We start from the raw sequence: 113,897 nt of genomic DNA, 5'->3' as shown, positions 1-113,897 counted from the left end.
ACTTCTCTTTTTCGACGTACAAAGAATTACAGCAATTATTCAAAATTTCTTAAACGATAACCGTAGTTTATAAACGTACTTAGTTTTGTTCAAACTTTGCAACAGAACCCTATTAATTACAATTAATGTAAAAGATAGCGCTTTTTTAATTTGGAGTACAAGGGGAGTGCAGAAAATGAACCATACTATTTTAAAAGAGTTGGAAGTTGAATTAAAAAATTACTTTCAACCGTTTTTGAATGCACCTGCAACAATAGAAGAAATTCAATATGCCGAAAGTGAAATGGGGATTGCGTTTCCAGATGAATTACGTAATCTTTATCTTGCACATAACGGTGAGGATAAATCAGGACCAGGGTTGTTTTTTGGTTTGCCATTTCTCTCGTTAGATGAAGTTTTGGATGAGTGGAGAATATGGAAAAGAATTGAAGAGGATGATTTTTTTAATTTTGATGCATTTTCAATACCAAAAGAATATATTAAGGAAAGATATGTGAATCACAATTGGATACCTATTAGTAAAGATTATGGCGGTAACAATTTAGGAATAGATGTTGATCCGGATGAAAAGGGGAAAGTGGGACAAGTTATTAATTTTGGACGAGATGAAGAAGTGAAATATGTAATTGCAAATAGAATTTCAGATTTGTTACTATTTATTTTACAAACGCTAAAAAATAAAAATTTCACCATTCATCAAGAAGAAGGTTATTTATATTGGAGTTATGGTGCTAATGATAATATACATTTTTTAGACGCTTTATTTAATATTGAATTACCTGTTTTACAGCCCCAATTTATATTTCAATCTGAAAATAACGTTAAAGATTGGTACGATAGTTTAGATGAGAATTGGAGATATATAGTGGGTGCATCTGAACGTGCAGACAGGTTTATTAGAGAGAAGAGATTATATTTAGGTGGAAAAGGGTTAGTAGATATTAGTCCATTACAGATGTGTACAGAAGTGAGAGAACTAATTTTATCCGGAAATGAAATTCGAGATTTAGCAGGATTAGAACGAATGAATTCTTTAAAGAAGTTATATTTAGTTAATAATCCGGTTCAAGATTTAACGCCAATCATACATCTAAAACACTTACAAGAAATGAATATAAAGAATACGAAGATAAATAATTTATCGGAACTTGTAGAAATGTCATCATTAAAAAAATTAAATATTACACATACTAGTATTCAAGATTTTTCGTTGCTACCGCAGTTTCAAAAATTAGAATCGCTTTCTGTACATATTTCAAATCGTGAGCAGCTCTATGCGATTTCGAGAGTAGATAATTTAAAGCATTTATATATTTTAGGTTTAGAGAATGTTAGTGAATTGGATTTGCTTGTTTTGCAAAATTTAAATAAGTTAATCACAATTGAATTTGAAAATAGCATCATTGCTAATTTAAATTGTTTTCAACACAATGCGTCAATTCAAAATATAAAATTGACAGATACAAAGGTAAAGGATGGAGCGGCATTAGGTAAAATGAATGGGCTAAAGGAATTAGAATTAGATGGCGCAACAATTGATAACCTTGAAACGATTTGTTGTTCGCATTCATTAGAAATATTTACAGGAACGTTTGAACAATTTTTTATGTTAAAAGACTCGTTTGATAGAAATATAGATTTTTCAAAAATAATTGGAGGAATGAGTGAAGAAGAAAGTGACATTTGGCACCAGCATGTAATTGAATAGAAAATAACATTATTATGTAAATAAGTTTGTTTGTAGAAGGTGTAACTGTTTGACAGTTGATACTGCAATAAAGTGGTTAGGTGAAATAAATTATGTGTAACTGAATGTCACATCCCCCCTTAATCGTTCGTCTTGTATGTAGAACGTATAAGGAGGGATTTTATTATGAAAAATTTTGATGTAGCAATTGTTGGTGGTGGGCTTGCTGGATTAACAGCATCTATATATTTAGCGAAAGCTGGAAGGAAAGTTATTGTATTAGAAAAGTCCAGTCACTTCGGCGGTCGAGGGATGACTATAAATAAAAACGGCATTTGTATGAATCTTGGTGCACATGCTTTATATAGAGGTGGAGAAGCGTTTATAACTTTTAATGAGCTAGGAGTAAATCTTCCAGGTGGAATCCCATCTACAAAAGCAAATGGAATATGGAAAGGGGATATTTATACCATTCCAACAGATTTTCGCTCTATTTTATCAACACCGTTACTTTCATGGTCTGCAAAAGTACAGTTCGCTCGTCTTATGATTCATTTAGGAAACTTAGATGTAGGAAAAGTTCCGAAAATAAGCCTAACTACATGGGCAGAAAATGAAATTAAAGATCCAATGGTTCGAAATATATTTTATGCATTATGCCGAACAACAACATATACGTATGCTCCTACAATACAATTAGCATCTTCCGTACTAAAGCAAATACAGCTTTCTATGAAAGAAGGAGTACTTTATGTAGATGGTGGTTGGGAGACGATAATAACAAATTTAAGAGGAATAGCGAATACTAGTGGTGTACAATTTCTGGCTAAAAAGCATGTTTTAAAAATAGAGCATTGTGAAGGAAAACAAAGAATACATTGTTTTGACGATGAAGTATTTGAAGCAGGGGCAGTTATTGTAACAACTCCACCGAAAGAGGCATGTAAAATTATAAAAGGTACAGAAGGAACAAGTTTGCAAAAATGGAGTGAACAATCTATACAAGTGACCGTGGCAGCGTTAGATATTGGTTTAAAACAATTACCGAATCCTTTACATCATTTTGCATTGGGATTAGATCAACCTATATTTTTCACGAATCAATCGAGAGCAGCTAAATTAAGTGAAGATGGATCAATTGTAGTGAGTCTAATTAAATACCATAACCCTGTACTAGAACTGAATCATATTCAAGAAGAGAAAGAACAGTTAGAAAATATGATGGAATTGTTACATCCGAATTGGAAAAGAGAAGTTGTTGCACAGCAATATTTACCGAAAATAACGGTAGTATATGATTTTCCTCATATTGACCGTGTTGAAAAACCAGGCCCTAACATACCTGGAATGCCAGGTGTTTATGTTGCAGGAGATTGGGCTGGGCATGATGAAATATTAGCTGATGCTGCGGTGGCAAGCGGAAAACGTGCAGCGTTACACATATTAAAGCAATCCGAAAGTGAGGCAGTTCATCATGGAAACGGAGCAATTATATGAAACGTATCAATCATTATTATTTTCGTTAGCATATAGAATCCTTGGGAGTGTTATGGATGCTGAAGATATCGTCCATGACGTATTTATATCACTTAATAATATGGAGGACGTTCAAACTATAGAAAATATGAGAGCCTATTTATGTAAAATGGTAACAAATCGCTCAATTGACAAATTACGTTCGGCAGCACATAAACGGAACGTATATGTCGGAATGTGGTTGCCAGAGCCATTTGTGGAAGAGATTGATGATCCATCAGAGTCATTTGTAATGAAAGAATCAATTTCTACGGCATATTTATTACTTTTACAACAATTGTCTGAGGTAGAGAGAGTTGTTTTCAGTTATGAATACTAAGAAATCGCTTCAATTGTAGATAAGAGTAGTGCGAACTGCCGAAAAATCTTTCAACGTGCAAGGAAAAGTATTTTGGATAAGCCGAAGCAGTCAACATTAAGTACGAAGAAGATGGCTGCCTATGTGGAGAAATTTGTATCATCTTTGCAGTGTGGGGATGCGCAAGGCATGTTAGAAGTATTAAAAACAGATGCAATATTAAAAGCTGATGGTGGTGGTAAAGCTACAACTGCAATCCATCCAATCTATTCTGCAGATAGAATTATACGTTTATTCTTTGGAATTGGGAAGAAGTTCCCGGAAGAGTACAATGTTGATTATAAGATGGTAAATGGAGGTCCAGGTGTTATTGTTAAAGTAAATAATAAAGTGACTTATGTGCTTTCATTTGCATTTGAGAATGAGAAAATCTCAAACATTTATATGATGGTTAATCCTGAAAAACTTATGCACTTAAATGTAACGGTATAAAAAAAGACGCATTTCTTTAGAAGTGCGTCTTTTTTTTATTTCTCTAACATTTCAAGAGGTACATCTTTTTCGCCTGCTACCTCAAATTTAATTTCCCCATCTTCTTCATAAATACGTGAAATAATCGGTATAGTAATCATTAATTTTTTATGCTGTTTTCGTTTTCGAGCAGCATCTAAGCTAATCACGTTCATTGTAAGCATCCTTTCTTCTAGAAATATATAAACAAAAGAAAATGCGTCCGGAAAGGGCGCTTAATTGAATTTGAAATACCGATTCATTTAATTGGGGTTTATATGATTTAACAACTGCAATTGAATTAAAAATAGTATGAATGGAATAATTGCACGTAGAAATTAACTTTACCAAAAAACGAAACAATATGCTATAAAAAAATTCAAATCTTTGTCATATAACGAGAAAAAGGATTTCGTTTCGCATATAATGAAAGTAGACGGGCAGCAAGAGCTTTTTCATCATATTGCTTGGAAAGGCGATGAAAAGAATGGATACGTTAGATTCATTATTATTTCAACTTGAACAATATGGAGAAGAGCATGATCGAAACAAAAAAACACGGGAAGAAAAATTACGGAATATTTCTCGTGAGATGGGGCAATTTTTATCAATTTTAGTAAAAGGATGTAGCGCAAAAAGCATTTTAGAAATTGGAACTTCTAATGGTTATTCTACATTGTGGTTAGCTAGCGCGGTAGAAGAAACAAATGGAAATGTAACAACTGTAGAGCTTTCTTCAGAACGAGTTGGAGAGGCACTAGTCAATTTTGAAAAGGCAAACCTTTTACAAAGGATTGATGTTCATAATCAAGAAGCAGGGGCATTTTTAGATGTGCAACTAGATCATTCATTTGATTTTATTTTCCTAGATTCAGAGCGGGCGCAATACATGTGGTGGCTTGAGCATATAAAACGCATTTTACAACCAAAGGGTTTTCTTGTTGTTGATAACGCAACCTCTCATGCAAGTGAATTAGCCGAGTTTAGAAAAATGATTGAAGAAGATGAAATGTTTGAAACGGTGTTATTGGCATTTCAAAATGGAGCATTTGTAGCGCTTAAGAAGAGTTAGGATTGAGCGTAATATAATTATCACATTGAAAAAGGGTGTATGTCAAAAGATTGAGTACAGTAGGATGGGAAGGACGTAATTTATATACGTAACATACGAAGAATCCGCCTTCAGCATGTTGTTCTCTAGGTCTTAAGTCTGAGGAAAATAATGTTGAGAACAGGTATACTTATACTAAGAAACAGGGAATGACTGCATAAACAGGCATTTCTAAAAAAATCGATTTCAAGCAGTTAGAATGTATATGAAATACGATATAATAGATGAAATATAGTGCATATAAATTCGCACATATAAATAAAGGAGCGATTTTGTTGACTGAACTCGAGAAAAAAGAACCTGTATCCATTGTGAAAGATAATAATGTAGAAGTAGTAGTAGATACAGTTATAAAAGATCAAGAATTAGAGGAACTGAATAAAGAAGCTGATCTTTATGTACAAAAATTAAATAGCGAGCAAAATACGGATTTATCAAAAGTATTGTCACAGCTAGGAGATTTAGGGGATAAAGAGCAACAAGCAGCAGGACAAACGTTATCAGCATTAAAACGTCCTGTAACAGCGATGATGAATGGCAAGAATGAAGAAATTCCAAATACATTGTTAGAATTACGCAAAGTGGTATCAGAGCTTGATCCGAATTCATTAAAAGCAAGTGGTATGAAGAAAATTATGTTTAAAGTATTCAAGAAAAATCCACTTGAAACATACGTGCATAAATATCAATCTATAGATAAACAAATTGAAGAGATTATAAGATCCCTTCTAATTGGTCGTGACAACTTACAAGAAGATACAGTTGGTCTTGAAATGCTTAAAGAACAATCGCACGATAAAATTCACGCTCTTGATAAACAAGTATACTTAGGAAGAAAACTCGCTGGTATGCTGGAAGCTGAGAAACAAAATCCAGAACGTCAAAGAGATATTCCATTAATTAACGATGCATTAGAAAAAATTCTAGTACGTACACGAAATATGCAGCAAGCGAAAAGTGTACTATTACAATCTATCGCATCTGTAGACATTATTAAGAAAAATAATGAAAAGTTAACAGAGGCAATTCGTAATGCAATTACGATGACGCAAAACGTTGTAACAGTTTCAGCTGCTATCCAGCTAGCGTTAACAAATCAGCGTAAAACAATTGATGCAGTGAATGCGACAAATGAAGCAATTGAATCAATGGTATTAAGTAACTCACAAGCATTAAAACAAAATACAGAAGAGACAACAAAACTTCTTGAAAATCCTGCTATTAGCATGGATAAATTACGTGAATCATTCCAAAATGTATTTGCTGCGATTGAAGCTTCTGAGAAATCATCAGAACGTATTATCGAGTCAAGTAAGAAGTTTGTAGTTGAATTAGACACATTTAATGATGAAATGAAACAAAAACTCATTCAGCGTCCAAGGAAATAACAGACTTTTAGAGGAGGTGAAAAAATGAGTTTCATTCAAACAGTATTAGTACTATTGGGTACATTGCTTTTAATCGCATTTACTGTCGTTGTTTTAGTTGTATATTTCGGACGTAAACTGTATTTTTCATGGACGAAACCATATAAAAGAGCACATGATTCTTTAGATAAGTTATCGAATAAATCATTACCGTTTCTACAAGAATTTACACAACACCCACTCTTTTATCGCTGGATTCGTACGGAAGGGAAAAAAGAACAAAATACTTTAAACACTCTTTTCTGTACTTCAGGCCAACGTACGAGAGAGCAAGTTTTCTCAATGTTACCGAAAGAAAAGCAGAAAAAAGTGCATGTGATGGCAAAAACAACGAAAAAGCTTACGAATGAAGATATTGATATCGCAACAATGAAAGTGAAAGATTTCTTGAGACAAGAATCACAACAAACTGTAAAACCGACAGACTTATCGTTTTATAAATTGTATTTTTATGATCGATATCCAGATGCATTAAATACAATTCAAACGTATAAACGCTCAATAAACCCTTCATTACAAAGAACGGTTGATGAAATTACAATTTCAGTATTAAATGCCTTGCCGTATTATCAGGAGCAACGTATGTTTGAACAACAACATAAACTTGAAACGTTCTTAATGAAAGATTTAACAGCGATGCTATCGTTAGTCGTACAATTACCACCTTCACAACGACCAGAAAAAGAAGAAGAATTAAAAATCTACTTGCAAAATTTCCAAAAAGAAATGGAAGTAGTCGAGCGAGATATTCGTGACTCGATTGATCACGATTTGAATGTGAAGATGAGAGCAGCGACTGAGAAGTTTAAAAATAAATAAAAAAAGCGCCTTAAAGCTATAGTTCTTAGCTTTTAAGGCGTTTTTTTATTAGTTGTTATTTTGCTTTAACGGTTGTATGACTAGAAGCAACACTTTCATTATGCAATCGATCAACTGCAGTTACTACATACGTGTACGTTTCTCCAGAAATAGCTGTTTTATCTACATAAATTTCTCCAAGTTTTGTTTTTCTTACAGTAGTAAGTAAATGTTTTGGATTTTGTATATCCACTTCATTTTTTCCATTCACACGGTAAATGGCGTAATAAGCAGAGTCATTCTCTCTATTATCAATGATACCTACTGCAATACCTTCATCTCTTGGAATAGCACCTTTTAAAGTCGGTTGTTTAGGTGGATCATGATCAAGCCAAGGCATAGGCGGGATTAATGCAGGATGTTTATATGTGTCGTTTGTGAGTCTATCTTTAATGCCTAGAGGATTGTTATTAATATCTTTTAAGCTGAAATGCATACTACCTTTTATCTCAGGAGATAACCGGTTTAATGTAATTTGTCTTGGATATTCTTCAGGATCAGACCAAGCGGGGACAGAATTATTATTAATTTTATAGGCTGCCTGACCGATGTATAGGTGAATCGGTTTATTATGTGTTTCTTTTACCCACCAATCTACTAATATGTCATATGCAGCTGGTGTGAAACCAATATTCCAATATATTTGCGGTGTAATGTAATCAATATAACCTTTTTGTATCCATTCACGTGTATCAGCATAAAGGTCATCATAGTTTCTTTGGCCTGCAGTTGTGTTAGAGCCAGTTGGATCGTCAGCTATATTTCGCCATACGCCGAACGGACTTATGCCAAACTTTACGTATGATTTTTCTTGTTTTATAGCAGTATTTAAATCTTTTACAAGTTCATTTACATTGTCACGTCGCCAATCCTCTATATTTGTAAATCTACCGTTATTATATGTTTCGTACGTTTTTTGATCGGGGAATTGTTCACCCGCTACTTTATATGGATAAAAATAATCATCCATATGTAGTGCATCAACATCGTAATTTTGTACAATTTCTAAAGCACCTTCTGTTATAAATTTTTTCACTTCTGGAATACCAGGGTTGTAATATAATTTCCCGCCATAAGGTACAACCCAATCCGGATGCTGTTTTGCAGGGTGATTATTCGTTAATCGATTTATATCAGTGTGATTCATCGTTATTCGATATGGATTAATCCATGCGTGGAATTCTATATTTCTTTTATGTGCTTCTTCAATCATAAATGCGAGTGGATCATATCCAGGGTCTTTTCCTTGTGTCCCCGTAATGTATTCAGACCAAGGACCGTAATTTGAAGGATAAAAAGCATCAGCAGTTGGTTTAATTTGTACAACAACTGCATTCATACCAGTGTTTTTTACATCGTCTAATAATCTAATAAATTCTTGCTTCTGATTTCCGATGGGTAAGCCAGTTTTTGAGGGCCAATCAATATTAAGAACAGATGCGATCCATACAGCACGTAATTCATGTTTTTTATACGTAGTATTTACTTCAGCATAAGTAGAGTGAGGAGAAATGAAAGAGAAAGGAATAAAAAAGATGACGATACAACATATCATTAATAAACGTTTCATGATTATTTATACGCCTCCCTATTATATGGTTAGCTAATATGATATCCGAGGTGAGGTTGTACTTACAATTGAGAAAAATAAATATTGAAACATTAATTTAATAGGAAAAATATTTTTACTGAAATTTACTTTCAATATAACTAAATTCTTTTACTTCTTCATATGCTTGTTAGTAAAGTGAAACTCCCTTTCATCCGAAGGGGATAATTTATAAGTATAGGAGGATTAATAAATGAAGGTTTTATTCGTTTGTTCTGGAGGGATGTCCAGTGCAATTGTTGTAAACGCTTTAAAAAAAGAGGCGGAGAAAAAAGGTGTAAACATGGAAGTCCATGCCATTGGAACAAGTGAGATAGAGGAAGAAGTAAAGAATGGCTGGGACGTTGTAATGGTTGCACCTCAAGTAAGACATAGATTTGACGCTGTTAAAAAATTCGCAGAAGAGGAATCTATCCCGTGCGGTATCATACCGCCACAAGCATACACGCCGCTTGGCGGACCGACTTTATTAAAAACTGTAAATGATTTAATTAGTTAGGGGGAAGCGTTATGAATAAATTTGTCACGTTTCTTGATAGAAACTTATCTGGACCGATGGCAAGGCTTTCTGAACAGAGGCATTTACAAGCAATCCGTGATGGAGTTATTTCAGCGTTACCATTTATTATTGTAGGAAGTTTCTTTTTAATCGTAGCATTTCCACCATTACCGAAAGATAGTTTCATATCTGTTTGGGCATTAAAAAATCAAACAAGTATATTAATACCATATCGTTTAACGATGTTTATTATGTCTTTATATATAGCATTTGGAATAGGATATAATTTAGCGAAAAGTTATAAGCTAGATGCTTTATCAGGAGCACAGCTTGCAGTATGTTCATTACTATTAACATTAACGCCTGAATTAATTGATAAAAAAGGGTTTATGCTTCCGATGACAAATCTCGGGGGTCATGGATTATTCGTGACAATGATTGTTTCTATTTTATCAGTTGAGATATTAAGATTTTGTAAGACGAAAAATGTAATGATTAAAATGCCAGAACAAGTACCGCCGTCTGTTTCACGTTCGTTTGAAGCACTTATACCTGCTGCATTCGTTATTATTTTAATGAGTTTAGTAACTGTCGTTTTTAGTATTGATTTACATCATGTAGTTGATAAATTAGCGGCACCATTAGTAAAAGCTGGTGATAGTTACTTCGGTGTAATCATTCCAGTATTTTTAATTACATTTTTTTGGTCATTCGGAATCCATGGTGTGTCGGTTGTTGGAACTGTTGCCCGGCCATTATGGGAAGTATATTTAGGGAAAAATGGTGAAGCAGTTGCTAGTGGCGCAAATCAGTTACCATTCATTTCACCAGAACCATTATACCAATGGTTTATATGGATTGGTGGTTCGGGCGCAACGCTAGGACTTGTATTAGCCATGATCGTATTTGGTAGATCGAAATATTCGAAAGCATTATCGAGAAGTTGTATTGTACCAGGTATTTTTAATATTAATGAACCTGTTATTTTTGGATTGCCAATCGTACTAAACCCAATATTAATTATCCCATTTATCATTACACCACTAGTAACAGCAACTATTGCATACTCAGCAACTGCGATGGGGTTTGTTACACCAACACATATAATGCCTCCATGGACATTACCAGCTCCAATTGGTGCATATTTAGCAACAGGTGGGGATTGGAGAGCGATTGTACTCGTATTTATAAACATAACAATATCATTCCTTATTTATTTACCATTCTTTAAAATGTACGACAAAAACATGCTTGAAATTGAGAAAAATGGTGATGGGGAATCTGTTAATCCGTAAGTTTTATATTTTATTTTTGAGTGATAGGCATTTTGTCTATCACTTCTTTCACATGAAGTCCAGAGAGGGTGAAATGGAATGAATATAAAATTTAGTTATAAAGGTGTATTTTTATTATTATTTGGAGTGATATGTGCAAATTTACTTTTTGTACCTTTATTAAGAATGCTAAATTTATCACAAATGCATAGTATATGGCTCGTTACAAGCATTGCGGCAAGTATTTTGCTTACAGTAGTTGTTTCTTTCATTGATGGATCGTTCGCATCGAAAGCTCAGTTGTTTTATAGATTTATATTATTTTCGATCGGTTGTACGTTTGTAACTTACATGATTGTTTTTTAGTAAATAGGAGGTCATGCATATTATGTATATTGCAGGGATAATGTCCGGTACTTCGTTAGACGGAATAGATGTAGCACTCGTTCATATAGAAGGAAGCGGTGTAGATTCTAAAGTTGAACTCATCCATTTTACTACAGTTCCATTTTATAATGATATGAAAAATGAGATCCAGCAGGCATTATCAATAGAAAATTCAAATGTACAACTCATATGCAGTTTAAATTTCAAACTCGGTTTATGCTTCGCAGGTGCAGTAAAGGAAGTTTGTAAAGAGGTCAATTTTCCTTTGAAACAATTAGATTTAATAGGTTCTCATGGACAAACGATTTATCATCAGCCAAAGCAAGATGGTAATATGATTCCTTCCACATTGCAAATTGGAGAACCAGCAGTTATAGCATATGAAACGAATACGACGGTTATTTCTAATTTTCGAACGATGGATATCGCAGCAGGGGGACAAGGTGCACCACTTGTACCATATTCGGAAATCATTTTGTATCGTCATCAAACTAAAAATAGACTACTACAAAATATTGGCGGGATCGGTAATGTTACCGTAATACCAAGTCACCTAAGTGATAAAAGCGTTATAGCTTTTGATACTGGTCCAGGTAATATGGTAATGGATGAAGTATGTCAAAGGCTATTTCAGTTGTCATATGATCAAAATGGTAAGAGTGCAAAACAGGGAGTAGTTGTAGATGAAATTTTGACATATTGTATGAATCATCCATTTTTGAAAATGAATCCACCGAAATCAACTGGTAGAGAACAGTTTGGAGAAGAATTTGTCAGTGAGTTGTTGAAGCAGTATGAAAAGCATAGTAAAGAAAATATATTGACGACTGTCACGATGTTTACAGCAAGTTCAATCGTTCATCAGTATAAGGAGTTTATTCTGCCGTATTATGAAATCGATGAGGTGATTTTAGGCGGTGGTGGCAGTTATAATCGTACACTTGTTGAAATGATACGGTATGGATTGAAGGATGAAAAATGCGCCATATTCATTCAAGAAGATATAGGCTATTCTTCAGAGGCGAAAGAAGCAATCGCCTTTGCCATTTTAGCAAACGAAACGTATCATCGTAATCCGAGTAATGTGCCAAGTGCAACAGGTGCAAAGCAATCTGTTGTTTTAGGGAATATAACATTCCCTCCAATTTGAAGAGAATGAGGCGAACATATGAAATATATGATTGGAGTAGACGGCGGGGGAACAAAAACAGAAGCAATTACATTTAATCAAGACGGAAGTGAACTTGAAAGGGCTACGAGTGGTTTTGGAAATATATTAATAGATTTTGAAGAAGCACTTTTTCATATTATGGAAGCGATTGATCAATGCCAGAGAGGGTTATTAAATGGGAATTGCGTTTGTATTTGTTTAGGATTAGCGGGTGTAAGTGGAGCAAATACGAATGAATTAACATTACGTCTAAAAAAGAAGTACGGAACACAAATTGAAGTTTTTAATGACGCAATGATTGCTCATGCAGCTGCTTTAAAAGGAAAGGATGGAATTTTAACAATTGGCGGTACAGGGGCGATTTGTTTAGGAAAGAAAGGAGAAGTGTACGAGTATAGCGGTGGATGGGGACATATTTTAGGAGATGAAGGAAGCGGATATTGGATTGCGTTACAAGGTTTAAAGAGAATGGCAAATCAATTTGATCAAGGAGTTCCACTTTGCCCATTAAGCTTAAGAATTCAAGAAGAGTTTCAACTTTTGACATCGTCTCATATAAAAAGACTAGTATATAGTTTTTCAAAAGATAAAGTTGCAGCAATCACACCATTCATTATTGAGGAAGCGAGAAATGGGAATGATGATGCACATGAAATTATGGTGCAAGCGGCTACGGAATTAACGAGAATTACGGTGAATATTTACAATAAGATGCAGTTTGATTTATCAACTTCAATTGCAGTAAGTGGCAGTATATTACGTTTCGTTCCTGAAATATATGCTGAATTTAAGAAATGCTGCGAGAAAAGTATGGGAGAAGTTATATTTGTATCACCATCAGAACTAGCAGTGAAAGGAACCTATTACTTAATGAAGAATTTATATTTTAATAAATAGCGGTATGAGAATTTTTGTATGATTTGTAAAAATATGATGTTAAAATGTATAAAGGGATGTAAAGTAAGAAAAGTACAATATACATAGTCATTGAATATTGTATAAGTACTCCCATGTAGAAAGTGAATGATTACATGATTAATAGTATACAATTTTTGTATTTGGTGGCTTCTTATTTATTTGGAAACATATTGACCGCTTATATAGTGACGAAATGGAAACATAATGTTGATATTCGGCAGGAAGGAAGCGGCAATCCTGGCGCAAGAAATATGGGGCGCGTATATGGAAAAGGTTATTTCGTCGCTACATTTTTAGGTGATGCGATCAAAGGGGCAATCGTAGTTTCTATTGCAAAATACCTTTTTGAAGATTCTACATTTGTAATGTTAGCTTTACTGGCTGTTTTACTTGGACATATTTACCCGATTGTATTTAAAGGCAAGGGTGGAAAAGGGATTTCAACATTTATTGGAGGATTAATTGCATTTGATTATTTGATAGCGCTTACCCTTGTTGCTGTTTTCATTATATTTTATTTAATCTTTAAAGGATTTACTAAGCCAGGACTAATTACAATCGCTTGTTTACCAGTGTGCATGATTTTGTATTCTTACTCTATTGTTACGACTATTTTAAGTGCACTTATCATTGTACTTATTTTATATGTAAATCGAGAATGAAATGAACTTTTTATAAGTGGAGTTAATCTCCACTTATAATTTTTATTAAATACATAAAGGAGAGAAGGCATGGGGTTAATTTATAAAGTTGCTGATCAAGCTTGGGAAGTTGAAAGTATACATAAGTTGAATTATAAAACATTTGTAGAAGAAATTCCGCAACATGAAGAAACGAAAGAGCGTGTTCGTATAGATCGTTTCCATGAAGAAAATACATATTTAATTTGTTTAGATGACGATAAGTTAGTAGGTATGGTTACATTGCGAGGAAAACGACCATTCTCGTTAGACAATAAAATTCCAAATCTAGATTATTATTTGCAAGAACATGGAGAAAACGTATATGAAATTCGTTTACTTTCAGTAGAACGTGAATATAGAAATGGAAGAGCGTTGTTAGGTTTAATTCGCTTTTTACATCGTTATTTGCTTCTAAATGGATATGAATTGGCACTCATTTCTGCTACAACACGTGAACTACCTTTATATGAGCAAATGGGATTCAAATCTTTCCATACGTTAGTTGGTACAGAAGCAGCAGCCTTCCAGCCAATGTATGTTACCCCTGCTATGTTTGAAGCATCGAGTGTTGGGGGAATTATGACGAAAGAATATACGTTTTTACCTGGTCCAGTAGATATTGAAGAAAATGTTCGAAAGGCATTTTCTACTAAGCCTATTTCGCATCGTTCTAAGTTATTTCAAGTGACGATGGACAATGTGAAAAAACGGTTACTTCACATGACAAAAGCAAAGCATGTACAACTTATGTTAGGAACAGGGACGTTAGCAAATGATGCTATTGCTTTACAGTTACGTTCTTTAAAAGGGAAAGGACTAGTATTAACAAATGGGGAATTTGGTAATAGATTAGTTGGACATGCATCACGCGCGCAATTACATTTTGATACGTATAAAAAAGAAATGGGAGAACCGTTTATTTATACCGAATTAGAAAAAATAATGGGAACTGGCAATTATGAATGGCTTTGGTTTGTTCACCATGAAACATCAACCGGAATGTTAAATGATTTAGACGAGCTAAATGTTTTAAGTAAAAAGTATAATGTGAAGCTATGTGTAGATTGTATCAGTTCGATTGGAGCAATACCGATAGACTTGGAGGATGTATATTTTGCAAGCGGTGTTAGCGGAAAGGCAATTAAATCGTTTACTGGATTATCTTTCGTTTTTTATAATCATAATGTGAAAGTAAACGAGACATTACCGGCCTATATGGACGTTGGTATGTATGAAGAAAATGAAAGTATTCCATATTCTCATTCATGGAATTTAATGTATGCACTGCAAGAAGCATTAAAGAGATTTGAAGATGCAAAAGCATTTGAAAAAATAAACGAGACGTATGCATATATTGAACAAGCTATTACTAATATGGGTTTAAATCTTGTTTCACCTAAAGAACATGCCGCGCCAATTATAGTTACCATTCAATTAAATGAAAATCAGTCTTCTAAGGCGATTGGTGATGCGTTAGCGTTACAAGGATACATTGTTCATTATGAGTCATCTTATTTACAAAAGAATAATTGGATCCAAATTGCATGCCTGAATCATTACAAAGAACGTGATATGAAGAGGATGTTGAATTGTTTACAACTGTGTGTATTACAGAGTGAGGTACATATATAAAGACTTTTTCTTAATATAGTTGGTTTCGTATAAAGGAGTTGCTACATACGAAAACTTAGGAATAGATCATTGGAAGAGGTGTTAGTATGATAACTAAAAAACTACCGTTACATATAGACGATATTAAAAAAGCCCAAACCATTTTAGACAGAAATGCTCGTAAAACGCCTTTAGTAAAATCATTTTATTTGACTAGTAAAACAGGTGGAGAAATTCACTTGAAATTAGAAAATATGCAATTAACGGGTTCTTTTAAATTTCGAGGTGCATTTAATAAAATGTCACAGCTAACAGATCAGGAAAAAGAGAGAGGAGTAATTGCTTGTTCCGCTGGTAATCATGCACAAGGAATTGCTTTATCAGCTCATTTACTTGGTATTAAGAGTAAAATTGTGATGCCAATTTCTGCACCTCAGGCGAAAGTTGAAGCAACTAGAGGCTATGGATCAGAAGTGATTTTATATGGTGAAACTTTTGATGATGCGAAGGCAAAATGTGAGGAGATTATTAAGGAAACAGGTGAAACATACTTACATCCATATGACGATATAGAAGTAATGGCTGGTCAAGGTACAATTGGTTTGGACATTCTTGATGATATGTGGGATGTTGATACGGTCATTGTACCAATTGGCGGAGGTGGAATTATTTCTGGAATTGCTGTTGCATTAAAATCATTTAATCCATCCATTAATATTATTGGTGTCCAAGCAGACAATGTTCATGGGATGAAGGCATCTTATGACAAAGGTACGATTGTAGAACATTATGAGGCACCCACTATAGCAGATGGTTGCGCAGTTAAAATACCAGGCGATTTAACTTTTGAAGTAGTAAAAGAATTAGTAGATGATATTGTAACAGTATCAGAAGGTGAATTAGAAGTAGCGATGAAAGACTTATTACAACGTGGTAAAGCTGTTGTAGAAGGGGCTGGCGCATTAGCTACTGCTGCTCTACTTGCAGGGAAAGTGGATACATATATTAAAGGGAAAAAGGTAGTCGCGGTTATATCTGGTGGAAACGTAGACTTGCAGCGCATTTCCAGTGTTTGTGAGCAATTTTTTGTAGCAAATGAAGTGAAATAGTATTTAAAAAACATAAATTTTATGAAAGAAGAGCTAAGAAAACTAGTCTTAGCTCTTACTTTTTGTCTAATGTGTAGTACAAGTTTTAATACACATGCCTTATTTTCCGTATAGTGAATTATTTTATTTAAGCGTCTATTTTCATTGATAACTCAAATAATTATATCAATATTGTCGAAACGGAAACAGAAATTTAATATAATGGTCTTAACGTATGAATGAGCGGTTAGGAGGATAGACCATGAATAAGGAAGAACAGGTCATGAACGGTTTCAGGGAATTATATAATAAGATGGTTTGGCTTAATAAGGATAAGATGGAAGTAGGTCTTAAAGGTTTTAAGTCTTCTGAAGTACATTGCATTGAATATATTGAAAACAATGCAGATTCTAACGTGACACAACTTGCAGAGGCTTTTTATGTGACTCGTGGTGCAATAAGTAGAATGACTAAGAAGCTCATAAAAAAAGGCCTTATCGAAAGTTACCAGAAATCAGAGAATAAAAAAGAAATCTATTTTAGGCTTACTGAACAAGGGAAAGAAATATATAAAATTCACGAAGAGTTGCACAAGGAGTTTCAAGAGCGGGATAAAGCTGTATTTGAGCAAGTAACCGAGTCAGAATTCGACAGTATAATTAGCTTCGTGGAAAAGTATAGTAGGCATTTGGATGCAGAAATAAAGAAACAAGGTATACATATTAAGTCGTAATAAAGTTGAAGCATTCGGGCATTAACGGGTAGTTAATCCCGAAAACGAACTTAATTGCTCGTTAATCCGGGATACATTTAAATAATAAAAAGGTAGCCTGCTCACAGTAAGGCTACCTTTTTATTATTGTATTTTTGTTGACTAATCAACAAAACGGAGTTATTATTTTGTTGACAAAGCAACAAAATATTTTAAGAGGAGAAGTTAAATGTCTATATTTAGATCACAAAATGAAAGTGAAACTGAAAAAAATATTGATAAACATGCTTTAATATTCGGCCTTATTTCTGTATTTCTTTGTGGAATAGGTTTCAGTATCATACTGCCTGTTGTTCCATTCTTAGTGCAGCCTTATATAAGTAGTACAGAAGAACAAGCTCTAGTTGTTACCCTACTGACCTCTGTTTATGCGGTTTGCGTATTTTTCGCTGCTCCTGTACTCGGAGCTTTGAGCGATAAATATGGCCGTCGTCCATTACTTTTAATATGCCTTTTCGGTTCTGCAATTGGGTACTTAGTTTTTGGTATAGGAGGGGCTTTATGGGTACTATTTGCTGGACGTATAATAGAAGGAATAACGGGCGGGAGCATCAGTACAATTTTTGCATATTTTGCAGATATCATTCCCTCAGAACAGAGAACGAAGTATTTTGGGTGGGTGAGTGCAGTGGTAGGTGCAGGAACCATTATCGGACCAACTCTTGGGGGATTACTTGCAAAGTTTGGTCATTCTGTACCTTTATATTTCGGAGCGTTCATAACTTTGTTAAATGTTTTATATGGAATCAAATATATGCCTGAGAGTCTTGACAAAAATAATAGGTTAAAAGAGATTAATGTTGTAAGTTTAAATCCTTTTGCACAGCTGGCAAACATACTTTCCATGAAAAACTTAAAATGGTTACTCATCTCAGCGTTTTTGCTTTGGATACCTAACGGATCTTTACAAGCAATTTTCACACAATTTACGATGGATACTTTTAGCTGGAAGCCTGCACTAATCGGACTTATGTTTTCAATTATGGGCTTTCAAGATATCATTTCACAAGCTTTTATAATGCCAAAACTTTTGATCAAGCTTACTGATAAACAAATAGCAATACTTGGGATGGTTTCGGAGATTATTGGCTACAGTTTTATTGCAGCATCGGCTTTGTTTTCCTTATATCCTCTTCTTATCATTGGAATGTTAATGTTTGGCTTTGGTGATTCAATTTTCGGACCTTCATTTAATGGGATGCTCTCTAAGTCTGTTGATTCTAGTGAACAAGGAAGGATTCAAGGTGGTAGCCAATCTATTCAAGCTTTGGCAAGAATGATTGGGCCAATTATTGGAGGACAAATCTATGTATCACTTGGTCATGCCGCACCTGCTATTATGGGGATGATGCTTATAGTAGTGGCAATAGCAGTTTTGTATAGGGGGACGCATGTAACTGTATAAACTATCTGCACTAATATGGTCTTTCTTTATATAAGGATGTCTCTACGGGAATCTTTCTTGAATAAATTGAATAACAGATAAATATAAGAACAAATAATAGGGTGTCAGAACTTAGAAACAAGTACTGGCCCCTATTTGTTTACGGCTTGAGAGCTAAGAGAAATTAAGAATTTATTCTGTAATGCTCTCATGATGAAGGTTAAATAGAACTATCAATAATTAAAGTTAGCTTTTTTGAAAGTAAAAACCTAGGTAAATGACTAGATAGTTTCATTATGCCCGTGCTGAAGTAAATAATGACTCCATTTTTACTTTGCTCTTCTCTCGAATTTCAGCGTCCGCATGGCGCATTACAAATTTATGCGCTATAGCAATTGCTAAAACATCATCTAATAAGCCAATCCCAATAATAGCAGCTATATCTGGAATGAAGTCGATTGTTAATACGTAATAGGATAAAGCGGCTAATATTATAAATTTCGCTTTAGTAGGTAACCCTTTTTTTCTCATTGTGTAGTATAAAATAATACTTTCATATACGCTAGATTTCCCAAAGTTTGCTGAGCTTTTTTTGAATTTTTTCCAAAGTGTCTGTTTCTCCATATAAACACTCCTTTTACAAAAACATAGATTTTTTAAAAGGATAGACAAAAAAGTGAAGAAGTAATCAATTTTATTATTTATCTTATTGTATATTTCCATAAAAATAAGGAATTACCTGTTCAAAATAATAGAATGTTTGTTATGTAACGACTCATAGTGTTTCGTTACATAAGTATGTACAGTAAAATGTATGTGGATGATTTATTAGCAAACATCTAATAAAGGGTATGGGGGAAAAAAAGTGAAGATAATAGAACTACCAATTGAATTTGAATTTAATGGGGCAAAACAATGTATATATCCGAGCTTACTTATATTAAACAAGGAATTAACTTTAGTAGATACAGGTTATATAAACTTTTTACCTTTAATTGAAGATGCAATTGTAAAACATGGGTATGAGATGAAAAACTTAAAAAATATAATTATTACTCATTATGATGACGATCATATAGGATCTTTATATGATTTCAAAGTGAAATATCCTCACATTAATATTATTGCTAGTGAAATAGAATCTAACTACATTAGTGGTGAAATAAAATCGGAGAGACTAGTTCAAGCTGAAGAAATGTTAGAACATATGCCAATTGAAGAGAAAGAATTTGGTGAATGGTTTATACAGCAATTAAAAAATATAAGACATATTTGCGTCGATGAAAAAGTAAGTGATGGTCAAATGATTTTAAATGATGAATGTCAAATAGTAGCGACGCCAGGACATACTTCGGGGCATATTTCATTATATTTTCCGGACTTAGACTGTGTAATTACAGGGGATGCGGCCGTTCAAGATAATAATGAATTAGTAATAGCTAATCCAAATTTTTGCTTAGATATAGAAAAAGCGGAAGAATCTTTAAAGAGAATTAAAAACCTTAAAGCAGCAACGTATTATTGTTATCATGGAGGAAAACTCATTATATAAAATAATAAAAAACCGATCTTTCTTATATTGAAAAGATCGGTTTTTTAATTCATAGATTCCGCAATTCTAATCAAATCATTAACATTGTAGTTCAATCCCTTCTGTTACATATGACCGCATTAATTTTTTATCATTTTTGAGTAAAGCTTGTTTGAATTCACTTATTACATCTGTTTGAGATTTCGCCATTATAATTGTGGTGGATTGAAAATATAGTAAGAAAAATAAGTGAAAAATTTTTATGAATGTAGTAGTTAATTTTATTATCATATAACTATCTTTCCATAAATTTGAAATGTATATGTATAGGAGGAGAGAAGATGAGTTTATTACTTGATGTAATAATGGATATAATTTTATTTTACCCTCGAAATGACATGAAATTAAAGCATCATATTGCTAAATTAAGTGAATTTAAGTGGTTTCGAAATCTACATGAAGATCCGAAGTATACAAGATTAATTTGGAGTAATAGAAAAATTAAAAAGTTCATTTTGTCTACTACTAACATGGAAGCATTAATAAAATCAGAGAAAAAACAAAAAGAATTTATCCAACTAGTACACGATGAATATAAAAAATAAGATAAGAATTTTTTTATTTTTCATATTTGGCGAAACAAATGGTACAATGAAAGCTAATGTGAAAAATAAGGAAAAGAAGTGGTCTATTTGAAAAACTTTTTAGAATTAGGAATTAGTGAAACTTTTAATCATACATTACGTGAAAATGGAATTACAGAAGCAACACCAATTCAAGAGCAGGCAATTCCAGTTATTATGTCAGGTAAAGATATTATTGGGCAGGCGAAAACAGGAACGGGTAAAACGTTAGCATTCGTGTTACCGATTTTAGAAAAAATCGATCCAGAGTGTAGTGATGTTCAGGCTTTAATTGTTGCACCAACAAGGGAACTAGCATTGCAAATTACAACTGAAATTAAAAAAATGCTTGTTCAAAGAGAAGATATTAATGTACTAGCGATTTATGGCGGGCAAGATGTAGCACAACAATTGAGAAAATTAAAAGGCAATACACATATTGTTGTTGCGACACCAGGACGATTATTAGATCATATACGTCGTGAAACAATTGATTTAAGTAATCTTTCAACAATTGTACTAGATGAAGCGGATCAAATGCTTTATTTCGGTTTCTTATACGATATTGAAGATATTTTAGATGAGACACCTGATAGTAAACAAACGATGTTATTCTCAGCAACGATGCCAAAAGATATTAAAAAATTGGCGAAACGTTATATGGATGAGCCGCAAATGATTCAAGTACAAAGTGAAGAAGTAACGGTAAATACAATTGAGCAGCGTGTCATTGAGACGACAGATCGTGCAAAGCCAGATGCACTTCGTTTTGTTATGGATCGTGATCAGCCATTTTTAGCTGTTATTTTCTGTCGTACAAAGGTTAGAGCAAGTAAGCTTTATGATAATTTAAAAGGACTAGGTTATAATTGTGCTGAACTTCATGGTGATATACCTCAAGCGAAACGTGAAAGAGTCATGAAGAGTTTCCGCGAAGCTAAAATTCAGTACTTAATTGCGACTGATGTAGCAGCTCGTGGACTTGATGTAGATGGTGTAACGCACGTATTTAACTTTGATATCCCTGAAGATGTGGAAAGTTATATTCACCGCATTGGCCGAACAGGACGTGCAGGTGGATCAGGTCTTGCAATTACGTTCGTTGCAGCGAAAGATGAAAAACATTTAGAAGAAATTGAAAAAACGCTTGGTGCACCATTGCAAAGAGAAATAATCGAACAACCGAAGATAAAACGTGTAGATGAAAATGGAAAACCGGTACCAAAGCCGGCTCCAAAGAAATCAGATCAATATCGTCAAAGAGATAGCCGTGAAGGTTCAAGAAGTGGTTCAAAAGGTGGCCCAAGAAATAGTTCGAGAAATGATAACAATCGATCATTTAATAAGCCAAGTAATAAGAAAAGTAGTACAAAACAAGGTCAGCAAAGACGTGGCCGTTAAATAGTTATAATTGTAAAAGAGTCGCAAAATATTGCGGCTCTTTTTTTGTTTGTATACAACAAGGATGATGGCAAGAAAAAAACAAAAATTTCATTCACCGTATTTAAAAGTGATAAAGGAAATTTTATAGTCCAAGACCAGTAGAGCAAGGGGATTACTACCATGTGGCAATTCAAGAACAAGTGCAACTTACATATGAACAATATTTAATCGAAAAAAATCGAGAGAAAGCAATTCGTACTAGCTCCCCTGATGATGATACGGATTATGAAAAAATCAATTGGTATAACGATATGAAAACATCTTTTGCAAACAAAGAATTGGACGATGGGGTGAAAGAAATTCGTAACACATCCAAATGGTACGGGAATGTTATGCTGCAGCAAAAAGAGAACGGAACTTATTATGTCTACTATTTAGGTAGAACACTTTTGTTGAAAGAAAAGGTATTGAAGCGAGCGAATATTTTTATTATACATTCCGCAATTATTGAAATGGAACAAGAGAAGTTTATGAAGGATTTAACTCATATTGGTAGATGGAAAAAATAAGGGCGGGCGAAGATTGAGCTTTCTTATTTACAAATTTTAAATTAACAACCATTTTCGAACATTGGCCGAACGAGAAAATTATTGTTGCTGAAATGGAAAGTAAAGCAAGTTATCTGTATTGGCAGCAAGTTCAGAACAAAAATGTATAACAATGTTGATAGCGGAATTTATGAAGTTTGTAAAGTGCGAGAATGAAGATGTTTTTGACATCAAGCGTATGTAAAGTGCAGAGCAGGGTTTCAAGAAAATGTAAAATTATCGTAACCTCCATTTCGCCTACACGGGTATGCGAGCAAATGTAGCTGACATGTGGGGTACGATCATTGGGAACTGGAAAACTCATTTGTTCGTTTTGTTCGATGGAGAAATTATTTATTACGATGATAAGGGTAATGTGGTTCGAAGCTACCAGAAGGGGAAATATGCGGTATAAGAAAAAAGGACTAGCAGTCGTATCTGCTGTCCTTTAATAGGAGAAAAATTATTCTGGATTAGAACTACGAATAACCAGAAAACGCGCTTTAAATCAGTGTTGTCAAAGATGTAATAATCTATGCAACAAAAAGCTTAGTCGGAATTCAAAACACCAAAATGGCTTGCATTGGTAACAGGCTCAAAACTAGTATATGTAAAATGAAAAATCTTATACAAAAAGCAGACAACAATTTTGGTTGTCTGCCAGTGTGTTCAATGAGTTAGCTAATTGTGATAATTTGCATCCCCATTATGAGAAGAGTGAAGCTGCTAGTTCAAACAGCTTGTTGGTATTATTATCGATTTCATAAAAAATATACAGAGAAAGCAGATAAGTGAAGAACCTACCTGCTTCTGCTGTAACAAAAGAAAGAAGTATTAGCCGTGGATACGGCGGCTTGAAAATAGTATGTATTTTTATTTCAAAAATATTCAAGGGGTGAAGAAACATGGGATGTTTAATAAAAGGGGTTTGTGAAATTAATCAGCTAATTAGTAAAACAAAAGAGAAAAACAATGAGCAAATATAACAATAAAAGGATAAATGTTCAAAAGAGCGATGAGTATAAAGTAAAACAAAATAGTTATATTAAAGCTTGATTTTCATGAAAAATAAAGCACACATATAAGTGTGCTCTTATGAACGCTTTAGATTAGTATGACTAGATAGTCACCATACAATAAAATATGCTTGTTTGATATAAATGTGTGTTAAATCTATAACATATATTTTGGGGTGTATAAGGAATATTAAATGTTAATTTGCCAAACATATTGTTGTTATTAACGAATTTGTGCAACTGTTAAAGCGGCAGAACGAATATCTACTGTACCAATTACTTCAACCGGTACAATTTGAATTAAATCACCAGGGTTTAAGTTTATTAGAATGACACCGCTGGATACATCTACTTGACCAGTGCCAATGATATTAGAACGGACTGCGGTTCCAGATCCTGCAATAATATTAGTTGATGAGTTTAGTGTCAAGAAAAAGCGCGCTGCTTCCGGGGCTACTGGAACGTTATCGAGGCTGATTGTTAATGTATAACTGATTTGATAAATACCAGCTACTTGAATTCTAATTCCAGTTCCAGTACTAATTGTATCATTTATTACAGGGACAGTAATATAGGGTTTGGGCCCGTACTAGGTAATAGTAATGGCGTGAATAGTGTTGCAAATTGAGGTGAAGTAGCATTGAAAGCAAAACCGAGAGCTGGTAGCGTACTAGGGGCTTGTGCTCCACAATTAAAGTTTGTGTGCTTACGACAAGATGAACGCATATTTTCACTCCTTTCTTTCATTTAGATCGCATGAGTAATAACCTCACGTTTTGGACAAGCACAATACAATATATGAAAATTTATAATGAATAGTGCAGACGTGTACTGTTATGAATAAAACTAACTGTCTGTTGTACAAAAGGAAACACTATGCTTACAGAAATAGTTTGTAACCTAAAGTTGAAAAATAGTATGAACAGGGTTAAAAATGTTATTCAGAAAGGAAAGGAAAAAAATAAAAAAGAGTACGCATATAAGCATGCTCTTTGGCAAGAAAGGTAGATTTTTATGAGTGGATTCCTCCATACAATAATATATGCTTGTCCGGTTAATAGTTGAGAAAGGGAGAATGAATATGGAACAAATTGAAGCGTATAAACAAAATAAAAATTTCATTTTGTAAAAAAGGGGAATGGATATATGTACTTATTGGGAAAACGCAGTTAAAGAATTCTTAAAGAAGTAAGAGCAGGAACGAAATAAAAGAGCAGCTAGCAAAAGCTAACTGCTCAATACAAGGAGATACAGAGAAGACTACTTTAAATGAATGTTGGCATACAGCCTACATTCAGTATGGACCAAATATTTATTTTAAATCCAATTTATCATCCCAACAGATAAAATGGCTGCGCCTGCTGCAGAACCTAGCCAGTCTCTCCAGCCTAATGTATTTAAAGATGCATCTGTTAAATCCATAATTAAGAAGATAGCAAACATTAATACACCAAATGCTAAGCATCCCCAAAATATTTGCAAATATTTAATCATCTTCTTTCGGAACTTGCTCATATAAATCACCCTTATTAATAATTTATATTTTTACAAATAAATTATCGCATGTGCAAAAATTAAACGTACAAAATATGCAATATTACATATTGGAACTCAACAAAATAATCCATTCATAAGTACATAGATCGAACAGGGGGAACCGTATCGTATGAACCAATTTTCATTTTTTGAAATCATCGATGTAAAGGAGATGCGCTGACTTGTGGTGAAGGAGCTGAAAAACTACAAAGTATTGTGCGTCTGGATGAAGAATCGAGAAAATAGGATCAAGCGGAGGGCATCGTTCTTTTCCTAAAATGAAAGGTGACGATAAGAAACATGAGATACGTTTTAAACAAATTGAGCGGACGTTAAAAAATAAAAATTTATAAAGGAAATAGAAAGTAGGATGTTGTATATACAATAATAGGAAACTTTTTACTAACTAAACATATAATTTAAGTAGACCGACAGTCGGTCTGATGGGAAGGAGAACTTGAATGCGAATTGTAAAGGAGTATGAGGAGCGTAGAAAGGAAATTTTAGAAACTGCTGAACGTTTATTTATTACGAAAGGTTATACGAAAACAACAGTAAATGACATTTTAAAAGAGATAGGGATAGCAAAGGGGACGTTTTATCATTATTTTAAGTCGAAAGAAGAAGTGATGGATGAAATCATTATGAGGATCATTAAAGATGATGTTGCTAAAGCGAAAGCAATCGTCTCTAATCCAAATATCCCAGTTTTAGAAAAGTTATTTCGAGTTTTAATGGCGCAATCACCAAAATCAGGAGATGTTAAAGATAAAATGATTGAACAATTTCATCAGCCAAATAATGCGGAAATGCATCAAAAAAGTATAGTGCAATCCATTATTCATTTATCTCCTGTTTTAGCAGAGATTTTAGAACAAGGAATCGATGAAGGCATATTTTCTACACCATACCCACAAGAAACGATTGAATTATTACTCTCTTCAGCACAAGTCATATTTGATGAAGGTTTATTCCAGTGGAAGCCGGAAGAAATGATTAGAAGAGCTAAAGCGTATATTAAAATGATGGAAGTATCTGTTGGAGCGAAAGAAGGATCTTTTGATTATATGGTTGAGGTTTTAATTAAACAGAAATCATGATTTCTGTTTAATTATTATAGACCGACAGTCAGTCTAAATTAAATGAAGGGTGTGATGAAGATGCCAGCAAGTATAAAATCTTCTATGAAAGATTTTCACTTAATGGTAAGTGGACAGATTATTACTATTTTAGGATCAACACTTTTACGTTTTGTTCTGTCGTTATATGTGCTAGATATAACAGGGCGTGCTGATATATTCGCAGGATTATATGCGGTTACGAGTATTCCGTTTTTGTTAGCTCCTGTTGGCGGAGCGATAGCAGATCGTTTCAATCGTCGTAATTTAATGGTTATTTTTGATTTTATAAACGCTGCGATTGTATTAAGCTTTATAGTTTTATTATTTACTGGATCTGTATCTATTATATTGATTGGAACTATTATGTTTTTACTTGCAGTCATTAGTGCAATGTACTCACCAGTTGTAATGGCGAGTACTCCTCAATTAGTTCCAGAGAAAAAGTTAGAACAAGCGAACGGTATCGTAAATGGTGTGCAAGCATTATCTAATATAGTAGCTCCTGTATTAGGAGGAATGTTGTACGGCATAATTGGTTTGAAAATACTTGTAATAATAAGTTGCCTTGCTTTCTTTTTATCTGCGATTTTAGAAATGTTTATTACAATACCTTTTATAAAAAGAGCAAAAGAAAACCATATTATACCGACAATTGTAAAGGATATGAAAGATGGCTTCGTATTCGTTTTAAAACAACCATTTATTTTGAAATCTATGCTTTTAGCTGCAGTACTAAATTTAATACTAACACCGCTATTTGTAGTTGGTGCTCCAATTATTATACGAGTAACGATGGAAAGTAGCGACACGTTATACGGAATTGGAATGGGATTGATCGATTTTGCTACTATTTTAGGTGCATTATCAATAGGTTTTTTTGCGAAAAAGCTACAGATGAAAACATTGTATTATTGGATGCTGTTAATAGCTTTATTAGTAATACCAATGGCACTATCCGTTACGCCAGTTATTCTTAATTTAGGATACTATCCACCATTTATCCTCTTTATACTCTCTTCTATTCTAATTGCAATGATCATGACAATTGTATCTATTTATGTAATTACTGTAGTCCAAAAGAAAACACCGAATGAAAACCTAGGGAAAGTAATGGCCATTATAACAGCGGTATCTCAATGTATGGCACCAATTGGGCAAGTCATTTATGGTTTTATGTTTGAAGAATTCAATACGAAAATTTATTTACCTATATTAGCTATTAGTTTCATAATGATAATAATAGCGATAGTGACGAAGAAAATATTATGGAATGAGGGGAACTAGCTTAATATGATTAGGAGAATGTTAAAAAGAGATTTCTCTCAAAATAAAATGATGATTACCATCTTATTTATGTTTATCATGTTATCAAGCCTTTTAATGGCAAGTGCTTCAAGTAACGTTATTAATCTATTGAACTCGATGGATCAATTGTTTAAAGTATCAAACGCACCGCACTTCGTACAAATGCATGCCGGAGAAATAAATCAAAAGTCAATCGACTCATTTGTAGCGAAAACTCCTTTTGTAAAAAAACAGCAAACGGCTGAGATGGTTCAAATAGGCGGGTCTAACATTTTTATAAAGAAGAAAAATCAAGCGGAACATAATAGTGTAATGGACATTAGCTTCGTTAAACAAAATAGTAAGTTTGACTTTTTATTAGATTTAAATAATGAAGTGATCGATGTTAGGAAAGGGGAAATAGGTGTACCAATTTATTATATGCAAAAATATAATTTGCGAATTGGAGATAAAATATGGGTTGTTAAAAATAATAATGAACTAGCATTGACTATTTCGGCATTTGTTCGTGATGTACAAATGAACCCATCACTTGTTAGTTCAAAACGATTTGTAATAAGCGATGAAGACTTCGAAAGAATAAAGGGGAATTTTGGAGAAAGTGAATATCTTATTGAATTCCAGCTAACAGATGTAAATAAAATAAATGAATTTGAAAATCTATACCAGTCATCGAACTTACCTCAAAAAGGTCCCTCTATTACGTATTCACTCTTTAAAACACTCAATTCATTAACAGATGGAATAATAGCTGCAGTGCTTATCATAATAAGTGCATTATTAATGTTAATCGCAAGTTTATGTATTAGATTTACGATTATGACTTCTATGGAAGAAGATTATCGGGAAATAGGTGTAATGAAGGCTATCGGCATAACAAGTAAAGAGATTCAAAAGCTATATGTAACAAAATATGTTGTTATTGCTACTAGCGGTTGTATATGTGGATATATTCTTTCATTATTTGTTACAAAAATTTTCACCGCTAATATCTCACTTTATATGGGAATAGCAAGTACAAGTATTTTACATTTTGTTGTACCATTAATAGTCACAATTGTGTTATTTCTAACTATTATCCTGTTTTGTCGTATCATTTTGCGGAATTTGAGGAGAATTACAGCAATAGATGCTTTACGATCAAGAGATAATCTAGGAAAGAAGAAGGGAAAAAGGACTTTTTCTCTCTATCAAACTAAAATTACAAATGTAAATATATTTATTGGTATACAAGATGTCGTAAAACGCTTTAAGTTATATCGCGTATTAAGTATCGTTTTAATCATAGCCGTGTTCATGATTGTTGTACCTGTTAACTTTTTGTATACGATTCAGTCACCGAAGTTTGTAAATTACATGGGAACAGGAAAAAGTGATATTCGAATAGATTTACAGCAATCTGAAAATATAGAGAAACGATTTAAGGACGTAATTTCATATATACGAAATGATGAAGACGTAGAAAAATATGCAGCATTTGTAACGAGTACATTTAAAATGGTGAACGCTGAAGGTACACATGAAAACTTAAATGTAGAAGTAGGAGACTTCACTCAATTTCCATTAGATTACGTTCAAGGAATAGCACCAAAAAATGAAAAAGAGATTGCTCTATCTTATATGAATGCAAATGAATTAAAAAAGAATGTAGGGGATGAAATCGTTTTATTTGTAGAAGGAAAAGAAAAAGCACTAACTATTAGTGGGATATATCAAGATGTAACGAATGGTGGGAAAACAGCTAAAGCGAGCTTCTCTTATAATAGCGAAAATATATTATGGTATGTAGTAAACGTAGATATGGAGCCTACTGTGAATTTACAAGAAAAAGTGAAGAAGTATAAACATAATTTTAGTTCTGCAAAAATAACAGATACAGACGATTATTTAACGCAAACTTTAGGAGAGACAATTAAACAATTAAGACTCGTGACGCAAGTGGCAATTTTGATTGCTATATTGATATCAGTTTTAATTACTGCGATGTTTTTTAAAATGTTATTGGCAAAAGACTCTTCACAAATATTAATTATGAAAAGTATTGGTTTTTCTAACAAAGATATTCGTATACAGTATATAACTCGTTCTATTGTCATTGTATTAATAGGCATTGTAACAGGGACATTACTAGCTGCTACGTTTGGTGAAATGTTAGTAAGTTGGTTAGGCTCATTTATGGGAGCAGCTCATATAAAGTTTGTCGTGAATCCTATCGTTTCTTATGTAATATGTCCAGCTATATTATTTATATCTGTGGCCGCAACAACACTTTTCAGTAGTTTTACTATGAAACAAACAAACGATGTAAAGCCAAATGGAGAGTAGGGGTGTGTAACTTGAACAAAATTTTAGAAGTTAAACAATTAAACAAAAAATATTCAATAGATGGAAATACAATTTATCAAGTACTAAAAAATATAGATTTAGATATTTATGAGGGAGAGTTTGTATCGGTCATGGGGCCTTCTGGTTCTGGGAAATCGACGTTACTATATAATATTAGTGGAATGGATCAAATGTCATCAGGAAGTGTGAAAGTTGATAGTAAAGAAATATCATGTATGAAAGAAGAAGCGTTAGCCAAATTGCGCCTTACTGAAATAGGATTTATTTTTCAGCAGAGCAACCTTCTTAGACACTTGAATCTATTTGATAATATCATCTTGTCAGCATATTTAGCGAAATGTGAGAGTAAGAAAATAGTAAATCAACGTGCTCTGGAGCTAATGGGGAAAATGGGGATAAGTGATATAGCATCCCATTATATAACGGAAGCGTCTGGAGGGCAATTACAAAGAGTTTCTATTTGTAGAGCGCTTATCAATAATCCAAATGTTATTTTTGCTGATGAGCCAACTGGTGCTCTAAATTTAAAATCAACAGAAGAGGTAATGCAAATATTACTAAATATTAATCGTGATGGAACTACTATCATGTTAGTGACTCATGATGTAAAGGTAGCAGCGAAAACAGAAAGAGTTCTTTTTATGGTGGATGGAGAAATTGTTAGCGAAATTCAGTTAGGTAAGCTTAGGAATAATGAGTTGAAAGTGCGAGAAGAGAAGTTGTTAAAATGGTTAGCTGTACTTGGATTTTAAAGAGAAAAACTCCTATTAAATGTAGGAGCTTTTTCTTTGTCTGAAAGTTCTAGAAGATATATAATAATTTTCTGACTATTTAAATTTGGAGGAATACAAATGAAAAATGAAACGTTGCACAATCAAGAAGATATTATTAAAATGCTTGATTCATTATTAAGACCGGCAGAACCATTTTGGAATGAATTTTATGCGAATAGAGAAAAAGATGTTCCGTTTTTTGCAAATATTCCAGATGAAAATCCAGTTTCATATATAGAAACAGGATGGATTTCCAGAGGGAAAGTGCTGGAACTTGGATGCGGTCCAGGAAGAAATGCTATTTATTTAGCGATTGAAGGATTTGGAGTAACAGCAGTGGATTTATCTATAGAGGGCATTAATTGGGCGAAAGATAGAGCAAATGAAAAAGGAATTGGAATTCAATTTATTTGTGATTCGATTTTTAATTTAGAGGCTCAAAAGGAATTTGATTTTGTATACGACTCTGGATGTTTGCATCACATTCCACCACATAGAAGAATAAATTATGTGGATTTAATTAAAAACTCATTGAAATCTGGTGGTTATTTCGGATTAACATGTTTTGCAGCAGGTGATTTAGATGAGCGAAATGGATCAGAAATAACGGATTGGGACGTATATAGAGGGTGGAGTTTACAAGGTGGACTTGCATATTCTGAAGAAAAATTAAGAGAGATATTTAAAGAATTTGAAGTGATTGAAATTAGAAAGATGAAGCAAATTGACCAACCAAATACTATGTTTGGAGAATCATTTCTTTGGACAGCATTATTTAAGAAGAAATAAACAGAGATTTAATTGACAAACTCATCTTTTTTATAGACAATACATTTATAAGAATGTACGTTCGTTTCTGGCTGGCCGATGTATGTTTTACATAAATACATAACAAGGGGCGGTCTCTATATGAATAAAACAAATCAAAAAATCACTACGTTTTTAATGTTCGAAGGTAAAGCTGAGGAAGCAATGAACTTTTACACGTCGCTATTCGATCAATCAGAAATTGTAAGTATCTCTCGCTACGATGAAAACGGACCAGGTAAAGAGGGTTCTGTCATTCATGCAACTTTTACGTTAAATGGTCAAGAATTCATGTGCATTGATAGTTATGTAAAGCATGGTTTTACATTTACACCATCTATGTCTCTTTATGTAAATTGTGAGACAGAAGAAGAAATTGAAGCGGTCTTTCATAAGTTAGCGCAGGATGGATCTGTACTAATGCCTTTAGGTTCTTATCCATTTAGTAAAAAATTTGGCTGGTTAAATGATAAATATGGTGTGTCTTGGCAGTTAACGCTTGCGGAATAAAAATTTAATAAGAAAAGCGTAGCCCATTTATAGCTACGCTTTTCTTATTAAGAATTTTGCTTGCCGAATCTTTCACCGAGTTTAGCTAACAATTCAGGCTGATCCCCTTGACTCATTACAACTTCAATAAAGATAAGTTGATTCTTATTTAAAGTTATATTAGTTAAGACTTCTGCTAACTCTGTTTCATTTTCCACTTTACATGATAGGCTTTTTTCTTCTAATCCGAATGTGTTTGCTAGTTTCGTGTAATCCCACATTTGTATGTCATTATACGGTTCGTTTTGGCCGTGAATTGCACGTTCAACAGTGTATCCATTGTTATTAATTAAAAATATAATCGGTTTTAAATTTTGACGAAGTATAGTCGATAACTCTTGAACAGTTAATTGGAAAGAACCATCACCAATAATTAAAATATTACGTCGCGATAAATCAGCGAGCTGTGTACCGAGTAGAGCAGGTAATGTATAACCAATTGATCCCCATAATGGTTGTGCTACATATGTAGTGTTATTTGGTAAAGGGATAGCAGCACTACCGAAGAAAGGTGTTCCTTGCTCAGCAATTAAAACATCGTTTTCTTGTAAGAAATGGTATATTTGTTGCCAAAAACGTTTTTGTGTAACCATTTGAGCTTTTGGATTGAACTCTTCTGTCATAGATAGTAATTCTGAAATAAAGGGCTTAATTTCAAGTGTTTCCTCGTTGCGATGTTCGATTAAATCACTTAACTGTTGTAAAACATCTTTCATTACAACGGGTCCATATTTTTTATCTATAATTTTCACAGTATAGGGATGGATTTCTATAACTTGCTCTTTCATAAAGCCTTGTGTAAAGCCACCAGTAATAGTATCAGTTAATTTCACGCCAATACTAATAATACAGTCAGATTCATCAATTCTTTTTCGTAAGTATGGAGAACTAACATCACCAGTATAAATTCCTATAAATTGAGGGTGTTGTTCAGGGAATATTCCTTTTCCCATACTTAATGTTGCGATAGGAAACCCAGTTTTTTCTACGAATTGATGCAAATATTCTTCCGCATGAAAACGAGCCACTTCAAAATCAGCTAAAATAACTGGTTTTTTGGCACTGTTTATTTTTGAAGTCGCATGTAGAAGCATTTTATCCAACGCATCTTTATTACTTAGAACTGGTTTATGTAAAATTGGTTCTGTAGGTTTATTAATTGGTTTATTATACACATCAATCGGTAATTGAATATGAACAGGGCGTTTCTCACTCCAACATGCACGTAACACACGATCGATTTCTTCAGTGGCATGCTCAGGTGTTAATTTTGATTGTGCCACCGTGATTTCTCTATACATATTGGAAAAATGATCGAACTTTCCATCACCTAACGTATGATGAACGAGTGCTCCATTTTCCATTACTGTTGTTGGTGGTGTCCCCGTGATTTTTATAACAGGTACGTTTTCTGCGTATGACCCAGCAACACCGTTAAGGGCGCTTAATTCTCCAACGCCAAAGGTGGTAATAAGAGCTGCAATTCCTTTTATACGAGCATATCCATCAGCAGTATATGCCGCATTTAATTCATTACAATTACCAATCCACTTTAGCTTTTCATGTGCTAGTACGTCATCTAAAAAAGCCAAATTATAATCACCAGGAACACCAAATATATGCTCAATTCCTAATTCGCTTAGTCGATCTAATAAATATGTACTTACAGTATATTGCGATTTCAAATGAATCCTCTCCTAATTTTGCAATGAATATTTCAATAAACTAAAGAAGTTCTGATGTGTTCGTTAAAATATTCAATACTAGATTGTGTTATAATTTACATACAGGGGGAAAGTAGATGACACAACATAAAGAAGAACAGATGAATGAAGCATTAGCATTATTTTACTTTGCATATAAATCATTTACTGAAAAGCCAGATGAAATTATAAAAGAGTATGGCATACAACGAGTACATCACCGAATTTTATTTTTTATCGCACGATTTCCAGGGATAAGTGTAAATGAGTTATTATCACTGTTAGAAATAAGTAAACAAGCTCTTCACGGACCACTACGACAACTTGTGGAAAAAGGCTTAACTGAGAGTAATGAAGCTACACATGATCGCCGTGTGAAACAGTTATCTTTAACAGAAATAGGTGTAGATTTAGAGAAAAAATTGAGCGATGTTCAAAGACAACAGATGAGTGCTATTTTTTCAAAATTTGGTGAATCGTGTGAAGAAAATTGGCATCAAGTTATGAATGAAATGGCAAATAGTCGATCAGGTTTTGATGCTTGGATATCAAAACGAGAAGTTGTAATCGATCAGAAATAATAAGAAATATATCTGTTTTTATAGTTTGAAAAAGAACAAATTTTATCCATACATTTGGCAACTATGGATTGGTCATAGAGTGAATGGATAAAAAGATACATTACTAGATACTTTATACGTGTACGCAATGGAACAATAAAATTCACATTTCCGAGAGGGGAATTATTATGATAAAACTTGTACTTATTCGTCACGGACAAAGTTTATGGAATCTTGAAAATCGCTTTACAGGATGGACAGATGTAGATTTATCAGAGAATGGATTAAGTGAAGCGAGAGAAGCAGGAGCGATATTAAAGAAAAATGGATATACTTTTGATGTAGCTTATACATCTGTATTAAAACGAGCAATCCGGACGTTATGGATTGTACTTCATGAGATGGATCTTGCTTGGGTACCAGTACATAAATCTTGGAAGCTAAATGAAAGACATTACGGTGCATTGCAAGGGTTGAATAAAGATGAAACTGCGAAAAAGTATGGTGAGGAGCAAGTTCATATTTGGAGAAGAAGTATTGATGTAAGACCGCCAGCTCTTACTGAGGATGATCCTAGATATGAAATGAATGATCCAAAATATAAAGCACTTAAAAAAGGTGAGTTTCCATTGACTGAATGTTTAGTGGATACGGAGAAAAGAGTACTTGATTATTGGCATTCAGAAATCGCGCCATCATTAAAAAGTGGTGAAAAGGTAATTATTTCATCACACGGTAATACGATTCGTTCGCTAGTGAAATACTTAGATAACCTTTCAAGCGATGGTGTTGTTTCATTAAATATTCCAACGAGCATTCCACTCGTTTATGAATTAGACGATGATTTACGTCCGATTCGTCATTATTATTTAAGTATGGACGGAGAAGTACCAAAAGGGGAAATTCCGAAACATATTTCTTTTTAACATGAAAATTTGAAACGCATGCTTGTCTACATATACAATGTAGATTCATGATAAAAGACGTGGTACCTTCTAATGTATATGCGATATTGCTAAATTTAGAAGCTTGTCCACGTCTTTTGTCATAAAGAGGGCTGCTTGTGCATGTAATGATATCGTGAGTAGTTTTTGAATGGAGGGTGATGTCATTGGTGATCTCTAACATTCGAATCGGCTTATTTATTTTAGCAATCGTTTTTCTCGTTCTTGTGTTCTTTTACTGGAGAAACGAAGAGTTGTACGAGGAGAAAAAGCAACGTATTAGAAAGACTTGGTATGGGTTGTTTATAATATCAGTCACCGTGTATTTCATGATAAAAGGAATTGATTTAACCCTCTGGAAAAACCTTTTAATGTTCACTGCAATGGTTATTTTCGTTGATATCGCATTTATTTTAACACCTAATATTTCCGAAATATGGGGAGCAAAATTTAGCGATATTGGCAAGACTGTTCAATCGATAAAACGGTCTTTAATTGCTTCTAAAGCAAGAGGGGAAATATATACAACAATTATTCAAAATGTCAATCCAGCAATGTTCGGTACAATGGAATGGCATACGGAAGAAGAGTATACAAAAAGCTTAAACGCATTTTTAGATTCGTATGGGGAAAAGATTGGTGCGAAAATTGTTGTATTTGAAGCGGCAAAGGAATTAAATACTAACTTTCGCGGTATCCGTTCTCAATTTAGTATTATCGTTCCGTTTGAACACATTGAGCAGTTAAATGAGCAGAAAGCGGTACAAGTAGAAAATGTCGGCATTATACCAGCAAAAACTGTGAGTGATGTTTTCATTGTTATTGATGGGAAGAAAAATAATCTGCAAGATCGAGATTTTGAAAATGTATATAATTTAACAATACATCATAGTTATTTTAGTAAATAAGGACAGGATTTTCTTCTGTCCTTTTCACTTATACATAAAGGTAAAGCGAATTTAGACAAACTTGTATAAAATCGGACAATCATTCCTACACTAGCACGTAGAGGTGATTGTAGTGATAAAAGATTATGACAATGATTTTTTTAAAGAAGATAATGAAGATACAACAGATTTCTCGTTAATAAAAGGAGATACATTACAGCAAGTAGAAGAGTTAGAAGAAGAATTAAAAAGAAAATGATACTTGTACATGCTGCGTACATTTGCGATATAATATAAATAGAAGATTGTATCTTTTTGAAAAGGGGGAGAAGAGATGGCTGAAATAAATGTACAAAAGTCTTCATTTTTTAAAGAAAAAAAAGAAGAACCAAATACAGATTTCTCTCTTGTGAAAGGTGCATTAACAGAAAATATAAATCGTTTAGAGAAACTGATGAATAATAGCGGTTCAAAATATATACGAGTGAAAAAAACAAAAGAAAATGCATAGTGCATTTTCTTTTGTTTTTTATTTAGCATTTAACTTTTCTTTTACTTTTGCAGGTAAGTCAGCTTCCTGAACCTCTTCATATGACTTCACTTCAATTGATGATATTTCATTTTTACTCTTATCATCTTGATCTACATAAAGACATAAAAATGCATTTTCATTTAATTTATGTTCGTTTGATGCTTTCTTACTTCTAAATGTAATTTGTTTTTTTACTCCGTCTTCGTCATAAGCAGGCAGTGTGTAGTTTCTTAAGTTTTTACCTTCAACTTTTTCGATAGTTCCTTCGCCTTGTATCTGTACGTAATATACATCTTTACCAATGCGATTTAATGATGCTCTTTCACATCCAATAGTAAAACTAGAAAATAATAAACATAGTGTAATAATCGCTAAAAACCTTTTCATTTTCTTTATCTCCTTCAATTTGTTTCTTTACACAGTATACGGCTATTATGAAATGAGAAAAATCGATTTAGATTACAACCCCCTTACAATGTTGTAAGAGTGTTGTCCATAAAATGAACAATATATTAAAAAGTTAAAAGAAAGGTAAAATAATGAATCATGGTATAATGATAAAAGACTTACATATTATTTTGTCATTTTGAGAGGAGCTTAAAAATGTATTCTACTTTAGAACAATTAACAAAGCACCCTGTATTTTATCATTTTGCAGAAATTTCAAAGATTCCTAGAGGATCGGGTAATGAAAAAGAAATTAGTGATTATTTAGTGGGCTTTGCAAAAGAGCGTAACTTAGAAGTGATTCAAGATGAAGCAATGAATGTCATTATTAAAAAAGACGCAACTGCTGGCTATGAAAATGTACCAGCTATTATCATTCAAGGTCATATGGATATGGTATGTGAAAAAAATCAAGCAACCGTACATGATTTTGAAAAAGATCCAATTGAATTACGAATCATTGGGGACATGTTATATGCAAATCAAACGACTTTAGGTGCTGATAATGGTATTGCAGTTGCGTATGCATTAGCTCTATTAGATGCAAAAGACATTCCGCATCCAGCACTTGAAGTAGTTATTACTACTGAAGAAGAAACGACAATGGGCGGAGCTTTCGCTGTTGATGCAAATCACTTTGAAGGAAAGATTTTTATAAATATCGATTCTGAAGAAGATCATAAATTACTTGTAAGTAGCGCAGGTGGTGCGAAAGCTGTAGAAACAATTCCAGTAATATGGGATGAAGCGCCAGTGAATACGGATGCATACCGTCTATATGTTGGTGGTTTAAAAGGCGGACATTCTGGTATGGAAATTGATAAACAACGTGGTAATGCGAACAAAGTATTAGGACGAGTATTACGTGATTTATTAGCAAATATTCAATTTGAAATAAGTGAAGTTCACGGCGGATTAAAAACAAATGCAATTCCGCGTGAAAGTGTAGCTACAATTGTATTACGTACAGAAGATGTAGAGAAAGTGGAAGAAAAACTAGAATCTTGGACAAGAGTATTACAAGAAGAAATGCGTGCTGTTGATCCAGATGTTCATGTTACACTTACAAAATTGGATGAAAAAGTAGAAAAAGTATTTGCTAAAGAGACACAAAAGCAACTTATTTCATCATTATTCTTAATTCCAAACGGCATTCAAAGTATGAGCTTGGATATTAAAGGTCTAGTAGAAAGTTCAACAAATTTAGGCGTTATTGAAACGTTGCAAGATGAAATTAAATTACGTAACGAAGTGAGAAGTTCTGTAAGTAGTTTAAAACGACATGTTGCAGATGAGATTAAATGTATCGCCGAGTTAGTTGGTGCAACATTTGAAATAGAGTCAGAGTATCCAGAATGGCCATACAATCCGAACTCACAAATTCGTAATTTGTTTGAAAAAGTGCATCAAGAAAAATATAATAAAGAGATTGAAATCTTTGCAGTGCATGCAGGTATTGAATGTAGTGCATTCGTTCAAAAGATGCCTGAATTAGATGCAATTTCATTCGGTCCAGATATATTCAATGTTCACACTCCAGATGAACATATTAGTATTTCTTCTGTTGTGAATAACTGGGGGTTCTTCATTGATGTAATGAAAGGTACGAAGGAATTGGCTAAATAATAGTAATGAAATGAAAAGTAGCCTATAAAACTTTATAGGCTACTTTTTGTATAGCGTTTTATTAGAAATTCATTTTTACGTTAGTATTTAATTCTTGCTTTTATTTCTAGAGGATATTGTACCAAAGGCTGCTCCAGTTATTGCTCCGATTAAAGTCATAAAAATTGCACCCCATGCTGCAAATGACATCTTTACACCTCCAAATAATCAATTATTGTTTCTTAGACTTTTGAATAGAAATGCTAATTGCAACAACTATTAAGAAAATAAGAGGAGACCAAGAATAGAAAGACATGTAATATTCTCCTTCCAATACTAATTTTAAATATTTTTATAAACAAATTATCGCATTTTTAAAGAGTGAACAAATAAAATATGCACTATTGCATATTTTATTTGTAGAACTTAAAGAACTCGAAATAGTTATTGAATAAAAATGCAAATTTATAAAGAGAGTAAGCATTTTTTTAACCTTAAAAAGGGCAAATAATCAAAAAGCTCCTCTATCTTATATAAGGTAGAGGAGCTTTTAAAATGGTTTTTGTCCAATAAAAATAGTATCAAATATTTTTTGATGAGATTTAATTATTTTGAGATTTTAAAGCTGCCTCCATAATAATAATTTTCTCCAAGTTTCATAACAGCTACATATGTTCCAGGATTATAAGCCTTAGTAATAGGTGTTACAAATCTACCATAATTATGTTTCAAACCCGAGTCATAAATGGTTTTATATCTATGCAAGTTTATTTCATCATTTTCATTTCCACTCAATTGATATATTTTTACAATACCAGTATCTTTACCACCAGTAAATATAGTAACATCGAATGTATCTCCATGTTTTAAGTCACCAACTGCTAACTCTTCTATAAAATCTGCATTATGATGTAATAAAAAATAGCTTTGCCACTGCCAATTATCTAAAAATCGTGATTCTTTTTGTGTAAGTTGAGATTCAGCAGACACAGGTGGGAGTGTAGCAATTGTATTCGAAAATAAAAATCCTCCAACAGTTAATGCACCAATAATTGTTGATTGCCTTAAAATTTTCATGTTCTAAACCTCCTATTTACTTAAGGATTCAGAAATCGTTTTTGTGAAAAACTAGCTGTGAAATCTAATGGATGATAATATCTTCTATAATCATATTAACATGTATTGATTTATCAGACAAATTAAAATGTAATAGGACTATATCGAGGAAGTTACGGCTAATACAGGAAAGAAGTTAGATGTATAGTTAAGAAATCTTTATCATATGTAATTGGGATTTGTTATTTGAAAACTCGATTGTTTTAATGTTAAATTTCAATTCACACTCTAAGTTTCAGTACATAATTTTACAATTTGACTTATGTAATTTATCACGTCATGATTTTTTTATTATAAAAGAAAGGCTTGAATATAATGATTCATCGTTTGAGAAAGCTAAAAAATGTAGCAGTCGTATTAAGCTTCTAAGTAAATTACAAAGATCTACAATACTTAGAAGCGAGGAATAAAGTTATGAAGCATCCATTATATAATCATTGGTCAGAAACGAAGTATTTAAAAGATATAGTAACAAATCCACTCATTGAGGTAGGAGAGTACTCCTATTATTCAGGTTATTATGGTCATCAAAATTTTGAAGATGGCTGTGTAAGGTATTTGTGGGGAGATGCTAAGTCCCGAACACTTTTCAATCCAATTGAACAGATGGGATGGCATCTTGATAAACTCATTATTGGGAATTATGTTTGTATTGCTAGTGGAGTAGTCATTTTAATGGGCGGTAATCATAATCATCACGCAGAATGGATTACAGTATATCCATTCGCTGAGCAAATTGAACATTCATATGAACCGAAGGGTGATACAGTCATTAAAAGTGATGCTTGGATTGGAATGAATGCTATTATTATGCCTGGCGTTACAATCGGTGAAGGTGCAATCGTTGCAGCAGGATCTGTCGTAAGTAAAGATGTTCCGCCGTATACAATAGTTGGTGGAAATCCTGCTAAGGAAATAAAGAAGCGGTTCACTGATACAGAAATGAATCTGCTGATGGAAATGCGTTGGTTTGATTGGAATAGAGAATTAGTTGAGAAGGCAATGCCTATATTATCTAGCTCATCTATTAAACTATTATATGATTTTTATAAAAAGGAAGTAAAAAATAGATAGGTCTGTGAAATAAACTACATTCTATATAGGATGTAGTTTTTTATTATAAAAAATTAATAGTCTAGACTAAGGAAAATTCATCTCTAGTATGAGTATAGCGAATAGCTGAATTAAATAATTAAAATCCTTGATAGCTAATAAACGAATGTTTAGCTGCCAGTGTGCCCCGATATTTAATCAGGACACACTGGTTTTATTTTTTGTAAATACGGAACAAATGTATTACTTATATTGTCTATTAAGTGTAATCCTAAAAAATATGAAAGTGCGAATCATTTTGAAAAATACAAAGGTGTTAAAAGTGTGGGTACTAAGTGTCAGTCTGTCTAAAAGGGTGGGATGAGATGTTCTATATGAAAGTGGTCCTAATGTCTTATATTTAGAATTTGATAACGTTGTCTATTTTTTGAAGGATTATGTTAAAATAACGTTTTTTTTGAGTACAAAGATATTGGAGGTAACAGAAGTGAAAGATATGTTTTGCAAGAGATTTATTGTAATAATAACAGTGCTTACACTATTTTGTAGCATAGTTGTTACATCTGGAAGAGCGACAGCGGAAACAGTTCCTGCCATAGACGTAGAAGCAGGATCAGCAATTTTAGTAGAAGCAAATTCCGGAAAAATTTTATATGAAAAAAATGCAGATGAATTATTAGCAATTGCTAGTATGTCAAAAATGATGAGTGAATATTTAGTTCATGAAGCGGTGGAGAAAGGAAAACTTAAATGGGATCAAAAAGTTAAAATCTCTGAATATGCATATAAGATTTCGCAAGATCGATCATTATCAAACGTTCCGTTAGAAAATGGTGGCTCTTATACGGTCAAAGAGTTATATGAGGCAATGGCAATTTACTCTGCAAACGGTGCGACAATTGCTTTAGCTGAAGAGATTGCTGGAAAAGAAGTCAATTTCGTAAAAATGATGGATGATAAGTCAAAAGAGTTTGGAATGAAAAATTATAAATTTGTAAACTCTACAGGTTTAACAAACCAAGATTTAAAAGGACATCACCCAGAAGGGACAACTCCAGACGAGAAAAATAAAATGTCTGCAAAAGATTGTGCAATTTTAGCGCAACGTCTTATTCAAGATTTCCCGAAAATATTAGATACAGCAAAAATCCCTAAAAAAACATTCCAACAGGGTGGTAAGTATCCAATTGATATGGTGAACTTTAATTCGATGTTAAAAGGTCTAATTAAGGAATACGAAGGTGTAGATGGTTTGAAAACAGGAACTACTCCAGAAGCCGGTGATTGTTTCACTGGTACAGTAGAAAGAAACGGTATGCGTCTAATATCTGTAGTGATAAAAGCAAACTCTCATACAGCACGTTTTGATGAAACAAAGAAATTATATGATTATGGATTTGCGAATTTCAAAGTGAAGAAGCTCTATGAAAAAGATTCAGTAGTAAACGGGCATGAAACAGTGAGAGTAGCAAATGCAAAAGACAAAGATGTAGTAGTTCAAACGAAGCAAGCTATTTCACTTCCAATGCTAAAGAGCAACAAAGACGTATATAAAGAGGAATTTAAAGTATTGAATGAAGAACAAGAAGCACCTATTAAAAAAGGTGTAACAATTAGTAAAATGATTATCTCGCCTAAAGATAGTACAGATCCTGGGTTCTTATCAGGTAAATCATTACAAGTAGACCTTGTAACAAAATCTGATATAGAACAAGCGAATTGGTTTACACGTTTTATGCGTAACATAGGATCTTTTTTTAGCGGTATGTGGGATAGTACGGTTGATATAGTAAAAAGCTAATTTTATAGGATACAACTAAATATTAGTCTGAAACAAAACGTTTCAAAGTATTATAGATTCTTATGTGGATAGTTTGGAATGAAAGATTGTATTACTTTTCAAATTTGGTCCTTCGGAACTTTTTGTATTTCTATCAAGCTAAAATAAATTTGTATCCATATACCCCAAAAACGCTATTCTTTTTGTAGAAATATACAGAAAGGATGGCGTTTATTATGAATCTTTCGATTTAAAGGATTTTGGTGCAAGGTTAGTTTAATAAAGTTACATGATGAAAAACCACCCATTATTCCATCAAATGACAATAAAAAAATAATATCCGGTAAGTATTACTGTAATTAGATTTTATCCCGCATTAACGGGCAGTAAGACCCCCACTGATTAAAGTTTCACTTTATAAAAATTTAATAAAATCTTTTCTTTGTATTAAATATTTTGTTTTAAATTATGTATATAAAGAAGTGGAGGTCAAATTAACTTTGTACTGCTTATATTAGGAATTTAAATAAACAATATGTACAATTCTCCCACTACATTTGCATAGTGACCTTTATGAAAAGCAAAATCTACAATTTACAAGGAGAACATTTTATGAGTAAGAGAATAAAAGAATTAGATTCCATACGAGGGTTAGCGGCACTTACTGTGGTATTTGGACATTTTTGTTTAATGCTACCATCGTTGCCTAATTCTATTAAATTTTCCCCGCTTAGGTTTTTATGGGCGGGTGGGGAAGCTGTTATCGTTTTTTATGTACTAAGTGGTTTTGTGTTATCTATGGCACTTTATCATTCAAAAACAAATTATTGGGGATATTTAATTAAGAGATTTGTAAGAATCTATATTCCTTATTATTTTTGGATAATCGTTACCTTTGTTTTATTTATTTTATTTTCGCCATATGAAGTGGTAGGACTACGGGATTGGTTCTATGATAGGTGGCAAGGGTCTATAACAAAATTAGATATTATAAACCACTTTGTGCTTCTTAATAACTTTTTTACGGAAAATTATAATCCAGTTATTTGGTCATTGGCTCAAGAAATGCGTATATCTATTGTGTTTCCTTTGTTATTCCTTCTTTTTTATAAACTGAATTGGAAGAAAACGATACTATTTGCTTTGAGCTTTTCTTTAATTAGTGTTTTTCTTAATATGTTGCATATTGGGAAAGCTGAAGGATTTTATAATGGTTATGCCGATACACTGCATTTTACATCTATGTTTATGGTTGGAATGTTACTTTTTAAGCATCAGGAAAAACTTATCTACTCATATAGGAATATGAAAAAATTTAAAAAAGGATTTCTTATTGCCTTAGGAATTATTCTATATTTATATTCCATTTTAATTTATGGTTTTTCCCGTAATGATACTACTTTCTTATTAAAAGATTGGGGTGTCGTAATGGGGATTAGTATATTTATTATAATGGTTATGAGTAACCTAAAAGTAAAAATACTTTTAAATAAGAGTGTGTTTGTATACTTAGGAGAAATTTCATACAGTATCTATTTGTGTCATTTTCCAATCATGATGGTACTATTTAAACTTTTGTATACAAAGATACCTATCTTTTTCCTTCTTACTTTGTGCATTACAATGACACTACTTTTTTCTATAGTTTCGTATCATTTAATCGAAAAGAAATGTATCAACTGGGCAAAACAAAGAACTTCAAATTTTTTGAAAAAAGTATAATACCTAGAGGGATTATATCCCGCTATTTGCCGGACAGTAAGATCCCTCACTTCAAAATTCAGCGAGAGCAAAGAAGTTAGGTGGGAAATTAACTGTCCGTAAAAGCCCAATTGGTTCAACTAATAATCAGTGAGGGATGAAGAAAACCTCTACTGATTAAAGTTTAACTTCATTTCTTTAGTAAATATATGAATATGACCGATTCCTAAGTATACTTAGGAATCGGTCAATTTTGGATTCTAAATGTAAATATAATAAAGTGGAATATAATTGAAATCAAAAACATTTAGAAAGAACAATTACATTGTGAGCTAATGTATAGTATAGATATGAATAATAAAAAGGGGGAATAGATATGTGGAAGCGATTTGTATCGATTGGTGATAGTTTTACAGAGGGCATAGGGGATGAAGTTGAGGGAATAGAATTAAAAAGCTGGATAGATCATTTTGTTCAACTCTGTGTAAACGATATAGAATATGCTAATTTTGCAAAGCGTGGGTTAGTAACTAAAGAAATTCGCTCACAGCAATTGGAAAAGGCATTAACGTTTAATCCAGATTTGGTTAGTATAATTGCAGGTGCAAACGATGTTTTAAAAGGACGTTGGGATCATCAAGCATATAAGAACGATATGGAATTTATGATAGATACATTAAGTAAAACAGATGCTGATATTATTATTGCAAGCCTTCCAGATTTTACAGTTCGGCTTCCTTTTTCTTCTGAAAAAAAACAAGTGTTAAAAGAACAATTATTAGAGGCAAATGAAATTATACTTTCATTGAGTAGAGAGTATAAGCTTCATCATGTTGATTTTTGGAATCATCATTTAGTAAATGATAATACGCTTTGGTCTACGGATTTGATTCATCCAAACTCAAAAGGATATGTAAAAGTTGCTGAATTGATTTTTAGTAGTTTGCCTGTACAGAAGACAAAATAATTGTTTGCAATTTAACAAATATGATATTAATTGTATTAAGCTATGTTTTTTAATAAATGGAAAGAACTAAAAATTTAGCAAATAAAGTGTATCTACGATATATTTCTACAGTAGTGCACAAATGCAGTATCACAAGAAAAGATCACCTACGGAAATAGGTGATCTTTAAACATTCTTATACCTAAATTAATATATTATATTACTAAATAAATTCGTACTACATAAAAATTAAGTCCTTTTATAGAAAAACTGATGTTACATTACCTTAAAATATATTCATAACAATATTATATAATAACATAGTCAAATCATATTTTGGGGATTTATCCCGATTGCGTATAATGTGTAATTTTTTTGAAGCAGTAATGTCCAATAAGTTAAATAGGTAGTAAATGTAAAAAAATCAATACTATATATTATTCAATCTTTGTTATGAGTGCATTAGTAATTGTTAGTATTATATTTTTAATATCTATTTTAGTTATTGAGATTAATTTGAATAGAAAATATGTAGGATAGGGAAAGGTACATATACTTTATTGTATATGTACCTTTTTATTTAGTAGGATTTATAGTCTCTATAAACTATTATGTTAATAAAATTAAAAAACTTAATTCTTAATATTCTTATGGTTAAAGCTATCTATAAAATGAAAATATAACTAAATAATAGTTTGTTATAATTTGTGGATTTGGTTTTTTATCCGAATTTTCTGATTCAAATATTTCAACTTTATGAATATAGTAGGTGAAATATTTGTGTGATAGTATTTGAGATAGAAAAAAGCCAACTTTAAAAAGGATGTGAATTGAATGTGCAACAACTGTAAATGGTTATATTAAGTTAATGTTTAACTGTTTTTAGTTTAAGGTAAAGGTCTATTTTGTAACAGTTGATATAAAGACAAAGAAATAGATGCACTCGAATTTATCTGACTATTTAAAATACGCTAAACCTTGAGATTAGTCTAGGTTTTGACAAAGTTAAATTCTAGGTGAAATCTTTATAATGATTAATTAGGTTTAATAAAGGGGTAACTTATACGCAAAGGTGTTTATATTAGTAACCTAAGGAGCTTGCTTTTATGAAAACTATTGATTCAAAAGGCCTATTAGGAAATAGGGTTTATTTACAAGTTTTCTCTGCCTATTCATTGCTTATGCTTGGTGTTTTTATTGATATGTTAGCGATTATGACTATAGTTGGGTTTGAATGGCAAGTAGATCCTACTATGATTGGATTGATTCCTGTTGCATATGCACTTCCAGGAATTATTTTTGGCTCATGGGCGGGTGTTATTGCAGATCGTTTTAGAAAAATTCCAATTATGATGTTCTGTAATCTAATGGTTGGTCTAATAACGATTGCTCTTTTATTTGTACAAGATATCCACTGGCTCTTAGTGACATTAATGATTCGTTCCATTTTTATTGTTTTCTATTATCCTGCACAGCAAACACTAACAAGACAGATTGTCTCCCCGGATTTGCTTACTAAAGCAGTAAGTATCAACGGAATAGTAGAGCAGGGTACCAAGATAGTAGGCCCACTTATAGGGGGCATGTTGCTGAGCTGGTTTCAACCAGAGTTCTGCCTCATTATAAGAGCTATAAGTTGTTTATTAGCTACCTTAGTTCTGATACCCACAATAAAATTTAAAGAAACTATATCGAAAGAATTTGTTGAAAAGCAAAAACAAAGTACCTGGACCGCTTGGGTACAAGGGTGGGGTTATGTGTTATCTAATCGGATAATATTATCAACTATGATTTTTGTTACAATAGCCATGGCAGTATTACAATTAGTAGACTCACAATTCCCAACTTTATTTAAGAGCTTATTCCCACATGATAAAAGTAAAATGGGATATATCATTTCTATTATTGGTCTTGGCGGAATACTTGGTGCATTACTAACTCAGAAATTAAAACAATTTCAATATGGCTGGGTAGTATGTGGAGGTATGGTTTTAATGGGAATTGGTTTTGGGGGGATTGGTTTGATAACGCCCGGTACGGTCTTCGTTTTGGCCTATTTAATTAGTTTTATCGCTGGTATTGGAAGTGGGCTGATGCTTGTATCTAATCAAGTCATTTTACAAATAGAATCGGATCAAGATCAAGTAGGAAGAGTATTTGGTATTCAAAGCAGTTTAACAAACGCAGTTTTAATTATTTCTCCTGCTATGAGTGGCCCATTAGTGCATTTGTTCGGAGTAACTCAACTTTATGTTTATGGAGGGATTGGGCTTGTTATCATTGGAGTAATTGGAGTTTCACTGCAGAAATATTTATGGGCTAAACATAAACACGAACCTATAAGAGCAAATAATTTTTGAAGGGAAGATTTTTATGACCAATGAGGAATGTTATCCATTAAGCCATCCGCAGCGAAGAATATGGTATACAGAAGTTATTCATTCTGATAAAGGAATATGTAATTTAAGATTTTTATTTAAACTTCATCGAAAAATGAATTATTCAAAATTAAACCAAGTTGTGAATCGCGTCATTAGTGAAAATGACGGTCTGTGCATTAGGTTAAAAGAAAATGGGCATCAGGAACCGAAACAATATTTTATTAAACATGAAGAACAAGAATTTGAGTTTTTTGATTTCAGTAATGTGGAGAATACAAATTTGCTTGAGGAATGGATTGAGCAGAAAACAAAAGAAACGTTTACATTATTTAATTCAAATTTATACTATTTCGCTTTAATAAAATTAAACGATAATGAATGTGCAGTCTTTGGAAATGTTCATCATATTATTATGGATGGTTTATCAATTCAAATATTTACTGAGCAGATTGCAAAATATTATTATGAAATGTATAACGAGAATGAGGAAGGCGAAAGTGAAAATTCATATGTTCAATTTCTGACTAATGAACAAACATACTTGAATAGTAGTCGCTTTCAAAAAGATCAAAAATTCTGGTTAGAGGAATTTAAAACACTGCCATCTGTGACCGGATTGAAGCCTTATAATACGTACCAAGTTAGCACCAAAGCATCACGTGAGACATTTATATTAACGGAGTATTTGAAGAGAAAGATAGAAAAATTTTCTGAAGATTACAAAAATAGTTTATACACTTTTTTTGTTGCTGCTTTCTCGTTGTCCATGTATCGGTGGACCTCATCGCTTGATATTGGTTTAGGAATGGCTTACGGCAATCGTATGACTAAAATGGAGCGAAAATTGATTGGAATGATGGTGAGTACAGTTCCTTTAAGAATGGATATTGATCCAGAAGAAGAAGTACTTTCATTTATTAGTAGGGTGTCCAGAAAACAAAGCAAATTATTGAGACACCAGAAATATCCATTTGATTTGTTATTAAAGCAGATTAATAAAGAGAATAACAGTAATGTGAGACTTTTCGGAACTACGATTGATTATAGGGATCGTGATGAAAGTGGTGACTCACTATGGATTCCAAACCATGAAGAGGTGCAAGATTTTGCAGTGCATATTGAAAATCTAATTGATATTGACTCTTTACATGTACATATTGATTATCGTGAGGAGTTATTTTCTAAGGAAGAGATAAAACGGTTTTTTAACGTGATGTTAGCGATAATGGAAAACACTTTTGAAAAACCAAAGCAGAAGGTAGCTGAAATCGAAATCATTTCTGATGAAGATAAAAGAAAAAGTTTAGTTGAGTTCAACAATCCTAAGCTGGATTTCCCATCTCAAGTAACTATTCATGAATTGTTCGAACAGCAAGCGTTGAACTATCCACGCGATATTGCAGTTACGTATGGAAAAGAAAAAGTTACTTATAGGGAGCTTAATGAACGCGCAAATCAGTTAGCTCATTATTTGCAGAAAAAGGGAGTAAGACCTGATACTTTAGTTGGACTGTGCGTTGAACGTTCCCTCGAAATGATTGTAGGTATTTTAGGGATTTTGAAGGCTGGTGGGGCTTATGTTCCACTTGATTCAACATATCCAGAGCAGCGACTTCAATATATTTTAGAAGATGCTAGCATTCAGTTATTCGTAACGCAAGAAAGTTTAAAAGAATTGAAATGGTTACCAGAAAATGTTGAGTCGATTTGCCTGGATCGTGATCAAGATGAGATTGGGAAAGAAAGTAAGACTTTACCGGTTTCTGATGTCAGTTCCCGAAATTTAGCATACGTGATCTATACTTCGGGATCAACGGGGAATCCAAAGGGTGTTATGATAGAGCATCACAATGTCATTCGGTTATTTAAATCAACGGATTGTTGGTATCAGTTTAATGAAAAAGACACTTGGACGCTTTTTCATTCTTATGCATTTGATTTCTCAGTATGGGAAATTTGGGGAGCATTATTATATGGTGGAAAATTAGTTGTTGTTCCGTACTGGATTAGTCGATCACCTAAGGATTTTTATCAATTATTGGTGGAGGAAGAAGTCACAGTTCTAAATCAGACACCTTCCGCATTTCGACAATTAATACAAATGTGTGAACAAGAAGATAAGAATAAAAATTTGCAGCTGCGTTATGTCATATTTGGCGGAGAAGCATTAGAACCTACTAGCTTGTTACCGTGGTTTCAAAGGTATGGAGAGAAAAAACCACAGTTAATTAATATGTATGGAATTACAGAAACTACCGTTCATGTTACATATTATCCAATTACTCTAGATGATGTGCAGCATGCTTCAAGAAGTAATATTGGCAAGCGGATTCCCGATTTAGAAGTGTATATACTAGACACTTATCAACAACCTGTTCCTATAGGTGTTGATGGTGAACTTTATATTGGTGGGGCAGGATTAGCACGTGGGTATTTAAATAGACCTGAATTAACAGCAGAGCGTTTTATATCTCATCCATTTAGTAGTGATCCGAAAGCAAAATTATACCGGACAGGAGACTTAGCGAGGTATTTGCCAGATGGAAATCTGGATTATCGTGGAAGAATTGATCATCAGGTTAAAATACGTGGTTTCCGAATTGAGATTGGGGAGATTGAGTCTACTTTACATACATATGCATCTGTAAAAGAGGCAGTTGTAATTGTAAGAGAAGATCAGCCAGGCGATAAAAGATTAGTAGCATATGTTGTAGGAGATGGAAATGTAGATGCGTGGAGAGAGTATCTTAAAGCGAAACTACCAAGTTATATGGTTCCTTCGGGATTTGTGGTGATGGAAGCTATTCCACTTACAGCTAACGGTAAAGTTGATCGTGAGGCCTTACCTATGCCGGAGGAAAAGCAGATTAATAGTGAATCTGTTGGCCCTCGGAATAGTAACGAACAGATACTGACTACCATTTGGAAGCAAGTATTAGGTGTTAAAAAGGTGGGAATCTATGATAATTTCTTTGAAATTGGTGGCGACTCGATTCTCAGTATTCAAATCATATCTCAAGCAAGTCAAGTGGGGTTAAAACTTACTCCAAAGCAAATGTTTGAATGCCCAACTATCGCTGAGCTGGCACAAGTGGCTATAAAAACGCAGGGAGTACAAGCGGAGCAGGGAATTGTGATAGGTGATGTGTCTCTTACTCCAATTCAGTGTTGGTTCTTCGAGCAAGAACATCCACATCTGGAGCATTGGAATCAATCAATGCTATTAAGAGTAAAAGAAAGATTGGATGTGAAGTTACTAGAGGGAGCGATATTAAATTTACTCAAACATCATGATGCTTTACGTTTCCGGTACAAACAGTTACCAAACGGAACGTGGAGGCAGAGAAATGAAGGGACTGATGAGCTGTCAGTACTCCATGTTGTAAAACGGAATCAAGTTAATGAAAAAGAGTGGAATACAATAATACAAGAAGAGATGAACATTAATCAAGCTAGTTTCAATCTAGTTACTGGTCCGTTAATGAGAGTAGTGTACTTTGAGGATAACTTGACTGGAAATGATCGAATATTCTGGGTGATTCATCATTTAGTAGTAGATGGAGTATCATGGAGGATTCTATTGGAAGATTTACAGACGGTATATAACCAGATGAAACAAGGTCAAGAAGTTCGCTTACCTGCGAAAAGTACTTCTTTTAAAGAATGGTCTGAACGACTCCAGACGTACAGTGATTCGGGTATTTCGAAAGAAGTACAAGATTATTGGAATGAACAAGTAGAAAAAGAAACGATGAAAATTCCAATGGACTATCCAATACAAAAAACAACAGAAGAATCGATTGATCAAGTGACAGGGACTTTAGGAATAGAAGAAACACATGAATTGTTACACGAAGTTCCAGTAACTCATAAGACAAGGATTGATGAGGTACTATTAACGGCATTAGGACAAGCTATCGTCGATTGTACAAATCAGCAAACGGTTTCTATTCATCTAGAAGGACACGGAAGAGAAGAGGTAATTGAAGGTATTGATTTATCAAGGACAGTGGGCTGGTTCACGAGTATTTATCCCGTTCATCTCAATTTTCAAGGAACTCAAACACCTATTGAAGGGTTAAAGGCTGTCAAAGAACAATTGCGTCGAATTCCGAATCGTGGAGTTGACTATGGTATTTTACGTTACTTGAATAAAGGATTACTTCCGTTTTATCAGCAAAAGCCTTCAATAAGTTTTAACTATTTGGGCCAATTTGATCAGGTTTTCTCAAGGGAATCTTTGTTTATGCAAGAGACAGGATTTACATTTTTAGATCATGCTCCAGATTCCAAACCATCTCATCTAATTGATGTTATTGGAATGGTGAAAGATGAAAAGTTACATTTTGTTTGGTTGTATAGTAGAGAACAGTTTTCTAAATTAAAAATTCAATTGATAGCAGATGGTATGTTGAGGCACCTTCGTCAACTTATAAATAAACCGACAACAGAGTCTGCTTTTACGGTATCAGATTTTGCTGATGCAGAGGATCTTACGGAAGAAAGCTTGAGCAAAGTATTACTTAAATTAACAAAGAAGAGGGTGTAAAAATGGGAGACGTTATTGATATATATGGTTTATCACCTTTGCAAAAAGGAATACTGTTTCATACTTTATACGATCAAGATGATGAACATTCATTTTCCTATATTGTACAAGTAGGTTTCTTGCTCGGGGGGCAATTGGATATTGCTACTTTTGAAAAGGCCTGGGAATATGTTATTCATCGACATGAGGTTTTACGTTCAGTATTTGTGTGGGAGGAAGTAGAAAAACCGCTACAAGCGGTTTACCAACGTCTTCCTTTTACTATTCATCAAGAGGATTGGAGCGCCCATTCACACAAGGAAAGGGCGAAGAAATTACAACAGTTTTTAAATGCAGATCGTAGAAAAGGATTTTTATTAGATGAAGCACCATTGATGAGAGTCACTGCGATTAAAGAGGCAAAAGAGGAAACGAGAATTATTTGGACACATCATCATATTTTGCTAGATGGATGGAGTGTGTCATTGGTCTTTAGTGAAGTGATGGAAGTTTATCTCAAGATGATAAAGGGAGAATTATTGAATCTTCCTAAATCTCTTCCTTATAAAAAATATATCCAGTGGATAAATAAACAAGATCAAAGTCAAGCAGAGGAATTTTGGAAAGAAGAATTAAAAGGGTTCTATGCACCTACGCCATTAGCAATGGAAAGAAAGAACCAAGGACAAGAGAAGGGCTATGGAGAGTGTGTTTATCAAGTATCTGAGGAACTTACTGAGAATTTACAAGAGTGGGTACGAAATAGTCGATTAACGTTGAATACGTTAGTACAAGGTGCATGGGCTTATTTGATGAGTAGGTATAGCGGTGAAAGTGACATCGTATTTGGCGTAACTAGCTCTGGACGTCCTACTGATTTAATGGGAGCAGAGAATATGGTGGGGTTATTTATTAACACCTTACCTACTAGAATTCGCTTAACGGATAATACATCAGTAGTAGACTGGCTTCGTAAAATACAAATGAAAGAAATGGAACGAAGACAATATGAGTATAATTCGTTGATAGATATTCAAGGATGGAGTGAGGTTCCACGAAATAGTTCCTTATTTCATACCTTGTATGTGTTTGAAAATTATCCAATTCAAGGTGAGAGAAATCAAGATTTAAGATTATTAGATGTTAAAAGCGCGGAACAAACAAATTATCCTTTAACACTCATTGTAATGCCCGGTAAGAAAATTACTTTAAAGTTAATGTATGATCGAAGCTATTTTAATGAAGGGACAATAAATCGGATTCAGAATCACTTATTGCAAATACTAATTCAGATGACGAAGAACCTAGATTCAAAACTCTTTGAAATTACTCATTTAACAGTGGAAGAACAGATACTGTTACTAGAGGAATGGAATCATACTCAAGTAAATTATTCGGCTGAAGGCATGATTCATACGATATTTGAGGAGCAAGTAAAAAAAACACCGGAAGCAATTGCGGCTATTTACGAAAATGAACAAATTACCTATAAAGAGTTAGAGAAGCGTGCGAATCAACTAGCTCATTATTTACAAAAGCATGGTGTAGGACCAGAGTCTCTAGTTGGGGTATATATGGGACGTTCATTACAAATGATGATAGCGTTATTAGGGATTCTAAAATCAGGAGCAGCGTATGTTCCACTTGACCCTACTTATCCAGAGAGTCGGCTTCGATATATATTAGAGGATGCTGGAATCGAAGTATTAGTGACGGAAGAGAATTCTAAAAATTTGTTTGTATCTGAAAATATTGAAACGATTTGTATGAATAAAGATTACACTGTAATTGAAAAAGAAAAATCAACCCCATGTATAAGTGGTGTAACAGGAGAAAGTTTAGCGTATGTTATGTATACTTCAGGATCTACAGGGAATCCAAAGGGAGTAATGATTGAGCATCATTCAGTAATCAATTATCTAGAATGGATGCAACATAAATATCCACTTTCTGAAAAGGATGTGGTCTTGCAGAAAACGCCATTCTCATTTGATGTCTCTGTTTGGGAGTTGTTTTGGGGTATTCACGTTGGTGCAAGTGTATCTTTCCTACCTCCAGGTGGAGAAAAAGATCCTTCTATTATAGCTGAAGTGATTAAAAAACATCAGGTTACTATAGTTCAATTTGTACCTTCGATGTTATCTGTTTTCTTAGATCACTTCAATCATATTGAATTGAACATGAATTGTTCGTCCGTACGCCATGTATTTTCTGGTGGAGAAGAACTAAGTTCAGGGTTAGTTAGACGATTTCAACAGAAATGGAATTATAGTGGACAAGTGAAATTAACCAACTTTTATGGACCAACTGAAGCCACTATTTATGTGAATGCATTTGATATTCAGCCTAATGAAGAATTTGTTTCTATTGGGCAGCCGATACAGAACACGCAATTATATGTATTAGACCAAAATCAACGCTTGCAATCAATAGGAATTGAGGGTGAGTTATATATTGGTGGTGCTGGTTTAGCACGTGGATACTTAAATCGTCCGAATCTTACTGCTGAAAAATTCGTTTCACATCCATTCCGATTGGGGGAACGACTATATCGAACGGGAGATTCAGTAAGATATTTAACTGATGGAAATATAGAATTTATAGGTCGAATGGACCATCAAGTCAAAATGCGTGGTTTTAGGATTGAATTAGGAGAAATTGAAGCAACTTTAGAAAAATGTTCGTTTATTAAAGAGGCTGTTGTATTAGTTAGAGAGGATCGTCCAGGTGATCAACGATTGGTTGCATATGTAATAAGCGATGGAAATACCGAGGAGTGGAGAGAGTATTTACAAAACCAATTACCAAATCATATGATTCCAGCACACTTTGTAGAGTTAGAACACTTCCCGCTTACTCCGAATGGGAAAATTGATCGAAAGGCCTTGCCAGCACCTGATGATCAAGCTATTGGAGATTTAAATGTTCTACCTCGGACGCCATCGGAAGAGCTTATTGCCTCGGTTTGGGGTCAAGTGTTAGGGGTGGGGAATATTGGTATTCAGGATTCCTTTTTTGAACGTGGTGGACACTCGCTACTTGCTACTCAAATTGTCTCTCGATTGCAAGAATTGTTCCAAATCAAAATTCCCTTACGTGAACTTTTCAAGCACGATACAGTGGCAGCGTTGGCGAAACGAGTAGATCAGTTACGAAAAGAAGATAAAAAACGAGAGATTGCCCCTCTTGTACCTATGAAACGGGAAGAAGCTATTCCACTTTCCTATGCGCAGAAACGTCTATGGTTTATTGATCAATTAATGCCAAATAGTGCTATGTACAATATTCATGCAGCGTGTCGCTTAACAGGTAAATGGTCAATTGAAGCATTGGAGGCCGGATGGAATCAATTGTTGGAGCGTCATGAATCATTACGAACGATAATTCTAGAACAAGAGGGTGAACCTTTTCAACAGGTTCAATCTCATGTATTCGGGCATATCCCTCAAACGAATCTAACAGATCTCTCTTTGGAAGATAGGGAAAGAGAAATGAAACGGCTCATTCAAAACGAAGCTGAGGAACCATTTTATTTTGGACAAGGTCCTCTAATTCGAACACGCATATTGAAAGTGGACAGTGAAGAGTGGATTCTCATTTGTACGATGCATCATATTATTTCAGATGGATGGTCAATGGGAATCTTACTTGAAGAATGGATGGCTTTTTATGAAGGAGCATTAAGCGGCAAACCGGTGGAATTGAAGGAGTTATCTATCCAATATGCAGATTTTGTCATGTGGCAGAAGGAATGGCAAAAAGAAGAGAATTTGAATCAGCACCTTCAATATTGGAAGGAAGAATTGTCTGGGGAACTACCGGTTTTACAATTACCGATGGATCGTCCTCGACCTGCAGTTCAAACCCATCGTGGTGCAAGTCAGTCTTTAATAGTGGCGAATCCCCTACAGGAAAAGCTCAAAGATTTAAGTCTGCAAGAAGGATGCACTTTATTTATGACATTGATGGCAGCGTATCAAAGCTTCCTTTCTCGTTATACAGGACAGGACGACATCATAGTTGGAAGCCCGATTGCTAATCGAAATGTGAAAGAGATTGAGGGATTAATAGGTCTCTTTGCAAATACGTTAGTTTATCGAGCTGATTTCAGTGAAAACCCGACGTTCCAAGAACTTTTGTCGCAGGTAAGAAAAAAAGCACTAAAAGCATACGAGTATCAGGATATTCCATTTGAGAAAGTGGTAGAATCCGTAAAGCCGGAACGGAATACAAGTCATTCACCAATATTCCAAACCATGTTTACTTTACAGAATACGAAACAAGAGTTTCTTCAGCTATCTGAAAGACAAATGGAACTCATGGAAAGCCATGTTTCTGTTGCAAAATTTGATTTGAGTTTATTTGCTTCTGAGACGGAAGAAGGATTATCACTAACCTTTGAATATAATACTGATTTGTTTAATGATACAACCATTGAACGTATGGTAAGTCATTTTGAACATTGGCTAAATCAAATTGCCTCTTATCCAAAATGTTTATTATCAGAATTGAATATGTTATCGAAAGTAGAATATAAGCAACTACTAGAGGAATGGAATGAATCAGCTGTTATTGATATAGAAGATAGCATGATTCATACAATGTTTGAAGAACAAGTGGAAAAAACACCAGAAGCAATTGCAGTAGTGTGCGAAGATGAAGAACTAACATATCGAGAGTTGGACGAACGCTCGAATCAGTTGGCACATTATTTACAAAAAAATGGTGTAACATGCGAATCATTAGTTGGGATTTGCGTTACACGTTCATCCGAGATGATTGTCGGTCTCTTAGGAATTATGAAGGCAGGAGGAGCATATGTCCCAATTGATCCAGCGTATCCGGAAAGTCGACTGCAGTACATTTTAGAAGATGCTCAAATAAAGGTACTGGTGACACAGGAAAAGTTACAACAAAAAATGGTTATACCTACATTCGTCAACGTCATTTGTATTGATCGTAATCGAGCAGAAATAGAAGAAGAAGTTACTACGGTATGCACGAGTGAAGTCACGGGCGATAACTTAGCCTATATTATCTATACTTCAGGTTCCACTGGAAATCCAAAGGGAGTAATGATTGAGCACAGGAATACAGTAACAATGATTCATTGGGCGCATCACACGTATTCCCGAAAGGAATTAGCGGGAGTATTAGCTTCAACTTCACTATCTTTTGATTTATCCGTTTTTGAAGTATTTGTTCCCTTAACGATGGGTGGTAAGGTGATTGTCTCTGAAAATGCTCTACATCTAGACAAGTTGTCTACCAAAGGTGTGACTTTGGTTAATACTGTGCCATCGGCAGCAAAGGAACTGGTTCGAGCAAAGACAATTCCTTCTTCAGTAAAGGTAATGAATTTGGCTGGAGAACCGTTACCATATCCGCTTGTTCAAGATTTATACGAGAGAAGTACGATTGAGAAGGTATACAACTTATATGGACCGTCTGAAGATACTACGTATTCCACGTATATGGAATTAGAAAAGGGTGTCATGCATAGGGTACCACCAATTGGTAAACCAATCTTCAATACAGAAGTATATGTACTGAGTGCTGAACAAAAAATGGTTCCAATTGGTGTAGTTGGTGAGCTGTACATTGGTGGATTAGGATTAGCACGTGGATATTTAAAACGCCCTGACTTAACGAAAAATCGATTTATACCGCATCCGTTTAAAGAAAACGAGCGAGTATACCGGACTGGAGATCTAGTAAGGTATTTGCCAGATGGAAATTTGGAGTATGTTGGACGAATTGATCATCAGGTGAAAATTCGTGGGTTCCGGATTGAACTAGGAGAAATTGAAGCGGTATTACAAAAGCATACATTAGTTAACGAAGCTATTGTGATGGTGCGGGAAGATTATCCTGGCGATCCACATTTGATTGCCTATGTTGTAGGAGACGGGGATGCTCAAAAGTGGCGTGATTATCTCAAGGACCAACTACCAAATTATATGATTCCATCCTATTTTGTTGGATTAAATGCATTTCCACTCACTCCTAATGGGAAAATTGATAGGAAGGTTTTACCAGCACCAGAGAAACAGGAGATAGCAAGTGGTTATATTGCTCCTCGTACGTCTACGGAAAAAACAATCGTTTCGATATGGCATGAAGTTTTAGGTATGGAAAACATCGGAATTCAAGATTCGTTTTTTGAAATTGGTGGCCATTCACTACTCGCTACGCAAGCTGTTTCCAATCTTAAAGAGGCTTTTGGAATCGAGATACCATTGCATGATTTATTTATGTTTCATACGGTGCAGCAATTGGCAGAACAGATTGATCAATTGCTCGATAACAAAAATCAAGAAATGCAGAATGATAGTAATGAGAATGTAAGTCTTCAAGACTATGTTCAAAAAGAAGCCGAAGTGAGTAATGATGAAGAATTACTGGAACTACTTAAGCAATTAGAAGAGCTATCAGAGGAAGAAGCACAAGGGATATTCGAGAGTAATTTGATTGAGGAAGGGGTAAAAAAATGAGAAGTGATTTACTTGCAAAGCTGAGTTCACTTTCTCCTGAGAAGAGAGCATGGCTTCAGAAGCAAATGCAAAAAAAGGAGAATAAAGAAGCACTCCCGTTGTCTTATGCACAACAACGTTTGTGGTTTATGGACAGATTTAATCCAAACAGTTCTTTATATAATATTCCAACGGTATGGCATCTAAAAGGAAATTGGATACCTGAAGCATTAGAAAAGGGATTCAATCGACTCATTGAACGCCATGAATCATTACGAACTGTTTTTAAAGAAGTAGGAGAACAACCTGTGCAACAAATTGTCGAATTCCTTCCTAGAGCATTACCTGTAAGAGATTACTCTCAACTTCCTCTAGAAGTAAAAGAAAAAGAGGTAGATAGTTTAATTGCGAGAGAAGCGCAAGAACCATTTGATTTAATGAATGGTCCTTTAATTCGTAATCAGCTTGTTCAATTAGAGAAGGATGAATGGTTATTACTGTGTACGATGCATCATATTATTTCTGATGCTTGGTCCATTGGTATATTCATGAATGAATTACTTGCTTTCTATGAAGAAGAAACGGGCGGAAATCCTGCTAAATTAAGCTCATTATCCATTCAATATGCAGACTTTGCGAAGTGGCAAAAGGAGTGGTTGCAAGGTGATGTGCTAAATCGTCAGCTTACGTATTGGCAGGAAGAATTGTCTGGTGAGCTTCCTATCTTACAACTGCCAGTGGATCGACCTCGACCGGTTAAGCAGACTTACTCTGGGGCTACGCATCACGTAATTTTCCCTTATAAATTGCTTAGTCAATTGAAGGATATAAGCCGACAAGAAGGATCTACTTTATTTATGACTTTAATGGCTGCATACCAGAGCTTTCTTGCTCGTTATACGGGACAAAAAGATATTCTAGTTGGTAGTCCGATTGCAAATCGGAACCACAAGGGAGTAGAAGGATTAATTGGTTTCTTTGTTAATACGTTGGTTTACCGATCAGATTTGAGTGGCACCCCTACTTTTCGGGAGATTTTGAGCCAAACAAAGAAAAAGGCGTTAAAAGCTTACGAATATCAAGATATACCATTTGAAAAAGTGGTAGAAGCTGTGCAACCTGAACGAAGCATGAGTCATTCGCCTATCTTTCAGACCATGTTTACGCTACAGAATATAAAACAAGAACGACTAGATTTGTCTGGTAAAAGTATTGAAATGGTAGAAAGTAATATGTCTATTGCTAAATTTGATTTGAGCTTAACTGCCTATGAAGTGGAAGAAGGTCTATTTGTCTCATTTGAATACAATACGGATTTATTTGATAGTAGTACCATTGCACGTATGGCAGGCCATTTTGAGAACTGGCTAAATGAAATCACGTATCATCCAGATGAATCATATACAAAGCTGTCAATGTTATCGGACACTGAGCAAAAACAACTCCTAGAAGAATGGAATGATACGGACGTAGTTTATGGTCATGATTGTATGATTCATGAGCTATTTGAGCAGCAAGTTTCACGGACACCTGATGCAGTGGCGGTAGTTTATGAGGGTGGAAAGCTAACGTATCAAGAACTCGATGAAAAATCGAACCAATTGGCACATTTTCTACAAAAACGAGGTATCGGACCTGAATCATTAGTCGGTATATGTATTGAACGTTCTCCTGATATGATTATTGGTCTCTTTGGGATTTTGAAAGCAGGTGGGGCTTATGTCCCACTGGACCCAAGTTACCCCGAAAACCGCCTGAGATACATTTTGGAGAATTCACAAATTCAAGTGCTGTTAACAAAAGAGGCACTACAGGACTGGTTACCTAAAGATATTCAAGCAATTTGTTTAGACCGGGATCGAGTGATGATTTCTAAAGAGAGTAATTTAGCTCCAGTGAGTGGAGTAACAGCAAATAACTTAGCCTATATCATATACACTTCGGGTTCGACGGGAAATCCAAAGGGGGTAATGATTGAACATCATTCCGTTATAAACCGCCTACAGTGGATGCAGAAAAAATATCCATTGTCCGAGGAGGATACAATCCTACAAAAGACACCGTTTTCGTTTGATGTTTCTGTCTGGGAATTATTTTGGTGGTCATTTGTAGGAGCACGTGTTTGTTTACTTCCACCAGGAGGAGAGAAAGATCCTGCGGTGATTGAGGAGTATATTGAACGATATCGTGTGTCCACCATGCACTTTGTTCCGTCGATGTTATCTACCTTCTTAGATTATATGGAACTATATAATTCGAAAAGGGATCTATCGTCTTTAATTCAAGTTTTTACTAGTGGAGAAGCGTTAAATACTGAGCAGGTTCGCCGATTTAAGGGGATCTTTTACAATGTTCAGCAAATAAAGTTAATTAACTTGTATGGTCCTACTGAAGCGACTGTGGATGTGACTTATTACGATTGTGATTTAGAAAAAGAAGCAATGCTTATTCCGATTGGTCGTCCAATTGATAATACAGAGTTGTATGTGTTAGATCAATATCAACAAGTGGTCCCGATTGGTGTGGCAGGGGAACTTTACCTTGGAGGAGTAGGATTGGCACGTGGCTACTTCAATCGACCGGATTTAACTACTGAACGTTTTATTCCGCATCCTTTTAAGGACGGGGAACGATTATATCGAACGGGTGACTTGGTGAGATATATGAATGATCGTAATTTAGAATATATTGGAAGAATAGATAACCAAGTTAAAATTAGAGGATTCCGAATTGAATTGGGAGAAATTGAAGCAGCTTTACATGATCACTCATCTGTAAAAGAGGCAGTCGTCTTGGTGAAGGAAGATCGACCAGGAGATAAGCAGTTAGTAGCTTATGTAGTGGGTGAAGGGGATACTGGAGAGTGGCGTGAATATCTCAAGAAGCAATTACCACATTATATGGTTCCGGCATACTTTTTCCAAATTGAAGGTATGCCACTCACTCCAAATGGTAAAGTGAATCGGAAAGCATTATTGGAATTAGAAGAACAGTTCATAAGTGAAGATATTACTTCATCACGAACACCAGTGGAGGAGCTCATCGTTTCCGTTTGGAGCCAAGTGTTAGGAATAAAAAATATTAGTGTTCAGGATTCCTTTTTTGAAATTGGTGGTCATTCACTACTAGCTACTCAAGTAGTGTCACGTTTACAGGAAATTTTTCAAATCGAATTACCAGTACGTGAACTATTTGAATATACAACGGTCGAGTCACTAGCAAAGCGATTAGAACAGTTACGTAAAGGAGATAAAAAACGAGAGATTCCGCCACTAATACCGATGGAGCGAGGAGAAGCTATTCCACTATCTTATGCCCAACAACGTTTATGGTTTATTGATCAATTTACACCTAATAGTGCCCTTTACAATATGCCAATGGTATGCCGTCTTACAGGGAATTGGCTACTTGAAGCATTGGAAACGGGATGGAATCAACTAATAGAACGTCATGAATCACTGCGGACGGTCTTTCAAGAAGTGAACGGTCAACCCGTGCAGCAAATTGAACCGTATGCTTTTCAATCAATTCCGAAAACGGATTTAACTATGCTTTCTGCTGAAGACCGAGAAGAAGAAGTTAAACGTTTCATTCAACAAGAAACAGAAGTGCCATTTGATTTAACAGAGGGTCCATTAATCAGGACAAGTATTTTGCACGTGGGAGAGGAAGAATGGATACTTCTTTGTACTCTACATCATATCATTTCAGATGGATGGTCAATGGGAATACTACTTGAAGAATGGATGGCATTTTACGAGAAAGCAACGGATGGAAAGGTGGCAGAACTTGAATCATTACCGGTTCAATATGCCGACTTTGCTCAGTGGCAAAAAGGATGGCTGAAGGAGGAAGTGCTTGATCAACAACTTCAATATTGGAGGGAAGAATTGTCTGGGGAGCTTCCTGTACTCCAACTTCCTATGGATCGCCCGCGTCCCGCAATACAAACCCATCACGGGTCGACATACACTCTGGTTCTGCCAAGCATGCTACATGATAAATTGAATGAACTTAGCCGAAAAGAAGGGGCTACACTCTTCATGACGCTGTTGGCTGCATATCAAAGTTTTCTATCTCGTTATACGGGACAAGAAGATATTCTGGTCGGAAGCCCAATTGCGAATCGGAATTATAGAGAAATTGAAGGACTAATTGGTTTCTTCGTTAACACGCTGGTTTATCGAGCAAATTTGAGTGGTAGACCGACATTTCAAGATGTACTGTATCAGGTTCGTCAAAAGGCATTGAAGGCATATGAATATCAAAATATCCCATTTGAAAAAATTGTAGAAGTTGTGCAACCGGAGCGAAGTACAAGTCATTCACCAATCTTCCAGACTATGTTCATCTTGCAAAATATGAAACAAGAGTTACCAGTGTTATCTAGTAGAAGTATTGATATGATAGAAAGCTATAGTCCAATTGCAAAGTTTGATTTAAGTGTAATGGCAGCTGAGACGGAAGAGGGATTACTTTTTACTTTTGAGTACAATAAGGATTTATTCAATGCTACTACTATTGAACGGATGGCAGGACACTTTGAGAAATGGCTACATGAAGTTTCTCATCGCCCACAAAATCCGTTGCATGACCTGAGCATGCTATCAGAAACCGAGCGTACTTTGTTATTAGAAACATGGAATGACACTGTAATGGAAATGTCTCATCAGGGTCTTATTTGCGACAAATTTGAGGAGCAAGTAGCAAGGCGTCCTGATGCGATTGCGATAGTTGATCAAACAAAACAGTGGACTTATGGTGAACTGGATACACAAGCAAATCAGTTGGCAAATGTTTTACAGCGAAAGGGAGTAGCCCCAGAGTCAGTGGTAGGGGTTTATCTTCCGAGGTCAGCTGAGCTGATGGTAAGTTTACTAGGCGTTTTAAAAGCTGGTGGAGCTTATGTCGTTTTAGATCCGTTGTATCCAAAATCAAGGTTAGAATACATGATTGAAGATGCAGGAATTCAATTTGTAGTGACGGCGGAAGGACAAGAAGGACATTTCGCACACGTCGAAATGGTGAGGTTAGAAGAATTAACGGTGGAAAGCGTAATCGCACCTACACGTCAAATAAATCCAGAGAACTTAGCCTATATTGTTTATACCTCTGGTTCTACAGGAAAACCGAAGGGTGTCATGGTTGAATATCGCTCATTAATGAATATGGTTTCTTGGCATCAAGAAGTTTATCGTATTTCAGCAGAGGATCGTGCGACTCAGATTGCAGGTGTTGCTTTTGATTCGGCTGTTCAGGAGATTTGGCCGTATCTAACTGCTGGTGCAGCACTCTACTTGTCAACAGAGGAACTGAGAATTAATCCAGAAGTACTAAGGGACTGGCTCATTGATTCACGAATAACAGCTAGCTTTGCACCTACGCCTATTCTGGAAAGACTCTTGAAATTATCTTGGCCAGATAAAACGGATCTTCGTTTTATCATTACTGGTGGGGATCAATTAACGCAGTATCCATCTAACGATATTCCTTTTGCGGTAATTAATCAGTATGGTCCATCGGAAAATACAGTCGTTACCACAGATTGTTATGTACCTGTAGGAGTGACAACAGGTACGCCATCGATTGGTCGACCGATTGCGAATACAGAAGTTTATGTATTAGATTCTCATCTTCAGCTAGTACCAATTGGTGTAATTGGAGATCTCTATATTGGAGGGAAGAGTCTTGCACGTGGATATGCTAATCGTCCGGATCTTACAAAGGAAAAATTTATTCCACATCCTTTCAAGTCAGGAGAACGTCTCTATTACACAGGAGACAAAGCAAGTTATCTTTCTGATGGTAATCTCCAGTTCCATGGACGTATAGATGACCAAGTGAAAATTCGTGGTTTCCGAATTGAATTGGGAGAAATAGAAGCTGTTTTGCAGGCGCATTCTTCTGTGAAAGAAGCAGTTGTATTGGTGCGAGAGGATAATCAAGGTGATAAGAGATTAGTAGCTTATGTAGTTGGTGAAGGAAGTGTCCATGAATGGCGAGAACATCTACAAACACATTTACCTAATTACATGGTTCCAACAAACTTTATTGAGATGGAATTTTTACCACTTACACCGAATGGAAAACTTGATTTGAAGGCATTGCCTATACTTAGTGAACAATCTGCTGAAAATACTGTATACCCAAGAACTCCGCTGGAAGAACTTATCGCTTCAGTGTGGAGTCAAGTGCTAGGAATAAGAGACATTGGTGTCCAGGATTCTTTCTTTGAGCTTGGTGGTCACTCTCTACTTGCTACACAAGTGGTCTCACGCTTACAGGAAGTCTTTCAAATCAAATTGCCAGTACGTGAACTGTTCGAATATTCAACGGTCGAGGCATTATCGAAACGAATAGATCAGTTACGTAAGGGGAGCGAAAAACGAGAAATTCCACCATTGGTGCCGATGGAACGCGGAAATAATATTCCGCTATCTTATGCCCAACAGCGCTTATGGTTTATTGATCAATTTGCACCTAATAGTGCACTTTATAATATGCCAATGGTATGCCGTCTTACAGGGAATTGGTTACCTGAGGCATTGGAGTTGGGATGGAATCAGTTGATAGAGCGTCATGAATCTTTGCGGACTGTATTTTATGAAGAGGATGGCCATCCTGTGCAGCAGATTCAACCGTACGTTTTCCGTCCGCTTCTGCAAATGGACTTAACTAAGCTTCCATTAGAGGAGCGAGAAAGAAAGTTGGATCAATGGATTCAAACTGAAGTCGAATCTCCATTTGATTTAGAACAAGGGCCATTATTCCGTGGGAAACTCATAAGAATTTCAGAAGAAGAATGGGTTCTTCTGTGTAATATGCATCATATTATCTCGGATGGGTGGTCGATGGAAATCTTGCTTCAAGAATGGATGGCATTTTATGAGAATGCGATTGGTGAAAAACAAGCAGAGCTGGAACCACTACCAGTTCAATATGCCGATTTTGCTCAGTGGCAAAGAGAATGGCTGAAAGATGAAGTACTATATCAACAACTTGCGTATTGGAAGGAAGAACTATCTGGTGAGTTACCAGTCTTAATGTTGCCAATGGATCGTCCGCGTCCGCCAGTGCAAACCCACCATGGATTAACTCATAATGTTTTGTTGTCACGCTCATTACTGGATAAATTAAACGAACTAAGTCGTCAAGAAGGGGCCACACTTTTCATGACCTTATTGGCATCGTATCAAAGTTTCCTTGCTCGTTATACGGGACAAACGGAAATTATTGTTGGCAGCCCAATTGCAAATCGAAATTATCGAGAAATTGAGGGGCTGATTGGTTTCTTTGTCAACACCTTGGTTTATCGAGCTGATTTAAGTAATGCACCGGCATTTCAAGAGTTGTTGTCTCAAGTGCGGATAAAAGCATTGAAGGCGTATGAGTATCAAGATGTTCCGTTTGAGAAAATTGTAGAGGTTATCCAACCTGAACGAAATACAAGCCATTCTCCAATTTTTCAAACCATGTTTACTTTGCAAAATACGGGACAAGAGCTACCAGAACTACATGGAAGAAATATAGAAGTAATGGAAAGTAACGCTCCAATCGCTAAGTTTGATTTAAGTTTAACTGCTGCAGAAGTGGAAGAGGGTTTATTACTTATTTTTGTTTATAGAACTGATTTATTTGACAGCTTAACTATTGAATCCATGGCTGAACATTTTGGGAACTGGTTGAATGTAATCGTGGAGAATCCTGATAAATCATTAGCTAAGTTGCCTATATTATCAGGATTACAGCAAAAACAGTTGGAAGAGTGGAATAATGATGCTGTAGCATATCCACAGGAAAGTACGATTCATCAGCTGTTTGAAGAGCAAGTAAATCGTACACCTGATGCGGTAGCGGTGGTAGATGAAAAACAGCAGTTAACGTATCGAGAGCTCAATGAAAAAGCTAATCAATTGGCCCACTATCTTCAGCGATGCGGAATTGGGAATGAATCATTGGTTGGACTTTGCTTTGAGCGTTCAGTTGAGATGATTGTTAGTATTATGGGGATTTGGAAGGCTGGAGCAGCCTATGTTCCATTAGACCCATCATATCCAGAAAGTCGCCTACGATATATTTTGGAGGACACTGGAATTCAAGTATTAGTTACGAACGAGTCATTGGAAGACTGGATACCTAAAGAAATCAAGATAGTTTGTCTAGATCGGGATCAAGCAATGATTTCACAAGAAAGCATTCTTTCACCAAAATGTGAAGTAACAGGAGAAAACTTAGCGTATGTTATCTATACTTCAGGATCAACGGGGAATCCAAAGGGTGTCTTGATACAGCATCATTCTGTACTAAACTTGTCGCATGGTTTACAAAAAGAGGTTTTCGAACATGAGATACCATCTAACATGCATGTCGGTTTAAATGCGTCAATTGCCTTTGATGCATCTATTCAGCAATTACAAATGCTGCTTTATGGTTCAAGTTTGTATATTATTCCGAATGAAGTACGAAGTGATCCGGAGCAGTTTGTAGCTTATATTAGGGAGAACAAGTTAGAAACCTTTGATATAACACCTTCATTGCTTCAATTACTTATAGATGTCGGATTGTTAGAAACGTGCGATGGCGTTCATGTTCCAAGTAAGGTACTGGTTGGTGGTGAAGCGATTATGCCGTCATTATGGGAACAGCTAGTAGAGACTGATAAAATACAGTTTTATAATGTATATGGTCCTACAGAATGTACGGTTGATGCAACATGCTATCATATCAAAAAAGATAGTAAGAGAGTAACAATTGGGCGTCCATTGCCTAACATCCAAACTTATGTATTAGATAGAAATAGGTTGCCAGTTCCAGTTGGTGTGATGGGGGAACTTTATATCGGAGGAGCAGGTCTAGCAAGGGGGTACTTGAATCGTCCAGAGTTAACATCCGAACGATTTATTTCTCATCCATTCAAAGAAGGCGAGAGGTTATATAGAACGGGTGATCTGGTGAGATATCTTCCTGATGGTAATATAGACTACTTAGGAAGAATGGATAATCAAGTGAAGATTAGAGGATTTCGAATTGAACTTGGAGAGATTGAGTCGACTTTACAAGAGCATGACTTGGTAAAAGAGGCAGTTGTAATGGTTAGGGAAAATCAGTCGGGAGATAAGAGGCTGGTAGCTTATGTAGTGGGCGAAGGCAGTTTAGAAGAATGGCGAGAGTATCTTAAAACAAAACTGCCAATCCATATGATACCTTCCTACTTTGTCGAAATGAAAGAATTACCGCTAACCATAAATGGAAAGATTGATCGGAAATCGTTACCTATACCAGATTATCAAGGAACACAAGAAGGATACGTGGCCCCAAGAAATGAACGTGAACATAAGCTTTCTATCATTTGGGAACGTGTGCTAGGTTCAAAACGTATTGGTATGAATGATAACTTCTTTGAAATTGGTGGAGATTCAATTCTTAGCATTCAGATTGTCTCGCGCGCGAAGCAAGCTGGTTTACAATTGACTCCAAAACAAATATTTGAACACCAAACGATTGCTGAGTTGGCGCAAGTAGTCAAAGAAGAACAAGGTGTACAAGCTGAACAAGGAATTATAACTGGAGAGACGATACTTACACCTATTCAGCAAAGGTTTTTTGCACAAAATCATCCTAACCCACATCATTGGAATCAATCCATGTTCTTTAGAACGAAAGAGAAATTGGACATAGGATCACTGGAAAAGGCGGCAGGTAACCTTCTACTTCATCATGATGCTCTGCGTTTAAGATATGAACGTTTACCTAATGGGGTTTGGAAACAGTGGAATGAAGGAATAGAAGAACAATTGATGCTTACTGTCATTTCATTAGACGAAGTGCCGGAAGCTGATTGGCATCAGGTTATTCAAAAAGAGATTAATGTTGCACAAGAAAGTTTGAATTTACATGATGGTCCGCTAATGAGAATGGTGTATTTTGATGAAGGTGAGCACGCTGGCCGATTATTTTGGACAATTCATCATTTAGCCGTGGATGGTGTTTCTTGGCGGATTTTATTGGAAGATTTGCAAACAGCATATACGCAAGTAGTCCAAGGGCAGAAAGTTCAATTACCTATGAAAAGTACATCTTTTAAAGAATGGTCGGAGAAATTACATCATTACGCTGAAACTGGACTATCAAAAGAAGTGCTACATTACTGGGAGCAGCAGGCTGAACAAGACGTAGTTATACTGCCAGTAGATGGTACTATAAGTAATCCAGTAAGCGCAGTAACTGAGGAAATTACTGTGGTGTTAAACGAGAATGAGACCCGTATGTTATTGCAAGAGACTTTAAGCACTCACCGTGTCCAAATCAATGAAGTATTATTAGCAGCATTGGTACAAGCTACAGCAGCATGTACGAGGCAGCCGATATTGAGCGTAGATTTAGAGGGACATGGTCGAGAAGAGATTATTGAAGATGTTGATTTATCGAGAACCGTGGGATGGTTTACAAGTATTTACCCAGTTCATTTAAATATTACTAATGCTAATACGCCAATTGCAGCATTAAAAGCAGTTAAAGAACAAGTTCGTAAAATTCCTAATAAGGGTGTTGATTATGGGGTGTTGCGTTACATGAACGCAACAATGTGTGAGCAATTAAGCTCCCAATATACACCGTCTATTAGTTTTAACTATCTTGGACAATTTGACCAAATGTTTTCTAGCGATGCAATGTTTATTCCGGAGAACGAATTTAAGCGTTTAGATCATGCAGCCGGTTCCAAGCGATCGCATGTAATTGATGTAATTGGGGTTGTAACGGATGGAAAACTTCAGTTCACTTGGGTATACAATGTTGGACAATTTGCCAAATCAACGATTCAAAGTATTGCACAGAATATGCTATATCAACTGAGTACATTGATTCAATCTTCAGATAGAGAATCTGCACTGACCATTTCGGATTTTGCAATGGCTAATCTTAGCCAAGAAGGTTTGACAAATGTACTAAACAAAATGCATCGTGGAAAGAATAATCAGATTACTGATTTATATCCACTATCACCTTTGCAAAAAGGTATGATTTTCCACACATTGCATGACCAAGGGGATGAACATGTTGCACCGTATATAGTGCAATTGAGTTTTATGATTCGAGGAAAAATGAATATTCCTATTTTTGAGCAGGCATGGAAATCTGTAATTCAGCGGCATGAAATTTTTCGTACAGCATTTGTATGGGATGAAATTGAAGAACCAGTACAAGTGGTGTATGAAAATATCCCATTTAAAGTGAACAAAGAAGACTGGCGTACAATGACAAGTGAAGAGATAGAGGAAAAAAGAAAAGACTTTTTGGCATTAGATCGAAAACAAGCCTTCCAATTTGATGAAGCACCATTGATGCGGGTAACAGTCATTCAAGAAGGTGAGGAAGAATATCGGATTGTTTGGACGCATCACCATATTTTACTGGATGGATGGAGTTTACCATTAGTCTTTAATGAATTACTTACAGTCTATCAGAAGAGCATGAATGGAGAAGCTGTGAAGTTACCTAAGTCCTCATCATATAAGAAATATATCCAATGGTTAAGAGAGCAAGATAAGGAGCAGGCAGAACAATTCTGGAGAGAAAAGTTAAAAGGTTTTACTGCACCAACTTTGCTGGGCTTAGAAAGTAAAGAGGAAGAAAAAGGTTATACAGAGAAGGTTACGTATTTATCAGAAGAGCAGACTCAAGCGTTACAAGGATGTGCGAAACGCAATAAACTTACTTTGAGTACAGTAATTCAAGGTGCATGGGCATATCTCATGAGCCGATATAGTGGAGAAAATGATATTGTTTTTGGTGTAACAAGCTCAGGGCGTTCTACGGAGATTATTGATGTTGAAAACATCGTAGGTCCTTTCATTACAACGTCACCGACGCGAATTCAATTGATGGATGATATAAAATTAATAGATTGGTTGCAGAAGATACAAGAGGAAGAGATAGAAAGAAGACAATATGAGTATGCTTCTTTGACAGAGATTCAGGGGTGGAGTGAAGTTCCTAGAGGAATACCGCTGTTCAATAGTTTATATGTGTTTGAAAATTATCCAGTGAAAGAGGAGTCTTCAGAAAATCTGGAAATTGGTGAATTGAAAGGGGTAGAACAAACCCACTACCCATTAGGATTGGCTGTAGTTCCAGGAATCCAGTTATCGTTAAAGTTAATGTATGACCGTAGTAAGTTTAATAGAGTAACCATTGAACGAATGCTGGGTCATTTACACAAAGTGTTAATGCAAATGCTCAAAAACATTGATCAAAATCTATCGGAGCTAGTATATATTACGGAAGCTGAACAAAGAAGGCTATTGGAAGAATGGAATAATAATTCCATATCCTATCCACGTGAGAATGTAATTCATCAACTATTCGAAGAGCAAGTAAATCGTACACCTGACGCGGTGGCAGTGGTAGATGAAAAACAGCAACTAACGTATCGAGAGCTGAATGAAAGAGCTAATCAATTAGCCCATCATTTACAGAAATGTGGAATTGGGACAGAGTCATTAGTTGGCCTCTGCTTTGATCGATCAGTTGAGATGGTGGTTGGTCTAATGGGAATTTGGAAGGCCGGAGCAGCCTATGTTCCATTGGATCCATCGAATCCGGAAAGCCGCCTGCAATATATTTTACAAGACACGGGAATTAAAGTGTTAGTTACAAATGAGGTATTACTAGGATGGATACCTAAAGACATCAAGACAGTTTGCCTAGATAGGGACCAAGCAATGCTTTCTCAAGAAAGCAAACTTTCACCAATATGTGAGGTAACAGGGGAAAACTTAGCGTATGTTATCTATACTTCTGGTTCGACAGGGAATCCAAAGGGGGCTTTAGTACAGCACCATTCTGTAATAAACCTATCCTATGGTTTACAAAAAGAAGTTTTCTCACATGAGATACCTAGTAATATGCGCGTCGGTTTGAATGCGTCAATTGCCTTTGATGTATCTATTCAGCAATTACAAATGTTGCTTTATGGTTCAAGTTTATATATTATCCCAAGTGAAGTTCGCACTAATCCGGAACAATTTGTGTCCTATATTAGGGAGAATAAATTGGAAATGTTTGATATGACACCTTCATTACTTCAATTACTTATAGATGGAGGATTGCTAGAAATAAGTGCTGATGTTCATGTACCAAGTAAGATATTAGTCGGTGGTGAAGCAATCATGCCGTCATTATGGGAACAGCTAGTAGAGACCGGAAAAATTGATTTTTATAACGTATACGGTCCTACAGAATGTACAGTTGATGCAACGTGTTATCATATTCAAACAGATAGTAAGAGAGTTACAATTGGACGTCCGTTGCCGAACGTTCAAACTTATGTATTGGATAAAAATTTGTTACCTGTTCCAGTTGGTGTAACAGGTGAGCTATATATTGGTGGTGCAGGTATAGCGAGAGGATACTTGAATCGCCCAGAATTAACAGCAGAGCGATTTATCCGTCATCCATTTAATGAAGAAGAGCGTTTATATCGTACGGGAGATTTGGTTCGTTATTTACCTGATGGTAATTTAGATTACTTGAGAAGAATTGATAATCAAGTGAAAATTAGGGGCTTTCGTATTGAACTTGAAGAGATTGAAGCGAATCTAGAGAGGCATCCATTGGTAAAAGAAGCAGTAGTTTTGGTAACAGAGGATAAATTAGGAGAGCAGAGATTGGTTGCTTATGTAGTTGGAGATGGTAGTATGCATGATTGGCGTGAATATCTCAAGAGACAAGTACCGAATTATATGGTTCCTGCACACTTTATTAAGGTAGACGAGATTCCTCTTACAACGAATGGAAAAGTTGATCGAAAGGCATTGAACAATTTAACTATTCAAAGAGAAAATAACTTCTCTACACCAATCATTCCAAGGGATGAAATTGAATATCAGTTGATTAAAATCTGGCAGGATGTCTTACAGATAGAAGATGTCTATGTAAATGATGATTTCTTTAATAGAGGAGGACACTCTCTCCTTGTAATTAAATTATTTTCAAAAATTAGGGAGAAGTTTGGAAAAGAAATTAAGGTGTCTACATTGATTAAGAATCCAACAGTGGAAGGAATCGCATGCCTTATTCGTGATAAGCATGATATGACGAAATCAGTAGCAGCGCTAGTTCCACTACAAGAATCAGAAAAAAGACCTTTCTTCTGCGTTCATCCGTTTATGGGGAATGTATTCTGTTACATTCAACTAGCAAGATTACTTAAGAACCATTGTTCATTTTACGGTTTACAGAATCCTCTTATAGAAAAGGGAGAAATTGACGAGTTGACCTTGCCGGAACTAATTCAACTTTACATTGAAGAAATAAAACATGTTCAGCCAGAAGGCCCATATCGTCTTGGAGGATGGTCTTTAGGCGGTGCAATTGCTTATGAAATCGCAACTGTACTAAGGAGTCAAGGAGAGGAAGTTGAGCTGTTGATACTAATGGATACTAAAGTACCTTCAGAGCAGGATTATAAAACAAGCGAGGATATGCTCTCATATATATATGAACATTTCATTCCTAGAGATCTTACTGAGCAGGAAGGAGACCTTGTCCATAAACAAGACATGTTTGTGGAGCGATTAATTATGGAAGGAGTACTCCCACCTGATGCAAATCTTATCAATTTGAAGCAAGTTATTAATGCTCATAGGAAATGCCTGAATATAATGGCAGAGCATGATTTAATACCATACTCTGGAGAAGTTCTCTACTTTAGTGCTGAGGAAGGAAAAGAGTTGTTTACAGATTGGGGACCTTTATTAAAAGGAAGAGTAAATAAGTATTCAGTCCCTGGATCACATGAAGAAATAGTAGATTCACCTGCAGTTGAAAAAATAGCTATGTATCTACTAAATGAATTTGAAGGAATAAAAGAGAAATCCATTTTATTAACGGAAAAGTAGAGAGTATAAAAGATGCAACGCAATGAACGAAAAGGGCAGCCCAATACCTGCATATCAAGTGTAGGGAATAATGAATATATTAAGAGCATTACTTTTTAAGGGGATAATGTAAAAAGAAATTGGTAGAGACATAGAAATCTTAATGAGTTACCCATAGTAAGATGTAAATGCTCTGAAATCTTTGTAATAGAAGCGAATACCTGATGATATTACTGAGGAAAGGTGCATATTTTCATTGATATGTAAATATGCACCTTTCCTATTGTATATGCAATTTAATAAAGTGAATTTGAATTTCTGTAACGTTCATATATGAAGTAATTCTTAAAAAAAGGAAGTGATTTATCATACAAATTCAAGCTGTGAAAATACCAAAGAATATTGAAAGTCATTTGTTTAAGCAACTTAGTAACTTAGTTTCAAATGAGAAGAAAGAACGAATGAAGCGTTTATTAAATTCATGCGACATTAATAGGACCCTGATAGGAGATTTACTAATCCGATCTCTAATCTGCCAAAAGTATAAAATTAATAATGAAGAAATTAGATTTATATATAATGAGTATGGAAAACCTTTTGTTGAAAATTTTTCTGACTTTCATTTTAATTTGTCACATTCAGGAGAATGGGTGGTTTGTACTACTGCTAATTTTCATGTGGGTATTGATATAGAAAAAGTTTCAGAAATAGAGGCTTTTAAATTAGCACATGAATTTTTTTCAGAGGAAGAATTTTATGAAATATCTAATATGAATTCTGATGAACAAATTAATTATTTTTATGATTTATGGACATTAAAAGAAAGTTATATAAAAACGATTGGAAAAGGGCTTTATACCCCGTTAAATTCATTCTCTATAAAAAAAGAGTCACGAACTTTAATTACATACAAGAATATACCTAAAAACTTTTACTTTAAACAATATAACATTGATCCAAATTATAAGATATCTGCTTGTGCAACAAGGAATGAATTTCCGCAAGAGATAATAATTAAAGACATTTATACAATTTGCCAAAATATATACAAATTTGAAAGTAAGGAGAAAATCAATGCAAAAGACTAAACTTTTTTGCTTTCCACATGCTGGGGGATCTGCGTTTAGTTACGCAAAATGGAAAAATTACTTTAATCCATATATTGAGGTAGTCCCGATAGAGTTAGCTGGTAGAGGATATAGAATTGAAGAAAGTTTGCACCAAAGTATGGAAGAGGTGGTGAATGATGTCTATAATAATATCGTTATGCAGATAGATGATTCGCCATATATTTTATTTGGGCATAGTATGGGAAGTTTGATTGCCTATGAAGTAGCTAGAAAAATACAAGATTCTAAAAATGTATTGCCTAAATTTCTTGTTTTGTCCGGTAGAAATCATCCAAATAGTAAAATAAAAAATATTCGACATAATCTTTCTAATGAACAATTTAAAAGAGAAGTTATTGCAATGGGAGGTACACCATCTGGGGTACTTGAATCAGAAGAATTAATAGAGATTTTTCTACCTATTCTAAGAGCAGATTTTAAAATTGTCGAGACATATATTCATGACAATAATACACAACCATGTGATATTGATTTTCTTATATTTAATGCGGAAAAGGATGAGTTTACTACATATGATCAAGTAATAAAATGGAAGCAATACACAAGTAAAACGTGTACTTTTCATTCTTTTGAAGGTAATCATTTCTTTCTAGATGAAAATATTGAAGAAATAGCAAATAGTATTATAAGAAAGTTAGATTCTAAAAGATTATCAAATAGTTTTTAGAGATTTTCTAACTATACTCATGGCTAAGAAACAAAAATATTAAAGATGAAAAATACAGGCATTGCTGAAATACCTTTGAACAAAGGCAGGGCAGTTTAAACGAACTGTTTAAAGGTAGGTGTTGATGGAATTTTAAGTAAAATATATGAAGTAACTTTAGTTTAAGTTGACTTTACCTGAAGGTGAAGCTTTCTTTCTTCATCAGACAGTCGTTGGATAACTGATGAGTTAATCGATGCAAGTAGCGGATCTTGCTTATAATGCTAATTGTAAGTACTATGTACTTTAAAAGCCCAAATCATCAGGTTAAGAAAAATAAATCTATCATTTTCTACTGTAGAATCCTTACTATAAGGATTCTATTTTTGTATCAAAAATCTATAAAGATAATATCGACGAAAACGAATTAAAAGGTATTTTAAATGAATTTTTTAAAACAACACTAATACTTATAACGTTCGCTAAATATATTCGCTCCTTATGTTTGCAAGAAGCTTACAAACTTTCCTCTTCCAATGCAACTTAAGCGTAAATGAAATTTTTTGTAAATGTGGAACAATCTCATTACTTACACTGTCTATTAAGCGTTACAACATTTTTTATTTAATAAATCAAGAAAGGAATAAATATTTTTAACAAAGGGAGAAGATTGAATTGAAAAAATTATGGATGCTGGTTTTCTTTTGTTTTGCAGTTATGTTGGTAGGGTGTAATAAAAACGAACCGCCAAAACAAACATTTGAAGAATATATCAATTTATGGAATGATAAAAAATTTGCAAATATGTATGATCATTTATCAGAGCGTGCCAAAAAAACGATTTCTAAAAAGGATTTCACAGAGAAATATCAAAAAATCTATGAGGGTATTGGAGTTAAGAATTTAAAAATTAAAACGAAAGGAGAGAATGCTAAAGATAAAGAGCTTTTTCTTTTTGAAGTTAAGATGGATACGGATGGAGGAACAGTTTCATTTATCCATGAAGCAAAACTCGTGAAAGAAAAGGAATCTTGGAAAATAGATTGGACACCAGATTTCATTTTTCCAGCTATGAAAAAAGATTACAAAGTACGTATGCAAATAGAACAAGGAAAACGCGGAGAAATATATGATCGAAATGGGAAAGCTCTTGCAACGAATGGGAAAGCGACTGAGGTTGGAATTATTCCAGAGAAACTAGGCGAAACGGCAGCGCAAACAAAAGAAATAGTAGCACAATTACTTGATATGTCTATAGAAGAGGTCGATCAGAAGCTTACAGCGAAATGGATAAAACCAGACTCCTTTGTACCAATTGGTATTTTAAAAGAGGGAACTAGACAGAATGATTATATTGAATTAGAAGGAGTTTCATCTCGCCCAGTAAATGTTCGGACGTATCCATTAGGAGAAGCGGCGGCACACTTAACTGGTTATATAGGAAAGGTGAATGCAGAGGAGTTAAAATCGCTTCAAAAAAAAGGTTATCAAGCAGATGATTTAGTAGGAAAGACAGGTTTAGAGAAAGTACTAGAGAATACATTGCGTGGTGAAAAAGGTGGACGCGTATTTATAGAAGATGAGAATGGAAAAGAGATTAAAAATGTAGCAAAAAAAGAATCAAAAGAAGGAGAAAACGTTACGTTAACAATTGATGCTGCAATTCAAGAAAAAATCTTTAATGAGATGAAAAATGAAGCAGGATCTAGTGCAGCGGTCAATCCTAAAACAGGTGAAACTATTGCACTTGTAAGTAGCCCTGCTTATAATCCAAATACAATAGTTAGAGGAGCATCAAAAGCCCAACGAGAAGCATGGAATAACGACTCGAAACTACCAATGATGAATCGTTTCACACAAGCATTTGTACCAGGTTCCGTATTTAAAACGATTACTGGTGCAATTGGTTTGGAAACAAACACTATAAACCCGAAGGAAGAATTTAAAATTCAAGGATTAAAGTGGGCAAAAGATTCATCTTGGGGAAATTATTATATAACACGTGTGAAGGAAGCTAGTCCAATTGATTTTGATAAGGCAATGAAGTACTCTGATAATATTTATTTTGCTCAACAAGCTTTGAAAATGGGAAAAGATCAGTATGTAAATGAATTTAAGAAATACGGATTTCATGAAAAATTACCAATCGAATACGAATTTCCTATTTCAATCATTGCAAGAGATGGGATAAAAAATGATATTCAACTAGCAGACACGGGATATGGACAAGGACAAGTATTAATGACACCACTTCATTTAGCATTAACATATGCACCGATTGTGAATGAAGGGAATATTCCGTCGCCACATCTTTTAAAAGAAGCAAAAGTAGCGGGGAATTGGAAAGAAAATGTGGTTTCTAAAAAGAATCAAGAGATATTAAAGAGCGCATTAATAAAAGTCATCAATGACCCTGATGGCGCGGGGAGAATTGCTAAGGTTGATGCTATAACTCTTGCTGGTAAAACCGGTACAGCAGAACTGAAGGAGTCGAAAGAAGCAGACGGAAAAGAACTTGGATGGTTTGCAGCTTTTGATGCAAATGCGCCCGACATGATCATTACCATGATGATCGAAGATGTAAAAGGAAGAGGGGGGAGTAACGTTCCAGGGGAAAAAGTAAAACATGTTTTTCAGAAAAAATAAGTAACTATAAGGTGAAATCTTTTACTACATTCATTGTTTGCTTAACACGAAGGTATAAATTGAGCGATACAAAGAACAATTAAGTTTTGAAAAAGCATTCTCCGTAATCGAGAATGCTTTTTTGTTGTGGCTGAATAAAGATGATAACTTATCTTTGTTTTCATTTTTGAAAGGTTGGTATTGCTAATAGTAAATAGAAGAGTAAAACAAATTGAAAGGGACAAGTGATGGGAATTTTAAACTTTAACAAAACAGTTATTTAGTAAAGCATAAATAGAGCACACAAATAAGTATGCTCTAAGAAAAAAGGTGATACAAGTGGAGTGTTGCGTGAAATGCACAAATAATAATCAGATTTTTTATGAGTGTATTTTTAACATTGTATGCTTTACTTGTTTTTAGGAGCCTGTCATGTAAAAGAATGTATAGATAATTATTTTATGAAAGTAATCGCACACCTTTACATTTTTAGGAGGATTTTTCTATCAAAAAAAGATAAACAATGGAACAAATGAAACTTGTATCTTGTCTATATATTGAAACCATAATAAAAGTGAGGGTAGTTTTATCTTTATTCAAATAAGTTCGAGGTGTGGAAATGGAAGAGACGTTTATTGAAAAGTGTATTCATGATGAGCTTGACTATGTTATAAAAGACTATTGGCAAGATGTATGGAATTATTCATTTATTATTACGAAAGATCCACACTTATCAGATGATATCACGCAAGATGTGTTTATAAAGGTATTTAAAAATTGGAATTCATTTCGAAAGGAGTCATCTATTAAAACGTGGATATTAAAAATTACAAGAAATACAGCAATAAACTATTTGAAATCCTCCTATTTTAAAAGGATATCATTAGTAGGTTTTTTTAGTGACGATAAGCAATCTCCATCGGCAGAACGAGAGTTTTTCAAGCAAGAGGAAATGAATGAAGTGTGGGATGTTGTTTTAAAACTACCTAAAAAACACCGTGAAATAATAATTTTAGACGCGAAATATGAATTATCTTATGAAGAAATGGCTGAAACACTGGGAGTATCCATTGGAACTGTTAAATCTAGATTAAGCCGAGCGAGAAGTAAGGTTTCAAAATTAATAGGGGAGGGTAGTAGTGATGAACAATAAAAAAAATCCTGACTGGTATAGTAAATTAAAAAAAGGTCCAATGGAGAATCGTAAAGATGAAGAAGAATTTATTTTTAAAATAAAGCAGTCTATATATGAAAATAATGAAGTGAATTCTGTAAAACATAAAAGACCGTTTCGTAAAAAAGCTCTGCCAATTATAGTTGTTTTTGTTTGTACAATGTTATTTGTTATCGTTCAACAACCATGGCTTGATGATAATAAATCACCGGTCCAAAGTAGTACACAAATTAAGCCTAAAACTAAAGATGAGTCTGCTCAAGATCCAACATTAAAACAATTTATGAATGAATTATATCAAAGTACAAATTCAAAAAATGAAAATGACTTGTATAGAGCGTTAAATGATGAAGTTCTATTTAAAGGGAAGAGTTATAAGAAGGATGAATTGAAATTTGATGAAGATATTTTTCATGAGTTGCAAGTTGCTCTTACCATGGGGGGAGAATTTACAAATGATACAAAGCAAGCATACAAAGTACCAAGTGGATTGACAGAAAGTAACGAACCAAAGCAAGCGCATTATATATATGCAACTGTTACTGGAAATAAAACGAGAATTTTAGCTGAACCAAAGCGAGAATCACAAGTTTTATATGAAGTATCTAATGAAATGGTAAAAGCTTGGATTCCAGAAAAAGTGCAGAATAATGGATATATAAAAGTATCGACAATTAGCGGTAATACTGGATATGTACAAAAAGAGTATGTTTTAACTGATATTAAATATTCTTTCATGTTCGAAAAGGATCATGAAGGTAAATGGAAAATAACGAATATAGATTCTATATGGTAAAGAGGAAGGTTCACTTTAATGAACCTTCCTCTATGTTTTTATTCTCTTATTGAAGAGTATTCCAGTACTCTAAAATTTCTGATGTAACGAGAGCAGCAATGTTTTTTTCTGAATTACTACCAGGAATAACGACAGAAACGGCAATTTGTGGATCTTCGGTAGGAGCATATGCAATGAAAAGAGAATGGTTTATCATTCTTTCTTGCTCATTCGGAGCACCTGTTATGCCTGTTTTACCTGCGACATGAAAGGGTAAGTTTTTAATTTCCTCTATATTTTGGCTCATCCCACCTTGCACGACACTCCAAAATTTCACCGGGTAACGATTTGAACTTTCTAAAATTGGTTTAAACTTTTTTGTTTCCTTACCATTTTGATCAATAATAGCACTTACGATTTGAGGTTTATATTTATCACCTTTACTTGCTAAAGTTGCTGCATATTGAGCAAGTTGAAGAGGAGTGTGTACTTCATTTCCTCCCCAAGAGGCATTTAATAAGGCGGAGATACCATTTTCAAACTTGTTTGTTGGATGAAATTCATATTGTCCGTCTTCTTCAAAAGGTAAATCAATCCCAGTTTTAGAACGAAGGCCGAATTGCTTTAAATACTCTGTCCATATATGTGCAACTTTTTCTATATTCCCATTATTTTGGTTGAATAAGGGTAGAGCTACTTTTGCTGTCATAAATGTGTTAGATGAATTAATGATAGCCTGCCTCGGTGTAATCTCACCTGTTGGCGTTCCAGGTGCATTCGTAATGTTATTTTGATTATCATATTGAAAAGTACCTTTATCTAAATAAGTATCTTCAGGTTGAAAAAGCTTTTCGTTTAATCCAATTAAAATAGTAAGTGGCTTTATAGTTGAGGCCATATTTACATAAGATTCACCATACTTTAATTTTTGAATTGCTTTATTTTGCGAAAGTGATTTGATGTTTTCTTTTTTAGATGATACTTGTTCATATAATGTATTTGGATCAAACACTGCTGAGTTGGCCATAGTTAAAATTGCGCCAGTTTTCACATCGGTTAGCACAACATAACCAGCATTAACATCAGTTATTTTCTTGATTTGAGATCTTAATGCTTCCTCTGTTTTTTGCTGCAACTTAGAGTCTAAAGCTAGCCAGATATCTTTTCCTTTTTGTACTTTTTGAATGTTCCATAAGAACTTTTTATTATTCATTTTAAAAATAAGAGTTTTTCCGGGTTTTCCTTTTAAATCATTTTCATATTGCAGCTCAATCCCACTTTTTCCAACGGGTACATTAAGGTCATTTTCTATATACCCAATTACCTGTGAACCAATTTCACGTTTAGGATAATATCGAATCACTTCATCTTTGATTATTACATTATTGGGTTTGTTTTTGTTTATGAATGCAAGTTCATTCTCAGTTATGTCAGAGTATAACGGTATATCATTCATAGTCTGCTTTTTACAAGATTGTTGTAATTGAGATTTTATGTCCTCTGTAGAAATGTCATGTTGAAATTCGCTTGAAAATTGATTGAAAAAAGCTAATGTGTTTGCTGTATCTTGTTTCGATAGCTTCTCATCATTAAAAGTGCAATATAAAGACTTAACTTTCTTATTTGTAGCTAGTATTACACCATTTCGATCAAGTATTTGTCCTCTTTCGGCCGAAGAAGTTTCGATAGTAATTGAAAAGAAATGGCTTTTTAACAAAATTATTAATATCAAACCTACAATAGAAAGAATCGCTATAAATCTCCATCTTTTTATTTTTGTATGTAACATAAAACCCTCCCTTTTTAGCTTATTTCATCTTATAGTTAATTATTTTTTTTGTAAATGTGGAACAACTTTATTATATAGATTGTCTATTAAGTATTACAGCATGAAGAAAGGAATAATCAGTATGAAAAGTTTTTAGCAAATCTATGTGTAAGTTTTATATGGGCCAGTATATAGTTTAGCATTTCTAATGCTAGCGACAAAAAATAGAGAGAAAATAGGAAAGGAGAGTTATGAATTACGTAGCTAAACGAAAAGGTATGAATGCTAACAAGGATTTAGCAAAAAGTCGAAACGATATTTATAACCGGCCATCGGTATGTAACATATAAGGAATTAAATGGAGGATTTATGGGGAATCAAAAAGGAAAGAACAAGACGTATATATCTATTCGATTAAATATAATGTTCCTTTGCATATTTTTACTATTCTCAGCTATTATTGTTCAGCTAGGAAAGGTGCAAATCGTAGAGGGAGAGGCTTATAAGAATCAAATAGAAAGCAGTCAAAATGCAACAACTAGCATTCCAGTTCCACGTGGACAAATACTAGATCGAGAAGGGAAAACAGTTGTTAATAATAAATCTCTTCGTACGATTACGTATACAAAGGTAAAGGGAATTACTAGTGAAGATATTTTAAAAACAGCAACAGACTTAGCGAAAGTGCTTGAAATGTCTGAACAAGATATAAATAAATTAACAGATATCGATAAAAAAGATTTTTGGATGCAGTTGAATACGAAACGTGCGGAGACAATGATTACTAAAAAAGATATAAAAAAGTTAAAAGATAAGGGAATAGAGGGAAAAGAGTTAGATAAAAAAATAGAAGACTTAAGACGAAGTCGTGTTACAGAATTAGAATTGGCAGAATTAACAGCACAAGATTTAAAGGTGTTAGCTATTAAAAGCAAAATGAGTTCAGGTTATCAACTAACACCACAAATTATAAAAAAAGATGTAACAGATCAAGAGTATGCGCGAATAAGTGAAAACCTTGCTGAGTTTCCAGGAGTAGATGCAACAGTTGATTGGGAACGTAATTATGTAAATGGTAATTTATTTCGTTCCGTGTTAGGTAATATTACGAGTAGTGAAGAAGGATTACCGAAAGAAAACTTAGATTCTTATTTGGTACGTGGATATAACCGAAATGATCGTGTAGGAAAAAGTTATATTGAACAACGATATGAAGATGTCTTGCACGGTGCAAAAGAAGAAGTGAAAAACATTACTGATAAATCAGGAAACATTATAAACACAGAAATAATCTCTAAAGGAAAAAGTGGTAATAGTTTAACATTAACGATTGATATGGAATTACAAAAGAAAGTGGAAGAAAGTATAGAGAAAAATTTGAGAGCGTTTAAGAGTTCAGAGCCACTGTTGGACCGAGCTTTTGTCGTCATGACGAATCCAAATAACGGACAGATTCTATCTATGGCAGGCAAAAAGATTGTAGAAAAAGAAGGGAAATTAGAGATTGAGGATTTGGCATTAGGTAACATGACAACTTCGTATGAGCTAGGGTCAGCTGTAAAAGGTGCAACTTTATTAACTGGATATGAGACAGGGGCAATACAGCCAGGAGATCAATTTTATGATGCACCCATGAAATTTAAAGGTACACAAGCTAAGAAATCGTGGAATGTATCCGGATTTGGTAATATTAATGATTTACGAGCGCTACAAGTATCTTCGAATGTATACATGTTCCAGACAGCTTTAAAAATTGCGGGAGTTAATTACGTACCAAATGGTTCGTTGGATATAAAACAAGGAGCATTTGATACGATGCGCTATTATTTTAAACAATTTGGATTAGGAGTTCCAACAGGTATTGATTTACCGAATGAAATAATTGGACAAACTAGAAAAGTAGATAGTCAGCCTGGGTTTTTACTAGATTTTTCTATCGGGCAGTATGATACGTATACACCGTTGCAATTGGCGCAATATATTTCAACGATTGCTAATGGCGGTTATAGAATGCAACCTCAAATTGTACAAGAAATACGAGAGCAATCAATAAAAGAAGAAGAGGTTGGCAAAGTTATACGCTCTATAGAGCCTGTCGTATTAAATCGAATTGATATGAAGACAGAACATATTGATCGGATAAAAGAAGGGTTTAGATGGGTATTCCAAGAAGGTGATGGAACTGGCGTGAAGTATTTCAAAAACGCGCCATATAAACCAGCAGGAAAGACAGGGACAGCTCAAACTGTATATGGTGGAGATGATCCAATTGGTAGAAATGCAAAAGGAGAACGTATGGAATGCTACAACTTAACGTTAGTTGGATATGCTCCATATGATAATCCAGAAGTAGCATTTTCTGTAGTAGTTCCATGGCTTCATAACGATAAAAGTGGAATTAATTCTATAATTGGAAAAGAAGTTTTAGATGTATACTTTGATTTGAAAAAGCAGCGTATAAATGGTGAAGTTGCTGGTATAGATGCTTCGAATCAAAACGAGTAAAATTTGTGCACTTTTCTCAGGTGAAGAGCCCTTGTTTATATAAAGGCACTAATAAGTAAAAAGATGAGATGTGAAATAAGCGATAGTGACGATCATAGTTGCTATCACTTATTTTGTTAATAACTCTGATACTAGTTATAAAGTTTTTTAAGTTTATGGAACAGATTTGTTTCGGTGATTGTCTATTATGTGTACGTATAAAAAGGTATTAAGAATTTGAAAGGAATGATGATCTTGAAAAACAAGAGGATGCTAAAAATAGGTGTATGCGTTGGTATATTAGGTTTAAGTCTTACAAGCTTAGAAGCTTTTAAAGGAGGGCCATTGCAAGTTGAGGCGAAAGAAAAGACAGGACAAGTGAAGCATAAACATCAGGCGACGTATAAAGAGTTCTCTCAACTTGAGAAAAAATTCGATGCACGATTAGGTGTATATGCGATTGATACTGGTACAAATCAAACAATCTCTTATCGACCTAACGAAAGGTTTGCCTTTGCATCAACCTACAAGGCGTTAGCGGCAGGGGTATTACTACAGCAAAACTCTACTGAGAAATTAAATGAAGTTATTACTTATACGAAAGAAGACTTAGTGGATTATTCACCTGTTACCGAGAAACATGTAGATACTGGAATGAAACTAGGAGAAATTGCTGAGGCTGCTGTTCGTTACAGTGATAATACTGCAGGGAACATTTTATTTAACAAAATAGGCGGACCAAAAGGATATGAAAAAGCGCTTAGACAGATGGGTGATCGGGTTACTATGTCTGATCGCTTTGAAACAGAATTAAACGAGGCTATTCCAGGAGACATTCGTGACACTAGTACAGCGAAAGCAATTGCTACGAATCTGAAAGCTTTTACGGTCGGAAATGCGCTTCCGGTTCATAAACGTAACATTCTTACAGGGTGGATGAAAGGAAATGCTACAGGAGACAAACTTATTCGTGCAGGCGTACCAACTGACTGGATAGTTGCAGATAAATCAGGTGCTGGAAGTTATGGGACACGAAATGATATTGCTATCGTTTGCCCGCCAAATAGAGCACCAATTATTATCGCAATTTTATCTAGTAAAGATGAGAAAGAAGCTACTTATGATAATCAACTCATTGCAGAGGCAACTGAAGTTATAGTTAAGGCTCTTAAGTGATAATCTCTCAATTCTTTATGAAATAAAATATGAACTTGGAAAGTGATTCTTTTTAATGTGAAAAGCATTTTGATGGATTATTTTAATTTGATATAAAAAGAGGACGCATTATTATTTACGTCCTCTTTTTATTTTTATTTATTAGATAAGTTTAAGCAGAAACTTTTGTTTTAATTATGTCGATTCACGGATAATTAAGTTTGTAGGATATTCAATAATTTTACGTTTAATAGATTCATCTGTATTTATATATAGTAGAATCTCGTTAACGGTACGTTTACTCAGTTCAACAATTGGAATATCAATGGTACTAATTGTTGGAGTTGTAACTGTACAAATTAATTGATTATCATAACCACAAACAGCTAAGTCAGTTGGAATAGAATACCCTTTTATAGTAGCTCCTTTAATGACTCCAGCAGCAACTTGATCATTTCCAGTAAATAATGCAGTAGGTCTATCCTTTAATTTATCTAATTTCTGAAAAATTCTAAATCCATCTTCAATAGTAATTGCATCTCCAAACAGCCAATTTTTATTGAATGGTAATTGCTTTTCTTTTAAGGCATGCAAATATCCTTGTTGGCGTTTTAATTGTGCTTGACTATTAAGAGAATCAAAACAAAAGCCAATTTTTTTATGATCTTTGTTTATTAAATGTTTAACAGCTTTGTATCCAGCCTCAAATTCATCGTAACAAATTATTGGAATAGGTGCATTTTCCTCATACTCATTACAAAGTAATATGGGCCCATATGCTAAATAATGCTCTATATTTTCCCAACTATTTTCTAGGGATGCGAGAATTACACCATCTACAGCTTTATTCTTTAGTAATGAAAGTAATTCTAGCTCTATTTTTTTCTCATAAAAAGTCTGATAAATTAGCAATTTGTAATTGTGTTTTAATAATTCTTTAGAAATTTCTCTAGCTAATTTTCCGAAAAAAGGATGATCTATATTTGGAATTGATAGAGCAATGGTTTGTGTCTTATTTATCCTAAGATTCCTAGCAATAGAACTAGGAGTATAGTTGAATTCTTGCATTACTTTTATTATTTTCTCACGTTTTTCTGAATTTACATATGGATGATTATTTAGAACTCTTGAAACCGTAGTATTTGATACATTACATAATTTAGCTATTTCGTTAATTGTTACCATAGAGAAACCCTCCGTAAAAAAAATGTTGACATGTAATCGATAACATAAAATATAGTCTACTCATGATTTTCAAAATAATTTCTTAGAGGTGATTTAACGTGAAAACTCTTACTACAATTTCTGGACATAGTAAAGACAATTTAGCTTTATTAAAGTGCCTACAGGGGGAAACAAAAGAAAAAGAATTTGAAATTAGTAATATATTGCCGAATCACAAGATGAAAGAGAAATTATTTAGGGAAAATAAATTGAAAATAGATATTGATATAGAAAAAGATATTTTCAATTATAGCAGAAAAAATATACAGAAAATAGAATTTATGCCAGTTAATCGGTTGATTTCCCAAGATGAGGTTGAAAAAATTATAGGAGTTTTAAAAGATGTCTTACCGACAGGCCAATTTACAAGTGGACCATTTTCAAAAAAGCTAGAAGAAGTAATCGGAAATTATTTAAATAAAAAGTTTGTAATTGCAACAAGTAGTGGTACAGATGCCCTTATGGTGTCATTGTTATCTATTGGTATTCAGCCGGGAGATGAAGTAATTATGCCAGCTAATAGTTTTGCTGCTACTGAAAATGCCGTGTTAGCAGTCGGAGCAAAACCTATATTTGTAGATATAGATCAGCAGAGTTATTGTATTGATCCATCTAAAATAGAAGAAGCTATAACCAAAAAAACTAAATGCATTTTACCTGTACATTTGTATGGTAAACAATGTGAAATGAAAAAAATTCGTGAAATTGCGGATCTATATCAATTAACAGTTATTGAAGATGCATGTCAAGCTATTGGTTCTTCAAATCTTGGAGAATATGGAGATATAATTGTACTTAGTTTTAATCCATATAAGAATTTTGGTGTATGTGGTAAGGCAGGTGCAATAGTTACTAATAATGAAACTCTTGCAATTCGTTGCAATCAATATAGTTATCATGGATTTGAGATTGATAAAAAAAATAAAAAGGTATTAGACTTTGGATTCAATTCTAAAATTGATAATTTGCAAGCAGCTATTGGTTTGGAAAGAATTAAGTACTTATCATATAACAATTTAAAAAGAGCGTATTTAGCTCAACGATATATACGTGATTTAAAGGAATTAGAGGATAGAGAATTAATTAAGCTACCTATGATGACAGAAGATAATGTCTGGCACCTTTTTCCGATTAGAGTTGAAAATGGAAGAAGAGACGAGTTGAAAAATAAATTGTACCAAATGTATAACATTGAAACAGATATTTATTATCCGGTATTATCTCATAAACAAAATACTAAGTGGATAAAGGAAAATGATTTGCAAAACAATATATTAAATACAGAGCAAGTTCATAAAGGAATATTACATTTACCTTTACACCCAAATATGATGTTAGAAGAGCAAAATTTCGTTTTGGAGGGATTATTCAATGTCAATAAGTAATGAAGTTTTAAAGTCTTTAAATTTTGAAAGACTACCACAGGTTAAAAAGCCTAAATATGCAGTGTTCTGTGATTTTGATGAAACTTATTATCCTCATAACATAGATGATTCTAAAAGAAGCAATATGAAATTGTTAGAAAAGTATTTGTATGAACAAGGAAGTAAAGGGGATTTAGTAATTGGTTGGGTAACGGGAAGTAGTTTAGAATCCATTGTTGAAAAAATGAAAAAGGGTGGTATTCAGTATTTCCCTCATTTTGTGGCGAGTGGATTAGGTACAGAAATAACGTACTTTGATAGTAATGGGACTACTATAGATGATCAAATTTGGGAGGAGAGAATTATAGGGGGTGGTTTTGATTCTTCAAAGATTGAAAGAATTCTTAAATTGCTAGAATCAAAATATGAAATTTTTTTAAGACCTCAGACACAATTAGGAAGTTCTAAGTACAAATTTAATTTTTATTATGAAGAGCAAAATGAATTTATTGATGCAAAGAATTTAGAAAAGATAGAAGAAATCGGAGAAATATTCCAAGTAGGAGTTAATATTAACAAATGTAATCCACTAGCTGGTGATCCAGAAAATTGCTATGATGTAGATTTTATTCCACTTGGAACAGGTAAAGATGAGATAGTGAAGTTTATTTTAGACAAGTACGAACTAGATAAAACAAATGCCATTGCTTTTGGAGATAGTGGGAATGATTTAAGAATGCTACAAGCTGTAAGACATGGTTATTTAGTAGAAAATGCAACAGAAGAAGCCAAAAACACACACTCAATGTTAGCTGAAGGTGAATACTCGATTGGAATTTTAAATACTCTAAAGCACATTATTAATTAAAAGGGGATGTTCATATAATGAATATTGGGATTATAGGTGCAGGAAGTATTGCAAGAGCTCATTCTAGAGCATTATCAACTGTTGATAGTTGTAAATTAGTTGGAGTGTATGATGTTAATAATGAGAATGCCCAAAAGTTGGTAGGGAATTTTGGTGGGAAGGTTTTTAATAGCTATGAAAAGTTACTTGAAGTAGTTGATGGGGTAATAATATCTTCACCGAATTTTTGTCATAGATCCCAAGCTGTTCAAGCGTTATTAAAAAACAAACATGTGTTATGTGAAAAGCCAATGGCAATTTCTTGTGAAGAAGCAAAATACATGATGACAATAGCAAAAAATACTAATTTAGTCGCTTCAATGGGGTTTAACTATCGCCACCTATCTTATGTTAAGGCTTTAAAACAATTAATTCAAAATGAAGAATTAGGGGAAATAGTAGTGGTAAGATTGCATTTTAAAAAGAATAGCGCTTTTAGGAGAACTTCGTTTACTTGGCGAGATGATTTTCAAAGTAATAAAACTAGCGGGGCCTTGGGAGATTTAGGAATTTATCTAATAGATTTATTATGGTTTTTATTTGAGAGTGATTTTAGAGAGGATACTGTTCGAACTAAAATTAAAACAAATGTTAAGGAAAAAGAAAGTAAACCAGTTTTTGTTGATGACTATGCTGAGGTTTATGGCCAATTGAAAAATAAGGTTTTTGTTAATATTACAACATCTAAAAGTTCATTTCTTGACGATTGTGGTTTTAGTATAGAGATAATAGGTACGAAGAAAGAATATAAGTATTCTTCTAAAGAGCCAAATAAATATATACTCTTTGATGGATTGGAAAAACATGAAATCCCGTTACCATTACCTTTACTAGTCGATCCAGAAAACGAGATTTTTGAATGGTCTGATTCTTTTAGAAGTGAAATTATAGAATGGGCTAAGGCTGCGGAAGGTGGGCCAAATAAGTCTGTAGCAACATTTGAAGATGGATTTCGTTCACAAGTAATATTGGATATGTTTTTTGATAAAAGCAGTAGTAATAAAGAACGATCTGTAGCAACTATTTAGTTTTATGGTAAAAACAGGGGTTTAAAACTTTTACTTAAATCCCTGTTTTTATTTTGGATTGGAGTTGAGAAAAGGTGCGGTTAATATTTTATTATGGTTGCTTGTTTTATTTTATTGTAGGAATAATACATGTTTGCATAGGTAGTTTAATTCCTTCATTAATACAATATTATGGAAGAACCCCTGATCAATTAGGTGTTTTAATATTTTTTCAATTTACGGGTTTTTTATTTGGTGTTCTATGTTCACCCATACTAGTAAGAAAGTATCATTATTTTAAAACAATAACATTAGGTGTTTTAGTAATGTCCATCGTCCTAGGAGGTTTTATATATATTAAAGAATGGGCATATTTAGCCGTTATTTGCTTTGTATTAGGCTATGGAGCAGGTTTGTTAGAAACTACGGTGGGTTCCTTTATTATTTCAGCAGAAAGGAATAGTGCTGCTAAATTTAGTATTCTCGAAGTATGGTTTGGGGTTGGGGCGCTAGGATTTCCGTTACTAGTTAATTATATTACAAAATTTTATGAATGGTATTTTATTCTTTATGGGATATTACTATTCTTTATTTTTACACTATTTGTTTGGTACATGCTGGGACGTACAAAATTTCTAAATTTTTCTCCTCAAAAAAATGAAAAGGGAGGAGCATCCCTTTCCTCATTCACTCTTAAATTTAAAAGTGAAAAGATGAAAGTTATAGTATTTATTTCACTTTTTGCATTCTTATATGCAGGCATAGAAACCAATCTTGCAAATTTTTTATCTACAATAATGATTCTTACCAATAATGAATTAATCAGTTCAGTAAGTATATCTTGTTTTTGGCTAGCCATAGTTATAGGAAGAATACTTGTAGGTAAGTTTGCTCATAAATTTAATTATTGGACATACATTACATCTAGTTGCTTTACATTAGTGATTCTATTATTTCTATTCCCCTTTGTTCAAGGTACAGGTATGTATTTGTTTATCATCTTCATTATTGGTTTAGTTATAGCGGGTGTTTTTCCAATAACATTAATCTTAGCTTCCCGTATTATGGAAAATAATATTGATGAAGTGACTAGTTTATTTATTGCATCGGCCAGTTTAGGGGGGGCACTAGTATCTTTTCTAATTAGCTGGAGTCTGTCATTAAATACTATAAAGGTTACTTTTGGGATATTTTCACTTTTCGCATTTAGTTTAGGTTGTATTATTCTAAAAATGAGAAAAATTTCCACTTACAGTAATGAAAGTACCAAAAAAGTTGAAAATATGAAAAATTTATAGAAAAATTTTTATAATGTGAAAAAGGTAATTATATTTGGAATCCCCAAAAAGATTGATAAAGTTAAAAATTCTGTATTTGATCTTTGTTTTATATATTGTAGCCTGTAATATATAAAACAAAGATACATTAAAAATAAAAATGATATGCAACAGTGACCAGTTCTCAGGTGATTGAATGTTATGATATGAAAAGTTATTTTAATTAGCTTTTCAGATTAATCTAAGAGGGGTTTGTTATTGAATGGAGATAAAGATTAGTAAAAAGGATAAGATTGATATCTCTAAAAAATTAAAGTCTTTTTTAGCTGAACAATATTCACTGGAATTGGGTAAATACATAAGCTATGAGTTACTTGAATTCATAATAAAGGAATTAAATCCACATTTTAATCAAGTTACTATGGATAGGTTGGAAATGTTGTTAAAGAATATAGAGAAAGATATATACAGTCAATAGACTTTAAAAAACTAAGGTATCATTTTAGATATCTCAATACCAATTGACACTCCTACTCCTAAAGGAGCCAGCTGACTAACGTCAGTGGGATTCTTGCTACCAAAGGCGAAGTCCATTTCTGGTATCGCTGACGTGCAAGATTGCGGTGTGCCATCAACACTCCCGCGACAGACCATATAGGTTCGTGGGCTTTCCCATATCATAAATTCTGTAAGAATAGAATAATTAAAGCGTTACAAAACACCCAGCCAATTTTATTAATTATAAAGGATGGGTGTTTTCATTATATAGGATGTCATGAAAAACCTGCCGATGAAAGTCTATATTAAAGACTGTCTTGCATTTTTGTATGCTATATCATTTTCTATAACAACTAATTATATATAGACTAAATCCTCAGACGAACAGTTAATAAATGACGGAATAGAATGAAAATTAGAAAAAAACGCCGTTAAATGGTAGAATATAGTTGATTAACCTATAGATGAATAATCAATAAGTCTAGTATTAAAGGGGGAATTAATTTGGGTAATAGGAATAAAAGAATGAAAATTTATTTTCAAAGGTTAGTAGCTGTAAGTGTTTGTTTTTTGTTAGTTTTTCTGGGGAGCAATTATTCAAAAGCCGAAACTGTTGCACCTATAACATTAAATCCTAAAGATGTAGAAGCATTCACCAATAAAGTAATTCCAGAGAAAATGAAAAAAGAAAATGCAGCTGGTGTAGCTCTTGTCGTTGTAAAGGATAATCAAATTTTATTTCAAAAGGGATTCGGATTTTCCGATAAAGAAAAGAATACTCCTATCGATCCTAAAAAAACAGTTTTTCGATTAGCGTCAATATCAAAAGTTTTTACTGCTAGTGCTGTCATGCAGTTAGTTGAACAAGGAAAAATTGATTTAAATAAAGATATAGTAAATTATATGGGGGATTAAAGTACCAAAATAACATGAGTGAACCAGTTACAATGGAGCATTTACTTACCCATACAACAGGGTTTGATTACGTAGATCCAAGACCAGAGGATATCCATTATCAAGATAATGATTATACAATGCTTAAAGACTATGTAGAAGAAAATATGCCCACAGTAGTGAGAATGCCAGGAGATACATATACATATGATAATTTCGCTTCTATGCTTCAAGGGTATATTGTTCAAAATTTGACAAATACACCTTTTTACAAATATATGGCCAAAAATATTTTTTACCCTCTAGAAATGCATAATAGTAGTTTTGTTATGACTAATTTTATTAAAGAAAAGCTTGCAACAGGCTATGATGCTAAAGGCAATGCCATCCCATTTTATCAAACAAGACCAACAGACATGCCACAAGGCAGTATGTTTTCTACAGGAAGTGATGTAGCCAATTTCATGATTGCTCAATTGAATAATGGTAAATTTAAAAATAACCAATTACTACAAAAAGAAACCGCAGAAGATATGCAAAAAACAAAATTTGCTTTACATCCCAAATACCCTAATATGACATACGGATTTGAGTTCTTTTCACCACAAAGCCATAATGGGCAATATGTTTTTGGTAAAGGTGGAAATATACCAGGCTTTTCATCTTTAATGTGGTTAATTCCAGAGCATAAAATTGGAGTTTTTGTTGTTACAAATAAAGATAGTTCAGCACTTCCTGTTGAAGTATTTGATGATTTTATGAATAACTATTTCCCAGATAAAACAAAGCCTGAATATTTAAACCCTAATGAAGAAGAATTAAAGAAATTTGAAGGTGTTTACCGAGATTTGAGATTAAAAAACCTAATGTCACTTGTAAACATAAGTGAAGGAAAGTTATATGTAAGTGATAAAGTATATGGTAAACAGGAGCTAAAACAAATAGACCCTTTACTATTTGAGGATGAAAAAGGAAATTATATGGCATTTAAACTTCACAAAGATGGTACTGTGAAAGAAATGATACATTGGAACTCTGGCAGCTCAGCGGTGAAGTTAAGTGAGCCCGAGAGATTTAAAGACGTAGATGAAAATCATCCGTATGCTAAGTTTATAAATCCTTTACATCAATACGAGGTATTACAAGCAAATAGGGAGGGGAATTTCACTCCAGAATCTTCTCTTACACGAGCAGAATTTGCATATTGGTTATCTCAAATTGCTTACTTTACGCCACATTCAAAAAAAGAACCAGTGTTTTCTGATGTGAAAAATCATCCGTATGTACCACATATTCAAAAGTTATATGAGATTGGTATTTTATATGAAAAAGAAGGGGAACAATTCCATCCAGACCGTGCAATTACTAGACAAGAAGCAGCATGGATTACCTGGCAGTATTTAAAAATGTTAGGAGCGCCATCTGCAGATGCAACATTAAAGGGAGAAACTGATGATTGGGCAATAGAATCCGTGAAAAACATTGTAGGTCATCGTTTAGTAGGTCCTGAGGTTATATATAATGAAGATGGATCAGCAGATTATCTATCAAAACAAAGTATGAAACGACAAGAAGCAACTGCATTGTTATTTTATGTTTTGTTATCTAGTTAATTTGTTTTGAGGTAAATTTCACAAAAAGAAAACATCTAAAGAGCTTGAAATAATACACAGAAAAAGAATAGTCTTCAACCAATGATTTATTGTAACAAACAGGGTGGATGAGTTATAGCCATGCTCCAAATCTTAAGTAGACCTGGTAATAGAATGATTTCTTAAATGTTTTGTAAGGTAAGGAGCTCCTTTCAGGGGAGCTTTCTTGATTTTATTATTAATAATTTCATATACCGTAATTATTAATAATAAAATCAAAATCTACAACAAGGGGATTCAGTCCAAGCTAGGTCACAGTAATACACTAGATACCAATAAATATGATGTATAAAAAATTTTGTTCATCTTTTTTAGTGAAGGAAAATAATGTTAATCGGAAATGTCGAAAGGTTTAAATTGATATTAAAATTTGAAGGTAATACTATAAAATTAAACAATGTTTAAAACATTGTTTAATTGATAAATTTTAGAGGAGGAGATAAGTTGAGGGGAAATGAAAACATATCTACGAAAGAAAAGATTTTAAATACAACATTAGAGTTAATTAAAGACAAAGGTTTTGAAAGTGTAACAATAAGAAAAATTGCGGCATTGTCAGATACTAATATTGCGCTTATAAATTACCATTTTGGCTCAAAAGAAAAATTGATTAGTGAAACAATTAAAATCTTATTAATTAGCTTTCAAGACACCTTTTCTATTTTAGATGATATTAAAGTGCCAGCAAAAGAAAGATTAAAAATATTTTTACTTGATTATGTACTGGTAATTCGGCAATACCCTGAGTTAGTTAGGAAAATTATTGCAATGGGAACTACGGTATTTACATCTCAATACGAATATGGAAATTTTTTGAAGAGGCTCGGTTTTAGTAAAGTGAAGAATATTTTGAGTGAAATAACAAATGAAACGGATCAGGAAATTTTAATGATGATGACGGTGCAAATATTCGGATCCATTTTTCTTCCAGCATTAATGATGCCAATTCTTGAATCAGGGGCAGATATAAGAATACAGCCTGTAGAAAAGCAAATTGATTTTCTATTTGAACGCTATTTTTATAAAAATTGAGAGAGTGGGTGATAGAGATGATTAGTTTCTTTAGAAAGCACTGGTGTGATGTAGGGTTAGTTATGGCTATTGTTGTCTTAGGTTATTTAGTCGCGAATTTTGGGGAAATGAGTGAAATAAAGGTACTGTTAGCGTTAAGCTTTGTAGCCATTTTAGTGCATCAATTTGAAGAGTATCGTTGGCCAGGTTATTTCGCTGGTCTGTTTAATGTAGTTATATTTAAAAGTGATATACCAGATCGCTATCCATTAAATACGCAATCTGCTATGGTAATAAATATTTTGATTGCGTATGTTTTTTATTTACTTCCGGTTTTCTTTCCAAATATTATATGGCTTGGGTTGGCACCTATTTTAATGGGATTTTTTCAATTCATATGGCATGGTATTTTTGCGAATATAAAAGCTAAAACAATATACAACCCAGGATTAGGTGCTGTTGTATTACTACATGTTCCGATTGGTTATGCATATATGAGATATGTTCTTTTACACAATTTAGCTACAAATTTGGATTGGATATTAGGGATAATCTATTTTCTAGTAGCTACCTATTTTTTAATTATAAAAGGAAATATGTTACTGAAAAATAAGGAGACAATTCATTATTTTTCTAAAAAGCAATTAGGTCCGTACAATGCTACGTTAAAGTGATTCAGATTTTGGATGCTGAAGAGAGTACAAGTGAATTACAAAAGAAAGGTGCTTAGGCGCCTTTCTTTTTTTGATAGAGATTTTTGTGTTTTGGGGTAGCGCCACATGCCCATCAACTTAAGAATTTCATAATGCCCCCCCAAAAAAAATTGTACATTTTCACCTGGAGATGCTAATCTTCTCGTTTTGGGCATTTGCTTTTCTTAGGTTGCTTGACTTGGACTAGCAATTGTATTTGCCGAACCGCCAAAAACTGCTAATATTTTAAAAAACTTTTTACATAACAATTTAACCCTTCGTAGAAAACTACGAAGGGTTAAATTGTTCAAAGGGTATTCCATTTGAGGTTTAATCAAATTATGTTCTTAAATGAAATTTTGAGGTACACATTCACGAACACCGGAATTTTTCAATGAGTTAAATAAAGCTGCACTGATTCTTAATAGGACGTTGTTATCAGTTCCATTTTCTAAATCATAGATTACAAAGTATGCATTATCGACTGTAAAAATACATTTTCGTTCTAATTTAAATCCAGGTGGTACAGTTGGAAATTCATCACTTGGTACAATTATAGGTGTATCACCTTCATCTCTGATAAGATTGAAAGTTTGCTCGTCAATTTCGTAGATATTAACTGGATCAATTTCTACACCTTTATCTGGAATTGTAATTTCATCTTCAACTAATAAGAAAAAACGTTGGTTTCGAAAATTGAAAAGAGATCTTGCTCCAATTTCAAATGATGCCACTTTATATTCACCTCCTTTGCAACTTTTTTATCGATTTAAAGTTACCTTCATATGGTATGTCAGATCAATAGATTTGGTTACGGCTTGTACTACGCAAATTACTAAATTAAGAGTCTTACCTATGTCTATCAAGTTAAAATTAAAGGATATCCCCAGAACGATAAGATTTTCGTTCTGGGGATTCCTCACATTCTTGTTCCCATTAAAAAATGTATTAGACTAAACCTAGTTAATTTAAAAGTGTTCCTTATCCCTCATCTTTCTAATTTATTGAATATTAAAATGTAGACTAATCATGAGGTTTCATATTATAAAATAGTTTTTATTAAAATAAAGTATTAGACTCAATAGTAGCTATGCAATTATTTTACAGTTAATAAGAACAATTCTGAGAAGATGTACGTAATAAAATGGGAGAGGGATAATTTGAATCAAAATAAACCAATAGAAACAGAAGAAAAACTATCCACCATACAAAAAATGAAAAAACAACAAACTAACTGTTTTCTTTTACATTAATAGAAAACTACTGCAAAAGTTATAATTATAGTTTTATGTTTTCATATCCCTTTTGGCATTTATCTTTTAATAAGATGAATGCTTTTTTAGTACATAATAAAAAAATAATAAGAAAAACTGTCACAAAATCCGTTTTTCTGGTTTCTCTATAATATAGGCATCAAATTGAAAGTGAGGTTTAAACTAACATGTTAACAATAAAAAATGAAGAAAGTCCTGCTTCTGATATGAATTTTGAAGATTTATTTAAGCAGTACTATGCTTACGCTTTAAAACAGATCATATGGATTGTTAAAAATCAATCTATCGCTGAAGAGTTAGCACAAGAAGTATTTTTACAATTATATCGTAGCGATTGGAAAGTAATTGAAAACATACCGGGATGGTTGATTAAATCTTCTACCTATGTAGCTTATAACCATTTGCGATCTGAAAAAAGGTATCAAGCGAAGATTGATAAAGAAATACAATACCATGAAGTACAAAATGTTTCATCATTAGACGATGATTGGATAAGAAAAGAAGAAATTACAAAGGTCCAAACAATACTAAATAAAATGAATGATCGAGAACGAACCCTTTTACTAATGAAATTCTCTGGTTTTCAATATAAAGAAATTGCAGAAATACTTCAAACTGAAAAATCTTCTATTGGAACATTATTAGTCCGAGCCAAAATGAAATTCCGCAAGATTTATAAACAAATAGAGGAGGCGTAACAAATGAAATGTTATGATATCGGATTTATTCAAACATATATTGATGGAGAACTTTCTCATGATACAAGAAAGGAATTCACAAAGCACCTAGACACATGTGAAGCATGCCAAGATTTATTAGTAGAAATCAGTAAATTAAACAATTGGGAAAACATAATGCTAGATGGAGAATCTTCAAATTCACCACAAGAAATCAAAATTGATGTAGAACAAGCATGGAAAACATTTGAAAGTCGTTCCAAGCTAGACAATGTTTCTAATATAAATCATAAAAAACAACAGAAGAAGGGACTATTTACAAACATGAGTAAAAAATCAAAACGTTTCATTTATACAGCAGTAGCTGCAGGAGCACTTTTCACAACAGCAATGATTCCACAAGTACAAGTGGCGGCTACAAATGTTGCCTCATATTTTTCTGATGCAATTACAAATGATAAAGTTGTAAATGAAGGAATAACAGATGAAAATGGTGTCACACAAGATATGATGAAGCATGGTAAATATATTCCTATTGATGAAAAAATTACAGATCAAGGTATTACTGTACATCTCAAAGAATTATATATATCAGATTTACGTATATCAGTTCATTATAGAATGGAAAAAGCTGACGGAAGTTTAGTACCATTTGAATTTGATACATCAGGATTAGAGCTCGCAAGTGATGGTAAAATTAATGGGCAACAAGAGGAAAACCCTGAGATTAAAAATGATGGGAGACTATCATTTATCCATGATTCAGATGATCATCTTCCTTTTGAACTTATGGCAGCAGGTAAAAAATTAAATGATATAGGTATTCGTGATAATGATAGACCCGAAGGTGTTTCTACATTTGTTATAGTTAATGAAGGAAGAGACGAGTTTAAACAGCCCCTTACTTTAGATGTAAATATAAATAGAATTGGAAAAGTAATTGGATCTTGGAAAGGTCAATTTCAAATTGATACTTCACATTTGATAAATAAAACTAATTAAAATGAAAAAAAGAATAGAACAATATGTATCTAATGCTCAGTTTATATGTTTTCTTGTTTTCGTTACATTTATTTCTTATATAGTTTTTACTCTATCTTTTATTTATGATTTAAGTTTATAACCTTAAATCATAAATAAAAGATCATTACAAGAAAAAACTCCCTAAAAAAGTAGGAAAATAAATAACCGGTTCCTTAACATATAAGGAATCGGTTATTTTGTATCTAAAATATGTCTAAACGTACAATTTTCTTTTTTTGATATGGTGACCCCATCGCCATCAACTTAAGAAAACAAGTCACCCCAAAACGAAATTTTGTGCTAACTTGTGACAAAAAAGCTCATTTTTTCGTTTTGGGGTTATTTTAAAATCTTAGCTTGACGGGCATGTGATGGTACCCCTTTATGCGGTTTCAAAAGGAATATTTGTCTGTAGCAATACTAAGTAACTATGATGGATTTGACTCTAAAAAATATGCTAACGAAATAGCAAAAATTGTTTTAGGAAAAGTAAAAAACAATAGAGCTTAGTTTTGCAATGATAAATGCTTTTTTTATTAGATAATTACTTTACCAATAATCGAGATGTTTGCGGATACATTTATTTTTGAGATACATAATTATATTTAGAGAATACCCAGTTGCAGTATTTGAGTTTTTAATAAGAAGGGATGCGAAGGAATGAACTCACAGAGACAAGGCTATGCAGGCTGGTGGCAAGGTGGACATGGTGGTTGGCCGGGTGGACACGGTGGTTGGCAAGGTGGACATGGGTATTAAAAAGATGCTATAAAATCATTTTTTATACAAGGTTTGTACATTTAGTTTCTTATTAGATTATATATTTTTTAAAAGCACTCTTTGAAAAGGAGTGTTTTTTTATTTTCCTTTGATTTAATTAAATCAAAGAAGTATCTTGTACTCCTTGTTTAACTTTTTCTAAATAGAAGTTTTCTATAAGACAATGAACTTGTCTTCCAAACAAATCCTTATTGTAACGCTTTTATCAAAGAAAAGCTCTTGTGACATTATTTTGATATTCGAAAATATTAATAATATATTGTATGAAATTTTTGATAATTTAGGTTTAACATCTTTGATATAGGTGTATTACATATTGCATAACAACTAAATAAAGAAATAAAAAATTTAAAGGAGGAAAGATACCATGCACAAGAGTGAAAGGAAACCAATGGTTCATGAATATCAAAATTGATGCTATCCGTACGGACGATGCTACATTGGCAAGGGCCCGCGGATGGGTCGTATCACAGGCAGTTGCAATCCTTACCTACTACACGCCGCAAAATAACCCAATTTTGTACAATGAGGCGAAATCCTGGCTAGACCTAGTGCTAGTTCAAAAGTAATTCAGTGATTTTAAGAGTGAAACATATCTCAGTTATTCATATTCAACGGGCTTATTCAGAAAGCGAGAGAACCATAAAAACCGTTATCCTTTCAAGTATTTTACTGAAAGAATAACGGTTTTTTCATTTTTTGGGAAATTCGTCTCCTTAACTTGATGGGCATGTGGTGCTACCCCATCGCTATCAAGCAAAGGTTTTGAAATACCCCCTAAATAAAAATTTTCTTTATCTACAGGTGATTCCTTTGAAAAGTCTGCTTATTTTTTCTTAAGCTAATGAGGTATGTGGTGATATTTCGCTATTTAGATATGCAATTAGGCATATTCTATTTATTTTAATTTCTTCTATGATAATACATAATTTGTATATTTTAATATTAAATAAAGAGTGGGAATGATTAATGAAGAAACAGTCTCAATATATGTATCATTTAATTATTAGCATACTATCACTTTTAGCTATACTATTTTTGTTTTTTGGAAACTATAAAAGTACTATTTTTAAGTACTCATTTATTTTTATATGTTTAATTAATATGATAATAAATTTCCTTTCTTATTATAAAAAAAGAAATAATTAGTTCTCCATAAAATGAAAAAATACGCTATTCTTTCTGTAGAATCATAGGAAAGGATGGCGTTTTTTAAATTTTATAGATACTTTGTGGTAACCTCAAGTAGGAGGATTTAGCACAGTCACATAATAATATCTTTTGTCTAGAAAGGAGAATGTTTTTTGAAATACACATTAAGAAAAAAATTAAGGATGTTTTTTATAGGATTATTAGTACTAGTAATAATCGTTTCTATTTTCGTTTATTATAAGTTTTTAACACCTTCAGCAGATATTCAACAATACAAGGCGTATTATGCTCCAAAAACAACACAAAAAGTATTGAATCAAGGCGAGGTAAAGGTCACATTTTTAGGAACATCATCTTTACTATTTGATGATGGAAATACACAATTAATGATTGATGGTTTTATTTCTAGGCCATCCTTACCAAAAATGTTGTTCAGCAATATAAAAACAGATGAAGATAATGTGGATAAAGTTTTTAATCAAATAGGGGCTGATAATAATAAACTTAAGGGATTATTTATTGCACATACACATTATGATCATGCGTTTGATTTAGCTTATATAGCTAAACGAACTGGAACACATGTATATGGTTCAGAATCAGCAATTAACATAGGTATTGGTGGTGATATAAATAAGAACCAGATGTCTGTATATGAAGTAAATAAGGCTATGAAGTTTGGTGATTTTACTGTTACTGTCCTTCCATCGAAACATTCACCAACCTTTGATGAAGGAGAAAAAATAAAAAAGCCACTTAAACAACCAGCTAAAGCCCTAGATTATCATGAAGACTCTTCATATGATTACTTGATTACGTATAATAATAAAACTTTCCTTGTTAAACCAAGTGCTAACTATATAGAAGGGGTATTAGATGATATTCGAGCTGATGTCTTGTTTTTAGGAATAGGGGTATTAGGAAAGCAGAAAAGTACTTTCCAAAATACGTATTACGAGCAAACTGTACGAAAAGTACAACCGAAGCTTGTTATTCCAATACATTGGGACGATTTCAACAAACCGTTGACAGATACTCTTGAAGCAATGCCTAAATATGCGGACAATACCAAAAATGGATTAGATTTTATCATTCAAAGGACAAAAGCAGATAAAATTGATTTTCAAATACTACAAGGTTTTAGAAGTATTTACTTCTAAAAAAGGGATCCACCACACCTCTATCAAGCTAAAAAATATGTTACCCCAAAAATGAAAAAATATGTTAAATTCCCATAGATAACTATCTTATATTAATTACATAACCTAGTGTGTGATATAATAATATAAAGATATTATGTTTAAAGGGGGGATTCAAATTGGTTAAAAACTTACCTTTACTAATAGTGATTTTAATACTAGGTGTAAGTTCTTCTACATTAAGTACGAACGGATACTTTTCTCCAGTTATAGAATGGTCTTTAATGATTATAAGTATTATTTTAAACATTACTGCAGTGATAGGTTTATCACTACACGTCCTTGTATATCAACCTATGAAAAGATTTGAAAAAAATTTAAAAGAGACCTTCAAATAAAATAATTATATTTGAGGTAACACCACATCGCCATCGAGCTAAAAAATGTAGCCATAAAAAGAACAAATGCGCTATTCTTTCTGTAGAATCATAGGAAAGGATGGCGTTTTTTATGTCTGTTTCTGTGTCTGATGAATTACAACTATTTGCTCCAGAGATTCAAAGGTTTTTATCTCCAAATACCTTACGGAATCTTGCTAGAGATGTTGGTTTCGTTATGGGGGTACTTTAAAATCTTAGCTTGATAGACATGCGATAAGACCCCCAATTAAATATAAAAAAGAGCACTGATTTTTAGTGCTCTTTTTGTAAGCATTAAATAATGAAATTTGAAATATTCTTTAGAATAGCGAATAATTCAAATCTGTTTATTTTTAAGATTAATCAATACAGCAATACTTATGCATTTATTATATTTAAAAGGGCTATTTTATTGAAAGCAAATAATAGATAATTCTACTTTACCAATAAGGTTTACTTCTCCTTTTTTAACATCAGCATATAACTTATCTTCGGTAACCTCAATAATTTCACTCAATTGAATTTGGATCGTTGCTAATTTCCATGTAATTAGTAATTTTTTTACATGAATACTTAGCGCGATATAAAAACCTTCCATATTTAAATGGAATTCCCTCTATCCGATTATATAAATCTATACAATTAAGAAAAACTATTCGAACTTTTAAATTCCAATTACAAGTAACGAGGTATTCTTCGAAAAAGAAGATAAAGATAGCTTTGAGTGTAGAGAGAAACTGTAATAAAAGTAAGATAGGGCAAAGACTAGTATTGAAAAATATGAAATATGGAAGTAGCATAGGGGATTTACGCATAAAGTAATATTGATGGTAAAATTAACAAAATTTTCATTTAAATCAGATAAATGAATGGAGTTTTTAACTTATAATAATGTTACTACAATGAAAATACGGCTACGAATTAGTTATTTTAAAAATCAATTTTAGATAGGAAGAGGATAATGAAGACCAGAGATAGTTATAAAATTATTGTAATTGGTGCTGGGACTGCAGGAATATCTTCTACTGCACATTTGTTACGAAATGTCCCCCTATTGAAAGAAAGTATAGCAATTATTGATCCATCAAAAAAACATTACTTTCAACCATTATGGAGTTTAGTGGGGGGAGGAATTGTTTCAAAGGAAAGTACGATGCGTGATCAAAAATTGCTTATTCCAAAAGGGGCAACGTGGATCCCTAAAAGTGTTGTTAAGTTGTTTCCGGATGAAAATAAGCTGCTTTTAGATGATGGACTGCTGCTTGAGTATGAAATTCTTATTGTAGCAGCCGGTATACAAATAAATTGGAACGGCATTAAAGGCTTAAAGGAATCTATTGGGACTAATGGGGTTTGTAGCAATTACTCTTATAAATATGTTGATTCTACTTGGAGAGAAATTGAAAAATTTAAAGGAGGAAATGCAGTTTTTACCCACCCAAACACTCCTATTAAATGCGGTGGTGCTCCACAAAAGATTATGTATTTAGCAGAAGAGCATTTTTCTAATAGCGGTGTAAGAAACAAAAGTGAAGTAATGTTTTATACGGCGAACGCTAACATATTTCAGGTCCCACGTTATGCTAATACATTAGAACAAGTACTGGAAAGAAAGAAAATTATAACGAATTATAATAAAAACTTAGTAGAAATTATTGCCGAAAAGAGAGAAGCAATTTTTGAAGATACGCAAACACTGAAAAGAGAAACTGTACCATACAGTATGATCCATGTTGTTCCACCAATGGGGCCACCTAATTTTATTAAAGAGAGTGAGATAAGTGATTCTCAGGGGTGGGTAGATATAAGCCCTTATACTTTGCAGCATGTACAGTATAAGAATATTTTCGGACTTGGAGATTGTACCAATTTACCCACCTCTAAAACTGGAGCAGCAATTCGAAAACAAATACCTGTCTTAAAACAAAATATTATGGACGTACTTAACGGAAGAGACTTGCATGCTAAATATGATGGATATACATCCTGTCCGATTGTTACAGGTTATAAAAGTCTTATACTCGCTGAATTTAACTATGAACATGAGCCTCAAGAAACATTTCCGTTTAATCAAGCGAAAGAACGATATAGTATGTTTTTACTTAAAAGATATATGTTGCCCTATATGTATTGGAACTTTATGTTGAAAGGGATCCTATAAGGGAAGAGAGAAAGCGGTTATAAAAATTGAAAAGCATTTTGAATTAACTAATTGGAGGGAATAGCTATGCTTTTAAAATATTTTTATGATGAAAAATTAGCACATGCTTCTTATTTAGTTGGTTGTCAGAAGGAAGGCGTAGCAATTGTAATTGATCCAGGTCGCTATATAGAACAATATATAGAATTTGCTAAGAAAAAGGGGATGGAAGTAATTGCTGCGGCTGAAACTCACATTCATGCAGATTTTCTCTCTGGGTCTAGAGAACTTTGTAATCTTTATCATGCAAAGTTATATGTATCTGATGAAGGAGATTGTGATTGGAAATATCAATATCTTAACGAAGGTCGATACAAATTGGTTAGAGAGGGAACAGAGTTTAAAATAGGTCATATAAAATTTAATGTAATTCACACTCCAGGGCATACGCCTGAAAGTATTTCTTTTTTAGTAACTGATACAAGTCAAAATAATTATACGAATGATAAGCCAATGGGAATATTCACAGGTGATTTTATATTTGTAGGAGATATAGGAAGACCTGATTTATTAGAAACTGCTGTAGGTATGAAAGATACTGCAAAAATAGGAGCGAAACAATTATTTGATTCTATACAAAAAATAAAAATACTCCCTGATTATTTGCAAATATGGCCATCACATGGTGCAGGAAGCGCATGTGGAAAAGCATTAGGAGCAATTCCAACTTCTACATTAGGTTATGAAAAGATGTTTAATTGGGCATTTCAGTGTAATGAAGAAGGTGATTTTGTATCGACTTTATTGACGGGACAGCCAGAGCCTCCAAAGTATTTTTCATTAATGAAGAATTTAAATAAGTATGGTCCTCCAATTCGAAAGAAGAGGGAAGTTTTTGCTATTAAAACAGTAGAAGAACTTCAAGAAGTTATGAGGAGCGTTCAGCAAATAGTTGATATAAGGGATGTAGAGCGTTTTGCTTCTGGTCACATTGAGAAATCAATTAACATACCTTATAACAATTCTTTTACAACTTGGTGTGGATGGTTACTAGATTATAAAACAGAAACTTTAATCATACTAGATGAGGAAAAGGTTAGAGTGGAGGAGGTTATTAGAGACTTTGAATCTATTGGGCTAGATAATATTATTGCTTTTGTACCTGTAAAGGTAATACAAAGATTGAATAGATTAGAAAGTTATAAAGAAGACACATCGATCGAATTATATCCACATATAAAAGGTGGGAGTGTTAAGGTAATCGATGTGCGTAGTAAAAAAGAGTGGGAGGAAGGACATCTTCATGATGCAATACATATCCCTTTAGGAAATCTATCTAAGCAGCTAGATTGTATACCAAAAGATTGCCCAATAGTTTTACAATGTCGAACCGGATTGCGTTCCGCTATAGCAGCTAGTATTTTACAAAAAGCTGATATAAAAGAAGTAATTAATTTGAAGGGAGGATTTCTGGCATGGAAAAAAGAAGAGCTTCCTTATATAACATGTAATCGCAATGTGTAGGGAAATAATTTTTATTAATTTATCCGATAAGGAAAATTGCGGATTACATAGGAGTATATCTATATATAGGAGCAATACAGTTAGATAGTGTATTAAAATAGGAGAAATAGATGATTTATTCTATAGACCTGAATTTATTCAGAATTATGCTGATGAGCAAATAGATATAGTTTTATCAGGACACGCTCATGGTGGACAATTTAGGTTACCATTTATCAGCAAATTAGTGGCTCCAAATCAAGGTGTTTTACCTAAATATACAACCAGTTTATATGAAAAACAAAATACGTCTATGGTAGTAAGTAGAGGATTAGGCAATAGTATCATTCCGCAAAGAATTTTTAATAGGCCAGAACTTGTAGTCGTACAGTTAAATTGAACTGTACGATTTTTTGTACAGAAAAAATAGGCCATATGCATTTTATACAAGTTAACATTACAGTTTTGTTAAAAATTTTCTACGTTACATAAAGTAACAAAATTTGACCCGGAGAGTTTGTTATAGTGTAAATAATCAAAAAACTTAAAAATTAGTCGAGTGAAAAGTGTGATAAGCAATTCAGTAAAAAACTTAAAGGGGTGTACACATGCATAAAGAATATGAAATTGAAGAGTATACGGCGATTGAGGAACAAATACATTATTATTGTAAATGTTTATTAGTAAGTCATCCTGATCAAATTATAAAGTATTTAGAAAAAAGGTTAGAAAAATATGCAGAAACATTACAATATGCACATTTATATCCTGATACAGTTATTTTACCGTTACAGCAATTAGTTATCGAATATTCTTTAGATGTTGCTAGAATTAGAAAATATATGAATTTAAAAACGTAAAATGAAATATATAATTTAAATGAAACAGAGTCGACTTTAAGAAATGAAATTCTAATGTCGACTCTGTTTCATTGTTTAAGATTGAAAATACATACTAATCAATGAAGTTTGACATATGATTACGCAAGAGTAAAATGAAAGTGAGTACTCACTCATTTTGAAAAGGGGGAAGAATACATGCAGCAACCTGCCATTATTTTACGAACCGTGTCAAAAAGTTTTTGGAAAAAAGAAGTTTTACACAATCTTTCATTGCAAGTTGAAAAAGCAGAGATATTTGGTTTAGTTGGGCCTTCAGGTTCAGGGAAAACGACTCTTATTAAATTGATTGCAGGTATTAATGAGGCAACGAAAGGTGAAGTGCTTGTATACAACACGAACATGCCTAATTTAAATGAAATGAAAAGAATTGGTTATATGGCTCAGGCTGATGCATTATATGAAGAACTATCAGCATATGAAAATGCAGATTTTATTGCAACGATGTATGGATTAAAAGGAAAACATAAAAAAGAAAGAATCGAAGAGGTTTTTGACCTTGTACAATTATCAAAACATATAAGACAGCAAGTGCAGCATTTTTCAGGTGGGATGAAGAAGCGTTTATCATTAGCGATAGCACTCCTTCATGAACCTGAGATATTAATTTTAGATGAGCCAACAGTGGGGATAGATCCACTTCTTAGAAAAACAATCTGGGAAAAATTTTATGATTTGAAAAAGAAAGGCACAACTATTATTGTAACGACGCACATTATGGATGAAGCTGAGTTTTGTGAGCGTTTAGGGTTGATTAGAGAAGGAAAGCTAGTTGCGACTGGAACACCTGAAGAATTGAAAAAACGGGTATCATCAGGACGGATTGAAGATGTCTTTTTGTTGGAAGAGGTGGCCCTATCATGAGAGTTACTGGTGTAATCATTCGTATTATTCGCCAATTTTTTCGAGATAAACGTTCGTTAGCGATGATGTTTGGGGCACCAATGTTATTACTTTGGTTATTGTCTCTAGTGTTTACACAAAAAGACTATGTACCGCATATTGCTGTAGTTGATGTGCCTGCTCCTATTGTAAAAACAATGAAAACTCAAGAAGCCTCAATTTATGAATATGGCAAAGAGAAAGCAATTTCAGAGTTAGAACAGCAAAAGGTAGATGCAGTAATTTATTTAGAGAATGGGAAAATGAATGTTTTATTAGAAGGAAGTGATTCATCAAAAAATCGTGCTGTACTTCAAGTTTTACAAAAGAGTTCAGAAAAGAATGATGTATCAGTTATGAAGCCTGAAGTAAATTACTTACATGGCTCTAAAGACTTTACAATGTTTGATGGGCTTGGCCCCGTATTGATTGGTTTCTTTACATTTTTCTTTGTATTTATATTATCTGGAGTTTCCTTTGTTAGAGAACGTTTAAGTGGTACATTAGAGAGGTTATTGTCCACTCCAGTGAGAAGATGGGAAATAGTTGTAGGATATATTATTGGTTTTGGAATCTTTGCATTTATACAATCAATTATAATCGTGAATTTTTCAGTTTATATTTTAGACTTGTATGTAGCTGGCTCCATATGGCTAACGCTACTTATTACATGTATGCTTTCTTTAACAGCACTAACTTTAGGGACATTTTTATCAGCATACGCAAATAATGAATTTCAAATGATTCAATTTATACCGCTTGTCATTGTGCCACAAATTTTCTTTTCTGGGTTGTTTCCAATTGAATCTATGAATAAGTGGCTACAAATGTTAGGGAAATTATTTCCGCTCACATATGGAGCTGACGCAATGAGACAAGTGATGATTCGAAATCAAGGATTTACAGAGATTGCGTTAGATCTAACTGTATTACTACTTTTCTCTCTATTATTTGCAGTAGGAAATGTATTTGCATTAAAGAAACATCGCAAAATATAATGATGATAAAAAGGAGCACAATAAATGAAGAAGGATTGGCTGGAAGAATTAGTTGCCGCAACGAATACGGATAAACGTAATGAACGTCAAATGCGTATATTAGAGGCAGCTGTTGATATGTTTGGAGAAAAAGGGTACGCCTCAACTTCAACGAGTGAAATTGCAAAGCGAGCTGGTGTAGCGGAAGGAACAATCTTCCGCTACTATAAAACGAAAAAAGATTTATTGTTAGCAGTCGTCATGCCGACATTAACAAAGTTTGCTGCACCATTTTTCGTACAAGCCTTTGCAAAGGAAATATTTAAATCGAAGTATGAATCATATGAGGGACTTTTACGAGTTGTCATTCATAATAGATTTGAATTTGCTCAAAAGCACTTTCCTATGATTAAAATATTAATTCAAGAAGTACCATTTCAACCAGAGCTAAAAAATGAAATACAACAATTAGTAGAAACGGAACTGTTTTCACATTTCAAAAAGTTGATTGTGAAGTTTCAAGATAAAGGAGAAATTATTGAGATACTACCATCTTCTGTATTACGTCTTACTTTATCAGCTGTATTAGGTTTACTATTAACACGATTTTTATTATTGCCTGAAGAAAAATGGGATGATGAAGTGGAAATTGAAAATACGATTCAATTTATATTGTATGGATTAACGCCACGAATCTAACTATAACAACATTTTAGGGGTTTGATTTTTGGTATTTAAATAAATGTAATTTAATAGGTTTAATCATAAGTAAAAATATGTTGATGTGTGAATTACATATACTATTTTTAAGCAAATAATAAATCGCCTTTAAAAAGGCGATTTATATTCATTATACAATTTTGATAAATAAGTACTTGTTTACGAAAAACATTCTAGATTAACGTACTTCTTTGTCTCTTCTTCTAAGACCTAATAATCCTGCTAGACCTAATAAACCCAGCCAAGCCCAATTATTATTTCTATCATGATTATTATTTAAATCATTTGTCGTATTTACATTTCGAGTTCTCACATCATTATTAACTCTGTTCAAGTTATTATCATTAACTCTGTTCAAGTTATTGTCATTAACTCGAGTTGACATATCAGTGTTATTAACTCTATTCATATGATTTCCATCGTATTCAGCTTGGGTAGATGTGCCTAAAAACATAATAGATAGTGCTAAAACACTTAAAATAGATGATAATTTTTTCTTCATAAATTTCCCCTCCTTTCTTATGTATTAATTTCTCCATTGCTTTTGTACATTATTCGTATCACAGTATCTAAATCATAAAGTTAAAATTATTAGAACTATCTTTAATCTCCATTATTAAAAGGACAGGTAAATAAAACGAAGCGGTTAACAAAAGTTAACCGCTTACGCCATGTTATGCTTGATCAGATTGAAGAACATGTAAAGGAGGAGGAATAATCCAGCCTTTTTTCTTATTTAACCGTAGTAAGGTAGCACCTGCTTGTGCCTTTTTCATATGGAATTGTCCAAACATCATTCCTACGTCTTCTCGAAGTGATTGTCCCATCGCTTGGCTACATGCTACTAGTCCAGCAGCAAGATCCATAGAAACTTTAGCTGCAATTTCTGCGTCATTAATACGAGCACCAGGAGGGATTGTTTCAATAGATGCAACTGGACGCTCTGGAGGTGCTGGTGGTAATGCCACACCGTTTGATTTTAACAAGTTTTTTAGTTCTTCAACTTCTGATTGGATATCATTTTCTATAAGATTTTCTAAAAACTTTTTTAAGTCCTCGTCTCCAGAATGATTGACAAGAACTTGGTAACCAGCAATTGCACCTTGTGCCCCTGCAAGATAACTCCAAATTGCAAAGACTTCTCCGTAATGCATTGGTTCATTTTGGGGATTACCACTTAATACTCCCATTTTAATATGCCTCCTTAAAATGAATGGATTTTTTGAAATATTTTTTACCAAAGAAAAAATGCTTCTGAAAATGTTCCGTAATAAAGAAAGTAGGTTTCTAAAATTCATTTGGAACACCCTAACTACAAGTAATACTTTCTCAGTCTATAATGTACAAATATAAAGAATATATTCCAAATAACTTGGGATTAAAATTCGTATTAAGACTTATTTTAATTTAAATGTAAAGAGGAGGGGAAAGAATCTGTAACTATGCTAGTAAAGATGGATTGTGTTTAGACAAAAATGTATTAACAAGTTTGTACAAGAACTTGTTAATACATATAAGAAATAGATTTGAATTGCAGTTGATATAGCATTAAATTTATAGTTATTATAAAAATAATCAATATAAACAGACTTTGCTTAAGATACTAATATCAGTACAATTTAGATTGTATGGATTGATACCATGGAGGTAATGAAATGCGGCAATTTGCAAAACCAACAATAGTTGTAAGTAAATGTTTAGAATTTGATGCCTGTCGTTATAATGCAGAGATGATACCAGATGTAACAATACGAAATTTGCAGCCATTTGTTACATTTATACCTGTTTGTCCAGAAGTCGAGATCGGATTGGGGACTCCTCGTGAAACGATACGAATTGTAGAAGAAAATGGTGTGAATAGGCTTGTACAGCCGTCGACACGAGAAGATGTAACTGAAAAAATGGAGCAATTTTCATATGTCTTTTTACAAACGATATCTGATGTGGATGGTTTTATTTTAAAGAATCGTTCGCCGAGTTGTGGTACGCGTGATGTGAAAATTTATTCTGGTTTTGAAAAAGCACCAGCAAAAGGAAAGGGATCTGGCTTATTTGGCGGAGCAGTAATAAAAAATTTTTCGCATCTTCCAATTGAAGAAGAGGGTAGATTGTCGAATTTTATTATTAGAGAACATTTCTTTACAAGGCTGTTTACAATCGCGCATTACAAAATGATTAAACATACTAAAAACATAAAAGAACTCGTATCATTTCAATCAGACTATAAGTATTTATTTATGGCATATAATCAGGTAAAACAAAAGGAATTGGGGCGTATTATTGCAAATCAAAAAAATGAAACGATTGAAGTGGTATTTGAAAACTATGAGAAGACTTTATATGAATTATTTATGCGCACACCCCGCTATACATCGAATGTAAATGTATGTGAGCATATTTTTGGATATTTTAAAACTAAGCTGAAAAAACAAGAAAAAGATCATTTTTTAGATTTGATACAAAAGTATATAGAAAAGAAAGTCCCGCTTAGTAGCTTACTTGCAATTTTAAAATCATGGGCCATTCGATTTGACGAAAAGTATTTATTAAGACAAACATATTTTGAACCTTACCCTGAAGCTTTAGTAGAAATTTCTGATTCGGGAAAAGGTAGAAATTATTAAACAATAAATTACATAATTCGACAAGAAAACTCCTATGTTGTTGTAGAACAATGTAGGAATTTTTTTGTGCATTAGTACAGAATCTGTTTTAAAATTAAGTTATGACAGAATTATAGCAATTGTCTAACTAATATTCGTGTCTTTTAATTCGTAATGTTTGTAGTAGAAACTCGCACGCTGTCGAAACTCAATATTCGATAAGGGGTGTGTAGCGGAATGGAATTTACTCTAACTCGCGAAAAACAAATGATTAAAGAAATGGTACGTGACTTTGCTGAAAAGGAAATCGCACCGAAAGCTGTATATTATGACAAAACTGCGGAATTTCCATATGAAACATTTCAAAAAATGGGCGAATTAGGATTATTAGGAATCCCATTCCCTGAAGAGTATGGAGGTTCAGGTGGCGATACTGTATCGTACGCGTTAGCAGTTGAAGAAATTGGTCGTGCTTGTGGTGGGACAGGATTAAGTTACGCTGCAACAATTTCATTAGGTGCTTCTCCAATTTATTATTTCGGTACAGAAGAACAAAAACAGAAATATTTAATTCCAATGGCATCAGGTAAAACTTTAGGTGCTTTCGGATTAACTGAGCCGAACGCTGGATCTGATGCAGGTGGTACACAAACGAAAGCTGTATTAGATGGAGACGAGTATGTTATTAGTGGTGAAAAGTGTTGGATTACAAATGCAGAGTATGCAAATACAATTATTGTAACCGCTATCAACGGTGTTGAAGATAATGGTAGAAAGCGTATTTCGGCATTTATCGTACCGACTACAAGTGAAGGATTAACGATTTCAAGTCCTTACGATAAGATGGGTGTACGTGCTTCTAATACATGTGAAATCGTACTTGATGGTGTACGTGTACCGAAAGAAAATATTCTTGGTGATGTAAATAAAGGATTTAAACAATTCTTATATACACTTGATGGAGGACGTATTTCAATCGCAGCATTAGCAGTAGGTATTGCACAATCTGCATTTGAACGTGCGCTGCAATATGCGAAAGAACGTCAACAATTTGGAAAGTCAATCTCTAATTTTCAAGCGATTCAATTTAAATTAGCTGATATGGCGACTGAAGTAGAACTTGCACGTAATTTAGTACATAAAGCAGCTTGGTTAAAAGATAATGATAAACCTTTCGGTAAAGAAGCGGCTATGGCAAAGTTATTTGCATCTGAGGCTGCTAGTCGTATTGCAAATCAAGCGGTACAAATTCACGGTGGATACGGCTATATGCGTGAATATGAAGTGGAACGACATATTCGTGATGCAAAACTATTAGAAATTGGTGAAGGAACTTCTGAAATTCAACGTCTCGTAATTGCAAGACATTTAGGATGTAGATAAAAAGGAGGAATCACTATGTTTCAAAAAATATTAATTGCTAATCGCGGGGAAATCGCAGTTCGTATTATGAAAACTTGTCAAAAACTTGGCATTCGCACTGTTGCTATT

At 33.7% G+C, this 113,897-nt stretch carries 79 protein-coding genes and 7 pseudogenes (1 of these 86 only partly in view); 71 read left to right on the top strand and 15 right to left on the bottom strand.

Annotated elements, in window-relative coordinates:
* The first annotated feature begins 175 nt into the window (after positions 1–175).
* From JDS99_RS07720 to JDS99_RS07710, 3 genes and pseudogenes are all read left to right on the top strand, one after another.
* Positions 176–1,708, top strand: coding sequence for an SMI1/KNR4 family protein (locus JDS99_RS07720; RefSeq protein ID WP_199694871.1), 1,533 nt, complete (start codon positions 176–178; stop codon positions 1,706–1,708).
* Positions 1,709–1,873: 165 nt separating this feature from the next.
* Positions 1,874–3,184 carry a phytoene desaturase family protein gene (locus JDS99_RS07715; protein ID WP_199694870.1) on the top strand — a complete coding sequence of 437 codons (1,311 nt, stop codon included), beginning with the start codon at positions 1,874–1,876 and terminating at the stop codon, positions 3,182–3,184.
* Positions 3,162–4,013 (top strand): annotated as a pseudogene (locus JDS99_RS07710) (sigma-70 family RNA polymerase sigma factor). The gene JDS99_RS07715 and the pseudogene JDS99_RS07710 overlap by 23 nt, the downstream one beginning before the upstream one ends.
* A gap of 35 nt (positions 4,014–4,048) precedes the next feature.
* On the opposite strand, the gene JDS99_RS07705 reads toward JDS99_RS07710, so the two are convergent.
* Positions 4,049–4,207, bottom strand: a complete 159-nt coding sequence (locus JDS99_RS07705; RefSeq protein WP_001100983.1) for a hypothetical protein — start codon at positions 4,205–4,207, stop codon at positions 4,049–4,051.
* A gap of 302 nt (positions 4,208–4,509) precedes the next feature.
* Between JDS99_RS07705 and JDS99_RS07700 the strand changes: the two genes are divergently transcribed.
* The 3 genes from JDS99_RS07700 to JDS99_RS07690 all read left to right on the top strand — a co-directional run bounded on the left by JDS99_RS07700 (position 4,510) and on the right by JDS99_RS07690 (position 7,388).
* Positions 4,510–5,103 (top strand): O-methyltransferase, encoded by a 594-nt coding sequence (locus JDS99_RS07700; protein WP_199694869.1) that lies wholly within the window; start codon positions 4,510–4,512, stop codon positions 5,101–5,103.
* Positions 5,104–5,417: 314 nt separating this feature from the next.
* Positions 5,418–6,530, top strand: a complete 1,113-nt coding sequence (locus JDS99_RS07695) for a toxic anion resistance protein (protein WP_000137411.1) — start codon at positions 5,418–5,420, stop codon at positions 6,528–6,530.
* Between the two features lie 24 nt (positions 6,531–6,554).
* Positions 6,555–7,388: a DUF3974 domain-containing protein gene (locus tag JDS99_RS07690; protein WP_098858267.1), complete on the top strand. Its 834-nt coding sequence runs from the start codon at positions 6,555–6,557 to the stop codon at positions 7,386–7,388.
* A gap of 55 nt (positions 7,389–7,443) precedes the next feature.
* Here the strand turns inward: JDS99_RS07690 and JDS99_RS07685 are convergent, their stop codons facing one another.
* Complete coding sequence (locus JDS99_RS07685; protein WP_098858268.1) at positions 7,444–9,003, bottom strand: glycoside hydrolase family 10-like protein; 1,560 nt, start codon at positions 9,001–9,003, stop codon at positions 7,444–7,446.
* A gap of 226 nt (positions 9,004–9,229) precedes the next feature.
* Here JDS99_RS07685 and JDS99_RS07680 point away from each other — a divergent pair, with 226 nt between their 5' ends.
* The 10 genes from JDS99_RS07680 (at position 9,230) to JDS99_RS07635 (ending at position 18,844) form a co-directional block, all read left to right on the top strand.
* Positions 9,230–9,535 carry a PTS sugar transporter subunit IIB gene (locus JDS99_RS07680; RefSeq protein ID WP_088122114.1) on the top strand — a complete coding sequence of 102 codons (306 nt, stop codon included), beginning with the start codon at positions 9,230–9,232 and terminating at the stop codon, positions 9,533–9,535.
* Between the two features lie 11 nt (positions 9,536–9,546).
* The gene (locus JDS99_RS07675) at positions 9,547–10,830 is read left to right on the top strand and encodes a PTS sugar transporter subunit IIC (protein WP_048546835.1); all 1,284 of its coding nucleotides are present in this window, start codon (positions 9,547–9,549) and stop codon (positions 10,828–10,830) included.
* Positions 10,831–10,908: 78 nt separating this feature from the next.
* Positions 10,909–11,175: a hypothetical protein gene (locus tag JDS99_RS07670; RefSeq protein ID WP_199694868.1), complete on the top strand. Its 267-nt coding sequence runs from the start codon at positions 10,909–10,911 to the stop codon at positions 11,173–11,175.
* Positions 11,176–11,197: 22 nt separating this feature from the next.
* Complete coding sequence (anmK, locus tag JDS99_RS07665; protein WP_199694877.1) at positions 11,198–12,346, top strand: anhydro-N-acetylmuramic acid kinase AnmK; 1,149 nt, start codon at positions 11,198–11,200, stop codon at positions 12,344–12,346.
* An 18-nt stretch (positions 12,347–12,364) separates the two neighbouring features.
* The gene (locus tag JDS99_RS07660; protein WP_199694867.1) at positions 12,365–13,264 is read left to right on the top strand and encodes a BadF/BadG/BcrA/BcrD ATPase family protein; all 900 of its coding nucleotides are present in this window, start codon (positions 12,365–12,367) and stop codon (positions 13,262–13,264) included.
* Between the two features lie 134 nt (positions 13,265–13,398).
* Positions 13,399–13,947, top strand: coding sequence for a glycerol-3-phosphate 1-O-acyltransferase PlsY (gene plsY, locus JDS99_RS07655; RefSeq protein WP_060488790.1), 549 nt, complete (start codon positions 13,399–13,401; stop codon positions 13,945–13,947).
* A gap of 69 nt (positions 13,948–14,016) precedes the next feature.
* Positions 14,017–15,600 carry an aminotransferase class V-fold PLP-dependent enzyme gene (locus JDS99_RS07650; protein ID WP_199694866.1) on the top strand — a complete coding sequence of 528 codons (1,584 nt, stop codon included), beginning with the start codon at positions 14,017–14,019 and terminating at the stop codon, positions 15,598–15,600.
* An 86-nt stretch (positions 15,601–15,686) separates the two neighbouring features.
* Entirely contained in the window at positions 15,687–16,688 is a 1,002-nt protein-coding gene (gene tdcB / locus JDS99_RS07645; protein ID WP_098077025.1) for a bifunctional threonine ammonia-lyase/L-serine ammonia-lyase TdcB, read from the top strand.
* Positions 16,689–16,929: 241 nt separating this feature from the next.
* Positions 16,930–17,400, top strand: coding sequence for a MarR family transcriptional regulator (locus JDS99_RS07640; RefSeq protein ID WP_060488795.1), 471 nt, complete (start codon positions 16,930–16,932; stop codon positions 17,398–17,400).
* A gap of 208 nt (positions 17,401–17,608) precedes the next feature.
* Positions 17,609–18,844 carry an MFS transporter gene (locus JDS99_RS07635; protein WP_199694865.1) on the top strand — a complete coding sequence of 412 codons (1,236 nt, stop codon included), beginning with the start codon at positions 17,609–17,611 and terminating at the stop codon, positions 18,842–18,844.
* Positions 18,845–19,117: 273 nt separating this feature from the next.
* Here JDS99_RS07635 and JDS99_RS07630 read toward each other — a convergent pair whose 3' ends face one another.
* Positions 19,118–19,447, bottom strand: a complete 330-nt coding sequence (locus tag JDS99_RS07630; RefSeq protein ID WP_199694864.1) for a YkvA family protein — start codon at positions 19,445–19,447, stop codon at positions 19,118–19,120.
* A gap of 241 nt (positions 19,448–19,688) precedes the next feature.
* Here JDS99_RS07630 and JDS99_RS07625 point away from each other — a divergent pair, with 241 nt between their 5' ends.
* The gene (locus JDS99_RS07625; protein ID WP_098858273.1) at positions 19,689–20,375 is read left to right on the top strand and encodes an MBL fold metallo-hydrolase; all 687 of its coding nucleotides are present in this window, start codon (positions 19,689–19,691) and stop codon (positions 20,373–20,375) included.
* 87 nt (positions 20,376–20,462) lie between these two features.
* Here the strand turns inward: JDS99_RS07625 and JDS99_RS31940 are convergent.
* Positions 20,463–20,645 (bottom strand): annotated as a pseudogene (locus JDS99_RS31940) (hypothetical protein); the annotation flags it as partial.
* Between the two features lie 50 nt (positions 20,646–20,695).
* Between JDS99_RS31940 and JDS99_RS07620 the strand changes: the two are divergent.
* The 3 genes from JDS99_RS07620 (at position 20,696) to JDS99_RS07610 (ending at position 22,929) form a co-directional block, all read left to right on the top strand.
* A complete protein-coding gene (locus JDS99_RS07620; RefSeq protein ID WP_098858275.1) occupies positions 20,696–20,959 on the top strand; it encodes a hypothetical protein in 264 nt (87 codons plus the stop codon).
* A gap of 78 nt (positions 20,960–21,037) precedes the next feature.
* Positions 21,038–22,378, top strand: a complete 1,341-nt coding sequence (locus JDS99_RS07615; RefSeq protein WP_098858276.1) for a DEAD/DEAH box helicase — start codon at positions 21,038–21,040, stop codon at positions 22,376–22,378.
* A gap of 164 nt (positions 22,379–22,542) precedes the next feature.
* Positions 22,543–22,929 carry a hypothetical protein gene (locus JDS99_RS07610; protein WP_176551468.1) on the top strand — a complete coding sequence of 129 codons (387 nt, stop codon included), beginning with the start codon at positions 22,543–22,545 and terminating at the stop codon, positions 22,927–22,929.
* A gap of 1,257 nt (positions 22,930–24,186) precedes the next feature.
* Here JDS99_RS07610 and exsF read toward each other — a convergent pair.
* Together exsF and JDS99_RS07600 are read right to left on the bottom strand one after the other, a co-directional pair.
* A pseudogene (gene exsF, locus JDS99_RS07605) lies at positions 24,187–24,689 on the bottom strand (exosporium protein ExsF).
* Positions 24,690–25,280: 591 nt separating this feature from the next.
* A complete protein-coding gene (locus JDS99_RS07600) occupies positions 25,281–25,478 on the bottom strand; it encodes a hypothetical protein (RefSeq protein WP_088063371.1) in 198 nt (65 codons plus the stop codon).
* Positions 25,479–25,960: 482 nt separating this feature from the next.
* Here JDS99_RS07600 and JDS99_RS07595 point away from each other — a divergent pair, with 482 nt between their 5' ends.
* The 6 genes from JDS99_RS07595 (at position 25,961) to JDS99_RS07570 (ending at position 32,361) form a co-directional block, all read left to right on the top strand.
* Entirely contained in the window at positions 25,961–26,599 is a 639-nt protein-coding gene (locus JDS99_RS07595; protein WP_088122122.1) for a TetR/AcrR family transcriptional regulator, read from the top strand.
* A gap of 42 nt (positions 26,600–26,641) precedes the next feature.
* Positions 26,642–27,904: an MFS transporter gene (locus JDS99_RS07590; protein WP_088609914.1), complete on the top strand. Its 1,263-nt coding sequence runs from the start codon at positions 26,642–26,644 to the stop codon at positions 27,902–27,904.
* Between the two features lie 6 nt (positions 27,905–27,910).
* Entirely contained in the window at positions 27,911–30,250 is a 2,340-nt protein-coding gene (locus JDS99_RS07585) for an ABC transporter permease (protein ID WP_098858277.1), read from the top strand.
* Positions 30,251–30,261: 11 nt separating this feature from the next.
* Positions 30,262–31,023 (top strand): ABC transporter ATP-binding protein, encoded by a 762-nt coding sequence (locus JDS99_RS07580; protein ID WP_141555687.1) that lies wholly within the window; start codon positions 30,262–30,264, stop codon positions 31,021–31,023.
* A gap of 99 nt (positions 31,024–31,122) precedes the next feature.
* A complete protein-coding gene (locus JDS99_RS07575; protein ID WP_199694863.1) occupies positions 31,123–31,833 on the top strand; it encodes a class I SAM-dependent methyltransferase in 711 nt (236 codons plus the stop codon).
* Positions 31,834–31,953: 120 nt separating this feature from the next.
* Positions 31,954–32,361, top strand: a complete 408-nt coding sequence (locus JDS99_RS07570) for a VOC family protein (protein WP_088609911.1) — start codon at positions 31,954–31,956, stop codon at positions 32,359–32,361.
* Positions 32,362–32,408: 47 nt separating this feature from the next.
* Here the strand turns inward: JDS99_RS07570 and JDS99_RS07565 are convergent, their stop codons facing one another.
* Positions 32,409–34,085: an alpha-keto acid decarboxylase family protein gene (locus JDS99_RS07565; protein WP_088609910.1), complete on the bottom strand. Its 1,677-nt coding sequence runs from the start codon at positions 34,083–34,085 to the stop codon at positions 32,409–32,411.
* A 116-nt stretch (positions 34,086–34,201) separates the two neighbouring features.
* Between JDS99_RS07565 and JDS99_RS07560 the strand changes: the two genes are divergently transcribed.
* The 5 genes from JDS99_RS07560 (at position 34,202) to spoIISB (ending at position 37,005) form a co-directional block, all read left to right on the top strand.
* A complete protein-coding gene (locus tag JDS99_RS07560) occupies positions 34,202–34,684 on the top strand; it encodes a MarR family winged helix-turn-helix transcriptional regulator (RefSeq protein WP_199694862.1) in 483 nt (160 codons plus the stop codon).
* A 167-nt stretch (positions 34,685–34,851) separates the two neighbouring features.
* Entirely contained in the window at positions 34,852–35,589 is a 738-nt protein-coding gene (gene gpmA, locus JDS99_RS07555) for a 2,3-diphosphoglycerate-dependent phosphoglycerate mutase (RefSeq protein ID WP_088122130.1), read from the top strand.
* A gap of 188 nt (positions 35,590–35,777) precedes the next feature.
* Positions 35,778–36,515 carry a type II toxin-antitoxin system SpoIISA family toxin gene (locus JDS99_RS07550; protein WP_074650800.1) on the top strand — a complete coding sequence of 246 codons (738 nt, stop codon included), beginning with the start codon at positions 35,778–35,780 and terminating at the stop codon, positions 36,513–36,515.
* Positions 36,516–36,627: 112 nt separating this feature from the next.
* On the top strand, positions 36,628–36,753 hold the full coding sequence (locus JDS99_RS07545) for a hypothetical protein (protein WP_000588712.1): 126 nt from the start codon (positions 36,628–36,630) through the stop codon (positions 36,751–36,753).
* A gap of 75 nt (positions 36,754–36,828) precedes the next feature.
* Positions 36,829–37,005, top strand: a complete 177-nt coding sequence (gene spoIISB / locus JDS99_RS07540; protein ID WP_046959435.1) for a stage II sporulation protein SB — start codon at positions 36,829–36,831, stop codon at positions 37,003–37,005.
* Between the two features lie 18 nt (positions 37,006–37,023).
* Here spoIISB and JDS99_RS07535 read toward each other — a convergent pair whose 3' ends face one another.
* Entirely contained in the window at positions 37,024–37,413 is a 390-nt protein-coding gene (locus JDS99_RS07535; protein WP_060488821.1) for a YxeA family protein, read from the bottom strand.
* A 216-nt stretch (positions 37,414–37,629) separates the two neighbouring features.
* On the opposite strand from JDS99_RS07535, the gene pepD reads away from it, so the two are divergent.
* On the top strand, positions 37,630–39,099 hold the full coding sequence (pepD, locus tag JDS99_RS07530) for a beta-Ala-His dipeptidase (RefSeq protein ID WP_199694861.1): 1,470 nt from the start codon (positions 37,630–37,632) through the stop codon (positions 39,097–39,099).
* Between the two features lie 585 nt (positions 39,100–39,684).
* Here the strand turns inward: pepD and JDS99_RS07525 are convergent.
* Complete coding sequence (locus JDS99_RS07525; protein ID WP_199694860.1) at positions 39,685–40,155, bottom strand: DUF5065 family protein; 471 nt, start codon at positions 40,153–40,155, stop codon at positions 39,685–39,687.
* A 453-nt stretch (positions 40,156–40,608) separates the two neighbouring features.
* Between JDS99_RS07525 and JDS99_RS07520 the strand changes: the two genes are divergently transcribed.
* From JDS99_RS07520 to JDS99_RS07460, 14 genes and pseudogenes are all read left to right on the top strand, one after another.
* Positions 40,609–41,268: a CatB-related O-acetyltransferase gene (locus JDS99_RS07520; RefSeq protein WP_088609780.1), complete on the top strand. Its 660-nt coding sequence runs from the start codon at positions 40,609–40,611 to the stop codon at positions 41,266–41,268.
* A gap of 466 nt (positions 41,269–41,734) precedes the next feature.
* Entirely contained in the window at positions 41,735–43,048 is a 1,314-nt protein-coding gene (locus JDS99_RS07515) for a D-alanyl-D-alanine carboxypeptidase family protein (RefSeq protein WP_345943221.1), read from the top strand.
* Positions 43,049–43,600: 552 nt separating this feature from the next.
* On the top strand, positions 43,601–44,749 hold the full coding sequence (locus tag JDS99_RS07510) for an acyltransferase family protein (RefSeq protein WP_199694859.1): 1,149 nt from the start codon (positions 43,601–43,603) through the stop codon (positions 44,747–44,749).
* Between the two features lie 355 nt (positions 44,750–45,104).
* On the top strand, positions 45,105–45,695 hold the full coding sequence (locus JDS99_RS07505; protein WP_199694858.1) for an SGNH/GDSL hydrolase family protein: 591 nt from the start codon (positions 45,105–45,107) through the stop codon (positions 45,693–45,695).
* Between the two features lie 1,085 nt (positions 45,696–46,780).
* Positions 46,781–48,034 (top strand): MFS transporter, encoded by a 1,254-nt coding sequence (locus JDS99_RS07500; RefSeq protein ID WP_199694857.1) that lies wholly within the window; start codon positions 46,781–46,783, stop codon positions 48,032–48,034.
* A gap of 13 nt (positions 48,035–48,047) precedes the next feature.
* Positions 48,048–52,604, top strand: a complete 4,557-nt coding sequence (locus tag JDS99_RS07495) for a non-ribosomal peptide synthetase (protein ID WP_199694856.1) — start codon at positions 48,048–48,050, stop codon at positions 52,602–52,604.
* Positions 52,605–52,606: 2 nt separating this feature from the next.
* Complete coding sequence (locus JDS99_RS07490) at positions 52,607–59,077, top strand: non-ribosomal peptide synthetase (RefSeq protein WP_199694855.1); 6,471 nt, start codon at positions 52,607–52,609, stop codon at positions 59,075–59,077.
* Positions 59,074–73,956 (top strand): non-ribosomal peptide synthetase, encoded by a 14,883-nt coding sequence (locus JDS99_RS07485; RefSeq protein WP_199694854.1) that lies wholly within the window; start codon positions 59,074–59,076, stop codon positions 73,954–73,956. Before JDS99_RS07490 ends, JDS99_RS07485 begins: the two co-directional genes overlap by 4 nt.
* Before the next feature lie 362 nt (positions 73,957–74,318).
* The gene (locus JDS99_RS07480; RefSeq protein ID WP_088609773.1) at positions 74,319–75,023 is read left to right on the top strand and encodes a 4'-phosphopantetheinyl transferase family protein; all 705 of its coding nucleotides are present in this window, start codon (positions 74,319–74,321) and stop codon (positions 75,021–75,023) included.
* Positions 75,010–75,732: a thioesterase II family protein gene (locus JDS99_RS07475; RefSeq protein ID WP_098200189.1), complete on the top strand. Its 723-nt coding sequence runs from the start codon at positions 75,010–75,012 to the stop codon at positions 75,730–75,732. The genes JDS99_RS07480 and JDS99_RS07475 overlap by 14 nt, the downstream gene beginning before the upstream one ends.
* Before the next feature lie 189 nt (positions 75,733–75,921).
* A pseudogene (locus JDS99_RS32555) lies at positions 75,922–75,993 on the top strand (SDR family oxidoreductase); the annotation flags it as partial.
* 393 nt (positions 75,994–76,386) lie between these two features.
* Positions 76,387–78,357 (top strand): penicillin-binding transpeptidase domain-containing protein, encoded by a 1,971-nt coding sequence (locus JDS99_RS07470; protein ID WP_199694853.1) that lies wholly within the window; start codon positions 76,387–76,389, stop codon positions 78,355–78,357.
* A 598-nt stretch (positions 78,358–78,955) separates the two neighbouring features.
* Positions 78,956–79,489 (top strand): RNA polymerase sigma factor, encoded by a 534-nt coding sequence (locus JDS99_RS07465; protein ID WP_060488847.1) that lies wholly within the window; start codon positions 78,956–78,958, stop codon positions 79,487–79,489.
* Positions 79,479–80,306: an SH3 domain-containing protein gene (locus JDS99_RS07460; RefSeq protein ID WP_199694852.1), complete on the top strand. Its 828-nt coding sequence runs from the start codon at positions 79,479–79,481 to the stop codon at positions 80,304–80,306. Before JDS99_RS07465 ends, JDS99_RS07460 begins: the two co-directional genes overlap by 11 nt.
* 46 nt (positions 80,307–80,352) lie before the next feature.
* Here JDS99_RS07460 and JDS99_RS07455 read toward each other — a convergent pair whose 3' ends face one another.
* The gene (locus JDS99_RS07455) at positions 80,353–82,074 is read right to left on the bottom strand and encodes a peptidoglycan D,D-transpeptidase FtsI family protein (RefSeq protein WP_199694851.1); all 1,722 of its coding nucleotides are present in this window, start codon (positions 82,072–82,074) and stop codon (positions 80,353–80,355) included.
* A gap of 348 nt (positions 82,075–82,422) precedes the next feature.
* On the opposite strand from JDS99_RS07455, the gene JDS99_RS07450 reads away from it, so the two are divergent.
* Together JDS99_RS07450 and bla are read left to right on the top strand one after the other, a co-directional pair.
* Positions 82,423–84,558: a peptidoglycan D,D-transpeptidase FtsI family protein gene (locus JDS99_RS07450; protein WP_199694850.1), complete on the top strand. Its 2,136-nt coding sequence runs from the start codon at positions 82,423–82,425 to the stop codon at positions 84,556–84,558.
* A 207-nt stretch (positions 84,559–84,765) separates the two neighbouring features.
* Complete coding sequence (bla, locus tag JDS99_RS07445; protein WP_472926330.1) at positions 84,766–85,713, top strand: class A beta-lactamase Bla1; 948 nt, start codon at positions 84,766–84,768, stop codon at positions 85,711–85,713.
* 174 nt (positions 85,714–85,887) lie between these two features.
* Here bla and JDS99_RS07440 read toward each other — a convergent pair whose 3' ends face one another.
* Entirely contained in the window at positions 85,888–86,877 is a 990-nt protein-coding gene (locus JDS99_RS07440) for a LacI family DNA-binding transcriptional regulator (protein ID WP_199694848.1), read from the bottom strand.
* 98 nt (positions 86,878–86,975) lie between these two features.
* On the opposite strand from JDS99_RS07440, the gene JDS99_RS07435 reads away from it, so the two are divergent.
* The 8 genes and pseudogenes from JDS99_RS07435 (at position 86,976) to JDS99_RS07400 (ending at position 96,200) form a co-directional block, all read left to right on the top strand.
* Positions 86,976–88,301 carry a DegT/DnrJ/EryC1/StrS aminotransferase family protein gene (locus tag JDS99_RS07435; RefSeq protein WP_088063400.1) on the top strand — a complete coding sequence of 442 codons (1,326 nt, stop codon included), beginning with the start codon at positions 86,976–86,978 and terminating at the stop codon, positions 88,299–88,301.
* Positions 88,288–89,148 carry an HAD-IIB family hydrolase gene (locus JDS99_RS07430; protein WP_098858459.1) on the top strand — a complete coding sequence of 287 codons (861 nt, stop codon included), beginning with the start codon at positions 88,288–88,290 and terminating at the stop codon, positions 89,146–89,148. Before JDS99_RS07435 ends, JDS99_RS07430 begins: the two co-directional genes overlap by 14 nt.
* 17 nt (positions 89,149–89,165) lie before the next feature.
* Entirely contained in the window at positions 89,166–90,215 is a 1,050-nt protein-coding gene (locus JDS99_RS07425) for a Gfo/Idh/MocA family protein (RefSeq protein ID WP_199694847.1), read from the top strand.
* A gap of 74 nt (positions 90,216–90,289) precedes the next feature.
* Complete coding sequence (locus tag JDS99_RS07420) at positions 90,290–91,492, top strand: MFS transporter (protein WP_098858457.1); 1,203 nt, start codon at positions 90,290–90,292, stop codon at positions 91,490–91,492.
* Positions 91,493–91,733: 241 nt separating this feature from the next.
* Positions 91,734–91,949: a DUF2164 family protein gene (locus tag JDS99_RS07415; protein ID WP_098858456.1), complete on the top strand. Its 216-nt coding sequence runs from the start codon at positions 91,734–91,736 to the stop codon at positions 91,947–91,949.
* A 545-nt stretch (positions 91,950–92,494) separates the two neighbouring features.
* Positions 92,495–94,476 (top strand): annotated as a pseudogene (locus JDS99_RS32335) (serine hydrolase).
* 483 nt (positions 94,477–94,959) lie between these two features.
* Positions 94,960–95,547 carry a TetR/AcrR family transcriptional regulator gene (locus JDS99_RS07405; protein WP_199694846.1) on the top strand — a complete coding sequence of 196 codons (588 nt, stop codon included), beginning with the start codon at positions 94,960–94,962 and terminating at the stop codon, positions 95,545–95,547.
* Positions 95,548–95,555: 8 nt separating this feature from the next.
* Positions 95,556–96,200, top strand: coding sequence for an HXXEE domain-containing protein (locus tag JDS99_RS07400; RefSeq protein ID WP_088122151.1), 645 nt, complete (start codon positions 95,556–95,558; stop codon positions 96,198–96,200).
* A 365-nt stretch (positions 96,201–96,565) separates the two neighbouring features.
* On the opposite strand, the gene JDS99_RS07395 is transcribed toward JDS99_RS07400, so the two are convergent.
* Complete coding sequence (locus JDS99_RS07395) at positions 96,566–96,952, bottom strand: spore coat protein (RefSeq protein WP_088063404.1); 387 nt, start codon at positions 96,950–96,952, stop codon at positions 96,566–96,568.
* Between the two features lie 707 nt (positions 96,953–97,659).
* On the opposite strand from JDS99_RS07395, the gene JDS99_RS07390 reads away from it, so the two are divergent.
* From JDS99_RS07390 to JDS99_RS07370, 5 genes and pseudogenes are all read left to right on the top strand, one after another.
* Positions 97,660–98,190: an RNA polymerase sigma factor SigX gene (locus JDS99_RS07390; RefSeq protein ID WP_199694845.1), complete on the top strand. Its 531-nt coding sequence runs from the start codon at positions 97,660–97,662 to the stop codon at positions 98,188–98,190.
* 3 nt (positions 98,191–98,193) lie between these two features.
* Positions 98,194–99,171: a DUF4179 domain-containing protein gene (locus tag JDS99_RS07385; RefSeq protein WP_199694844.1), complete on the top strand. Its 978-nt coding sequence runs from the start codon at positions 98,194–98,196 to the stop codon at positions 99,169–99,171.
* A gap of 402 nt (positions 99,172–99,573) precedes the next feature.
* A pseudogene (locus tag JDS99_RS07380) lies at positions 99,574–99,702 on the top strand (D-alanyl-D-alanine carboxypeptidase); the annotation flags it as partial.
* A 1,574-nt stretch (positions 99,703–101,276) separates the two neighbouring features.
* Complete coding sequence (locus JDS99_RS07375; RefSeq protein WP_242475707.1) at positions 101,277–102,284, top strand: MBL fold metallo-hydrolase; 1,008 nt, start codon at positions 101,277–101,279, stop codon at positions 102,282–102,284.
* A gap of 158 nt (positions 102,285–102,442) precedes the next feature.
* Positions 102,443–102,661, top strand: coding sequence for a hypothetical protein (locus tag JDS99_RS07370; protein ID WP_000240392.1), 219 nt, complete (start codon positions 102,443–102,445; stop codon positions 102,659–102,661).
* Between the two features lie 430 nt (positions 102,662–103,091).
* Here JDS99_RS07370 and JDS99_RS07365 read toward each other — a convergent pair whose 3' ends face one another.
* Positions 103,092–103,280, bottom strand: coding sequence for a SunI/YnzG family protein (locus tag JDS99_RS07365; protein ID WP_176551428.1), 189 nt, complete (start codon positions 103,278–103,280; stop codon positions 103,092–103,094).
* Between the two features lie 363 nt (positions 103,281–103,643).
* Between JDS99_RS07365 and JDS99_RS07360 the strand changes: the two genes are divergently transcribed.
* From JDS99_RS07360 to JDS99_RS07330, 7 genes and pseudogenes are all read left to right on the top strand, one after another.
* Positions 103,644–104,843, top strand: coding sequence for an FAD/NAD(P)-binding oxidoreductase (locus JDS99_RS07360; RefSeq protein ID WP_199694843.1), 1,200 nt, complete (start codon positions 103,644–103,646; stop codon positions 104,841–104,843).
* Between the two features lie 66 nt (positions 104,844–104,909).
* A complete protein-coding gene (locus tag JDS99_RS07355; RefSeq protein ID WP_199694842.1) occupies positions 104,910–106,346 on the top strand; it encodes an MBL fold metallo-hydrolase in 1,437 nt (478 codons plus the stop codon).
* A 115-nt stretch (positions 106,347–106,461) separates the two neighbouring features.
* Positions 106,462–106,725, top strand: a pseudogene (locus tag JDS99_RS07350) (metallophosphoesterase); the annotation flags it as partial.
* 208 nt (positions 106,726–106,933) lie between these two features.
* Positions 106,934–107,185 carry a hypothetical protein gene (locus tag JDS99_RS07345; protein WP_000548621.1) on the top strand — a complete coding sequence of 84 codons (252 nt, stop codon included), beginning with the start codon at positions 106,934–106,936 and terminating at the stop codon, positions 107,183–107,185.
* 177 nt (positions 107,186–107,362) lie between these two features.
* Complete coding sequence (locus JDS99_RS07340) at positions 107,363–108,088, top strand: ABC transporter ATP-binding protein (protein WP_048546950.1); 726 nt, start codon at positions 107,363–107,365, stop codon at positions 108,086–108,088.
* Entirely contained in the window at positions 108,085–109,104 is a 1,020-nt protein-coding gene (locus JDS99_RS07335; protein WP_199694841.1) for an ABC transporter permease, read from the top strand. Before JDS99_RS07340 ends, JDS99_RS07335 begins: the two co-directional genes overlap by 4 nt.
* A 24-nt stretch (positions 109,105–109,128) precedes the next feature.
* The gene (locus tag JDS99_RS07330; protein WP_199694840.1) at positions 109,129–109,782 is read left to right on the top strand and encodes a TetR/AcrR family transcriptional regulator; all 654 of its coding nucleotides are present in this window, start codon (positions 109,129–109,131) and stop codon (positions 109,780–109,782) included.
* Between the two features lie 199 nt (positions 109,783–109,981).
* Here JDS99_RS07330 and JDS99_RS07325 read toward each other — a convergent pair whose 3' ends face one another.
* Together JDS99_RS07325 and JDS99_RS07320 are read right to left on the bottom strand one after the other, a co-directional pair.
* Positions 109,982–110,305 carry a WGxxGxxG family protein gene (locus tag JDS99_RS07325; protein ID WP_199694839.1) on the bottom strand — a complete coding sequence of 108 codons (324 nt, stop codon included), beginning with the start codon at positions 110,303–110,305 and terminating at the stop codon, positions 109,982–109,984.
* Positions 110,306–110,477: 172 nt separating this feature from the next.
* Positions 110,478–110,993 carry a DUF3231 family protein gene (locus JDS99_RS07320; RefSeq protein WP_087986148.1) on the bottom strand — a complete coding sequence of 172 codons (516 nt, stop codon included), beginning with the start codon at positions 110,991–110,993 and terminating at the stop codon, positions 110,478–110,480.
* A gap of 465 nt (positions 110,994–111,458) precedes the next feature.
* On the opposite strand from JDS99_RS07320, the gene JDS99_RS07315 reads away from it, so the two are divergent.
* From JDS99_RS07315 to JDS99_RS07305, 3 genes are all read left to right on the top strand, one after another.
* On the top strand, positions 111,459–112,427 hold the full coding sequence (locus tag JDS99_RS07315) for a YbgA family protein (RefSeq protein ID WP_199694838.1): 969 nt from the start codon (positions 111,459–111,461) through the stop codon (positions 112,425–112,427).
* Between the two features lie 216 nt (positions 112,428–112,643).
* Positions 112,644–113,789, top strand: coding sequence for an acyl-CoA dehydrogenase (locus JDS99_RS07310; RefSeq protein WP_000397260.1), 1,146 nt, complete (start codon positions 112,644–112,646; stop codon positions 113,787–113,789).
* 15 nt (positions 113,790–113,804) lie between these two features.
* Positions 113,805–113,897, top strand: the 5' end (the start) of a protein-coding gene (locus tag JDS99_RS07305) for an acetyl-CoA carboxylase biotin carboxylase subunit (RefSeq protein WP_048546961.1). Its footprint extends 1,245 nt past the window's final position; 93 of the gene's 1,338 nt are visible here — the first part of the coding sequence; the start codon lies at positions 113,805–113,807; its stop codon lies off the right edge, out of view.

Origin of the sequence: Bacillus cereus group sp. N6, from assembly GCF_016483705.1 — a bacterium.
GTDB lineage: Bacteria > Bacillota > Bacilli > Bacillales > Bacillaceae_G > Bacillus_A > Bacillus_A wiedmannii.
This window is presented reverse-complemented; position numbering and strand designations above follow the sequence as displayed.

Coding starts and splice junctions, on each gene's coding strand:
- JDS99_RS07720 (WP_199694871.1), top strand. CDS start 176: ATGAACCATACTATTTTAAAAGAGTTGGAAGTTGAATTAAAAAATTAC.
- JDS99_RS07715 (WP_199694870.1), top strand. CDS start 1,874: ATGAAAAATTTTGATGTAGCAATTGTTGGTGGTGGGCTTGCTGGATTA.
- JDS99_RS07705 (WP_001100983.1), bottom strand. CDS start 4,207: ATGAACGTGATTAGCTTAGATGCTGCTCGAAAACGAAAACAGCATAAA.
- JDS99_RS07700 (WP_199694869.1), top strand. CDS start 4,510: ATGAAAAGAATGGATACGTTAGATTCATTATTATTTCAACTTGAACAA.
- JDS99_RS07690 (WP_098858267.1), top strand. CDS start 6,555: ATGAGTTTCATTCAAACAGTATTAGTACTATTGGGTACATTGCTTTTA.
- JDS99_RS07680 (WP_088122114.1), top strand. CDS start 9,230: ATGAAGGTTTTATTCGTTTGTTCTGGAGGGATGTCCAGTGCAATTGTT.
- JDS99_RS07675 (WP_048546835.1), top strand. CDS start 9,547: ATGAATAAATTTGTCACGTTTCTTGATAGAAACTTATCTGGACCGATG.
- JDS99_RS07670 (WP_199694868.1), top strand. CDS start 10,909: ATGAATATAAAATTTAGTTATAAAGGTGTATTTTTATTATTATTTGGA.
- anmK (WP_199694877.1), top strand. CDS start 11,198: ATGTATATTGCAGGGATAATGTCCGGTACTTCGTTAGACGGAATAGAT.
- JDS99_RS07660 (WP_199694867.1), top strand. CDS start 12,365: ATGAAATATATGATTGGAGTAGACGGCGGGGGAACAAAAACAGAAGCA.
- plsY (WP_060488790.1), top strand. CDS start 13,399: ATGATTAATAGTATACAATTTTTGTATTTGGTGGCTTCTTATTTATTT.
- JDS99_RS07650 (WP_199694866.1), top strand. CDS start 14,017: ATGGGGTTAATTTATAAAGTTGCTGATCAAGCTTGGGAAGTTGAAAGT.
- tdcB (WP_098077025.1), top strand. CDS start 15,687: ATGATAACTAAAAAACTACCGTTACATATAGACGATATTAAAAAAGCC.
- JDS99_RS07640 (WP_060488795.1), top strand. CDS start 16,930: ATGAATAAGGAAGAACAGGTCATGAACGGTTTCAGGGAATTATATAAT.
- JDS99_RS07635 (WP_199694865.1), top strand. CDS start 17,609: ATGTCTATATTTAGATCACAAAATGAAAGTGAAACTGAAAAAAATATT.
- JDS99_RS07630 (WP_199694864.1), bottom strand. CDS start 19,447: ATGGAGAAACAGACACTTTGGAAAAAATTCAAAAAAAGCTCAGCAAAC.
- JDS99_RS07620 (WP_098858275.1), top strand. CDS start 20,696: ATGAGTTTATTACTTGATGTAATAATGGATATAATTTTATTTTACCCT.
- JDS99_RS07600 (WP_088063371.1), bottom strand. CDS start 25,478: ATGAGCAAGTTCCGAAAGAAGATGATTAAATATTTGCAAATATTTTGG.
- JDS99_RS07595 (WP_088122122.1), top strand. CDS start 25,961: ATGCGAATTGTAAAGGAGTATGAGGAGCGTAGAAAGGAAATTTTAGAA.
- JDS99_RS07590 (WP_088609914.1), top strand. CDS start 26,642: ATGAAGGGTGTGATGAAGATGCCAGCAAGTATAAAATCTTCTATGAAA.
- JDS99_RS07585 (WP_098858277.1), top strand. CDS start 27,911: ATGATTAGGAGAATGTTAAAAAGAGATTTCTCTCAAAATAAAATGATG.
- JDS99_RS07575 (WP_199694863.1), top strand. CDS start 31,123: ATGAAAAATGAAACGTTGCACAATCAAGAAGATATTATTAAAATGCTT.
- JDS99_RS07570 (WP_088609911.1), top strand. CDS start 31,954: ATGAATAAAACAAATCAAAAAATCACTACGTTTTTAATGTTCGAAGGT.
- JDS99_RS07560 (WP_199694862.1), top strand. CDS start 34,202: ATGACACAACATAAAGAAGAACAGATGAATGAAGCATTAGCATTATTT.
- gpmA (WP_088122130.1), top strand. CDS start 34,852: ATGATAAAACTTGTACTTATTCGTCACGGACAAAGTTTATGGAATCTT.
- spoIISB (WP_046959435.1), top strand. CDS start 36,829: ATGGCTGAAATAAATGTACAAAAGTCTTCATTTTTTAAAGAAAAAAAA.
- JDS99_RS07535 (WP_060488821.1), bottom strand. CDS start 37,413: ATGAAAAGGTTTTTAGCGATTATTACACTATGTTTATTATTTTCTAGT.
- pepD (WP_199694861.1), top strand. CDS start 37,630: ATGTATTCTACTTTAGAACAATTAACAAAGCACCCTGTATTTTATCAT.
- JDS99_RS07525 (WP_199694860.1), bottom strand. CDS start 40,155: ATGAAAATTTTAAGGCAATCAACAATTATTGGTGCATTAACTGTTGGA.
- JDS99_RS07520 (WP_088609780.1), top strand. CDS start 40,609: ATGAAGCATCCATTATATAATCATTGGTCAGAAACGAAGTATTTAAAA.
- JDS99_RS07510 (WP_199694859.1), top strand. CDS start 43,601: ATGAAAAGCAAAATCTACAATTTACAAGGAGAACATTTTATGAGTAAG.
- JDS99_RS07505 (WP_199694858.1), top strand. CDS start 45,105: ATGTGGAAGCGATTTGTATCGATTGGTGATAGTTTTACAGAGGGCATA.
- JDS99_RS07500 (WP_199694857.1), top strand. CDS start 46,781: ATGAAAACTATTGATTCAAAAGGCCTATTAGGAAATAGGGTTTATTTA.
- JDS99_RS07495 (WP_199694856.1), top strand. CDS start 48,048: ATGACCAATGAGGAATGTTATCCATTAAGCCATCCGCAGCGAAGAATA.
- JDS99_RS07490 (WP_199694855.1), top strand. CDS start 52,607: ATGGGAGACGTTATTGATATATATGGTTTATCACCTTTGCAAAAAGGA.
- JDS99_RS07485 (WP_199694854.1), top strand. CDS start 59,074: ATGAGAAGTGATTTACTTGCAAAGCTGAGTTCACTTTCTCCTGAGAAG.
- JDS99_RS07475 (WP_098200189.1), top strand. CDS start 75,010: ATGCAAAAGACTAAACTTTTTTGCTTTCCACATGCTGGGGGATCTGCG.
- JDS99_RS07465 (WP_060488847.1), top strand. CDS start 78,956: ATGGAAGAGACGTTTATTGAAAAGTGTATTCATGATGAGCTTGACTAT.
- JDS99_RS07460 (WP_199694852.1), top strand. CDS start 79,479: ATGAACAATAAAAAAAATCCTGACTGGTATAGTAAATTAAAAAAAGGT.
- JDS99_RS07455 (WP_199694851.1), bottom strand. CDS start 82,074: ATGTTACATACAAAAATAAAAAGATGGAGATTTATAGCGATTCTTTCT.
- JDS99_RS07450 (WP_199694850.1), top strand. CDS start 82,423: ATGGGGAATCAAAAAGGAAAGAACAAGACGTATATATCTATTCGATTA.
- JDS99_RS07440 (WP_199694848.1), bottom strand. CDS start 86,877: ATGGTAACAATTAACGAAATAGCTAAATTATGTAATGTATCAAATACT.
- JDS99_RS07430 (WP_098858459.1), top strand. CDS start 88,288: ATGTCAATAAGTAATGAAGTTTTAAAGTCTTTAAATTTTGAAAGACTA.
- JDS99_RS07425 (WP_199694847.1), top strand. CDS start 89,166: ATGAATATTGGGATTATAGGTGCAGGAAGTATTGCAAGAGCTCATTCT.
- JDS99_RS07415 (WP_098858456.1), top strand. CDS start 91,734: ATGGAGATAAAGATTAGTAAAAAGGATAAGATTGATATCTCTAAAAAA.
- JDS99_RS07390 (WP_199694845.1), top strand. CDS start 97,660: ATGTTAACAATAAAAAATGAAGAAAGTCCTGCTTCTGATATGAATTTT.
- JDS99_RS07385 (WP_199694844.1), top strand. CDS start 98,194: ATGAAATGTTATGATATCGGATTTATTCAAACATATATTGATGGAGAA.
- JDS99_RS07365 (WP_176551428.1), bottom strand. CDS start 103,280: ATGGAAGGTTTTTATATCGCGCTAAGTATTCATGTAAAAAAATTACTA.
- JDS99_RS07360 (WP_199694843.1), top strand. CDS start 103,644: ATGAAGACCAGAGATAGTTATAAAATTATTGTAATTGGTGCTGGGACT.
- JDS99_RS07355 (WP_199694842.1), top strand. CDS start 104,910: ATGCTTTTAAAATATTTTTATGATGAAAAATTAGCACATGCTTCTTAT.
- JDS99_RS07345 (WP_000548621.1), top strand. CDS start 106,934: ATGCATAAAGAATATGAAATTGAAGAGTATACGGCGATTGAGGAACAA.
- JDS99_RS07340 (WP_048546950.1), top strand. CDS start 107,363: ATGCAGCAACCTGCCATTATTTTACGAACCGTGTCAAAAAGTTTTTGG.
- JDS99_RS07335 (WP_199694841.1), top strand. CDS start 108,085: ATGAGAGTTACTGGTGTAATCATTCGTATTATTCGCCAATTTTTTCGA.
- JDS99_RS07330 (WP_199694840.1), top strand. CDS start 109,129: ATGAAGAAGGATTGGCTGGAAGAATTAGTTGCCGCAACGAATACGGAT.
- JDS99_RS07325 (WP_199694839.1), bottom strand. CDS start 110,305: ATGAAGAAAAAATTATCATCTATTTTAAGTGTTTTAGCACTATCTATT.
- JDS99_RS07320 (WP_087986148.1), bottom strand. CDS start 110,993: ATGGGAGTATTAAGTGGTAATCCCCAAAATGAACCAATGCATTACGGA.
- JDS99_RS07315 (WP_199694838.1), top strand. CDS start 111,459: ATGCGGCAATTTGCAAAACCAACAATAGTTGTAAGTAAATGTTTAGAA.
- JDS99_RS07310 (WP_000397260.1), top strand. CDS start 112,644: ATGGAATTTACTCTAACTCGCGAAAAACAAATGATTAAAGAAATGGTA.